This window comes from Paenibacillus sp. 01T431 (assembly GCF_056398625.1).
The window spans coordinates 57,672-173,014 of record NZ_JBFTPT010000010.1 but is presented as its reverse complement, the minus strand read 5'-3'; the positions used below and the strand labels follow the sequence as shown (position 1 = coordinate 173,014).

The 115,343-nt window shown below is 45.8% G+C and carries 103 protein-coding genes and 1 riboswitch (2 of these 104 cut by a window edge); of the genes, 14 read left to right on the top strand and 89 right to left on the bottom strand.

The genetic code is table 11. The features are described 5' to 3' along the window. From nuoL to spoIIR, 39 genes are all read right to left on the bottom strand, one after another. Window positions 1-53 carry the 5' end (the start) of an NADH-quinone oxidoreductase subunit L gene (gene nuoL, locus AC1DM9_RS19490; RefSeq protein ID WP_477581691.1) on the bottom strand. Its footprint begins 1,819 nt before the window's first position, so only the first 53 of its 1,872 coding nucleotides appear in the window; its start codon is at window positions 51-53; its stop codon lies beyond the left edge, outside the window. Between the two features lie 8 nt (window positions 54-61). Further along, entirely contained in the window at window positions 62-364 is a 303-nt protein-coding gene (gene nuoK / locus AC1DM9_RS19485; protein WP_339205398.1) for an NADH-quinone oxidoreductase subunit NuoK, read from the bottom strand. 4 nt (window positions 365-368) lie between these two features. After that, entirely contained in the window at window positions 369-884 is a 516-nt protein-coding gene (locus AC1DM9_RS19480; protein ID WP_076266240.1) for an NADH-quinone oxidoreductase subunit J, read from the bottom strand. After that, the gene (gene nuoI, locus AC1DM9_RS19475) at window positions 885-1,334 is read right to left on the bottom strand and encodes an NADH-quinone oxidoreductase subunit NuoI (RefSeq protein WP_477581689.1); all 450 of its coding nucleotides are present in this window, start codon (window positions 1,332-1,334) and stop codon (window positions 885-887) included. Between the two features lie 16 nt (window positions 1,335-1,350). Next, window positions 1,351-2,367 carry an NADH-quinone oxidoreductase subunit NuoH gene (gene nuoH, locus AC1DM9_RS19470; protein ID WP_441874694.1) on the bottom strand — a complete coding sequence of 339 codons (1,017 nt, stop codon included), beginning with the start codon at window positions 2,365-2,367 and terminating at the stop codon, window positions 1,351-1,353. Beyond that, on the bottom strand, window positions 2,367-3,467 hold the full coding sequence (locus AC1DM9_RS19465) for an NADH-quinone oxidoreductase subunit D (RefSeq protein WP_477581687.1): 1,101 nt from the start codon (window positions 3,465-3,467) through the stop codon (window positions 2,367-2,369). The genes nuoH and AC1DM9_RS19465 overlap by 1 nt, the downstream gene beginning before the upstream one ends. Window positions 3,468-3,474: 7 nt before the next feature. After that, a complete protein-coding gene (locus tag AC1DM9_RS19460; protein ID WP_477581685.1) occupies window positions 3,475-4,116 on the bottom strand; it encodes an NADH-quinone oxidoreductase subunit C in 642 nt (213 codons plus the stop codon). Then, complete coding sequence (locus tag AC1DM9_RS19455; RefSeq protein WP_076266244.1) at window positions 4,113-4,631, bottom strand: NuoB/complex I 20 kDa subunit family protein; 519 nt, start codon at window positions 4,629-4,631, stop codon at window positions 4,113-4,115. The genes AC1DM9_RS19460 and AC1DM9_RS19455 overlap by 4 nt, the downstream gene beginning before the upstream one ends. Continuing rightward, window positions 4,616-4,930 (bottom strand): NADH-quinone oxidoreductase subunit A, encoded by a 315-nt coding sequence (locus AC1DM9_RS19450; protein WP_256710814.1) that lies wholly within the window; start codon window positions 4,928-4,930, stop codon window positions 4,616-4,618. The genes AC1DM9_RS19455 and AC1DM9_RS19450 overlap by 16 nt, the downstream gene beginning before the upstream one ends. 136 nt (window positions 4,931-5,066) lie before the next feature. Then, window positions 5,067-6,302: a GerAB/ArcD/ProY family transporter gene (locus AC1DM9_RS19445; protein ID WP_477550656.1), complete on the bottom strand. Its 1,236-nt coding sequence runs from the start codon at window positions 6,300-6,302 to the stop codon at window positions 5,067-5,069. A gap of 5 nt (window positions 6,303-6,307) precedes the next feature. Next, window positions 6,308-6,550: a hypothetical protein gene (locus AC1DM9_RS19440; protein WP_441874691.1), complete on the bottom strand. Its 243-nt coding sequence runs from the start codon at window positions 6,548-6,550 to the stop codon at window positions 6,308-6,310. Window positions 6,551-6,559: 9 nt separating this feature from the next. Further along, window positions 6,560-7,816, bottom strand: a complete 1,257-nt coding sequence (locus AC1DM9_RS19435) for a Ger(x)C family spore germination protein (RefSeq protein WP_477511475.1) — start codon at window positions 7,814-7,816, stop codon at window positions 6,560-6,562. Beyond that, window positions 7,813-9,426, bottom strand: coding sequence for a spore germination protein (locus tag AC1DM9_RS19430; RefSeq protein WP_477581682.1), 1,614 nt, complete (start codon window positions 9,424-9,426; stop codon window positions 7,813-7,815). Before AC1DM9_RS19430 ends, AC1DM9_RS19435 begins: the two co-directional genes overlap by 4 nt. Before the next feature lie 159 nt (window positions 9,427-9,585). Continuing rightward, window positions 9,586-11,808 carry a methyl-accepting chemotaxis protein gene (locus AC1DM9_RS19425; protein ID WP_477581680.1) on the bottom strand — a complete coding sequence of 741 codons (2,223 nt, stop codon included), beginning with the start codon at window positions 11,806-11,808 and terminating at the stop codon, window positions 9,586-9,588. Window positions 11,809-12,111: 303 nt separating this feature from the next. Further along, the gene (locus tag AC1DM9_RS19420) at window positions 12,112-12,510 is read right to left on the bottom strand and encodes a F0F1 ATP synthase subunit epsilon (protein WP_477550653.1); all 399 of its coding nucleotides are present in this window, start codon (window positions 12,508-12,510) and stop codon (window positions 12,112-12,114) included. 24 nt (window positions 12,511-12,534) lie between these two features. Continuing rightward, complete coding sequence (atpD, locus tag AC1DM9_RS19415; RefSeq protein ID WP_441874687.1) at window positions 12,535-13,938, bottom strand: F0F1 ATP synthase subunit beta; 1,404 nt, start codon at window positions 13,936-13,938, stop codon at window positions 12,535-12,537. Window positions 13,939-14,016: 78 nt separating this feature from the next. After that, entirely contained in the window at window positions 14,017-14,877 is an 861-nt protein-coding gene (gene atpG, locus AC1DM9_RS19410) for an ATP synthase F1 subunit gamma (RefSeq protein WP_054025458.1), read from the bottom strand. A 143-nt stretch (window positions 14,878-15,020) separates the two neighbouring features. After that, the gene (atpA, locus tag AC1DM9_RS19405; RefSeq protein ID WP_076266254.1) at window positions 15,021-16,535 is read right to left on the bottom strand and encodes a F0F1 ATP synthase subunit alpha; all 1,515 of its coding nucleotides are present in this window, start codon (window positions 16,533-16,535) and stop codon (window positions 15,021-15,023) included. A gap of 25 nt (window positions 16,536-16,560) precedes the next feature. Continuing rightward, window positions 16,561-17,100 carry a F0F1 ATP synthase subunit delta gene (locus AC1DM9_RS19400; RefSeq protein WP_477550652.1) on the bottom strand — a complete coding sequence of 180 codons (540 nt, stop codon included), beginning with the start codon at window positions 17,098-17,100 and terminating at the stop codon, window positions 16,561-16,563. Then, window positions 17,097-17,579 carry a F0F1 ATP synthase subunit B gene (atpF, locus tag AC1DM9_RS19395; RefSeq protein WP_054025461.1) on the bottom strand — a complete coding sequence of 161 codons (483 nt, stop codon included), beginning with the start codon at window positions 17,577-17,579 and terminating at the stop codon, window positions 17,097-17,099. The genes AC1DM9_RS19400 and atpF overlap by 4 nt, the downstream gene beginning before the upstream one ends. A gap of 85 nt (window positions 17,580-17,664) precedes the next feature. Next, window positions 17,665-17,880, bottom strand: coding sequence for a F0F1 ATP synthase subunit C (atpE, locus tag AC1DM9_RS19390; RefSeq protein ID WP_054025462.1), 216 nt, complete (start codon window positions 17,878-17,880; stop codon window positions 17,665-17,667). A 76-nt stretch (window positions 17,881-17,956) separates the two neighbouring features. Then, the gene (atpB, locus tag AC1DM9_RS19385) at window positions 17,957-18,712 is read right to left on the bottom strand and encodes a F0F1 ATP synthase subunit A (protein WP_477550651.1); all 756 of its coding nucleotides are present in this window, start codon (window positions 18,710-18,712) and stop codon (window positions 17,957-17,959) included. 9 nt (window positions 18,713-18,721) lie between these two features. Beyond that, window positions 18,722-19,102 carry an ATP synthase subunit I gene (locus AC1DM9_RS19380; RefSeq protein WP_477550650.1) on the bottom strand — a complete coding sequence of 127 codons (381 nt, stop codon included), beginning with the start codon at window positions 19,100-19,102 and terminating at the stop codon, window positions 18,722-18,724. After that, entirely contained in the window at window positions 19,095-19,328 is a 234-nt protein-coding gene (locus AC1DM9_RS19375) for an AtpZ/AtpI family protein (protein WP_076266259.1), read from the bottom strand. The genes AC1DM9_RS19380 and AC1DM9_RS19375 overlap by 8 nt, the downstream gene beginning before the upstream one ends. Before the next feature lie 190 nt (window positions 19,329-19,518). Continuing rightward, a complete protein-coding gene (gene wecB, locus AC1DM9_RS19370; RefSeq protein WP_054025466.1) occupies window positions 19,519-20,667 on the bottom strand; it encodes a non-hydrolyzing UDP-N-acetylglucosamine 2-epimerase in 1,149 nt (382 codons plus the stop codon). 38 nt (window positions 20,668-20,705) lie between these two features. Beyond that, window positions 20,706-21,335, bottom strand: coding sequence for a uracil phosphoribosyltransferase (gene upp, locus AC1DM9_RS19365; RefSeq protein WP_076266260.1), 630 nt, complete (start codon window positions 21,333-21,335; stop codon window positions 20,706-20,708). 168 nt (window positions 21,336-21,503) lie between these two features. After that, window positions 21,504-22,601, bottom strand: coding sequence for a glycine-rich domain-containing protein (locus AC1DM9_RS19360; RefSeq protein WP_477527456.1), 1,098 nt, complete (start codon window positions 22,599-22,601; stop codon window positions 21,504-21,506). Window positions 22,602-23,180: 579 nt separating this feature from the next. Beyond that, window positions 23,181-24,143, bottom strand: a complete 963-nt coding sequence (locus AC1DM9_RS19355) for an ABC transporter ATP-binding protein (RefSeq protein WP_076266262.1) — start codon at window positions 24,141-24,143, stop codon at window positions 23,181-23,183. Next, window positions 24,140-25,138 (bottom strand): ABC transporter ATP-binding protein, encoded by a 999-nt coding sequence (locus AC1DM9_RS19350; RefSeq protein WP_339209780.1) that lies wholly within the window; start codon window positions 25,136-25,138, stop codon window positions 24,140-24,142. The genes AC1DM9_RS19355 and AC1DM9_RS19350 overlap by 4 nt, the downstream gene beginning before the upstream one ends. A gap of 13 nt (window positions 25,139-25,151) precedes the next feature. Then, window positions 25,152-26,075, bottom strand: coding sequence for an ABC transporter permease (locus AC1DM9_RS19345; RefSeq protein ID WP_477550649.1), 924 nt, complete (start codon window positions 26,073-26,075; stop codon window positions 25,152-25,154). After that, window positions 26,072-27,007, bottom strand: a complete 936-nt coding sequence (locus AC1DM9_RS19340) for an ABC transporter permease (RefSeq protein WP_076266265.1) — start codon at window positions 27,005-27,007, stop codon at window positions 26,072-26,074. The genes AC1DM9_RS19345 and AC1DM9_RS19340 overlap by 4 nt, the downstream gene beginning before the upstream one ends. Window positions 27,008-27,141: 134 nt before the next feature. Further along, window positions 27,142-28,824 (bottom strand): peptide ABC transporter substrate-binding protein, encoded by a 1,683-nt coding sequence (locus AC1DM9_RS19335; protein ID WP_477581677.1) that lies wholly within the window; start codon window positions 28,822-28,824, stop codon window positions 27,142-27,144. Window positions 28,825-29,545: 721 nt separating this feature from the next. Then, window positions 29,546-30,793, bottom strand: coding sequence for a serine hydroxymethyltransferase (locus AC1DM9_RS19330; protein WP_339205415.1), 1,248 nt, complete (start codon window positions 30,791-30,793; stop codon window positions 29,546-29,548). Window positions 30,794-30,891: 98 nt separating this feature from the next. Next, window positions 30,892-31,497, bottom strand: coding sequence for a TIGR01440 family protein (locus tag AC1DM9_RS19325; protein ID WP_477550648.1), 606 nt, complete (start codon window positions 31,495-31,497; stop codon window positions 30,892-30,894). A 16-nt stretch (window positions 31,498-31,513) separates the two neighbouring features. Further along, a complete protein-coding gene (rpiB, locus tag AC1DM9_RS19320; RefSeq protein ID WP_477581675.1) occupies window positions 31,514-31,972 on the bottom strand; it encodes a ribose 5-phosphate isomerase B in 459 nt (152 codons plus the stop codon). 98 nt (window positions 31,973-32,070) lie between these two features. Beyond that, a riboswitch (ZMP/ZTP riboswitch) is annotated at window positions 32,071-32,151 on the bottom strand. Between the two features lie 83 nt (window positions 32,152-32,234). Beyond that, entirely contained in the window at window positions 32,235-32,813 is a 579-nt protein-coding gene (locus AC1DM9_RS19315) for a low molecular weight protein arginine phosphatase (RefSeq protein ID WP_076266269.1), read from the bottom strand. A 142-nt stretch (window positions 32,814-32,955) separates the two neighbouring features. After that, window positions 32,956-33,516: a manganese efflux pump MntP gene (locus AC1DM9_RS19310; RefSeq protein WP_076266270.1), complete on the bottom strand. Its 561-nt coding sequence runs from the start codon at window positions 33,514-33,516 to the stop codon at window positions 32,956-32,958. A 123-nt stretch (window positions 33,517-33,639) separates the two neighbouring features. Continuing rightward, window positions 33,640-34,701 carry an L-threonylcarbamoyladenylate synthase gene (locus tag AC1DM9_RS19305; protein WP_477512674.1) on the bottom strand — a complete coding sequence of 354 codons (1,062 nt, stop codon included), beginning with the start codon at window positions 34,699-34,701 and terminating at the stop codon, window positions 33,640-33,642. A 124-nt stretch (window positions 34,702-34,825) separates the two neighbouring features. Then, complete coding sequence (spoIIR, locus tag AC1DM9_RS19300; RefSeq protein ID WP_441910158.1) at window positions 34,826-35,590, bottom strand: stage II sporulation protein R; 765 nt, start codon at window positions 35,588-35,590, stop codon at window positions 34,826-34,828. A gap of 184 nt (window positions 35,591-35,774) precedes the next feature. Between spoIIR and AC1DM9_RS19295 the strand changes: the two genes are divergently transcribed. Both AC1DM9_RS19295 and AC1DM9_RS19290 read left to right on the top strand, forming a co-directional pair. Continuing rightward, on the top strand, window positions 35,775-36,647 hold the full coding sequence (locus tag AC1DM9_RS19295) for an RNA polymerase sigma-70 factor (protein ID WP_477581673.1): 873 nt from the start codon (window positions 35,775-35,777) through the stop codon (window positions 36,645-36,647). 158 nt (window positions 36,648-36,805) lie between these two features. Continuing rightward, window positions 36,806-37,243 (top strand): carboxymuconolactone decarboxylase family protein, encoded by a 438-nt coding sequence (locus AC1DM9_RS19290; RefSeq protein ID WP_339205421.1) that lies wholly within the window; start codon window positions 36,806-36,808, stop codon window positions 37,241-37,243. Window positions 37,244-38,116: 873 nt separating this feature from the next. Here AC1DM9_RS19290 and prmC read toward each other — a convergent pair. From prmC to ychF, 3 genes are all read right to left on the bottom strand, one after another. Then, a complete protein-coding gene (prmC, locus tag AC1DM9_RS19285; RefSeq protein ID WP_477581672.1) occupies window positions 38,117-39,067 on the bottom strand; it encodes a peptide chain release factor N(5)-glutamine methyltransferase in 951 nt (316 codons plus the stop codon). 239 nt (window positions 39,068-39,306) lie between these two features. After that, complete coding sequence (gene prfA, locus AC1DM9_RS19280) at window positions 39,307-40,377, bottom strand: peptide chain release factor 1 (protein ID WP_076266276.1); 1,071 nt, start codon at window positions 40,375-40,377, stop codon at window positions 39,307-39,309. Between the two features lie 239 nt (window positions 40,378-40,616). After that, entirely contained in the window at window positions 40,617-41,717 is a 1,101-nt protein-coding gene (ychF, locus tag AC1DM9_RS19275; RefSeq protein ID WP_477581670.1) for a redox-regulated ATPase YchF, read from the bottom strand. Between the two features lie 351 nt (window positions 41,718-42,068). Between ychF and AC1DM9_RS19270 the strand changes: the two genes are divergently transcribed. Continuing rightward, on the top strand, window positions 42,069-42,212 hold the full coding sequence (locus tag AC1DM9_RS19270) for a hypothetical protein (RefSeq protein ID WP_477581668.1): 144 nt from the start codon (window positions 42,069-42,071) through the stop codon (window positions 42,210-42,212). Window positions 42,213-42,305: 93 nt separating this feature from the next. On the opposite strand, the gene AC1DM9_RS19265 is transcribed toward AC1DM9_RS19270, so the two are convergent. From AC1DM9_RS19265 to AC1DM9_RS19235, 7 genes are all read right to left on the bottom strand, one after another. Further along, window positions 42,306-44,690 carry a YcdB/YcdC domain-containing protein gene (locus tag AC1DM9_RS19265; RefSeq protein WP_477581666.1) on the bottom strand — a complete coding sequence of 795 codons (2,385 nt, stop codon included), beginning with the start codon at window positions 44,688-44,690 and terminating at the stop codon, window positions 42,306-42,308. Between the two features lie 139 nt (window positions 44,691-44,829). Then, window positions 44,830-46,092, bottom strand: a complete 1,263-nt coding sequence (locus tag AC1DM9_RS19260) for a phospholipid carrier-dependent glycosyltransferase (RefSeq protein ID WP_477581664.1) — start codon at window positions 46,090-46,092, stop codon at window positions 44,830-44,832. A gap of 32 nt (window positions 46,093-46,124) precedes the next feature. Beyond that, window positions 46,125-46,469 (bottom strand): EamA family transporter, encoded by a 345-nt coding sequence (locus AC1DM9_RS19255; protein ID WP_339205425.1) that lies wholly within the window; start codon window positions 46,467-46,469, stop codon window positions 46,125-46,127. Next, window positions 46,469-46,813 carry a DUF2304 domain-containing protein gene (locus AC1DM9_RS19250; RefSeq protein WP_054025487.1) on the bottom strand — a complete coding sequence of 115 codons (345 nt, stop codon included), beginning with the start codon at window positions 46,811-46,813 and terminating at the stop codon, window positions 46,469-46,471. Before AC1DM9_RS19250 ends, AC1DM9_RS19255 begins: the two co-directional genes overlap by 1 nt. Window positions 46,814-46,864: 51 nt before the next feature. Continuing rightward, entirely contained in the window at window positions 46,865-47,647 is a 783-nt protein-coding gene (locus AC1DM9_RS19245) for a glycosyltransferase family 2 protein (protein ID WP_339205426.1), read from the bottom strand. Window positions 47,648-47,931: 284 nt separating this feature from the next. Then, window positions 47,932-48,243 (bottom strand): thioredoxin, encoded by a 312-nt coding sequence (trxA, locus tag AC1DM9_RS19240; RefSeq protein ID WP_054025488.1) that lies wholly within the window; start codon window positions 48,241-48,243, stop codon window positions 47,932-47,934. A 73-nt stretch (window positions 48,244-48,316) separates the two neighbouring features. Beyond that, on the bottom strand, window positions 48,317-48,736 hold the full coding sequence (locus tag AC1DM9_RS19235; RefSeq protein WP_076266281.1) for an RrF2 family transcriptional regulator: 420 nt from the start codon (window positions 48,734-48,736) through the stop codon (window positions 48,317-48,319). Window positions 48,737-49,039: 303 nt separating this feature from the next. Between AC1DM9_RS19235 and AC1DM9_RS19230 the strand changes: the two genes are divergently transcribed. Further along, on the top strand, window positions 49,040-49,249 hold the full coding sequence (locus tag AC1DM9_RS19230) for a hypothetical protein (protein ID WP_076266282.1): 210 nt from the start codon (window positions 49,040-49,042) through the stop codon (window positions 49,247-49,249). 66 nt (window positions 49,250-49,315) lie between these two features. Here AC1DM9_RS19230 and AC1DM9_RS19225 read toward each other — a convergent pair whose 3' ends face one another. The 20 genes from AC1DM9_RS19225 to cls all read right to left on the bottom strand — a co-directional run bounded on the left by AC1DM9_RS19225 (window position 49,316) and on the right by cls (window position 70,066). Further along, window positions 49,316-49,993 (bottom strand): serine/threonine-protein kinase, encoded by a 678-nt coding sequence (locus tag AC1DM9_RS19225; protein ID WP_076266283.1) that lies wholly within the window; start codon window positions 49,991-49,993, stop codon window positions 49,316-49,318. Between the two features lie 129 nt (window positions 49,994-50,122). Then, complete coding sequence (locus tag AC1DM9_RS19220; RefSeq protein ID WP_076266284.1) at window positions 50,123-50,446, bottom strand: DMT family transporter; 324 nt, start codon at window positions 50,444-50,446, stop codon at window positions 50,123-50,125. A 1-nt stretch (window position 50,447) separates the two neighbouring features. Continuing rightward, window positions 50,448-50,885, bottom strand: a complete 438-nt coding sequence (locus AC1DM9_RS19215; protein WP_477512682.1) for a DMT family transporter — start codon at window positions 50,883-50,885, stop codon at window positions 50,448-50,450. After that, on the bottom strand, window positions 50,837-51,442 hold the full coding sequence (locus tag AC1DM9_RS19210; protein WP_477581661.1) for a TetR/AcrR family transcriptional regulator: 606 nt from the start codon (window positions 51,440-51,442) through the stop codon (window positions 50,837-50,839). Before AC1DM9_RS19210 ends, AC1DM9_RS19215 begins: the two co-directional genes overlap by 49 nt. A gap of 157 nt (window positions 51,443-51,599) precedes the next feature. Further along, the gene (locus AC1DM9_RS19205; RefSeq protein ID WP_477581659.1) at window positions 51,600-52,037 is read right to left on the bottom strand and encodes a hypothetical protein; all 438 of its coding nucleotides are present in this window, start codon (window positions 52,035-52,037) and stop codon (window positions 51,600-51,602) included. Beyond that, on the bottom strand, window positions 52,037-53,098 hold the full coding sequence (gene hisC / locus AC1DM9_RS19200; RefSeq protein WP_477550640.1) for a histidinol-phosphate transaminase: 1,062 nt from the start codon (window positions 53,096-53,098) through the stop codon (window positions 52,037-52,039). Before hisC ends, AC1DM9_RS19205 begins: the two co-directional genes overlap by 1 nt. Window positions 53,099-53,172: 74 nt before the next feature. Next, window positions 53,173-53,625: a VanZ family protein gene (locus AC1DM9_RS19195; RefSeq protein ID WP_430056814.1), complete on the bottom strand. Its 453-nt coding sequence runs from the start codon at window positions 53,623-53,625 to the stop codon at window positions 53,173-53,175. Between the two features lie 3 nt (window positions 53,626-53,628). Further along, the gene (locus tag AC1DM9_RS19190; RefSeq protein ID WP_339205432.1) at window positions 53,629-54,342 is read right to left on the bottom strand and encodes a metallophosphoesterase family protein; all 714 of its coding nucleotides are present in this window, start codon (window positions 54,340-54,342) and stop codon (window positions 53,629-53,631) included. After that, window positions 54,339-54,845: an N-acetyltransferase family protein gene (locus AC1DM9_RS19185; RefSeq protein ID WP_477581657.1), complete on the bottom strand. Its 507-nt coding sequence runs from the start codon at window positions 54,843-54,845 to the stop codon at window positions 54,339-54,341. The genes AC1DM9_RS19190 and AC1DM9_RS19185 overlap by 4 nt, the downstream gene beginning before the upstream one ends. A gap of 152 nt (window positions 54,846-54,997) precedes the next feature. Then, window positions 54,998-55,600, bottom strand: coding sequence for a molybdenum cofactor guanylyltransferase (gene mobA / locus AC1DM9_RS19180; protein ID WP_477581655.1), 603 nt, complete (start codon window positions 55,598-55,600; stop codon window positions 54,998-55,000). A 77-nt stretch (window positions 55,601-55,677) separates the two neighbouring features. After that, window positions 55,678-57,351 carry a glutamine--tRNA ligase/YqeY domain fusion protein gene (locus AC1DM9_RS19175; protein WP_477581653.1) on the bottom strand — a complete coding sequence of 558 codons (1,674 nt, stop codon included), beginning with the start codon at window positions 57,349-57,351 and terminating at the stop codon, window positions 55,678-55,680. 126 nt (window positions 57,352-57,477) lie between these two features. Next, entirely contained in the window at window positions 57,478-58,842 is a 1,365-nt protein-coding gene (locus AC1DM9_RS19170) for a sodium-dependent transporter (RefSeq protein ID WP_076266294.1), read from the bottom strand. A gap of 1,072 nt (window positions 58,843-59,914) precedes the next feature. After that, window positions 59,915-60,460: a glutathione peroxidase gene (locus AC1DM9_RS19165; protein WP_477581651.1), complete on the bottom strand. Its 546-nt coding sequence runs from the start codon at window positions 60,458-60,460 to the stop codon at window positions 59,915-59,917. Between the two features lie 258 nt (window positions 60,461-60,718). Continuing rightward, window positions 60,719-62,065: a DUF2252 domain-containing protein gene (locus tag AC1DM9_RS19160; protein ID WP_477581650.1), complete on the bottom strand. Its 1,347-nt coding sequence runs from the start codon at window positions 62,063-62,065 to the stop codon at window positions 60,719-60,721. Between the two features lie 19 nt (window positions 62,066-62,084). Further along, window positions 62,085-62,567 (bottom strand): CcdC family protein, encoded by a 483-nt coding sequence (locus AC1DM9_RS19155; protein ID WP_477512688.1) that lies wholly within the window; start codon window positions 62,565-62,567, stop codon window positions 62,085-62,087. A 268-nt stretch (window positions 62,568-62,835) separates the two neighbouring features. Next, window positions 62,836-63,507, bottom strand: coding sequence for a DUF559 domain-containing protein (locus tag AC1DM9_RS19150; protein ID WP_477512689.1), 672 nt, complete (start codon window positions 63,505-63,507; stop codon window positions 62,836-62,838). A 1,154-nt stretch (window positions 63,508-64,661) separates the two neighbouring features. Next, entirely contained in the window at window positions 64,662-66,116 is a 1,455-nt protein-coding gene (locus AC1DM9_RS19145; protein WP_477581649.1) for a catalase, read from the bottom strand. 169 nt (window positions 66,117-66,285) lie between these two features. After that, a complete protein-coding gene (locus AC1DM9_RS19140; RefSeq protein WP_477511231.1) occupies window positions 66,286-67,113 on the bottom strand; it encodes a winged helix-turn-helix transcriptional regulator in 828 nt (275 codons plus the stop codon). Further along, on the bottom strand, window positions 67,089-67,484 hold the full coding sequence (locus AC1DM9_RS19135; RefSeq protein ID WP_477511232.1) for a Fur family transcriptional regulator: 396 nt from the start codon (window positions 67,482-67,484) through the stop codon (window positions 67,089-67,091). Before AC1DM9_RS19135 ends, AC1DM9_RS19140 begins: the two co-directional genes overlap by 25 nt. 1,133 nt (window positions 67,485-68,617) lie before the next feature. After that, on the bottom strand, window positions 68,618-70,066 hold the full coding sequence (gene cls / locus AC1DM9_RS19130; protein ID WP_477581647.1) for a cardiolipin synthase: 1,449 nt from the start codon (window positions 70,064-70,066) through the stop codon (window positions 68,618-68,620). A 205-nt stretch (window positions 70,067-70,271) separates the two neighbouring features. On the opposite strand from cls, the gene AC1DM9_RS19125 reads away from it, so the two are divergent. Then, complete coding sequence (locus tag AC1DM9_RS19125) at window positions 70,272-71,588, top strand: deoxyguanosinetriphosphate triphosphohydrolase family protein (protein WP_441874662.1); 1,317 nt, start codon at window positions 70,272-70,274, stop codon at window positions 71,586-71,588. A gap of 158 nt (window positions 71,589-71,746) precedes the next feature. Here the strand turns inward: AC1DM9_RS19125 and AC1DM9_RS19120 are convergent, their stop codons facing one another. Then, window positions 71,747-72,718, bottom strand: coding sequence for a nucleoside hydrolase (locus tag AC1DM9_RS19120; protein WP_441874661.1), 972 nt, complete (start codon window positions 72,716-72,718; stop codon window positions 71,747-71,749). A gap of 73 nt (window positions 72,719-72,791) precedes the next feature. On the opposite strand from AC1DM9_RS19120, the gene AC1DM9_RS19115 reads away from it, so the two are divergent. Next, window positions 72,792-72,947 (top strand): DUF1540 domain-containing protein, encoded by a 156-nt coding sequence (locus AC1DM9_RS19115; protein ID WP_076266302.1) that lies wholly within the window; start codon window positions 72,792-72,794, stop codon window positions 72,945-72,947. Window positions 72,948-73,040: 93 nt separating this feature from the next. On the opposite strand, the gene AC1DM9_RS19110 is transcribed toward AC1DM9_RS19115, so the two are convergent. Then, entirely contained in the window at window positions 73,041-73,928 is an 888-nt protein-coding gene (locus AC1DM9_RS19110; RefSeq protein ID WP_477511234.1) for a M15 family metallopeptidase, read from the bottom strand. A gap of 340 nt (window positions 73,929-74,268) precedes the next feature. On the opposite strand from AC1DM9_RS19110, the gene AC1DM9_RS19105 reads away from it, so the two are divergent. Then, window positions 74,269-76,131, top strand: coding sequence for an LTA synthase family protein (locus AC1DM9_RS19105; protein WP_339205448.1), 1,863 nt, complete (start codon window positions 74,269-74,271; stop codon window positions 76,129-76,131). Between the two features lie 76 nt (window positions 76,132-76,207). Here the strand turns inward: AC1DM9_RS19105 and bcp are convergent, their stop codons facing one another. The 5 genes from bcp to AC1DM9_RS19080 all read right to left on the bottom strand — a co-directional run bounded on the left by bcp (window position 76,208) and on the right by AC1DM9_RS19080 (window position 81,672). Next, complete coding sequence (gene bcp / locus AC1DM9_RS19100) at window positions 76,208-76,678, bottom strand: thioredoxin-dependent thiol peroxidase (RefSeq protein ID WP_339205449.1); 471 nt, start codon at window positions 76,676-76,678, stop codon at window positions 76,208-76,210. Between the two features lie 14 nt (window positions 76,679-76,692). Then, the gene (locus AC1DM9_RS19095) at window positions 76,693-77,373 is read right to left on the bottom strand and encodes a VOC family protein (protein WP_477511235.1); all 681 of its coding nucleotides are present in this window, start codon (window positions 77,371-77,373) and stop codon (window positions 76,693-76,695) included. 1 nt (window position 77,374) lies between these two features. Then, on the bottom strand, window positions 77,375-78,433 hold the full coding sequence (locus tag AC1DM9_RS19090; protein WP_477511236.1) for an asparaginase: 1,059 nt from the start codon (window positions 78,431-78,433) through the stop codon (window positions 77,375-77,377). 222 nt (window positions 78,434-78,655) lie between these two features. Further along, entirely contained in the window at window positions 78,656-79,987 is a 1,332-nt protein-coding gene (locus tag AC1DM9_RS19085) for an ABC transporter substrate-binding protein (protein WP_477581644.1), read from the bottom strand. Between the two features lie 134 nt (window positions 79,988-80,121). Continuing rightward, on the bottom strand, window positions 80,122-81,672 hold the full coding sequence (locus AC1DM9_RS19080) for a helix-turn-helix domain-containing protein (protein WP_477511238.1): 1,551 nt from the start codon (window positions 81,670-81,672) through the stop codon (window positions 80,122-80,124). Window positions 81,673-81,868: 196 nt separating this feature from the next. Here AC1DM9_RS19080 and AC1DM9_RS19075 point away from each other — a divergent pair, with 196 nt between their 5' ends. Then, the gene (locus AC1DM9_RS19075; protein ID WP_477511239.1) at window positions 81,869-82,480 is read left to right on the top strand and encodes a PadR family transcriptional regulator; all 612 of its coding nucleotides are present in this window, start codon (window positions 81,869-81,871) and stop codon (window positions 82,478-82,480) included. Window positions 82,481-82,551: 71 nt separating this feature from the next. On the opposite strand, the gene AC1DM9_RS19070 is transcribed toward AC1DM9_RS19075, so the two are convergent. Both AC1DM9_RS19070 and AC1DM9_RS19065 read right to left on the bottom strand, forming a co-directional pair. Further along, window positions 82,552-85,767 (bottom strand): MMPL family transporter, encoded by a 3,216-nt coding sequence (locus AC1DM9_RS19070; protein ID WP_477581642.1) that lies wholly within the window; start codon window positions 85,765-85,767, stop codon window positions 82,552-82,554. Between the two features lie 27 nt (window positions 85,768-85,794). Then, the gene (locus AC1DM9_RS19065) at window positions 85,795-86,235 is read right to left on the bottom strand and encodes a MarR family winged helix-turn-helix transcriptional regulator (protein WP_076266311.1); all 441 of its coding nucleotides are present in this window, start codon (window positions 86,233-86,235) and stop codon (window positions 85,795-85,797) included. Window positions 86,236-86,464: 229 nt separating this feature from the next. Between AC1DM9_RS19065 and AC1DM9_RS19060 the strand changes: the two genes are divergently transcribed. Then, complete coding sequence (locus AC1DM9_RS19060) at window positions 86,465-87,028, top strand: FAD-dependent oxidoreductase (RefSeq protein ID WP_441957463.1); 564 nt, start codon at window positions 86,465-86,467, stop codon at window positions 87,026-87,028. 156 nt (window positions 87,029-87,184) lie between these two features. Next, window positions 87,185-89,821 (top strand): EAL domain-containing protein, encoded by a 2,637-nt coding sequence (locus AC1DM9_RS19055; RefSeq protein ID WP_477581640.1) that lies wholly within the window; start codon window positions 87,185-87,187, stop codon window positions 89,819-89,821. A 108-nt stretch (window positions 89,822-89,929) separates the two neighbouring features. Here the strand turns inward: AC1DM9_RS19055 and AC1DM9_RS19050 are convergent, their stop codons facing one another. Further along, on the bottom strand, window positions 89,930-90,829 hold the full coding sequence (locus tag AC1DM9_RS19050; protein WP_477581638.1) for a hypothetical protein: 900 nt from the start codon (window positions 90,827-90,829) through the stop codon (window positions 89,930-89,932). A gap of 285 nt (window positions 90,830-91,114) precedes the next feature. Between AC1DM9_RS19050 and AC1DM9_RS19045 the strand changes: the two genes are divergently transcribed. Beyond that, a complete protein-coding gene (locus AC1DM9_RS19045) occupies window positions 91,115-92,860 on the top strand; it encodes a methyl-accepting chemotaxis protein (protein ID WP_477581636.1) in 1,746 nt (581 codons plus the stop codon). A gap of 80 nt (window positions 92,861-92,940) precedes the next feature. Here AC1DM9_RS19045 and AC1DM9_RS19040 read toward each other — a convergent pair whose 3' ends face one another. The 7 genes from AC1DM9_RS19040 to AC1DM9_RS19010 form a co-directional block, all read right to left on the bottom strand. Next, window positions 92,941-94,962: an ABC transporter ATP-binding protein gene (locus tag AC1DM9_RS19040; protein WP_477581634.1), complete on the bottom strand. Its 2,022-nt coding sequence runs from the start codon at window positions 94,960-94,962 to the stop codon at window positions 92,941-92,943. Window positions 94,963-94,984: 22 nt separating this feature from the next. Next, window positions 94,985-96,730, bottom strand: coding sequence for an ABC transporter ATP-binding protein (locus AC1DM9_RS19035; protein WP_477511246.1), 1,746 nt, complete (start codon window positions 96,728-96,730; stop codon window positions 94,985-94,987). 556 nt (window positions 96,731-97,286) lie between these two features. Further along, the gene (locus AC1DM9_RS19030) at window positions 97,287-97,727 is read right to left on the bottom strand and encodes a hypothetical protein (protein WP_477581632.1); all 441 of its coding nucleotides are present in this window, start codon (window positions 97,725-97,727) and stop codon (window positions 97,287-97,289) included. 4 nt (window positions 97,728-97,731) lie between these two features. Next, a complete protein-coding gene (locus tag AC1DM9_RS19025; protein ID WP_477581800.1) occupies window positions 97,732-100,029 on the bottom strand; it encodes a helicase C-terminal domain-containing protein in 2,298 nt (765 codons plus the stop codon). Between the two features lie 219 nt (window positions 100,030-100,248). Next, window positions 100,249-100,623 (bottom strand): hypothetical protein, encoded by a 375-nt coding sequence (locus tag AC1DM9_RS19020; RefSeq protein WP_339205464.1) that lies wholly within the window; start codon window positions 100,621-100,623, stop codon window positions 100,249-100,251. A 69-nt stretch (window positions 100,624-100,692) separates the two neighbouring features. Next, window positions 100,693-101,859 (bottom strand): PP2C family protein-serine/threonine phosphatase, encoded by a 1,167-nt coding sequence (locus AC1DM9_RS19015; protein ID WP_477581630.1) that lies wholly within the window; start codon window positions 101,857-101,859, stop codon window positions 100,693-100,695. An 800-nt stretch (window positions 101,860-102,659) separates the two neighbouring features. Continuing rightward, entirely contained in the window at window positions 102,660-105,779 is a 3,120-nt protein-coding gene (locus tag AC1DM9_RS19010) for a beta-galactosidase (protein ID WP_477581628.1), read from the bottom strand. A 253-nt stretch (window positions 105,780-106,032) separates the two neighbouring features. Here AC1DM9_RS19010 and AC1DM9_RS19005 point away from each other — a divergent pair, with 253 nt between their 5' ends. Continuing rightward, window positions 106,033-108,246: a helix-turn-helix domain-containing protein gene (locus AC1DM9_RS19005; RefSeq protein WP_477581626.1), complete on the top strand. Its 2,214-nt coding sequence runs from the start codon at window positions 106,033-106,035 to the stop codon at window positions 108,244-108,246. An 85-nt stretch (window positions 108,247-108,331) separates the two neighbouring features. Here the strand turns inward: AC1DM9_RS19005 and AC1DM9_RS19000 are convergent, their stop codons facing one another. The 3 genes from AC1DM9_RS19000 to AC1DM9_RS18990 all read right to left on the bottom strand — a co-directional run bounded on the left by AC1DM9_RS19000 (window position 108,332) and on the right by AC1DM9_RS18990 (window position 111,881). Continuing rightward, window positions 108,332-109,945, bottom strand: a complete 1,614-nt coding sequence (locus AC1DM9_RS19000; protein WP_477511253.1) for an extracellular solute-binding protein — start codon at window positions 109,943-109,945, stop codon at window positions 108,332-108,334. A 120-nt stretch (window positions 109,946-110,065) separates the two neighbouring features. Further along, the gene (locus tag AC1DM9_RS18995; protein WP_076266323.1) at window positions 110,066-110,977 is read right to left on the bottom strand and encodes a carbohydrate ABC transporter permease; all 912 of its coding nucleotides are present in this window, start codon (window positions 110,975-110,977) and stop codon (window positions 110,066-110,068) included. A gap of 19 nt (window positions 110,978-110,996) precedes the next feature. Continuing rightward, a complete protein-coding gene (locus AC1DM9_RS18990) occupies window positions 110,997-111,881 on the bottom strand; it encodes an ABC transporter permease (RefSeq protein ID WP_372238957.1) in 885 nt (294 codons plus the stop codon). A 414-nt stretch (window positions 111,882-112,295) separates the two neighbouring features. On the opposite strand from AC1DM9_RS18990, the gene AC1DM9_RS18985 reads away from it, so the two are divergent. Together AC1DM9_RS18985 and AC1DM9_RS18980 are read left to right on the top strand one after the other, a co-directional pair. Next, window positions 112,296-115,088 carry an alpha-mannosidase gene (locus AC1DM9_RS18985; RefSeq protein ID WP_477581625.1) on the top strand — a complete coding sequence of 931 codons (2,793 nt, stop codon included), beginning with the start codon at window positions 112,296-112,298 and terminating at the stop codon, window positions 115,086-115,088. Between the two features lie 16 nt (window positions 115,089-115,104). After that, window positions 115,105-115,343: the start of a glycoside hydrolase family 125 protein gene (locus tag AC1DM9_RS18980; RefSeq protein ID WP_441874639.1), read on the top strand. It continues 1,042 nt past the right edge of the window; only the first 239 of its 1,281 coding nucleotides appear in the window; the start codon lies at window positions 115,105-115,107; its stop codon lies off the right edge, out of view.

Below are 115,343 nucleotides of genomic sequence, written 5' to 3'. Positions count from 1 at the left end.
GCTGCCAGCGGAAACAGCGGAATTAACCAAGCCGTTTGTGAGTACATATTCATACGCCGCGCTACCTCCTCATTTTGTCAAACTCATCGACATTAACTGTCCCGCGCAATCTAAACAATGCTATTAATATAGCTACCCCAATCGCTGCTTCTGCCGCTGCGACTGTAATTGTAAATAATGAAAAAATTTGCCCCGTCAATGACGGAACAACACCATATTTGGAGAAGGCAATAAGATTCAAGTTGACCGCATTCAGCATTAGCTCAAGCGAGAGCAGTACGACGACTGCATTTCTTTTCACTAATGCGCCATACAGCCCAATACAAAACAAAATAGCCGCCATCGTTAAATAGGAAGGAAGCATGTAATTATTCCTCCTCCTTTTTGGCAAGTACGATTGCTCCAATAAATGCTACCGTCAGCAGCACCGAGAGCAGCTCAAACGGTATCACATACCCTGTGTATAAGAGCTCACCAATTGCCATCGTATTGTCTTCTCCAGCTTGAAAAGACTGCGGCTCTGGAAAAGTTGTTGAACGGATCGCATAAAACAATAGGCCAAACAAGCTGAGCGCGCCTACAGCGGCAAGCGTTTCATGGAGCGGCTTCACCGGCTCACGCTCTCCTGGCTGATGTTTCGTCATCATAATACCGAATATCATCAGAATCGAGACTGCTCCAGCATAGATAAGCACCTGAACAAATGCGACAAACTCAGCTTCCAGAAGCACGAACATTCCGGCTAAGCCTAGAAATACAGCAGCCATAGAGATGACCATATGTACGACCTTCTCTAAGCTGATCATTAGGACGGCGCCGCATATCATGATGGCTGAGAAGATAAAAAAAGCGACAAATTCGCCTGTAAAATCAATATTGAACAACTATTTTGCGCCCCCTTTGGCCGGCGCTCCGATATTGTTATTGTCCTGCCGAGTAAGTGAATTATTGTCTGTCAGCCATTCTGCATCCTTGAACAAATCATCGCGACTGAAGGTTGCCAGCTCGAAATGATTGGACATAACGATCGCTTCGGTCGGACAAACCTCGGTGCACAGATCACATAAGATGCATATTTCAAAATTAATATCAAAAGTATCAATTACCTTGCCCTTTTTATCAGGGTCCGGGTTCGGTTTGCCGGTCAGCGTAATGCAGTCGGTTGGACAAATGCGTGCGCATTGGTTGCAAACGATACATAAATCCGGGATAAAGTGCTGAATACCACGGAAGCGATCCGGCATGACAAAGGGCACATCAGGATAGGAGGTGGTCACTTTTGGAGCCGTCATTGATTTGAGCGTTACACCCAGTCCTTGCAGCATTCCTTTCATTTCCTTCTCCCCTTTGCTAGTTCTTGATAAACAGCTCTAAATATACAGCCGTTAGAAACACATTAAGCAGCGACACCGGCAGCAGCACCTTCCAGCCAAGACCCATAAGCTGATCTACTCGTATGCGCGGCAGTGTAGCACGAATCCAAAATAAGAAAAACACAATAAACGCAAACTTGAGCAAAAACCATATAATGCCTGGTACAAAATCAAGAAATGGCGCCGGTGCGTGCCAGCCTCCCAGAAACAATACTGTTGTTAATGCCGCAATGGCATAAACGTATACGTATTCCGAGAGCATAAAAAATGCAAACCGAAAGCCGCTATATTCAACGTGATAACCTGCAACAAGCTCAGATTCCGCTTCCGGCAAATCGAAGGGCGTACGATTGAGCTCGGATACAGCTGCAATAATAAAGACAATGAAACCGATAATTTGAGGAATGAAGTTCCAATTCCAAAACCAGCCGCCATCCTGCGCCGCTACAATATCACGCAGATTCAAGCTTCCGCTAAGTAAAATAACGCCTACTACCGAAATAACAAGCGGTACCTCATAGCTTATCATTTGTGCCGCCGAGCGCATACCCCCAAGGAGTGCATACTTATTATTGGAAGCCCAGCCGCCAAGCACGATGGCAAGCGTCGAGATGCCTGACAGGGCTACATAATAGAGCAAACCAACATTCAGATCTGCGAAATATAAGTTTTGTGTATAGGGAAGTACAGCGAGTACGGAGAATGCCGGTATGTATGCTAGGGCAGGCGCAAGAATGAACAATGCCCGATCTGCCTTGCGCGGAATCGTGTCCTCTTTAATGAGCAGCTTAAAAATATCCGCTACCGTCTGCAGCAAGCCAAAGGGCCCTACGCGATTGGGACCGATGCGAAGCTGCATCCACCCGATTACTTTACGCTCGAAATAAATGGCGTACGTGACGAAACCAAGCACAATGAATAAAAATACGACAGCCCAAAGGAACAGCACAAGTGCATTTCCCCAAGTTAGCGATTGGTTAAGCCATGACTGCATTAGCAATCGACCTCCCCGACGACAATATCAATGCCGCCTAGTATCGTAATGAGGTTTGTCATCGTTTCTCCTACAAGCAGCTTCGGCAGTATTTGCAAATTAACGAATGACGGTCTTCTGAATTTGAGCCTATAGGGTTCTGCTTTGCCTTTGGATACGATATGGCAGCCAATTTCGCCGCGCGGCGATTCGATCCGCACATACACCTCGCCAGCAGGGGGCCTTATTGCGCGCGGAACCTTCCCCATTGTCTCCCCGCCAGAAGGAAATTGCTCCAGCGCCTGCTTCAAAATACGCAAGCTTTGGCGGATTTCTTCCAGCCGAATCCGATAGCGATCATAACAATCTCCCACTTTTCCAAGCGGCACATCAAATTCAAATTGGCTGTACAAGCTGTAGGGCTCCGCCTTGCGAATATCAAAGTCTACACCTGTACAACGCAAGTTGGCTCCAGATAAGCCATAATCAATCGCTGTTGCCGCATCATATTTTCCTATCCCTTTAATGCGGGCTAGGAAAATTTCGTTGCCGCTGACGAGCTTATTATACTCTTGCAGCTTATTCTCCATATAAGGAATAAAGTCGCGTACTTTGTCCAGCCAGCCCGGAGGCGCATCCCACTTCACACCGCCAACTCGCATGTAATTGTAAGTTAATCTTGCGCCGCACAGCTCATTAAATAAATCGATAATGATTTCCCGGTCACGGAATGCGTAAAGAAACGGACTCATTGCCCCAATATCAAGCAGATAAGTTCCCCACCATACTAGATGGCTAGCTATACGCTGCAGTTCCATAACGAGAAGCCTGAGATACTCCGCCCGCTGCGGTACTTCAAGCCCCATCATCGTTTCCACTGCATGTACGAGAACATAATTATTAGTCATTGCAGAGACGTAATCCATTCGATCGGTGTAGGGGATGATTTGCGTGAAATTCAAGTTTTCCGCGATCTTCTCGGTGCCTCGGTGCAAATAACCCATGACAGGTGTCGCTTCGGTTATGACTTCACCATCGAGCTTAACGATAATCCGGAATACGCCATGCGTGCTTGGATGCTGAGGACCTACATTTAGTAGCAGTTCTTCTGTACGAATCAAGGGCTGCCTACACCTCCGAATCTATCGACTCATAATCTTTGCGCAGCGGATGGCCCACCCAGTCATCAGGCATCATGATCCGCCGCATATCGGGGTGTCCAGGAAAATCAACTCCCAGTAAATCGTAAATTTCACGTTCGTTCCAATTCGCTGTTGCCCAGACTGGTGTTGCCGAATAGACGGCTGACGCTTCCCGCTCTGTCTTTATCTTAATTCCGACCTCTCTTTTGGTTCCAAGCGAGATCATATGATATACCACTTCTATGTGGGTCTCGTAATCGACACCTGACACATTACGCAAATAATTAAATTGAAGCTGCTCGTGCTCCTTAAGCAGCTTTGCAGCTTCACGCCAGTGTTCATTGCGTAAGATAATCATCGGCATATCGCCATTCAGTTCATTTACATAGGCATCCTCAACCGATGCCTCTGCGACTTCCTGCTTCAGAAGCACGACTATGGCATCAAGCTCAGGCTGCCTTGCCGAAGGAGGCTTCGGCTGCTCCGGCTCTGCTGCACTCGCTTCTGCTTCGGCCTTTGCTTTTGCTGCCGCTCTCGCTGCGCGTGCTTCCGCAGCTGCCTTCAGCTTGGCTTCCTTCTCCGGGTCTACGGGAGGCGTCTCTGCGACCGGTTTATCCTCTTCACTCATCGACTGGTCACCCGCTTCCCAGTCTTCGCTTCATAGCGAATTTTCTCCTGCAGTTTATTGATGCCATAGATCAGCGCGGCCGGATTAGGCGGACAGCCCGGAATATACACATCAACAGGCACGATCTGATCAACGCCTTTGATGACTGAATAGGACTTAATATAAGGTCCGCCAGCCGTTGCGCAGGATCCCATTGCGATAACCCACTTCGGCTCTGGCATTTGATCATAAAGCCTGCGTAAAAGGGGACCCATCTTCTTCGTCACTGTACCGGCCACAATCATCACATCAGACTGTCGCGGCGAGGTTCGGAACATCACTCCAAAACGATCCAGATCATAATGCGATGCGCCCGTTCCCATCATTTCAATCGCACAGCAAGCAAGGCCGAATGTGAGCGGCCATAACGAGTTGCTTCTTGCCCAAGCCTTCAATTGCTCCAAGGTACCCATAAATACGTTGCGTTCCAGCTCTTTGCGTTCCTCTAACGAAATTGATTCTAAACTGAATTCCATTTCAGCACCTTCTTTTTCCAGGCATATAGAAGACCAATAAGCAGCATTCCCGCAAAAATCAACATTTCGACTAGCACAAATAAGCCGAGCTTATTATATGCGACGGCCCAAGGATATAAGAAAACGGTTTCTACATCAAAGATGACAAACATTAGTGCAAACAAGTAATAGCGGATGTTAAAACGGACCTGTCCCTCACCTACCGGCTCATTTCCGCTTTCATAGGTGGTTTGTTTGAGCTCACTTGGCTTATTCGGCCTTAGCAGTCTTCCTACTGTTAATGCAACGACGGGAAGCATAATGCCAAGCACGATAAAAATAGCCACGACGACATAATTATTGGAGTAGTGTTCCACACGATCGCCTCCGTAAATTTGAGTAGGTAGCCGCTTGGTCAATTTTCCTCACAATTATAACAAATGCTTCCACTGCCGTCTATGATGGAGTTGTGCCCAAGGCAGGTTCCTTGTTCGTTATATCGGAATTCCCTTCTGCTGCTTCATTCCCTTTTTGCCTGCGGCTGCTGGACTTCTGCTCATCTTGAAACCGACCGTCGCTCGTATCTTTTTTTCCCCTAATAACAGCAACCACGAGCAGCAATAATGGTACAACACAACCATGCAGCAAGCTGTAAACCGTCCATACTCCTATGCCAAATTCATGCGCATGAGCCGCATTTCGATATACCATGAGCGAGATAGGCACAATGACAAAAGCATAAGGAATGACCAATGGACGATAGGTAGAAAGCTTAAGCATTTGAGCCGTTAAGACCGTCAGTACATAAACGCAAAGCGCAAGCTTCATAAAGACCGTCCCGATCCAAACCATCGCAACTAATATTTCAACACGCACCAATATCTCTTCGATATTAATATTTTTAGCCATATCATAGACCGCAAACGGACTTCTGCTCGCTTCTTGCACACCCATTACAGCAACCAGAAAAATCGTTATCAGCGTGCTTACAAAAGCAATGGCAAAAACAGAGAGCTTCAGTTTTTTTCTTAATTTTTTACGATCCTCCTGACGCACAAGCGGGAAAATCGTCGTTATAAACACGAATTCCGCAATAGGAAACCCGAGAATCGGATAGATCCCCTTAATCGGCCTTATCCAGCCGTCGTACAAGAAAGGCTCAAAGTTTTGAAAATTAAATTGATTGAACAAAGCAAGGAGAACAATACCAATAACTAAGGCCGCCCATCCAAATAAAATCTCACCCGTTCTCGAAATCGTCTCAATGCCTAAAAGAACGCCATATACAACAACAATCATAAAGGTGAGGTTAATGAACCACTCTGGTGTCTCTGGCAATACGGATAAATTCAAAAAATCGGATATATTGCGCAGTACCAATGCGCTTAACAACAAAAAATAAAAAATATATAGTAAAGTTACTACCTTACCGAGCCAAACCCCCAGCAGTTTTTCTGAGTATTGCGCCAAAGTCAACTTCGGAAAACGATCAGCAAGCGCTAGATAAATGAGCAGTATGAAATAATTAAACGGTCCTGCGAGCACCATTGAAATCCATCCATCCTGCTTGGCAATCGACGTCACCATTGTTGGCAATATGAGCGCTGCACTTCCTAGTGCAAATAAAAACAATATTTTGGCGCATTGCCCCGATGTAATCTCGGCATTGTTAATTCCCGCAAATTTGCTCAACTATGTTATGCCCCCTTTTCAATCCACTTTAATATAGGTTTATATACAGGTGAGAATATAGCTGTAATCCAATCTGCCGGATTGGGTATCGGTAGATGCATATGCTTTGCTGCCATAATTCCAACCCCAATGATTAAGATGACCAAAGCCCAGCCACCTTCACGCTGACGATTATTTTTGCTATTCCTTCTCCATATTGCCGTTCCAACCATAACGGAAGATAAGAGGAGGACAATGAGAGCCATCATGCTAATCACTCACTTCGATATAGATTCGCCTCGTACACCTGAGCCTGTTATTTGAGTCGTACAGATGACTTCGCTTTTCACTTGAGGGAAAATATCTTCCCAGTCCGCTTCGATTTTCCTCCAAATATTAGGTTCTTGAAAATAAACCTCTTTTCCCCACCCTAATACATCCGTGTGGAATTTCTTCTGTACGCTATTGATCGTGCCCGCTACCTCTTCCTCAATCGCTTTATCTGTCATTTTGCCGACCTTGATCAGTACACTTTCCTCCGTGATGTTGACGCCGTGGCACATGATTTCTTGAATTCCACCCACTACACTAATATGGACCTGTATAATTGGATGACCATCCGGATCTTGTTTAACCTTATACACGGTCGCCGTATCCTGCACCTCAACAATGAGCTCCCCTTCTGACTCCGGGCATCCAAGCTTTACGACAGTGCTCTCCACTTTATTTTGAAGCCAAGATAGACCTCTTGAATCCTTGGACTTCAAATAACCAACAAGCTTGCCATCGCGAAAAACAGCCATAGTCGACAGCACTGGAATCGCTTTTGCAGGAATGCTGTTTAAATTGTCATTTGAATGTCCCACCTCCTCATTTCCCTCTATCAGAATAGAAGGCAATACAGCTTGCTGCTTCCCTCTTCCCAATAGTCTCGTTAAATCTTTGACTAATACGACATAACTCGACGCATACGCAGACTGATTGACTTCAACTATTTCCCGAAGCTGATTAACAGGAATAGATTCGGTTTGCGTCGTTAATCGAAGCAAATTCTCCGCTCTCATGCCTCGTGTAATAAGCACTGAAATATCAGTGCGTATATCTGGATTTCTCTCAATTAAATCAACTAAGGGATAGATGCCTTTTCTAGCCATACTTTCACTGACGATCAGCATTTGTGTGTGGGAGAAAAAAAGCCGTCTAGATGTTTTAGTCGACATTTTTCGAATCGCCTCAAACAATGTATCCCCTTTTTCCGTAAACGTCGTCACTGCAGTGCCGCCAATGGCCCCTTTGGTTTCCGCTGCAACGTTTTGGGGCAATACGACCTGTACCGTCAACTGTAGCTTGTTTTTTCCTGTTGGGTCATCGTCAACTCCTATGGCGTATACGACGCCAAGCTTGTCCAAATAACGTAAATCCCAACAGCCGTTTAATAGCGCCAGCATACATACTGTCCATACAAGAATGAGCTTCCGTCCTATTTTCCTGAATGAAAATATCCGTTTCCTTGCATTGACGCTGCCATCGCTCATTGCTGCGGCTCCTTCCTATGCTCCGTTTCAATGTCTTGTCTAACTCTATTACTCGAAGCAAGCTTCTCTGGCCGTTCCCGCATCATCCAAAGTGGCGCCCGAACCAGCGTATCCTTCATATCCTTTAAATACATCGGGGCGAATGGTTTGATATACGGCATGCCAAACGATCTTAAATTGCTCAAATGCAGCAGAAGCAGCAGCACAACTAATCCAATTCCATAAAAACCGAGTGTCGACGCTGCTAGAAGCAGCAGAAAGCGCAGCAGCCTAGCCGCAATTCCAAGGCTGTAATTAGGAGATACGAAGCTGGCTATCGCTGTGAAGGAAACGACGATAACGACGGCTGGCGAGACGATTCCTGCCTCTACGACCGACTGTCCGATAACAAGACCTCCAACGATCGATATCGTGTTACCCGCAGCACTAGGCATTCGTACAACGGCTTCCCGTAATATTTCAAATACAAATTCCATAATAAAAGCTTCCAAATAGGCGGGAAAAGGCACGCCCTCCCGCTGTGCCGCAAGCTTTAGCAGCAGCTGAGTCGGTATCATCTCCTGATGATACCCAACGATTGCGACATAAATCGACGGCATAAGCAGTGCGATTAAAAAGGATACAAAACGAAGCAGCCGCAGAAACGTCGCGATATCAAACCGCTGATAATAATCTTCTGAAGCCTGAAAAAACATATTTAAAATCGTGGGTACGATCAGAACAAATGGCGTCCCATCAACAAAAATCGCTATTCGGCCTTCAAGCAAATTGCCTGCTACAGCATCCGGCCGCTCTACACTCATGATGGTAGGAAACGGCGACCACTTCTGATCCGTAATTAATTCCTCGATATAACCGGATTCAAGTATGCCGTCAATCTGTATTTCTTCCAGACGTTCTCTTAAATCCGTAAGCACATTCTCATCCGCCAAATCTTTGACATACATGATGCATACGGGAGTTTGTGAAATTTCTCCGATCGTCCATTGCTCCATCCACAGCTTCGGGCTTCGTATCTTCCTGCGAATCAGCGATGTATTTGTTCTAATCGACTCCGTAAACCCTTCTCTAGGACCACGTATGGCCATCTCGGTTTTCGGTTCTTCTACACTTCTTCTTGCTCCCCCTACTACATTGGTTCCTATTGCCTGAGTTGCACCCTCTATCATGATGACGCAATAGCCCATAAACAATTTTTGAAACAATAGCTTCCAATCGCATAAATCATTAATAATACCAGTTGAGAGCAAATTGTTTTTCATAAATGTAAGCAGCTCAGCAGGCTCTAAATTAGCCTCCTCCGGGTATTTGCCTCCATGCATCGGTTGAATGACAAAATGGTCAAGACGTTCATCGTCAATCATCCCTTGTACATAAACAATTAGCGCCTTCGTGTGGCCTCTATCCGTTAACGTCAGTTCACGATAAATAATATCCTGACTCTCACCCAGCTCACGCTTCATGGTCTCCATATTTTGCTCCAGAGAAGTGAAAAGGGCCTTCTCCGCAAAAGGCTGAAGCTGCTCCTTTTCATGCATCTCTGCTTTGGTTATACGCTTATCAGCCTTTTTTCCAGCGCTGCCATTGCCCTGCTTATAGGTTCGGAACATTTACCCATCTCCTTTCTGTTGCACAATCGGATTGATGCTTAGGATAACTCTTCCATGGCATAATTATGTATTGAGTCTTAGTTGATTAAAGAATGCATCGCATAAAAAAAAGAGCCGCAGCTCCGTTTACACGGTCTTCTGCAACCCTATCTCGTTCACTTATCTTATTCGTGATTCTGTCAGCTTAAACTGGCCAACAAGCTGTTGAAGCAGCGTCGTTATAGACTCCACACTCTGAGATGTTTGTCTCACATTCGTCATTTCGCCTATGAGCTCTTGCACTTTACTCTCTACATCGGAAGAAATCTTCCGATTTTCTCTGCTTACCAGCGCGATTTTCTCCATTAGCTGCACGACCTCATCAACGACCTGCGTCTTGCGATGATCCTCGGCATGTGCGGAAGCAAGCGTACTGGCAGCGGCTGCTACAAGCTGATTGCCCTCCTCAACAACGCGAGTACCTTCATCCATAGAAGCGTACGCTTGTTTCGCTTCATCATAAATGTGACGAGTAATTTCATGCACTTCCTCGGTCGACTTTTTGGTCATATCGGCAAGCTTGCGAATTTCCGACGCTACAACGGCAAAACCTCTGCCTTGCTCACCAACCCTTGCTGCCTCGATCGATGCATTAAGCGCTAATAAATTCGTTTGTGCCRATATTTCTTCAATGACATGCAAGACTCCTTGTATTTCTTGCACCGTATCCATAAATTTATGGATTGTTCCGTTGGTTTCGCCTACCTTGGCAGAAATGTGGAGCATCTTGTCTCCGATGCGATCAACCTCTGCTTTGGCTACCTCAATCTGCCCAGCTGCCTGCTCTTCGATCTGTTTCAGCGTTGCCTGCATATCGCCTGCAGCATCCTTCGCCATATCAATATCCTTCAATTGCAATCTAATGCTTCCAATCATATCAGATACTTTTCCGCTGACTCGCTCCGTTGAAGCTGAAGTGACAGCCGCTGATTCGTTTAGGACAAACTGGCTGGATAGAACATCAGAGGAGGCAAGCTTAACCTGCAGCATAATGCCTTCCAAGGAATCTATCATATTGTTAATCCATTTTGCTAATTCTTTCGATTCATCATTATCAAAACGATTAAGCTGCAAGCGCTGCGTCAGATCGCCCTTTCCTTCTGCATTTATGCGAATAAAACGATTAATTTGGCGCAGATGCGATACGACACGCTTCGATTCCCTATTTTGAAAGGCAAAACTGAATAACAATCCAAATACAAGATTGAATAAACCTGCCGCTGTTGCAGTCACCCAGATTGGAGCATGAACGGCAATAAATAACATAAGCAATGCCGACAAAATACTAACACTCGTAATCGATATAAGTTGCAGCTTGCGTTGTCTCCAGCCTATACTGCGAATGCGGTATACTTCCTCCAAGTCTCCCTCGCACATCATCCCCCATTTATCCGGACAATGCGGCAGCTGAAAGGTCACTCCCTTACCAATAACCGATATATGCCTATAATCTGAATAACCTGGATATTCAACGAATAGATTGCTGTCGCTTGCAATGGTATTCGCTACCCCAGGATGAAGCTGTCCAGTTGCCGGATCATTAAAGACAATTTCAAGCTCTGTATGCTCTTTGATCGAAACTTTGCCCCAATCAGTTGTTACGCCATCCTTGAGATTTTCACCATGTGTGAATGTTCTATCCTCGAACCTGCTTCGAGATAAAGCCGTCCCTGGCGCTATATGAGTATTCAGGCCTGCCTTCGCCATAAAGATATAATTATCACCCGAATCCGGATAGACGTGGCCCGATTCTCGCTGAATTAAATCTCCTAGTACATCATTCGGCACACGGGCGCATAACGTCCCTGCAAAGCTGCCATTTACCGTAATTGGAAGCATAAATAATAGAGTCATTTTGTCATGAAAAGAGGAAGAACGCGCTCCTAGCTTTAAGGTGAGAGAATCACTATAAGGCCCAAACAAGCATCGACGAGGGTTGCTCAACTGCTTAGTGTAGCTCAGTCCAAGCTGCAAGCTGCTATCTTCTTGATAGATTGTCCCAATATGCGGACTATGTGTGGAGCTGATAACGGTTTGCTTTACATCGAGTAAAAACAGCTCGGTTATATCGATCGCTCGAGCATATGTTCTTTCAAATAATCGTTCTATTTGCGACTGTTCAGTAGAAGTAGAAAAATCTTTGTTTTGAGCGAGGAGTTCCGTCAGTTGGCCACCCAATTGATCGATGTAATTCCAATACTCCATTGCCCATGCAGTTAGCAATTCCTTACGTGTCTCCGCAATCCCCTCAAAGCTTTGCTCGACATCTGTTTTCATATCTTTATTCAATTGCCATGAAACCCAGAGCGGAAACCCTACTTTCATACCTAGCCAGTCAAACATATGATTCTCCCCCCGCTATTTTCATTGTCTATGATGTTAACTATATTAACATATATTAGGGAGAATTATATACAAATAATTAGTTTTTTTGTCGAAAATACGCATATTTCAGAATACATAACACCGAATAGGGGGTGAAACACGAATATTCGAATCAACCTGACATTGAAAACTACCATTCAAATTCACTTTCATTATGAGATGTTACATATGAGCTGCTGCCTTCACACTCAACCTCTCACTCCTATAAAAAAAGCACCGCCAACGCCTTAAAGGCGCTGACAGTGCTTTGGTGGTTGTTGCTTATTTGTGTTTAATATGCAGACGATTCATCGCACGCTGCAAAGCAAGCTCTGCACGGCGGAAATCAACTTGGTCTTGCTTCGCAGCAAGACGCTGCTGAGCACGCTGTTTAGCGGCTTCTGCACGTTCAACGTTAATATCAGTTGCAAGCTCAGCGCTCTCAGCAAGGATAACGATCTTATCCTTGCGTACTTCGATGAAGCCTCCATTAACTGCTACTACATCTACTTGATTACCGCGTTTGATAACGACAGGTGCAATACGAAGCGGTGTGACAAGTGGAATGTGATTTGGCAATATGCCAAGCTCACCTTCAACGCCTGTTACACTAACCATATTAGCAGTCTCTACGTATACTTTACGCTCAGGTGTTACAATCTCTACTAAAAAAGAACTCATGTGGATTCCTCCCGCCTTTCGCTATTAAAGCGTTTTGGCTTTCTCCACGGCTTCTTCAATCACACCAACATATCGGAAAGCTTCTTCCGGAAGGTCGTCATGTTTGCCCTCGAGAATTTCTTTAAAGCTGCGAACCGATTCTTTTACAGGTACATATTTACCTTTAGTTCCTGTGAACGGCTCAGCAACGTGGAACGGTTGAGAAAGGAATAGTTGAATTTTACGTGCGCGAGACACGGTCAATTTATCTTCTTCACTTAGCTCATCCATACCAAGGATTGCGATAATATCTTGAAGCTCTTTGTAGCGCTGAAGAATTTTCTTAACGCCTTGAGCTACGTTATAGTGTTCTGCACCCAAAACAGATGGGCTTAGGATACGTGAAGATGACGCGAGTGGATCAACCGCTGGGAAGATACCCATCTCGGAAATTTTACGCTCCAAGTTCGTTGTAGCATCCAAGTGGGCAAATGTCGTTGCTGGAGCTGGATCCGTATAGTCATCGGCAGGTACATAGATCGCTTGGATCGAAGTAACCGAACCTTTTTTCGTAGACGTAATACGCTCTTGCAATTGACCCATTTCAGTTGCCAATGTTGGCTGGTAACCTACCGCGGAAGGCATACGGCCTAGAAGGGCCGAAACCTCGGAGCCTGCTTGTGTGAAACGGAAGATGTTATCGACGAACAATAGTACGTCTTTTCCTTCTTCGTCACGGAAATACTCAGCCATTGTCAGACCAGTCAAAGCAACGCGTTGACGTGCGCCTGGCGGCTCATTCATTTGTCCGAATACCATCGCTGTTTTGCTTAGTACGCCGGAATCTTTCATCTCGTGGTAAAGGTCATTACCTTCACGAGTACGCTCACCAACACCCGCGAATACGGAGATACCGCCGTGCTCTTGTGCGATGTTGTTGATAAGCTCTTGAATCGTAACCGTTTTACCTACGCCCGCGCCGCCGAAGAGGCCGATTTTACCGCCTTTTGCGTATGGAGCGAGAAGATCGATTACTTTAATTCCTGTTTCAAGAATTTCCGCTTGCGTGGACAATTCGTCGAAAGCAGGTGCTGCGCGGTGAATCGGAAGGTTTACTGTCGATGAAGCATCGCCAGCTTCGTCAATCGGTTGGCCTAGCACGTTAAATACGCGACCAAGCGTAGAAGCACCAACCGGAATAGTAATAGGTGCGCCTGTATCTACGGCAATCATACCGCGTACAAGACCGTCTGTCGTACTCATAGCTACGGCACGTACCTTATTGTCACCGAGGTGAACGGCTACTTCAAGCGTCAAGTTAATATCAATGCCGCCTGCTTCGCCCTTTTGCTCGATTTTGACAGCGTTCAAAATTTCCGGCAAATTGCCGCGTTCGAACTCTAAGTCTACGACCGGACCCATGACGGATACAACATGTCCTTTTTTCATGGTTTTCCCTCCTGGTTCCTTCTTGTAACTGCACGCCGGTCAGCTTATCGCAAGCGCCTGGCCCTTGCAGTGTATATATTAAGATTGAGCATTTGCCCCAGCAACGATCTCGGAAATTTCTTGTGTAATCGCTGCTTGACGCGCCCTATTGTAAGTGAGCGTCAATTGGTTGATGATTTTCGTCGCGTTTTTCGTGGCGCTTCCCATGGCAGTCATACGTGCCCCGAACTCACTTGCTTTTCCGTCTAGAACTGCGCTGTAAATGAGCGTTTCCGCATATTTAGGCAGCAGCACTTCAAGCACGCCCTCCGGTGATGGCTCGTATTCATACGATGTGACAGCCGTGTTCCCGCCTACTTCTGCAAGAGGCAGTAAACGTACGTCTGTCGGCACTTGAGTAATCGCATTAACGAATTCGTTATAGTACAAGTACAACTCATCATAAGCGCCTTCTGAGAACATATTAACGGCTGAATAAGCAACCGATTTAATGTCTGCGAATGTAGGAGCATCCGGCAAGCCGATAACTTCCTCGACGATTGTCATATTGCGGCGGCGGAAATAGTCGCGACCTTTCCGTCCGATAACGAACAATACATATTCATCCGTCGACTTATGATTCTCTCGAATCGTTTGCGTTACTTTACGAAGAATATTCGCATTGTAGCCGCCCGCTAGTCCACGGTCCGATGTAATAACGAGATAACCCGTTTTTTTCACTGGACGCTTCTCTAGCATCGGATGCTTCACATCTTTAGTGCCAGCTGCGATGCTTGCTACAACTTCCTTCAGCTTCTCAGCATATGGGCGTGATGCTTGCGCTGCTTCTTGTGCCTTTCTTAGGCGGGAAGCGGCAACCATCTCCATTGCTTTCGTAATCTGCTTCGTATTTTGTTTACTCTTGATTTCGCGTTTAATATCGCGCATACCTTTTGCCATTTGGTTTCACCCGCCTTTGTTGCTTTGGACCTGCTCCAAAGCCTGGTGTTGGTGGAGAAAGTTATCTAGGCCCGAACATTAAGAACGGGCTTCGATTTATATTGGATTATAAGAAGGTATAAGTTTCACCCGTATATGCTTAATTATGCCGATACAGAGAAGCTTTTCTTAAATTTATTGATAGCTTCAACGAGAGCTTTCTCGTTGTCAGCAACAAGATCCTTAGTATCGCGGATCGATTGGCCAATTTCRGGGCTGTTCGAATCGAGGTACGCGTGGAACTCTTCCTCAAAGCGAAGGATATCGCCAACTGGAATCTCATCCAAATGACCTTTAACAGCAGAGAAGATTGAGATAACTTGCTTCTCAACAGGCATCGGCTTGTTAACGTCTTGTTTAAGAATTTCCATCGTGCGCGCACCGCGGTTAAGGCGAGCTAGCGTCGATTTGTCAAGGTCGGAACCGAACTGCGAGAACGCTTGAAGCTCACGGTAAGCCGCAAGATCCAGACGAAGCGTACCAGCAACCTTTTTCATTGCTTTTATTTGAGCGGAACCACCTACACGGGATACAGAGATACCAACGTTAACCGCTGGACGCTGACCGGAGTAGAACAGATCTGCTTCTAGGAAAATTTGACCGTCTGTAATCGAGATAACATTCGTAGGAATGTATGCCGATACGTCTGATGCTTGTGTCTCAATGAATGGCAATGCCGTCATTGAACCACCGCCTCTAGCGTCGCTTAGTTTAGCCGCACGCTCTAGCAAACGGGAGTGAAGGTAGAATACATCACCTGGGTATGCCTCACGACCCGGTGGACGACGAAGCAATAGGGAAAGCTCACGGTAAGCAGCAGCTTGTTTCGATAGATCATCGTAGATAACAAGAACGTGCTCGCCTTTGTACATGAAGTACTCGCCCATTGTACAACCAGCATAAGGAGCTAGGAAGAGCAATGGAGCCGGCTCAGATGCACCAGCAGTTACTACGATCGTGTATTCAAGAGCACCGTGGCGACGAAGTGTTTCCACTACGTTTGCAACAGTGGATTGTTTTTGACCAACAGCTACGTAAATACATTTTACGCCGTTGCCTTTTTGGTTGATGATTGCATCGATTGCAATGGATGTTTTACCCGTTTGACGGTCACCGATGATAAGCTCACGTTGTCCGCGGCCTACTGGTACCATTGCGTCGATAGCTTTCATACCTGTTTGCATAGGCTCATGAACCGATTTACGGTCAATTACGCCTGGTGCTGGAGATTCAATCGCACGGAATTGAGTCGTGTTGATTGGTCCTTTACCATCAAGTGGCTGTCCAAGTGGATTTACTACGCGGCCAAGAAGCTCTTCGCCGACAGGTACTTCCATGATACGGCCTGTACGTTTAACTTGATCGCCTTCGCGAATATCCGTGTATGGTCCAAGGATAACGACACCGACGTTGCTTTCTTCGAGGTTCAAAGCCATACCGACTACACCGTTTGAGAATTCGAGCAATTCACCCTGCATCGCATTTTCCAAACCGTGTACGCGGGCGATACCGTCACCGACATTGATTACGGTGCCGACGTCTACGACTTGAATTTCGGATTTAAAATTTTCGATCTGTTGTTTAATCAGCGTGCTGATTTCATCAGGTCTGATACTCAATTCGTTCACCCCTATCTACAGTGCATTAGTTTTTAAACGATTTTTGTAAACGTTCCAACTTGCCGGACAAGCTTCCATCATAAAGACGGTCGCCGATGCGTACTTGTACGCCACCTAGCAATGAAGGTTCTACTATTTGCTCAGCAATAATAGCTTTGCCAGTCAATTGTCCGAACTGCGCCGCTACGTTAGCAAGCTCAGCATCAGACAAAGCTTGTGCGGAATAAACCGTAGCATGTGCTTGACCGAGCGAATCTCCCGCAACCTTCGTATATGCTGCATAAACCTCAGCAATAATATCTTGGCGTCTGCGAGTAATAAGAATCTGTACAGTGTTGAATACCAGTGTAGATACTCGATCACCGAATGCTGCTTTAAGAACAGCAATCTTTTGTTCTGGAGCAATACTTGGAACAGACAGGAACTTTTCAATGTCAGCGTCCTGCTCAAGAGCTTGCACGATCAGCTTAAGCTGCTCCTGAACCTCTGAAACAACCTTTTGCTGCTGTGCAACCTCGAACAGTGCTTTAGCGTAGCGCTTCGCTACGACTGCATCGCGGCTCATTTATTTCCAACTTCTTTCAAATATTGACCAACAAGCTGTTCTTGTGATTTCTCATCCACTTGCTTCTCAATAATTTTCGATGCGATTTTTACGGAAATGCCGCCAACTTCAGTACGAAGCGCAGCAATTGCTTTGTTTTTCTCGCTTTCGATATCTTTGAGAGCATCGTCTTTCAGACGGGATGCTTCTGTTTTTGCTGTTTGAACGATCTCGTCTGCTTGCTTCGAGCTCGTCGTTCTGGATTGCTCAATAATTTCATAAGCTTCTTTGCGAGCTTGTTGGAGTGCCAACTTCTGCTCTTCCATTTGCTGATCGGCTGCTTTGCGGCTGTTTTCAGCTGTATTCATTTGCTCTAAAACTAGCTGCCTGCGCTTCTCCATTACATCGAATAACGGACCGAACGCATACTTATTAAGTAACCAGTACAATACGCCAAACGCGACCATTGCGATTACTGTCGATTCCCAAATCCATGCCATTGATGCCACTCCTTTCTCACCACAATATTGTCTTAATCATAACGAAGGCGAAGAGGGCTAAGGCCTTCCCCGCCAGTTTCAAATATTATGCTTGGAAGAAAGCCAAGAAACCGATAACTACGCCGATGATAGGCACAACTTCGACGATACCTACACCGATAAACATTGTTGTTTGCAATTTACCTTGAAGTTCTGGCTGACGAGCGATACCTTCTACTGTTTTACTAACGATCATACCGTTACCTACGCCCGCGCCAATCGCACCCAAACCTACTGCCAAAGCTGCTGCTAATAATTCCATTTTTAAAATCCTCCTCGAAAATTGTTGTTTTTTTGTATAACCAACCTCAATGTTGAATTAAGACATAAAGCGAAAATTAATGTGCTTCCTCTTCATCGTGAATGGCTGATTGTGAAATATAAACCATCGTCAGAATCGTGAACAAGAAAGCCTGTATGCCGCCTACAAAAAGACTGAAGCCCTGCCATGCAACCAGGAACGGCGTACCAATCCAGCCCAGCATCAGGATTGTTGCAATCAGTACTTCACCTGCGAAGATGTTAGCGAACAACCGAAGCGCAAGTGTTACTGGCTTAGCGATTGTTTCTAGCAAGTTAACTGGAAGGAAAACCGGAAACGGATGCAAGTAATGCTTCAAGTAGTGCTTTCTATTCTGCTTCAAACCAAGGAAATGGATGATCACGAATACGATAAGCGCAAGCCCAGCAGTTACTGAAATGTCAGCCGTTGGTGATTTCCACCATGCTACTTCTTTATGCTCTTTTAACATCTCTTCAGTAAATCCTATCGAAGGCATCGCATGATGCGGTTCAGTAACGATACCGAATGGCAAGCCTAGCACGTTGGAGATAAATATGAACATAATAAGCGTTAGACCTAGAGACAAGAATGGCTTTACACGGTTGAGCGGCATTGTACTAGCAATAAAGCTGTGTACAAACTCCACTACCCATTCCATGAAGTTCTGCATCTTCGACGGGTTGTCCACCGAAAGGTTGCGAACAGCCAGCTTAGCGATCAAGAACGTCACAATGACTGACACCACAAGTGCTATCAAGGTCGAGAGATCAATATTAAACGGCCCGAGTGGTATCACCGGAAATACATGCATCTAAAATTTTCACCCCTTTCCGCTAAGATTGTTTTTATTGTGAATATATGCTGCTACCAAAAGAATAAACGGCATGACCATACAGCCAGCTAACGCGGCCGGCATGCTGAGATCCTCCGGAAAACGATAGGCGATCATGGCAACCAGCAACACTGTTGCGATGCGGTTTCCTAGACCAAGACCTCTCTTGCGTGGTCCAACCCCCGCTGCTCCTAGGGTGACCATTTCTACTCTGCGTCTTAGTAAAAACGCATTCATGGAACTTGCTGCCAATCCCACAAGAAGACCGAGAGACACCGTACGCCAGTCCGGCAAGAAAGCCCATACAATTAGGCATACCGCCATTGCATAAATAAGCGTACGTAATGCTGTCTTCATTATTTTATCCATCGGCGTCCTCCATAACCTTCTTAACAAGCAGAATGGCTGAGAGTAGTCCGACAGCCAGACCGACCAGTATGCCACCGAGCGTCCATCCCTTCGCGTCCCCAAAACGGTTCCCGAGAGAAGAGCCGATCCAATAGCCTAAAAAGATACATACAGCGACTTGCAATCCGAGTGCGCCGACTAGTCCGGCTGCGAGCAGTGGATTGTCCCTTCTGTCCTTTTTATTCATGGTTCATACCCCTGTCAATCCTCATTTATTTTATCCAAGCCACAACACGTTTGTCAATTGAAATCACTGCAAACTTTTGGTGAATTGATCGACCAAAACCCTTGATACATAAGGTGTTGTGCGTCCCGGAAACCGTACAGTACTACTGTATGCTGTACATTCGCCTCTCAGCTCATCACTCCTGTGTAATCTATGAACGTTCTGTGAACGAAACAGGACGATCCTTTAGTCTGCCAAAATGATGCAAGATCGCATCTACAATACGCTCGGAAGCGGTGCCATCCCCATAAGGGTTAGCAGCTTGACTCATGCGAGAATACAGCTGAGAATCGGTTAGCAGTGCATGAGCTCTGCTGTACACCAGCTCCTCATTTGTACCTACCAACTCTAGCGTTCCTGCTTCGATGCCCTCTGGACGCTCTGTCGTATCGCGAAGCACAAGAGTCGGCACGCCAAACGATGGAGCCTCTTCTTGCAAACCGCCGGAATCCGTCATAATCATAAAAGCATGTGGATAGAAGTTATGGAACTCGAACACATCCAGCGGATCAATCAAGCGAATACGTGGATGATCGCCCAAAATTTCATTCGCAGGCTCTCTGACCGCAGGATTCGGGTGGACTGCATACACGACTACCACATCTTCGTGCTCGTCGGCGATTCGTTTCACCGCTCTGAAAATATTGCGATGCGGTTCTCCTAACGCTTCACGACGATGTGCTGTCATGAGAATCATCCGTTTCCCTTTAGCCCAGTCGATGACCGGATGCGAGAAAGACTCATCTACCGTATATTGGAATACATCAGTCGCGGTGTTCCCAGTCACATAAATGGCAGCATCCGACTTGTTCTCTTTGCGTAAATTGTTCGCCGACCATTCTGTCGGAGCAAAATGCACATCTGAGAGCACGCCGGCAAGCTGCCGATTCATTTCTTCCGGATACGGAGAAAGCTTATTCCAAGTACGAAGCCCCGCCTCAACGTGGCCAACTTTTATTTGCTTAAGAAACGCTGCATAGCTTGCTAGAAACGTTGTCTGTGTATCGCCATGTACTAGCACGATATCAGGCTTCGCTTGCGTTAGAACAGGATCAAGCCCTTCTAGCACGCGAACAGTCGTCTCCGTTAACGTTTGACGATCCTTCATCACATTCAAATCGTAATTTGGATGAATTTCAAAAAAATCGAGTACCTGATCAAGCATCTGGCGATGCTGCGCAGTTACACAAACGATCGATTCGATTTCATCCTCTCGCTTCTGGAGCTCGAGTACGAGCGGCGCCATCTTGACTGCCTCCGGACGTGTTCCAAAAATAGTCATTACCTTCAGTTTAGACAAAAGATTCCACTCCTATTATCATTTCATACGACACTGTGCTAATTTGTTCCGAACATGCGGTCTCCAGCATCGCCTAGACCAGGGATGATGTAGCCTCTTTCATCCAGACGCTCATCGAGTGCGGCGATATAAATATCGACATCAGGATGCGCTTCTTGAACAGCCTTCACACCCTCCGGAGCAGCAATAAGACACATTAATTTAATTTGATCGCAATTATGATTTTTCAGTGAATTGATCGCTGCGATAGCAGAGCCGCCCGTAGCAAGCATCGGATCGATAACAATAAGCAGACGATTCGGTGCATCTGTAGGCAAATTAATGTAATACTCTTTAGGCTGGAGCGTTTCATGATCTCTCGCTAGACCGATATGCCCTACCTTTGCCGATGGAATCAGCTTCAATATACCGTCAACCATCCCAAGACCAGCGCGCAAAATAGGCACAAGCCCAAGCATTCTTCCGGATACAACCTTCGAATCCGTCTCGGCTACAGGCGTCTGCACCTTAATCGTATCAAGCGGTATTTCTCTCGTAATTTCGTAAGACATCAATGTTGCAACTTCATCAACCAATTCCCGAAAATCTTTTGTATTCGTTTCTTTATTCCGAATAAAAGTCAGCTTATGCTGAATTAACGGATGGTCGCAAATAATTACTTTGCTCATGGAGCCGTATTCCTCCCGTTTGTTGTTGTTATTGTATAGTAGTCTTCACACAATCCCGTATATTATAGCATTGTAAACAAGCCCTTGCATCTTGAGTTTTATGTTTTCGCAAATAAAGGCCAGTGATTCCAAAATTAGGAGTCACAGGCCGCTGTAAGTATATTCCTTTTAACTGCTGCAGCCTCCGCCGCCGCAGGATGATCCGCCGCCGTCTCCACCGCTTCCGCAGGAGGAATCCCCGCCTGATCCGCTATCACCGCCGTCACTTCCACACGAATGGTCATCTCTTCCATCGTCGGATGAGCCGCTGCAAGCATAAGTGGTATCACCGCTTCCATTCGCTTTACGTTCCTCTTCATTTTGAGCTTGATCCATCTGCTGGGCAAAATCATTCGGGTGCGATATAGAATTGTAAATGAGAAGACCTGATAATAGGCCGGTTGCTCCTAAAACAGGATCATACCCATAGCTGCTCGCGGAGCTAGGCTCTTTCCCGTAAGGCGCTTTGCCCTTTCCAGCAGCCAAAAGCTGAGATTTGGCCCTATCTATCATATAGTTAGCTGTCGCTTTCAAATCAGAGTGTCTCTCTGTCGTACTCACGTTAAACCATTGCTTGCGCAGCTCTTCTGTACTCCAGCCAGCAAGCTCCTCCAGCCGTTGCTCCGACATTTGCGTTCGGTAAAAGGCTCCCCATATTCTGCCGCTAACCGGAGCCTGCCCAAACAGCTCGCCATAAGCCCAGTCGAACATCGCTCTTTCTCCCGGGAGCGGCTGCGCACCTGGCGCATGAGGTGCATGATGAATCATTGCGCCGGAGAATTTCATGCAAAACTGTTCATACTCCCTCGTGAACATAAGCATTTCATGCCATACCGCATCAACCTGCTTGCTATACATAGGAACACTGCGCATGATGCCGCACATAAGAAAATATCGCTTCAGCTCAAACCAGGTCCAATTCCATTCTTTATCTGATATTTTTGGGAATTCCTTTAATACCCTGTCCTTCACTCGGCTCTCAAAATCGATACCTAGCGCGGACTCCAAGCGTTCCGCCGCGGTTCTCGCAGGGTGCCCGTACGGCACGCCAAGTGCAGTCGGCAGCTCGGCATTTGGCCAAGGTGTAAACGCATTGGTACGGCCAGCATATTCTCGGCCTCTGCCGCCTGATTGTTCGATAAATTTTGAGGTTCTCGAAATTGCAAATACGACAATGATAATCAGTACTATCACAAATATAATTGGAATAATCACTAAACTCCCCATCTCTTCCTCCCACGTCGGTTCGTCTTACCCATATATTAACACATCTCCTAATCGCACGGGTCATCGCTGTTTCCCTACAGAATAAAAAAAACCGCCAAGCGGTTATGAACATTTGCATGGTAAACAAGAGAATAATGAAGGTCACACATAAAATCGAGGCTCTCTTCTGAATAGAAGCCTTTAAACAGCGCTGTATTGCCCTGTATGCCTACTTCATTATACGGAAGGGTTTCCCTCAGTTAACCCCGTAGTGTCCAGTACAACCGCTCTACGATCCTGCTCCTTGCACTTACACACGGCGAAGCCGCTCTCCTCAAGCTTATATAGTGGGCCTTGAAGTCACCATGTAAACTTCTATCCACAATCAGTATAAAAATAATAAATTATTTATTGAAAAAACGTTTAAATGATAAACTATCCACATTTTTGGCATGAGTTATCCACAATTGTCCACATGTTATCAACATTTTTGTGCACAACCTACTAAAAACAAAAAAAGATGAAGCAGGAATCATCCTTGCTCCATCTTTTTTCAAAAACTTATTCACAACTAGCTTTATGCTAGATAATTGATAATGATTAAACTGACGCGTAGTGACAAGCAGCAAAATGCCCTTTTCTCACTTCAAGCAGAGCTGGCTCATCCACCTTGCATTTGTTTGTCGCAATCGGACAACGCGTATGGAACTGGCAGCCTGTAGGCGGATTGATTGGGCTAGGCAAATCGCCAGTCAATACAATACGCTCACGAGTCGCTTCAATCTCCGGGTCTGGAATCGGAATAGCCGAAAGCAGAGCCCTTGTATAAGGGTGAGCAGGACTCGCGTACAACTCGCTGCTCTCTGCGAGCTCAACGATTTTACCAAGATACATAACGGCTACACGATCGCTTATATGCTTAACCATGGACAAATCATGCGCGATAAACAAGTAAGTTAAACCCATCTTGCGCTGTAGATCCATCATCAAGTTAACAACTTGCGCTTGGATAGATACGTCGAGCGCTGAGATCGGCTCATCTGCAATGATGAAGCGCGGATCAACGGCAAGCGCGCGCGCAATACCAATACGCTGTCTTTGACCGCCAGAGAATTCATGCGGATACCTTGTAGCGTGGTCTGGATTAAGACCTACGACATCAAGCAGGTTCTCAACTCTGTGCTTGCGTTCTTTCTTGCTTGCAACAAGCTTGTGAATATCAAGCGCTTCTCCGATGATGTCCATAACCGTCATACGCGGGTTTAATGATGCGTAAGGATCTTGGAATATCATTTGCATATCACGGCGAAGCTCTTTTAGCTTAGGGCCCTTCAACTTATAAATATCTTGCCCGTCGAAGTTAACACCGCCGCTAGTTGGTTCATACAGCCGCATAATAGTACGACCAGCTGTTGATTTTCCGCAGCCGGACTCACCAACTACGCCGACCGTTTCTCCTTTTTTGATGGAGAAAGATATATCATTAACAGCGTGGAGCGTCGCTCCTCCGCCTAAATTAAACGATTTACGCAAATTATTAATTTCAATTAATGGCGCACTCATACTGACACCTCCCGATTTGCATAAGGATGTGCTAGCCAGCAAGCCGACTCATGATTCTCATTGCCATCCACTGGGAGCAATTCAGGGTCATTGTCCACGCAAACCCGCATGGCTTCATCACAGCGAGCACAGAAGCTGCAGCCCGTCGGCGGCTTAATCAAATCCGGCGGCATACCGTAAATCGGTACCAACGGCTCTTCCTTCTTCTGGTCAAGACGAGGAAGGGAGCGCAGCAAGCCTCTTGTATAAGGATGCTTAGGGTTTTTGAAAATCTCCCATTTCGTACCGGTTTCCACAACCTTGCCTGCATACATAACGATAACGCGGTCACACATATCTGCTACAACGCCTAAATCATGCGTAATAAGAATAATAGAAGTGCCAAGCTTTTGCTGCAAGTCCTTCATGACTCGCATAATTTGCGCTTGAATTGTAACGTCTAGCGCCGTTGTTGGCTCATCCGCAATAAGAAGCGATGGATTGCATGCAAGCGCGATAGCAATCATCGCCCGTTGACGCATGCCCCCAGAGAACTGATGCGGATACTGATTAACTCGTGAAGCAGGGTTCGGAATACCTACAAGATCAAGCATCTCAATCGCGCGTGCAGTCGCTTTTGCACCGCTTATTCCTTGATGCTTGATTAGTCCCTCTGTAATTTGACGGCCAATCGTTAGCGTAGGGTTAAGAGAGGTCATTGGATCCTGAAAGATCATCCCCATCTCTTTACCACGAATGTCCTCCATTTGATTATTGGACATTTTCAAAATTTCTTGGCCTTTAAACATAATCGATCCTTTAGTATCGGCCGGAGGCGATGGAATCAAACGCATGAGCGATTGTGCAGTTACACTTTTGCCGCAACCGGACTCCCCAACGATGGCTACTGCCTCGCCTTTGTTGACGTGAAAATTCACACCGCGAACCGCTTTAACGATACCGCCTCGAACTTTGAAATTAACACGAAGGTCTTTTACTTCAAGTAATTTCTCCATCATTGACCACCTCCTACTTCTTCATTTTCGGATCAAGCGCATCTCTCAGACCATCGCCAAAAATATTAAAGCAAAGCATCGTAACGCTTATAACTGCTGCTGGGAAAATCATTCTCCACGGATACAGTGTCCATGCTTTAATTGCATCATTTATCATCGTACCCAAAGACGCAGCAGGGGATTGAACACCTAGTCCCAAGAAGCTGAGGAATGCCTCTGCGAAGATCGCACTTGGAACAGTAAGCGTCAACGTTACGATAATCGGACCCATTGCGTTAGGAATAAGATGTCTGAATAGAATACGTGGAGTGCTTGCGCCGAGCGCTTGAGCAGCCATAACGTATTCTTGATTTTTGAGCTGCATGATCTGGCCGCGCACAATCCAAGCCATACTGATCCAACCGGTTATACTAAGCGCAAGCACGATCGTGAACATGCTCGGCTCTAATATGACAATCAAAAGAATGATAATAAGCATGCTTGGAATGGAGTATAGAACTTCACAAAAACGGTTCAATATCTCATCGACACGACCGCCGAAGTAACCCATAATTCCACCGATAATTACACCAAGAACCAAGTCTGCGAGTGCAGCATATATACCAACCTGCAGAGATATCCCTGCCCCCATCCAAGTACGGGTGAAGAGATCCCGCCCGAGATCGTCTGTACCAAACCAATAGGTAGCGTTAGGATTCAGGTTCTTTTCCTTCAAGTGATTCGTTTGAAAATCCTGCTCTGATATGATCGGGCCAAAAATCGCCATAAGGGAGACGATAAGCAGCACAATTAAACTGAACATCGCTATTTTGTTGGAACGCAGACGCAGCCAAGCATCTTTCCATGCCGAGATGCTCTCACGAACAACTACTTCCGTGTGCTTCTCATCTTTGTTCAGCTTCGCGAATTGATCCGGCGTAAAGGTCTTATCCTTCATCCTTTTCCGCCTCCTCTTGTTAGCTTGATACGCGGATCGACAAAGCCATAAGCAACGTCAGTCAAGAAACGCGCAACCATCAGGATAATTCCATAAAATAAAGTAAGCCCCATTATGAGCGTATAGTCGCGGTTAGTAATACTTTGTACAAAATATTTCCCAATTCCACCTATACCAAAAATTTGTTCGACAACAACAGAACCGGTAATAATGTTAGCGGTCATCGGTCCGATATAAGTTACTACTGGTAAAATAGCATTGCGTAGAGCATGACGAACCAAAATAATGCGGCCGCTGAGACCTTTAGCACGAGCGGTCTTAATGTAATCAGCGGATAGTACTTCTAGCATCGTTGAGCGCGTCAGACGCGCGATAAATGCAGCTGGAAGAAACGAAAGCGCAAGAACAGGCATAATAAAATCTGTAGGATCGTTAAGTCCCGATACATTGAGCCAACGCAGCTTGCTGCCTAGGACGAATTGTAAAATTGATGCTGCCAAAAAGTTGGGAATCGATACCCCAAGCACTGCAATAACAATCGTGAAGCTATCCAAAAATTTACGATGATTAAGAGCTGCAACGATGCCCAGAATCAAACCTAATGCTAGCGACACAATAACAGCAAAAAGGCCGATTTGCGCAGAGTAAATAAAGCTTTCTTTAATAATACGAGTAACGGACATATATTGCTGCTTCATTGACATCCCTAAGTCGCCATGAAGCAAATTGTTCAAATACATCAAGTATTGTTTCCATACCGGCTGATCAAGGCCGTACATTTGCAAGAGGTGCTCCCTTATTTTCTCGGGAATAGCCTTCTCCCTAATGAAGGGATCGCCCGGGATAATTTTCATAAGAAAGAACGTAGCGGACGCAAGAACAAACAACGAGACAAACATGGACAGAAACTTCTTGGATACATATTTTATCAACGCAATGGACACCTCCTTACAGAATATAAACAAGAAGTAATGCTAAAAAGTGATAAAGCCTGAATCTGTCAACAAGAAAGGGATATATGCGGACACCCCGCATATATCCCTAGCTTCAGGTGCTGGAAGGACGACTATTTCGCTTCGTAGAAACCTCTTGTGTAGTCGATGTCCCCTTTGTAGTCCAAGAAGATGTTCTTGAATCCAGGTTTAAGCATGTAAACGTTGCTGTAGTAGTAAATTGGCATGATCGGCATGTATTCCATAAGAATTTTTTCTGCCTCAGTCATAGCCGCAATACGTTCAGCTTGATCTCCGCTTGCATTCGCTTTTTTGATCAAAGCGTCGTATTCAGGTGAAGCAAAACCTGTATTATTTTGACCGCCGCCAGTTACGAACATATCCAAGTAAGTCATTGGATCGTTGTAGTCAGCTCCCCAACCCGCGCGAGCGATTTGATAGTTCATTGCAGTACGGTTTTTCAATAGAACAGCAAACTCTTGGTTCTCGATACCAACTTCGATACCAAGGTTTTGACGCCACATTTCAACGATTGCTTCAGCAATTTTCTTGTGGCCGTCGCTTGTGTTGAACGTCAATGTTACTTTAGGGAACTTAGCAAGCTTAAGCTCAGCTAGACCTTCAGCAAGCAATGTTTTTGCTTCGTCAACATTTTCAGTGAAGAAATCATCTTTCACTTCGTTACGGTAATCTTCTTTCAAACCGATGATGCCTGGTGGTACAAAACCAAACGAAGGAACTTCGCCGGCCATTGTTACGCTCTCAACGATTGCTTGACGATCAATCGCCATTGCAAGTGCTTTACGTACTTTTACGTTGTTGAAAGGAGCTTCTTCTGTGTTGAATTGGTAGTAGTACGAGCTTGCGATACCTTTAGTAACGATCTCGTCTTTTTTAGATTCTTTTAGAACCGGAATTTGCTCAGCTGGGATTTCACCAGTTGGTTTACCAGTGTAATCAAGTTTGCCTGTTTCGTAGTTAGCAAGTTCAGTTGCAGATTCAGCGATCATTGTGAAGTCAACGCCTGCAAATTTCACTTGTGCTTTATCGTAGTAGTTTTCGTTAGGAACAAGCTTAATGGAAGTATTGTGCTGCCATTCGCTCATTTTGAAAGGACCGTTACCGATGATTGTTTTAGCATCAGCAGCCCAAGCCTCGTTGTCCTTCACAGAAGGATGAACAGGGTTGTAAACATAGAATGATGTAAGGCTCAAGAAGTATGGTGTAGGTGAAACGAGTTTAACTTCAAGCGTTTGAGCATCAAGAGCTTTGATACCCACAGCGTCTGTGTTTGTCGTTTTGCCTTCGTTATAATCTTGTGCGCCAACGATGTAGTAGAATTGGTACGCGTAAGTTGAACCTACAGCTGGATCAAGCGCGCGCTTCCAAGAGAATTCGTAGTCATTTGCAGTAACAGGGTCGCCGTTACTCCATTTTGCGTCTTTGCGGATTTTAAATGTGTAGGTTTTGCCGTCTTCTGATTTTACCCAGCTTTCAGCTGTTGCAGGAATGGATTCACCATTCTCGTTTTTACGAGTTAGACCCTCGTAGATACCAGTTGCAAGTGTACCTGATACGTTGTCTTCCATAAGTGCCGGGTCAAGTGTCGAAGGCTCAGAGTGAATGTTCATTCTGAAAACTTTCGCTTCGGATGCTCCTCCATTTGTAGCGCCGTTTGTTGCGCCGTTCGTAGCACCGTTGTTGCCTGTTTCTTCTTTAGGCGTACAACCAACAGCGACAATAGCAAGAATGAGTAAAGCAGCAATAAATGATAAAGCAGACTTTCTTGTTCTCATTGTAATCCTCCCGTTTTTTTTCTGCTCAGTTCAACAAGGCAAAATCGTCCAACTTACTCGCTTTGTACACAAACGTTTGCATCTTCTTCTAGCTTGTCCAATGCAAATATACGTATCCTCTTGAGCAATGCTAAACATTTTCCCCATTTAAACAATGAGTTTAAATATAATAATAAATTTCACTATACAACCATGTTAATTATTTATCAAGAATATGTAAGCTGTAAATTTTTGTTTATAATTACTTTTATACACTGTTCTTTAACACATTAACGCGTTTATTCAATTAATTATTCTGTTGCGTTAATGCTGTACAGCGTTTATTCAGTTAATTATTTTAATAATATTTCAGTTTAATATTTTTACAGTCATTAATTTACAAAAATAGCACTAATACTTAAAAATACAGATTAAATTGAAAATCCTTTATATTTCCATTTTATTTTAAATTACATATATATTCCACAAATATATAACGTGTTTTTTCGGTATTTATACTATAACATAAATAATAACGACCATTATATTTAATTATTATTTTTCGATCGTGCAAAATGAACGTTTTTTCATTTCAACATTGACGTTTGCTCATTTATTCCACTCAGCTTCTAACTGTATTATTTTTTTTAGATATATTATTTATGTACGGCATATAATCAAAAAAAGACCTATTCATGCATATGCACAAATAGGTCTTTTTTTATTAATAATATATTTATGATTAGTAAGTCATACCAGGGTAAAGTGGATATTGTGCCGTAAGATCACGAACCATGCCGCGCGCTTTGGAGAGCACCTCTTGATCTTGAGGGCTGTTAAGCACAAGTGCAATAACCTCAGCAATAACCTTCATTGCGTTCTCTTCCATGCCGCGAGCTGTCGCTGCAGGTGTACCAATACGAATACCGGATGTTACAAACGGGCTTGTTGGATCAAACGGAATGGCATTTTTGTTAACCGTAATGCCTACTTCATCAAGCACATGTTCTGCTACTTTTCCTGTAATGTTCAGATTGCGTGTGTCGAGCAGCATCAAGTGATTGTCTGTTCCGCCAGATACGATATTAAAGCCTTTTGCAACAAGCTCTTCCGAAAGAACTTTAGCGTTCTTAACAACTTGGGTTGCGTATTGCTTGAATTCAGGTTGAAGCGCCTCGCCGAAAGCTACTGCTTTAGCAGCGATAATGTGCATCAAAGGACCGCCTTGCGAGCCTGGGAAAACTGCTTTATCAATCGCAGCAGCCCAAGGTTGGCGACAAAGGATCATACCGCCGCGAGGTCCGCGAAGGGTTTTGTGCGTTGTAGTTGTTACAAAATGCGCATGAGGCACTGGGCTCGGGTGAAGGCCTGCAGCAACCAAACCAGCGATGTGAGCCATATCAACCATAAACAATGCGCCTACATCATTAGCAATTTTGCCAAGCTTCTCGAAATCGATTGTGCGCGGATATGCACTAGCGCCTGCAACGATCAAACGAGGACGGTGCTTGAAAGCAAGCTTGCGAACTTCTTCATAATCAATAGTGAAGGAATCTTCTTGTACACCATATGCAACAAAGTTATAAAGCAATCCAGATGCATTAACAGGGCTGCCGTGTGTCAAATGTCCGCCATGTGCTAGATTCATACCAAGCACAGTGTCGCCAGGCTGCAAAGCTGCAAGGTAAACAGCCATGTTCGCTTGTGCGCCGGAGTGTGGTTGCACGTTCGCGTGCTCAGCGCCAAAAAGCTCTTTTGCACGGTTGCGGGCAATATCCTCAACGATGTCAACATGCTCACAACCGCCATAGAAACGTTTGCTTGGGTAACCTTCTGCATATTTGTTCGTCAAAACGCTTCCCATAGCTTCCAATACCGCTTCGCTAACGATGTTCTCGGATGCGATAAGCTCGATATTGTCACGTTGACGAGTAAGTTCTAGTCCTAGAGCTTTCAATACTTCTGGGTCTTGTTTGCGCAAATTTTCCATGATTAAATTCCTCCTCAAATTAGATACCCTTTATCAAGCAAAAACGTCTTCGGTGTCCTTTAGACGCTGAAAATCAAAAAATTATGGCTATAAATCAACTATTCGCAAGTTCCAGCAGATTGCTCTACCGTTAGATTCTCGCTAAGCTCGTATACTGCTCGGGAGCCGCCTATTAACTTTGGCCTTGTGATAGCCATCGTGACATGCGCTCCGCCAATTTCACGAATCGTCGGACGAACGGGAACAGCCACCCGCTTCAAATGCATACCGATAAACGTATCACCTATATCGATGCCCGCATGCGCCTGCACCGTTTCCACCAAACAAGGCTCCTTCAGCTGACGATAGGCATAGGCTGCCATGGAACCGCCCGCTTTAGGCACTGGCACTGCACCTACAATATCAAGCCCCAATCGTTCTGCGGAAGCTTGATCAATGACAAGCGCGCGATTCAGATGCTCACAGCATTGATAAACGGGAATAAAGCCAACTTCGCTGCGAACCGTTTCAACGCCTGCGTAAATTTGTGCAGCCGTTTCAATGGTGCCCGAAGTCCCGATGCGATGACCAAGCACCTCACTAGTACTTACACCGATTACTAGCAGCTGACTCATACCAAGCTTGCCTGCCGCTGCCAGTTCCCGAACAATTTGCTCAACCTGTTCTGCAATGCTTCCTAGCTGTACGTTTTCGTCTACGTTCATTGCGAATGCCCCCTAATTAGGACTGGCTGCTGTACTGTTCTTCAATTTGTTTCACTTTACTAACACGACCGACATGACGTTCTCCATTTGAGAACGGCGTTTCAAGCCATATGCGAATAATTTCGAGTGCCACTCCAGGACCGATCACTCGTTCCCCAAGCGCCAAAACATTAGTATCATTATGCTCCCGAGTGGCTTTGGCTGATAACATATCATTCACAAGCGCACAGCGGATGCCGCGTACTTTATTAGCCGCAATCGACATGCCGATACCTGTTCCACAAATGAGTATACCGCGCTCTGCTTTGCCGCTCGTAACAAGGTCGCATACGGGCAATGCATAGTCCGGATAATCGACGGATTGGTCACAGTTGCAACCAAGATCTTCAATTTCATGACCAAGCGATTGAAGAAACGGTACAACTTCATCCTTCAAACGATAACCTGCATGGTCAGCACCAATAGCAATTTTCAACGCAAAAGACCTCCTTAGAAATGAAACATCACAGTGCTAGTATACCTATTTTTGCCCAAAAAGACGAAAAAAGAGCAAGACATGCTTATTAGCATGCTGCTCTTTGCCCAGGCGACCGGCCGTATATTCCGATGCTCCACCGTGGTTACCCACTTCCGTCGCCAGTTACATCGGAAACCGTATATTGTCATTTTATTATATCTTATACAGTTGCAAAAATCAATCGAATGGAAGCAAAAATGGCTTCTGCAACCCTAAATACTTATCTTTTGGCAAGCTTGTCCAGCAGCTTGACGAGCGCGTCCTCTATTTCATTAGCACTGCTGCTGTATATAGCAAGCGAGCCTCCAAAAGGATCAACGATGTCAAAGCTCGGTATGCGACGCTCCAGCTCAAGCAATCGTCTTCTCTCGCCAGTCGTCAGCTGTTGGCCAAGCGCCTGCTTCATATGAAGCTCTGTATAGAGCTGCTCCAGCTCCTCAATATCCGCGAGCACTTGAGCGTCTTGATTTGCATATTCCTTTAACGTATAGATTTTGTCGACCGCTTCGGGATGCCATTGCAGCAAACCGCGCTTATGATTGACCGTCATTGTCAAAATAATATCAGCCCAACCAACCGCCTCGCTCGTCAGCGCCAGCGACGTGCTCTTATGCTCGATGTCCCGCTGCCTAAGAGTCTCCACAGCATGAGCTGACACAGGCAGTCCATCAATAGTAGATATGCCTGCGGAGCGAACGGCTACGGTGATCCCTCTCAGAGCAGCCATTCGGCGAAGCATAGCCTCTGCCATCGGTGAGCGGCATGTATTGCCTGTACATACAAATAAAATACGTTTCACACTGCCAACTCCTTTTTGCACGTTATTCCAAGCTGTTCAACGATTAAGCGAAAACACCTGCAGCGTTCCTTAGATGCTAAAGCAGCTTTGACTTGAAATTTAAAATAAGACTGCAATATTGTTCTGCTTTCTTACTTATATTCTAAAAGATAAACAAGATGCCGAACACGAACAAAATTCCTCCGCCTATGGCCTCGCCATATTCGCCAAGCTGACCGCTGACTTTACGCCCCAGCATTAAACCACATATCGACATCAGCCCGCCGAGCAGACCGATAAGTAAAACCGTCATCAACATGTTTGCAGCGAACATCCCAAGCGTAATGCCTACTGAGAACGAGTCGATACTGACGCTAAGCGAAAGCACGAGCAAGCCCCAAAAAGATTTATGGTCAAAAGATTGAACCGCCTCGCCGCGCAGCGAGCTATAAATCATATGTCCGCCGAGCAGCACTAGCAAAATGCCTGCCGCAGTCGTGGCTACATCTCCAAGCAAGGAGCCCACGTATTGACCTGTAAAAATACCTGCCAGCGGCATGATCATATGAAACAACGCAGTTACAATGCCCAGCTTCAAAATATCTCGCAGCCTTATGCCTTTGAGCCCTATGCCGAGCCCAAGAGAAAATGCGTCTAGACTGAGTGCCACCGCAATAATAAGCAGCGTCAAAAACTGTCCAGCTTGTAATTGTGCTTCAATCACAGCCTATCTCCCCCATGTCCGCTTGTAGTCTTTACCAAACATATGCGGACATGAGGACAAACATACTAGTGCGGTTTCAAGCTAATTCAGTTTCAAAAATGATCGTTCCCCTTAGAACACTTTCTATACACGAATAATTCGGTTTCCAGCCGCTTTGGCCAACCGATTCATAAGCGCTGCGCCGATCCCATGCTCCGTGCAGCCCTCTGCCCAAATACGCTGAGCGCCTGCCCCGTCAAAATCACGCAATGCGGCATAAAGCTGATGCGCTGCTGTGCCAAGCTCCGCCTCGCTGCCTAATGAGAAAACATGATCTGCATCGTAGCGATTCAATCTCTCTTCGAAAGCAAGTACGCCAGTTACCTCGCCGCGCATCTTTGCAGCTTCTACTTGATCTTGAATGTAAGCTGCGACAGCTTCAAAATGTCCTTGCACAAGCTCAAGCTCCCCTTGTGGCGCATAATGAGTATATTTCATGCCTGGTGATCGCGGAGCCGACTCCGGTTCTTCTATCGAGGCACTATCAATCAACGCATGGGGTGCCGCTTCTTGAAGCGCTTCGCGCGTAATGCCGCCTGGCCGCAAAATACGAATGCCATGCTCGCCAGCAAGCTCAATTACAGTAGATTCCAGGCCGACGCCTGTTGCACCGTCATCAACAAGACCATCGATCCGCCCATCCAGATCCTCCAGCACATGCTCAGCAAGTGTTGGGCTTGGCCTTCCAGAACGATTGGCGCTTGGTGCAGCAATTGGACAATCTGCGATCTCAAGCAGCGCAAGCGCTGTTCTATGATCCGGTATTCGAATACCAACGGTAGACAGTCCAGCCGTTACGAGCGGCGATAACGCATCCTCACGAACGGGCAGTACAATGGTAAGTGGCCCTGGCCAAAACTGTTCCATCAACGATGAAGCCAGCTCCGAATACGGCAGCACCAGCTCATCTAACTGCTTGCGACCCGCAATATGCACAATGAGAGGGTTGTCCGATGGACGTCCCTTTGCGGTGAATATCCGCTCAACCGCCGCCGAGCTGCGAGCATCCGCGCCAAGCCCATAAACCGTCTCCGTAGGGAAAGCAATAATACCGCCTTCTCTTAATTGGCTGGCAGCTTCCGATAATTGTTCGCGCAGCTGAGAATCATGAGCCTGCTTTACGCGCCATACATTTGTTTTAGTCATCTCTATCCTTCAATCCTTGCTCTTAATTGAAATTGTTCATTCATTCGTTATTATAGCATAAGCACCCGCAAACAAGCAGAAACGACAACTGCACCTTTACATTCAAAGGTGCAGCTGTCGTTTCTTATGAAAACAGTGATTTAATCCAATTGATAAAAGATTCGATCATTTCCCAAATAAAAAATTTTGCTTCCGGCGCTTCGCCTTGGGAAGGAGTATCTGCTGGAGCTGCTGCTAAGGAAGCTGTCTTAGCCGCTGCACTATTCGATTTCACAACTGATGCTTGCTCTGTCTCTGTTCCAGCTGCTGCTGATGCTTCACCGCTTACAGCATCGATAAAACATAACGGCGGGAACAATACACACCACCAATTTTGTCCGCCGCCTTCGCCAAGTGTAATACGAAGGGCTTCATAGTCGCCAGCAGGGTAAACTTGATTGCCGTACATTTTTGTCGGGAACGGTACCATTCCAAGCTCTGCGGATGAGCCATATTCAAAGCCGCGGCTCTTGAGCACTTCTGCTGTAATGCGTTCAATTTCAGGCATATTGGCGAGAATCGTCTGACGTGCTTCCTCAATCGTCTGAGGTCCCGTCACCCAGCTATTCATCGCTTTAACGATTTCATCCCGGACAAGACGTTTCACGACTTGATCAGCAGGATTATCGGAATTGGCTAAAATACGAAGGCGAATGGCTTCCTGCGGAATTTCTCCGCCTGCAACCGCAGCATCCATTTGCTGAGCTTCCCAGCTCATAATTAAAATGATAAGTGCAAAAATTATAAAACCATATGATTTGCGATAAACAAATTTATTAGCCTTACCCGAATTAGAATGAGCGGATTTAGAAATATTGGAATAGGAATGAATAGAATAATGGCTGGACATATAACACAAGCTCCTCTCGTCGCACCCGTCAGTGCGTCTGCTTGCGTTCCGGAACGTATCTATCCGTCATTATGTCCGTTAAGCTTAATATATAAACCTATCAATCTATCTATTTTTTATCTTATCGCAGACGCTCTTCTAGCAAGTTATACTATTTTCAATAAATGAGAAGGATGGATGAAGAATGGATTTCCAAAATACTTATGCAGCGTATCGACCGCTGCTCCATTCCATTGCTTATCGGATGCTTGGCACATTCAGCGAGGCCGAGGATTTGGTCCAGGATGTGTTTGCAGACTACAGCCTTTTGGACCCTAGTGAAATTAAAAATGAGAAGGCCTATCTCGTTCGAATGCTCACTAACCGCTCGATCAATCTCAGCCAATCCGCTCGCAAAAGAAAAGAAGTATATGTTGGACAGTGGCTGCCCGAACCAGACGTCAGCACCGTAAAACAAGACCCTGCTGAAATTTATGCGGAGCATGAAGAGATTTCCTACGCGCTGCTTGTCATGCTTGAGCAGCTCACAGCCGTTGAGCGGGCTGTGTTTATTTTAAGAGAATCGCTTCAATACGATTATGAGGATATTGCTTCATGCTTACATAAAACGACAGCAAACTGTCGTAAAATATACAGCCGAGCCAAAGAGAAGCTTCAGGAAGATAGGTCGATGCTTCCCATGAACACGGATAAAGCCGAGACCCTCGCTGTTGCCTTCATGGAAGCAGCTTCCTCTGGAAATTTCGAGAAGTTGATTTCTCTTTTGTCCGAAGAAGCGATACTTGTCTCCGATGGAGGAGGCAAGGTACGTGCAGCTATTTTCGCTATTATTAGCAGAGAAAGAGTCATCGCCTTTTTGAAGGGTGTTATTCCGAAGACCTTCTTGGGAGATGGCCATCAATTCGCTGACGTGAACGGACAAGCTGGTGTCATCGTTAACCAAGCCGGTATGCCAAGAAGTGTGATCAGCTTTCGGCTCGATGAGGAAGGGCAGAAGGTGGAGCGGATTTATGTCATGTTGAACCCTGATAAGCTGAAGCATATTCGGATCGAATGACCATCTGAAAATTTACGAACCGCCAATTTCGAACACCGGATGACTAAACAAGGACGTCTAAATAAAAAAAAAAATTCAACCTTCTGTCACAACCGATAACTGTGTTTTGTCTTAGAGGATGAAAGCAAATAATTAGAACATAGAGGAGAATGAGGAACATGACAGAAAGAGTCCAAATAGCAAAAGAAATACCTGCTGCATATCAGGCAATGAGCGGATTGGAAAAATACCTAGGCACTACGAGCATCGACAAGCAGCTGCTAGAATTGATTAAAATTCGCGCATCGCAAATAAATGGCTGTGCATTCTGCATTAATATGCACACGAAGGACGCTAGAAGCTTGGGTGAGACTGAGCAGCGGATTTATGCATTGAGCGCTTGGCGCGATACGCCTTACTTTACGAAGGAGGAGCGAGCGGTACTCGCTTTGACGGAGGCTGTCACAGTCATTACGAAGGAGCATGTACCTGATGCGGTATATGAAGAGGTTGCCCGATATTTCGAGAGCAAACAAGTTGGCGAAATTATTATGGCTATTATTACGATCAACGGGTGGAACCGTCTTGCGATAAGCACCGGTATGATGCCGGAATAAGTGTGAGCGGCTAAAATCGAAAAAAAGCGCTATGTGATGGGTTACAGCGGAAATGGATCTAGAATGTAGGCTTATGTTTGCTCATAGTCTACAGAAAAGCGCTAAATGATGCTTTCCAGTGAAAATAGGTCTAGAATATAGGCTTATTTCCGTCAAAGGAGCCGTTTTCTCGAAAATAGATCTAGAATTTAGGCTTATTTTTGCGAATCACATACAAAAAAGCGGTAAATGATGCTTTAGAGCGAAAATAAGTCTAAAAAGTAGGCTTATGTTTGCTCGTAGCCTACAGAAAAGCGCTAAATGATGCGTTTCAGCGAAAATAAGTCTAGAATATAGGTTTATTTCCGTCAAAGTAACTCCCTTCTGGAAAATAGAGCTAGAATGTAGGCTTATTTTCGTCAAAGGAGCCATTTTCTCGAAAATAGGGCTAGAAAGTAGGCTTATTTTTGCTCATGAGCTACAAAAAAGCGGTAAATGATGTGTTTGAGCGAAAATAAGTCTAAAAAGTAGGCCTATTTCCGTCAAAGGAGCCCTATTCTCGAAAATAGAGCTAGAAAGTAGGCTTATGTTTGCTCATGAACTACAAAAAAGCACTAAATGATGCGTTCCAGTAAAAATAAGACTAAAAAACAGGCTTATTTCCGTCAAAGGAGCCCTTTTCTCGAAAATAGAATAGAATTTAGGCTTATGTTTGTTCATCACCCGCAATAAAGCGCTAAGTGACATGCTCCAGCGAAAAAAATCTAGAAAATAGATTTATTTTACTGAGCCCAGTCAGGCTGCTGCTTGAAAATGGCTGCTTTAAATGAAATAGAGGCTTTCCCGAAGTAGATAAATCTACTTTTGGGGAAGCCTCTTTTGCTGCAAGCGAAGTTAACTCCTCGTTGCAATGACATGGCGCTCGATTCCAGCGTAGTCACTGATGATTCGAATGTCGTCCCATTGCGACATTTCGCGCATCATGTCGGCAACGATGCGAGGCTGGCCCATGCCGAGCTCGAATGCGACGATGCGAGGCATCTGCGCGAGCAGCGGAAGCTGCTCCAGCATGCGCCGGTACGGGATCAACCCGTCCAGCCCGCCTTCCAGCGCGAGATGCGGCTCATAGTCGCGAACTTCGCGCTGCAGCTCTAACATATCCGCCGCCGGTATATACGGCGGATTGGATACAAGCACGTCGATGCGAAGCTCGCCGTGCTGCAGTTCACCCTGCTCATGCCCATGTACAAATGGCATGAGCAGGTCGCCCTGCACGAATGTCAACCGATCCGCCGCCTCATGGCGGATCGCGTTCGTGCGGGCGACTGCCAGCGCGTCCGGCGATAGATCGGACGCGCATACGCGCCATGCGTGACGCTGCGAAGCTAGCGTCACGGCGATGGCGCCGCTGCCTGTGCCGACGTCGACAATCGTCGGCGGCTGCATATCCCCTGCAATCAGCGCAGGGGGCCAAATAAGATCAGCTGCTTCAAGCACAGCCTCGACGAGCAGCTCTGTTTCCGGACGCGGAATGAGCACAGCAGGCGAGACTGTAAATGGCCGCCCATAAAACCATTGCTCACCTATAATATATTGAACAGGCTCCCCAGCAGCCTTACGACGTATGAGGCCTTCCCATTCTGCTAACCGCTCTGCAGGAAATAAATCACTGCCATCACGCAGCAATGCCGCTCGATCCATATTCAGCAAATGCATGAGCAGAAGCTCTGCATTGTTGCGCGGTTCTTCCACCGCTTCCGATTGCAAAATCGCTGTCGCTTGCATGCAAGCTTGCCGCAATGTTAATGGCGCAACAAACCATTGCTCCTCCGAATGCTTGCTCATCCCTGTATCGCCCTTCCCACTTTAAAGTAACTTCCTTCTCCTTCATGCAGCAACTATAGCCACTCTTTTGCTATTACTGCCTCACTGCTAACAGCACATTTGACTATAATTCACTGCCATGTCCAATCTATTTATGTGCTCCACACGACCACTTGCCTTGCCTTCGCTTCCCCAAACGGAACAAAACGCCAGACCACTGATTGCTTATTGTAAGCAACCAGCGACCCAGCGCAAATTTGTTAAGCCATTTCACGTTCCATAAGATCAGCTTGCTCTGCGATCGTCAGGGAGGAAATAACCTCTGTCAAATCGCCGTTCATCACTGAATCCAGCTTATGAAGCGTTAATCCGATACGGTGATCCGTTACACGGCTTTGCGGGAAATTGTATGTGCGAATACGTTCGCTGCGATCTCCCGTTCCAACCTTGCTCTTACGCTCGCCCGCATACTTTGCTTCTTCCTCTTGACGGCGAACATCAGAGATACGTGCACGAAGCACGGCAAGTGCCTTCGCTTTGTTCTCATTCTGTGATTTGCCATCTTGGCAAGTCGCCATAATGCCGGTTGGAACGTGCAATACACGTACCGCGGATTTCGTCGTATTAACGGATTGACCGCCCGCTCCACTGGAACAGAACGTATCCACGCGAATATCCTTGTCGAAAATTTCAATCTCCACATCTTCAACCTCAGGCATAACAGCTACCGTAGATGTTGATGTATGAATACGGCCGCCTGATTCCGTTACTGGAATCCGTTGTACGCGATGAGCGCCGCTTTCGAATTTCATCTTGCTGTACGCGCCTTTGCCCGTAATCATAAAGATTACCTCTTTAAATCCGCCAACGTCGTTCTCACTGAAATCCATTAGCTCTACACGCCAGCCTTGTGCATCAGCAAACTTTGTATACATACGATATAACTCATATGCGAACAATGCTGCTTCGTCTCCGCCAGCCGCACCACGAATTTCGACAATAACGTTCTTGTCATCATTAGGGTCCTTCGGCAATAGAACGATACGAATTTGCTCATCAAGCTCAGCTTGGCGTTTGCTCAATTCGTCGATTTCCATTTTAACCATTTCACGCATTTCGTCATCGAGTTTCTCAGCTTGCATTAGCTTAGCGTCGTCCAGCTGCTCGGTAACTTGTTTATATTCCGTAAAGGCATCATATGCCTCTTGTAAATCCGACTGCTCCTTGGAAAGCTCTCTAAGCCGCTTGGGATCACTGGATACATCTGGATCACACAATAGCTCACTCAGCTTCTCATACCGGTCTGCGAGTGCTTGTAAACGGTCAAACACGATCATTCACCTCTGTTTATTCCATTAGGATAATGTTCATTATACCATATCATCGAGTTTCTATCGACTGCTGGTTTCGATTTACAGCCAGCTAATCATGCCCATTTTTACGAACCGCTTCAATCTTCATATGCCAGGCAACCGCCATTGGTTACTGAGCATCCAGCATGAATCCTGATTGCAACAAAACCCTGTAAGCGCAAAGCTGCACTTACAGGGCTCTATTATTCCCCTAATATTTACACGTTAAAACGGAAATGGATAACATCGCCATCACGAACGACATATTCTTTGCCCTCAAGACGAACTTGCCCCTTCTCACGAGCCGCTACCATCGAACCCGCAGCTGCAAGATCTGTAAAGGAAACAACCTCAGCACGAATGAATCCACGTTCGAAATCGGTATGAATAACGCCAGCCGCCTGCGGCGCTTTTGTTCCACTGCGAATCGTCCATGCGCGAACCTCTTGTACACCGGCTGTAAAGTAAGTGTATAGGCCAAGAAGCTTGTAAGCTGCACTGATCAAACGGTTCAAGCCCGACTCCGACATGCCAAGCTCCTCAAGGAACATTTCTTTATCTTCGCCTTCAAGCTCAGCAATCTCAGCTTCAACCTTCGCGCTGATTGGCACAACTTCAGCACCTTCAGCAGCTGCGAATTCGCGTACTTTTTGTACGTACTCATTGCCGTCTGAATTTGAAACCTCGTCTTCGCTCACGTTAGCGGCATACAATACCGTCTTCATTGTCAGCAAATGCAAATCACGAACAAGCAGCTTCTCATCATCGCTCAGCTCAAGGCTGCGAGCAGGCTTATCGTTGTACAACGCTTCCTTGATGCGTTCAAGCACTTCGATTTCTTGAACAACTTTTTTGTCTCCGCCCTTAAGGTTTTTACGGGAGCGTTCAATCTTTTTATCAACCGAATCAATATCCGCCAAAATAAGCTCCAAATTAATCGTTTGAATATCGCTAATTGGATCAACCTTGCCAGATACATGAGTAATGTTATCATCTTGGAAGCAGCGAACCACATGAACAATGGCGTCTACCTCGCGGATATGCGCCAAAAATTTATTGCCCAATCCTTCGCCTTTGCTTGCACCAGCAACCAAGCCGGCAATATCGACAAACTCAAACGCTGTAGGCACGATGCTCTTAGGAACAACGAGCTCAACCAGCTTGTCCAAACGCTCATCCGGTACTTCAACAACACCAACGTTAGGATCTATTGTACAAAAAGGATAATTGGCAGATTCTGCTCCTGCTTGCGTAATTGCGTTAAACAATGTTGATTTGCCGACGTTGGGCAAACCTACTATTCCTGCTTTCAATGCCATGCTATAAGACACCCCTATTTTCCCGAAAGTAAACAACTCCAGCTATTATACCCCAGCGTCACCTACTTTGAAAGTGCCATCCGTTAAGCCTAAACGGCATTTGATGGCTTCCTTGGCAAATGAAGACGGTTTTCTGATCGATAAAAGCATTGTAAGTTGTGAAAACCTATAAAACCCTGCATTTGAACAGACGTTTGTTTTTAACTCGTTTTATACCCCTAAACGATATTGTATTTGAGCCTCGCCGCAAGATAGTCACTTCTGAGAATGATAAGCCGCGCTGCGGAAATACTATGTTGGCGCTGGCTTAAGCTGTGCGCACAAGCACCTAAAATTTGAGGAGGCAAGCTTATGGAAAATCAGACTCATAAGGGTAATTACAAAGGAACGACGAATATGAAAGCCAAAAATCAAGATATGGCATTCGTAAATGATACCATTAAGGATACGAAATCAGTAACAAATTTTACCTCGAAAAAGAAGAAAACGGATTAAAGGATAACTTCCGAGCCCTTATCTATAAAAAACCTGGGTTCTGCAAGCGTATCATCCACTTGTAGAATCCAGGTTTCTTGTATTAAGAATACATTACATCCGAAGCGGCGCTTCTTGCAGCTCTGCGCGCGATTGAAGGTAACGGAAAAACGCTACCGATGCTTCGCCTCGCGTCACTTGTTTCTTAGGCAAAAACTTGCCATCCGATAAGCTCATAATTTTGAGACCTACAACAATGGCTGCCTGCCCCTTATTCTGGATCTGATCCGAATCTTTAAACGAGGCTTTAAAAATATGATCATAATTCGCAAGCGCGTTATAACCAAGTGCTCGCACGATCAGCTCCGCCATCTCATCACGGGATACTTTACCGCTAGGGTTAAAGGAGCCATCCCCAACATCTATCAAATTTTGTTCCAATGCACTTTCAACATAAACGAAATAGCTGGAATCCGCAGCTACATCATTAAATGAGGCTTTACCACCAAGTTGATTACTGAAAGACATCGAGAGAGGTGATACTCCGCTGCTGCGCGCTAGCACCAGCATTTTAATCAGCTCTCCACGTGTAACTGCCTCATTGGGACGCACAAGACCATCCTTCACATCAAGCGCTTTGTATGCAACCATTAGTTCAAGCTGACGCTGTGCAAAGTGTCCATCAATATCCTTAGCCTTTGGCTTCTCGAGCTGTGTGACATCACCTGTTTCCCGATTTCGCCAGCCGCCCGTCACTGCATCGAGGAACACAGACTCATCCATAAGCTTAGGCACTAATTGGTAAACTAGTTCTGCTTCTGTCTTTCTATCCACTTCGTCGCCTCTTATTTCACCTGAAGCAATCATCAACTTATATTTCTCAATTGGAATAGGCTGCCCGTTCCATGTGAAGCTTTGCACAAGCCGATACGTAAGCTGTGTTCGGTAATAATTCAGCCAGCTGTCAACTGCCTGCTCCTTCTTAATCAAGGCAGGAGCCTCAGCTGGATATTCAAAGTTCGACAAATTAGCATCGTAATTTACAACTTCCCCAGTGCTTGAATGTATCGACAAGTTAATGTTGTCATATTCAACCACTGCGCCATAGATTTTGTGTACAAAATTGAAATAGTATTGACTAGGCTGCCCTGCGACAATCCCCTCATATTGCTTCGGATCAGGTTTGACCAGATATAGCTCATCCGTTAGCCATGGCAGACGTTTCTTAATTGCCTCTACCGCTGCTGTAGTCGCTTGCTCTAGCGTCACCTTTGTCCCGCCTGATTGACTTTGTTCGTTATACATATACGTATTGAAATGGCGAACCTCTCCAGTGCGACCGTTAACGGAAGCTGAAGCTGAGCCCACTTCCTTGCCATCCTTTTTCACTGTCCAATTCAGCTGCCAATAAGCTTCGGTTTCACCTGTGCTCTCATTGCTATTTTCACTGTAGTTGGAACCATTCATCTCCACCCCTGCCGGCAGCGCAAAAGCAGCTTTTACCGCATCTATCGCTTGCTTCTCGGTAACTGCCCCCGCCTTCGGCTTTTCGCCTAAAGGTTTCTCGGATATAGGTGTTTCCGATATCGTTCCCGCTCTAAAATAACTGTCTCTCGACTGATCCTTTAGCTGGCCAGTCACCGCATCGATCGATATAGGCTGAAGCTCATAACTAAGCAAAGGTTTTCTTTTTCCCTGCATATTGTAAGGCACGATATAAGCTAACAGTGGAGCTGCTGCTGCTCGCAGCTTTTCATTTGCCTCTGCTGCAGACAGCTTTGCATCTACTTTCGGGAAAATAATTGTATCATCCCACTGCAAGGAAAATCTTCGGACATGCCCCTCACTATCCACTTCAAGCTCTATGTAGTTATCTACATAGGGTATGTCATTCACCAACCGATCATAACGAATGGAATGCACAACCTCACCCGTTAGCGGTGGACGCAGTTGAACACCATAGTCAGGATTGTACTGAATTTGTCCTTTATAATCAGCTGCGATTTTATCTATGAATTGGAGCGCAATCTGCTGAGCGGCATCACGTTCAACCTTAAGCGGATACGTTGGTTTGGCAGATGGGTTATCGGTATAAGAGTTGAACTCCAGAAGCTGACCTTTATCCGCATGAATACGAACGTAGATGCTTCCCAGGTGCTTGCCGTTCACCTTTTTCACGAAATCCAGTCCCCAAGCATTGCGTTTGCCGCTAGCCATCACTTCCATATTAAGACTAGCTCCTTGGAGGACATACTCCTTCGGAATGCTTACATACTGCCTCGCTAGTGCTTCCGCTTTCTCTTTCGTTATTGCTACATCAACTGGAGCTGCAAATCCTTCTTTCATGATGTCTCCTTCCGACGATGGCACGGCATTTGCTGCTGCATTCGTCACTGCTGGCTTGTTTGAGCTTTCAGCAAATGCCGTTGCTGGCAACATACTCATAAGCATCGCTGTTGATAGCACTACCGCAAGCCTCTTTCGATGATTGATCCTCACTGCTTCACCCTCCAATGCTTTTCCAATTTATTCATAAATTAGACGCGCCATACATTGCGGAAGTTGCACAATAAGCGAAAAAAGACTGCCCAAGGCGCTTGTCCTTTAGGCAGTCTTTTACAATATACAGTTAAAGCTGCTACGCCGTTTTTCTACGTTCAATATATGCCCATATTTTTTGCAAAATATAAATACCGAGCCAAGAGAACAATATAATAAACAGGGGCATAACGGTAAAGTTATATCGATATTCCGGTACGAACACAAGCCTAATCATCGTCATGACGAAGATGACCACCGCCAGCATGGCTGCAGGATGTCTCCATCTCCATATAAGCGCAAGCAGAGGAATAATCGTGCTGTATATAATCAGTACATGTAAGTATGCTACCTTCGGATAAGCATGGTACAAAGGAGCATGTCCCGAGCCGAAGAACATATGCGTATAAGTATATTTAAGCTTTCCTACCGTATACCATTTTACATATTTCCAGGTTTGCTGCGTGAAGCCTGCTTTGATGCGCGCCCAAGCGACCTCATCCTGCGTCAATCCCGTTGGATCAACGATCTTGTCTGTATAATCTTTATTCGGATAAGTACCCGCTTTGAACGGATTGGACTGTGAAGCAGTCAATACAAACTCATTTAATGAAACGACATTCCTTATCCACCAAGGAAGCATCGTAGCAGATAGGCAGAGCCCCGTAATAACACCCATTAATAGAACTTTTTTGAAAATAGCCCATTTGGATATGACCTCGGTCTGCACACCCGATTTCTTCTTGTACCATTTCTGAAGCAAAAACACTCCGTACATAGGAACAAAAATCGGTAGAAATTCCGCCCTGACAAGTACTGTCAGGCCTAACAAGATACCCGCTAGCGCAGCATCACGCTTTCGTTCGGTACGAAAGGCATATAACTGCATAGACAGATAGGCCATTAAGAGAAATAATGCGAGCGTTTCTGTGAGAACTGCTCCATTTGCCCAAATAAAGGGATGATAAATTGCACTAATAAAAAACGCTACAATTGCCACCCATTTGTTTCTTGTTGCCTGCAACGCAATCATATAAATGATAATGAGTGTAGCCATGCTAATTAACACCTGTACCCAGCGAATAAGAGGGAACGGCTCTACGCCGATTTGATCAGCCACCAGATACATACCCGTCATAAAAAGTGGATAACCCGGTGTTACCCTTGCATTTGGAACCTCTTCCTTGTAGGCGTAAATGCCTTCATCAAGCAACCGGTGCACCATCTCATCGTAATACTTCGAATCATGTGAAATGTTATGTTTGACCGATGTAAGAAAATCAACCCTCAGCCACAAGGCAAGCATAAAAATAAGAACGATCGCTATCGTCCATGCTTTGTTTTTCCTAACCCATTCCACCACGTAAATTGATCCTCCCCAATGTTGAAAGCGGCTTATTTCCAAGCGAGTACAATTACACCCGCCAAAATAATAGCTGCGCCTATCCAGCGCTGCAGCGGTACCGATTCGTTAAATATAAATACAGCTGCAACCAGCGCTATTACATAAGCCAAGCTTTGCAGCGGATAGGCAAGGCTAAGCGGCAGCTTCTTGAGTACGTACAACCAAAGAACGGTAGCAATTCCGTACAAAACAAGTCCTGACCATATATGAGGCGACCACAATAACGATACCCATGTGTCGCCTTTCGCCGTATCCATTTTGTTCATTCCTGTTTTCCACAATAACTGGCCAGAAACAAGCAGCAAAATATTAAGAAACAATATGATATATGCCATTATGAATCCGACCTTTTGCGCTCATGCAGCTCGTGATGTAAAATTCCAAGCTCTTGTGTAAGACGAATAACCTTCTCCGACAATTTGGATACAATGACTGTAAGATGCAAAATAAGCATAATACAAAATAAAATTCCGACTAGAAAAAGCAATGCCGGCGCATAAGCGATACCAATCGCGTGGGCCAGCGTATCAATAATCTGGACGCGTACGGACAAAATCAGCATCACTACACCAAACAACAGCCAGAGCATTGAATACTGCTCACGGAGCAATCTCCGGTTAATCAACATAATCAGCACGAACAAAAAAACCACACTTGTGATAATCCACAAGGCTTGCATGGTGTATCCTCCTTAAAGTTTGCAGAGCAAACTCTCATCGTAAACATTTTTCTAAGATTGAACCTCGACTGGCTTCGTTGCTTTCAAGCTGCGAATGAATAGCGACAATGTTACCTTAACCATATAATAAACCGAACGCATCGCATTTATTGATGACGTACCGCCTGTACGTGCTTCCATCACGACAGCTACCTCGCTTGTACGCAATCCGCTGCGATGAATGAGCACGATGGAATCCACTTCTGGATAGTCTGTCGCATAATCGCTTTGGAATACAGCAATCGCACGTTTATTTGCAGCGCGGAACCCTGAGGTAACGTCCAGCACACGTTTGCGTGTCATTGCAGTAACAATAGTAGATAAAATCTTGATACCGACTCTGCGCGTTGCAGAGGACAAGAAGCCGGTTTGTTCAATAAAACGTGAACCAATCGCCAAATCCGCTTTCCCGCTAAGCACGGGGTCCAAAATCAAATGAAGCTGCTCCGCCTTATGCTGACCGTCGCCATCCACTTGAACGGCAACATCATAGTCATAGCGGTGGGCATAACGATATCCCGTTTGCATAGCTCCGCCGATGCCCAAATTGGTCGGAAGTGTAATAACAGAAGCACCATTCGCTTCAGCTACTTCACGTGTACGGTCTTTGGAGCCATCATTAATGACCAGAATATGAGCAGATGGGCAATGTGTCTTCACATCATGTATCACATGGCTTATGCTGTGCTCTTCATTATAAGCCGGAATAATGATCAAAATTTTTGAAGATGTCATACCTTGCCGCAGGGACTCTCCGGTAACCGTTTTGTCCTTTTTCGTACTGACTGCGTTCACTACATCACCACTCCATAAATCAAAGTTAGGGCACGCTGCTGCGTACAATTATTTTTAATTCTACTAACTAAATTAGTATAAAGCAACAGATAAGGTTGGTATAAACGCTTATTATTTCCTTAACATTTGCTTAATTAGGTCGAATTTTACATTCACACTTAGTACCTTTTATACCAATATTATCTTACTGAAAATAAGAGTTTCCAGAAAAAAAATATCGCCTGACACCAGTTGCTCACTGATACCAGACGATATTAAGACGGTTATTTATTACAAAATGTTGCTTACATTTGGCCGGAAATTTTTGCTTTCAAAGCATCTTTGGATTGTACGCCAACCATTTTGTCAACGGGTTGACCGTCTTTGAACAAAATCAATGTTGGGATACTCATAACGCCGAATTGTGAAGCAAGTTCTGGCTGCTCATCAACGTTAATTTTAGCAATTACTGCTTGGCCTTCCAGCTCAGCGGAAAGCTCCTCAACGATTGGTAGCTGCATTTTGCAAGGTCCACACCAAGGTGCCCAAAAATCTACAAGAGAAACGCCGTTTTGAATGGACTCGTTAAAGTTTTCTTTCGTCAATGCTACTGCCATTTCAATCATCCTCTCCAAACAATGTGTATGATAAAGGGAATACCCGTCTCACCGTTAAATGAAACATCATTTGCTAACCGCATGCGTGAATTTGCTTCAACACATCCTGAATCGTAATCGCGCTAAAATGACTTTCCAGCTGCTTCTCCGCTGTACAAAATATGCCGAACATCACTTGATTCATATTCGACCCAACAACACAATCCATCTCTGGGTTGCCCGAGCACCAGCTCGGAATTAGCGAGCCTTGTGCCATCACGCGATAAATATCGGCAAGTGTTACCACATTCGGGTCAATCGTCAGCCTATAGCCGCCTCCTGAGCCTTCACGGGTATCCACATATCCACTGCGGCGCAAACCACCCATTACCTTGCGAACACGAGCAGAATGTGTGCCGACATTCTCGGCGATCATATCGCTGCTAGCCATTCTTTCCGGTAAATAAGCCAAGTAAACGAGACTGTGTACGGCAATCGTAAATTCGCTGTTCACTGTTTAAGGGCCTCCCTGCTTTATACTGTAATTTTATCCGTTACAGTTAAGTTTGTCAATAGGTCAGGTCGCCATCTCGCTTTCTTAGGATACGGCAGGAGCAATCACGTTATTCCCCAACAGATTTTGGATTAAAGGCAAATGTTTTTTTGGGTTTTCTGTCATGTTTGAAGGCTTCTGCTGAATAAATATGAAAGGTGCATCCTTATTTGATTTGAACGTATAAGAAGACATTCAAATCCAATGGGCACATGGCTTCCTACACTAGTTTTACAATGTAAAACTTTAAGGAGGTGACGCATAATGGCGTTATTTTGGAATCGATGGGTAGTCATTCGTACGGAAGGGGGTTCTAGATCGGAGCTCATAGACCGATTGGAAGCTCATTTCAAAACTAATGGATTGAAAACCAAAATCACCATTGAGGGCAATTCCTTGAAACGGATTCATGTGCTTAAAAAGGATGCCGATCTCGCCAAGACGCTGCTGGACGCGTTTGACGAGGAGCATTAAGATGTGCGGCAAAGATTTGCCAAGCAGCAGCACCCTTGCAGGGCAGCCGCTGCTTGTGCTGCTTCCCTAGGACGAGCGTCCCACAACGGATGAATTTCTCATAAAACGATAGCCCTTACGAACGCCGTTCAGCACCCATTCGGGAACCGGAATCGGTTTTTTGGATAGAAAAGGCATGTAAATACGATTGTAGGCTTTCTTCAAATCATCCCACATCGTGCACGGCTCTTCCTTCAAAAAATCTGAAATATCAAGCACGATGCCTCTTCCATCCTTAATCATTACATTTTTTCCATGCACATCATGCGGGAACAAACCGCGGGATCTTGCATACTCCAGCGCTTGATCAATATCTTCTATCGCCTTTTTTGGTATTGCTGCTCCATCAATGATGCACTGATATAAGGTCTTTCCCTTTAATCGCTTTAAAATCAAATAATAATGGCCTTTATATTCTCCGGCATGATAACAAGTTGAAAAGGCAGGATGCGTGCCAATTCGCCGGTAAACCTCGCATTCACTCTCCCAGCCGTCGCGGCCTGGCGCATAAACCTTCACAGCTATATCCGAATAATCCTGATGTGTAAATACGCCTGCGTAATTGCCCGCCCCAAGCAGTCTCCAACCTCGCGGCGTCTCCGCTACCCGGATTGGATTTGTGGGGTCAACGCTATCAAGCACAAGCTCCGAGAGCAATGACTGCTCCATAAGAGCAATAAACGTATTCAGCTGCTTCTCCTCCATAGTAAGTACTCCTCTTCTCCCTATCTACATACATGCTTTCCTTTCATTGTAAGACCAGCAGCTGCAAAAATAAAGACCGCACCAAAAAGCTTTAAAGCCCTTTTGTACGGTCTCTCTTCAAATTTGATCCTAATGGCCTCCACTTACTACTTTCAGCCCGATAACGCCTGAGATAATCATAGAGAGAAACAACATCTTGCGCCAATTTCTCGACTCTCCAAAAATGACCATACCTAGCACTACGCTGCCTATCGAGCCGATTCCGGTCCATATCCCATATGCCGTACTAATTGGAATCGTCTGTAACGCTTTAGATAAGAAGAAAAAGCTCACGAAACCAGCGCCAATCGCCCCTACCGTCCCCTTCCAGCGTTTAAAGCCATCAGAGAGCTTCATGAAAGTAACGCCGGCGACCTCACCGAAGCCTGATATGATTAAAAAGACCCATGCCATTTTATGAACCCACCTTATCTTGTTCTATGTTGGTTACAGCCTTTGGTGCTTTGTCAGGAGCTGGCTTGTCATTTGACACAAGCTTAAGTCCAACTATGCCCCCTACAAGCAATGCGATAAAGAACAAACGCCAAAAATCAGCCGGCTCATTCAGTATAATAATACCTGCGAGAACAGTGCCTACTGTTCCAATTCCCGTAAACATAGCATAGGCTACGCCAATCTCAATCGTACGCATTGCGCGGGCAAACAGCATAAAGCTTAGGACAAGCAGCACCACTGTTATTATGCTTGGAACAAGCACTGTAAAGCCCTCCGAATATTTGAGGCCAAACGTCCAGCCTACCTCAAGAAACCCCGCTAATAATAAAAAGACCCATTGCATTTTTTTTAATCCTCTCTCGCTGTCATCGTCCAAATCTGCCATAATGATTGCCACACCATTTGCTTCCTTTTCTCAAGCAGCTCTTTTCCATATATTTGATTCTCAACAAGGATGCCATCTACACATACATAAAAGGTAGCAATTAACCGTTCCGTCTCTTCCAGGTTAAACAACCCTTGTGACGCTCCCTTTTCCAGCACGCTAATAATTCCCTTGTTCAGTTCATACTCATAGCGCAATAAATCTTGATTGAGCTGTTCGCGCAAATGGCGCGGCGGTACAAGCATCGTTTTCTTCAAGAAAGCTTGACCTGTCGTTAAATGAGTGAGATCGGTAAAAAAAGTAAACAGTCGATGTACTTGCTCCTTAATCGGCGCCTGATCCATATCTTGAAGAAGCTCTATAAACTGATTATGCTCTTCAACAATCATTTCCTGAATGAGCTGCAAGAACAGTTGTTCTTTCGATTTATAATGTGCATAAATGGACGGCGTCTTAATGCCCACTGCCTTAGCAATTTCTGACAAGGATGCCCCCTCATAGCCTGATTCTGCAAACATCGTCAGCGCCGCCAGCTTTATTCGTTCCGACGTTGTTAATTCAGTACTCATGTCATTCCCTCCGATCCGCTTTCGTTCCCCTGCCTAACGAACATTAGTTTTTACAAATTCTAAAATGAAATAATCATTTAGTCAAGATGAAAATAACTATCATCAAATAAAGCCATGCATGCTCCCCCTTCATTGGAGATCATACATGGCTTTATTGTTATTGCTTTGAGGCTTGGCTATATTTCTTCCAAAGGGTAGATCCTCCATTAAAGATCATGCCGAGTGTAATGCCAAGCAGCGTAACGATAACGTTCAAAATAAGGCAGTAAACAAGCAGCAGTCCAAAATCGACCGTATTGTCCGAAAGAGGAAGCACTTGGCTTAGTATAAATGCGAGAAGCACGCTAAACGGAATCCAAAACAAAAATATGAAGATCGGAAAGTACCAATGCTGATTTCGAAAAAACTTTACGATCGGCAAAGCGAACGCAATAATCATAATCATGCAAATGATGTAGCTCTGCTCCACAATCCCGCTATAATAATAAGCTGTATATAGAAACACATTACTCACCGCAGCATAGATGGCACTTAAGATCAGTACCAACCGCATCGACCGCCGAAACAACAATTGCTCCTTCGTAACCTCTTCCATTACTCGCCTACGATTTCTTGGAGTGCCCGAATAAAGGCATCCATTTCTTCATCCGTTCCGATGCTCACCCGCAAATATTCATTAATCCGAGGTTGATCGAAATACCGGACCAGCACACCCTTATCGCGCAGCTGCACAAAGATGTCCTTAGCTGCTATCGTTTTATGCGAAATGAAGACGAAGTTTGCCTTCGAGTCTGTTGCAGCAAAGCCGAGCTCCTTCACCTGCTCCGTTACACGTTCTCGTGTAGCAATGACCTTCTCCGTCGTATCTCGGAAATAAGCGTCATCTTCAAGAGCAGCAATGGCGCCTGCCAAAGCAAGCCGATCCATCGTATAGGAATTAAATGAATTTTTGATTCGATTCAATCCATCAATCAACTCCTCGCTGCCAAAAGCAAAACCAACGCGAAGGCCAGCGAGCGAACGGGATTTCGAGAGTGTTTGAACGACAAGCAAATTCGGATAGTCGTGAATAAGCTCCACTGCTGATTGTCCGCCGAAGTCAATGTAAGCCTCGTCGATGATAACAACCTGATCGGGATTGCTTGCAAGCAATGTACGAATATCATCGAGCGGAAGCAATTGAGCCGTTGGCGCATTTGGGTTTGGTATGATGATACCACCATTGTCCGAATGGAAAGCTTCGACTTGAACGTTAAATTGCTCGTCCAATGCGATAAGCTCTGTTTGCAAGCCATATAACTTCGCATACACCTTATAGAAGCTGTAAGTAATATCAGGGAACAGTACCGTCTTAGCCGGATCAAAAAAAGCTGCGAAAGCAAAAGCTAAAATTTCATCAGAACCGTTGCCCGCAAACACTTGCTCTGCTCGCAATCCGTAATAGGAGGCAGCTGCTTTCACGAGCCCCTCGCAAGTAGGATCAGGATATAGCCGCAGATCAGCATTAGCTGCTCCTTTGATCGCATCAATTACCTTCGGAGATGGCGGGTACGGATTCTCATTCGTATTCAGTTTAATATACGTCTTATCCTTAGGCTGCTCGCCTGGAACATACGGCACCAGTGAAGCAGTGAGCGGACTCCAAAATTTACTCAATGACGTTTCTTCCTTTCGTAATCGATATTTCTATCGCTTCTTTTCAATTATTTTAACATTAAAGGATTTGTTACTTACAGAGTCCGACGAACGACAAGCCTAGTCATCAGCAGTCCAAGCAGCGCGCCAAACGTATTAAGAATAATATCGTCAATGTCGAAGCTGCCCACCCGCGTCAACATTTGAGTAAGCTCAACGGCTGTAATCAACATAATCGTGACCATTGTCAGTCTAAATACTTTCAAGTACTTCTTATTTAATAAGGGCAGGAATATGCCAATCGGTATGAATAAGACAATGTTTCCGAATAAGTTTTTGAACCAAATGTCAGGATTGAAATGATCATAATGGATGATATATTTTTTTATCGTATAAAGCGGTACCAGATTATAGTTATACCCCTCGCCAAAATAACGGCCACGATGAAATAAAAGCCAGCACATGATCAAGGTGTAGAACAAAGCAATTACGGTAATCAACATATTCAGCAGAGAGCTTTTGAATATGGCTTTCGAATACCCGCGCATCCCCTACAATCTCCAAGGGACAGAATACACGTTAAACTCTGCCGCTCCTGTAATCGCTAGTCCGTTAAGCTGATGTCCTGTTGCACATCCTCCGTCAACGCCAATCTTCCCTGCGCCAAACCAAACATCTGGTTTTCCATGAATATCGATGGTTTTTGTATGGCCGAAAATAACCGTTTTGTTTACATTGGTCGGCCTCTCAAGGAATGGTTGTTTTATGTAAAGAAAATCTCTGGCAGGCTGCTCTTTCCAATTCAAGTAATTCGGATTAAGACCCGCATGTACATATATAAAGTGTTCATCCTCATGATAATAGGGCAGGTTGTCCAGAAAAGTCATATGATGCGCGTAACGCTCCTGAACAGCTATTTTGGCTTGATCGATAACATACTCAATCGGACCTTGCTTAATGCCAGCATAGCTCTCTGCGGTTTGCCTGCCGCCATGGCCGGTAAACTTAAGCAGCGCCTGCTCGCTTCGCTCCAGCATAACATCAACGAGCCTCTCGTCGTGATTGCCTTGAATGGCAATTGCTCCATCCTTTTGGACTAAGCCGATGACCTGCTCCACCACTTCTCTGCTTTGCGGTCCCCGATCAACGAAATCACCAAGCAGCATAAGCTGATCCTCGCCGGGACAATAATTCATACGTTCAAGCAAATCATTAAAAGGTGTATAACATCCATGAATATCACTAATCACAAGCGTTCGCTTCATATACGCCTCCCCGAGATCACCAGATCTCTTTCTACACCGTCCAGTACCGCTACCTTAGGCAAATGACCCCAAACCTCAAATCCAAACTTGCGAAGCAGAGCGAGGCTCGGCTCATTATGTCCAAATACAAAACCAAGCAGCGTATTTATCCCCAAGCCCGGACTTGCCTCAATCGCTTTCTGAATCAGTACCGTGCCAAGACCAAGCTTGCGGTATTCTTCCGCTATATATATGCTTATCTCGGCAGTCGCATTGTAAGCCGGTCTGCCATAAAACGATTGGAAACTAAACCAAGCTGCGATTTCCCCTTCAATCGCTAATACCCATAGCGGCCTGAAATCAGGAGAATGGTCATCAAACCACGCTTTTTTGCTAGCTACAGTAGCTGGCTCAAGATCAGCCGTCACCATTCTGCTTGCAATTGTTGAATTATAAATATCAACAATACGCCCCAGATCACTTAGCTGCGCATCGATAATTTCATATTTGAGTTCTTTGGTCATACCTGCCACCTCTTACCCTTCTACGTCTAGATGGATGCTGCTTTAAATAGGCCTATTACAACTTTGACAAATTATATCACATCGATGAATGTTTAAGCATCTATGCTGCATGGTAGATTCCGTCTAATTATGCCTATAAAGAGCGAGCTTCTTCAGTCCCCTTGTCCCTGCCTATACTTGTTATAATCTTCAGGCGTGTTGAGATTCGTAAAAACAGATACACCGTGCTGCTCTAGCAGAGAAACCTCGATGGTCTGAAGCCGGCGCAATAGACCCATGAGACGATAATCTTGATCCTTTAGCGCTTCTTCTATTTGAATGGCAATGCTAGCATGATAGAGTGCATGAAAAGGCTGGTCAGACGCATGGATTACGTCTACCCCTTTTTCCACATGAGTCATTAGCTCAGCAAGCAACCCTTCGGACAACTGCGGCATATCACACGCCATAACAAGTACATAACCCTCTGCAATCATGGACAAGCCCGCGTGCATTCCCGATAACGGGCCGCATTTTGAATAATGGTCCGTCACGAAGCTTACCGTCTCTCCTAATTCTTCAAGGCTTTTACGATAAAGCTTTTCACCCTGAGGCGTTCCTACTGAGACAACTACATGCTGCACAAGCTCTGTTAGCTGTTGTACAAGACGATATAGGAGCGGTTTGCCTCCAATAAGCAGCAGCGCTTTGTCGGCTCCCATTCTCGTGCTTAAGCCTCCAGCTAGTATTAAGCCATAAATATCATGCTTCGCCATCTTCTCATCCCCCTCTAAACAGAAAGAAAGCCTGCCGAGCACTCAGGCAAGGCAGGCTTGTATTATTTTTGACGGGTTTACGCCTTGGACGGATCAAACGAGCTCTTTAATGAAACGATTCGGTTGAAGGCAAGCTTCTCACTTGTTGTATCCTTCGGATCTACATTAAAGTAGCCGTGACGGAAAAATTGGAATTTATCGCCGCCGACAGCATCTTTCATATTAGGCTCAACAAAGCCTTGCAATACTTCAAGTGAATTCGGGTTGATGCATTCCATGAAAGGTTTGCCTTCATCTTCCGCTTCGCTCGTAATGAGCGGTTCAAACAAACGGAACTCAGCAGCTATCGCCTGAGAAGCTTCAATCCAATGAATGGTGCCTTTCACTTTACGTTCATTAAAGCCGGATCCGCTCTTCGTCTTCACGTCATAGGTACAGCGCAGCTCAATCACATTGCCCTCTGCATCCTTGATTGCCTCTTGGCATGTAATGAAGTAAGCATGTTTTAGGCGCACTTCATTGCCAGGGAACAGTCGGAAATATTTGTTCGGAGGATTTTCCATGAAATCATCCTGTTCAATGTATATCTCACGCGAAAACGGAATTTGACGGATTCCCATCTCTTCGTTTTCCGCATTATTTTCGGCATCAAGCAGCTCGGTTTGACCTTCTGGATAGTTTGTAATGACCACTTTAAGCGGACGCAATACAGCCATCGTACGAAGCGCCTTCAGCTTCAAGTCTTCTCTTATAAAATGCTCCAGGTTGCGCTCATCCACTAGGCTGTTGCTCTTCGATACACCGATCTCACGGCAGAAAGCACGCAGCGATTCCGGTGTATAGCCTTTGCGGCGCAAACCGCTGATCGTTGGCATACGCGGATCATCCCAGCCGTCTACTGCCCCTTCATCCACCAATTGCTTCAACTTGCGCTTGCTCATAACGGTGTTCGTTACGTTCAGGCGGGCAAATTCATATTGATGCGGTGTGGAAGCCATCTCACATTCAGCTATCGTCCAATCATAGAGTGGACGGTGGTCCTCAAATTCCAGCGTACAGATCGAATGCGTGATGCCTTCAATGGCATCGCTTAGCGGGTGAGCATAGTCATACATCGGATAGATACACCAAGCATCTCCCGTACGGTGATGATGCGTATGCGCAATGCGATACAGCACAGGATCACGCAATGTGATGTTCGGTGAAGCCATATCAATTTTTGCGCGCAGCACCTTTTCGCCGTCCTTAAATTCGCCTGCGCGCATGCGTGCGAACAAATCAAGGTTTTCCTCTACTGTACGGTTCCGATACGGGCTTTCCTTGCCTGGCTCAGTCAACGTGCCGCGATATTCGCGCATTTGCTCAGCTGTCAGATCACATACATATGCTTTGCCCTTTTGAATAAGAAACACCGCACGATTGTATAGCTCTTCAAAATAATCGGAAGCAAAGCGAAGGTCGTCCCATTCGAAGCCAAGCCAGCGAACATCCTCTTGGATGGACTCTACATACTCAGTATCTTCTTTTAACGGATTCGTATCGTCAAAACGCAAGTTTGTCTTGCCATTGAATTCATCAGCCAGCTCAAAGTTCAAGCAAATCGACTTGGCATGTCCAATATGCAAATAGCCATTTGGCTCTGGCGGAAAACGAGTGACGATTTCTTTCACTTGGCCGCTCTTCAAATCTTCGACTACGATGCTTTTTATAAAATTCGAGGATGAGGACTTGTTATCTACTGCATTCTCCATCTGCGACCAACCTTTCCCACGGAAAATATTTATCCTCTTATAATACACAAATTCCCGTCAAATTATAATACTTAGTATGTATCAGCCACTTTCAGAGCACGCTCCCGAGCCTAGCAATCCAGAGCACTAGAACGAAATAATGCCGGATGAATAAAGAAATACGAGCAATACCAGAATAGGCGCCACATAACGCAGCATGAATAACCATACTCGCAGCCACCATGCAGACAAGCCTGACTCCTTAGCTCCGCCTTTCCATACATACCCGACAAATATAGTAACAACTAGTCCGCCAAGCGGCAGTACGATGTTTGTGCATACAAAATCAACCCAGTCAAAAAACGACTTCCCGCCAAACGTAAGCCAAGGTATTTTGTCACCAAGCGATAACGCCGATGGCACCCCAATAACGAAGCAAAGAATGGATAACAAAATAACTGAAAAGCTTCGGCTCCAGCCAAATTTCTCACGAACGAAAGCAACCGGCACCTCAAGCAGTGAGATGGTTGAAGTAAGCGACGCAAAGGCAATCATCACGAAGAACAGCCCTCCAAACAGCCACCCTAACGGCATCGCTGAGAATGCTGCAGGCAAGGCTACGAATACGAGACCAGGGCCTTGCGAAGCCTCGAGTCCAAATGCGAAGGTAGTAGGGAAAATAATCAGTCCTGCAAGAAGTGCATAAACAATATTGCCTGTACCTACTGCTGCTGTTGCTAGAGAAAGCGACTGCCGTTTATCCACGTACGCCCCATAAGTAATAATGGTACCCATGCCAAGGGAAAGGGATAGGAAGGCATGGCCAAGCGCTACGAATGCAGACTCCGCTGTCAGCTTGCTAAAGTCAGGCTTTAGAAAAAAGGCTGCGCCTTCGCCGGCTCCATCCAGAAACATAACACGCACACAAAGTACAATGAGCAATACAAGCAACCCTGGAATGAAAATTTTATTAACCTTTTCAATGCCTGCCGATACACCTCGAATAATGATGAGGCCCGTTAGAAGCAAGACGATGAATTGCCAGAATACCGGCATCCAGCTTCCATTAAGATCACTGAACTGCTGCGCAAAATCATTATTTTCAAACAGCTGCCCTGTAAAAGACAACATCGCATAATGCAAAGTCCAGCCTGCGACTATCGCATAGAACGACAATATAACGAACGCTCCCAAAATGATAATAACGCCGAAGCCGCTCCACAGCTTATGCGCGCCCAGCCGAGTGAACGAAGAGGACGCATTGCCGCGGCCGCCTCGACCTACTGATAGTTCCGCTAGCAGCACCGGCAGTCCTACTAGCAGCATGCATATAAAAAATAGAAGAAAAAAGGCCGCTCCTCCATATTTACCTGTAATATACGGGAACCTCCACATGTTGCCGAGTCCGACCGCACTTCCTATTGCCGCCAAAATAAATCCTGAGGACGTAAACCGCTCCCCTGTACCGCTCTCCCCGCTTTGCGAGGCTCCTTCTTGTTTTTGATCCTTCATAAGCCATTCCTCCTGTAATAATCTAAGCTGTCTGCGACTTATCTATTGCTCCGATGGGTAGTATAACCTTTTTCAAAAAATATATCTGCAAGCGCACGGTCTGAGCCGGCATAGTTCCATTTGAAAAACCCACAATCGAACAGGCTGCAATGTGTATTGGCGATGATTACTTTGTGCTTCGCCAATCATCAGAATGGTGGCACGAACGGTATCATAAATCAACATATTTCACACTTCCTCATTGCCGCTCCGTTTTCACTTCTATTTATTCATTTGATTCTATTTAACAGGACTGAATAACTTTTATTTTTGCACATATAAACCTTTTTAAACTTCGAATTACTCATGTACATGTAAAGGATTATTCCTTATATAATAAAGCGATACGTTAAATACGCAAAAATCTTTATCTGAATATAATTGCATATATAAAACTTTAATTCGAGATCGAAAAATGCTCAAATATCGAGTTTCAAGATATTTAAGACCATCAAAAAATGGACAGAAACGATTAATCGTTTCTGTCCATTTTCAACTTCTATCTTATATTAATTTAATAGAATGTAAGTACGATATTTTCATAAGAATTGCAGGATCAAAAGGCACAGTATGAAGTGTATGATGAGCCCAACAATTAACTCTTAAACTGAGGTTAAGCCGATCACATTTTGCTTAATAGACGCTGTGTGAACGTGGAGTTGCATCCATTGTTCTCCCAAGTAAAAACCCATCTATTGCTCGTTGATCACTCTATCAAAACCTCAGCAATTACCCGTTGATTTTACGGCATTGCGATAGCATATTGATCAAGCCTCGCATATCTCGTCGTCCGTAATGATCCTACTTTATTCGATATCACTTCTATGAACCATCCAATTCACGTATATAGAAGTATGCTTTGCATTCACTTCCAAAGGTCAAAGCATAGTCCTTCATATCGAAGAATGTATGGTTATAAGGAAGCTATTCGCCATTAGACGCCAGTCTTACCTACAAAACGACTAAAACAACCATTAAATGGGCTTTTTTTCGCCCGGAAGCCGCATGTATTTCATTTTTAAGTGAGGAAGCACTATAGCAGCTGCTCGATATTAGCCTTCATTTCGGAAGGTTCATCGGTCGATTCGAACCGTTTTACGACATTGCCTTCACGGTCAATTAGAAATTTAGTAAAGTTCCATTTGACTGAGTTGCCTTCGAGGTAATGAGGCAGCTTCTCCGAAAGGAAAGCATTGAGCATTTTACCGCTAGGGTTGCTTGTGTCAAAACCTTGGAAAGGCGCATCTTCCGTTAGCTGCTTGAAAAGAGGATGAGCGGTTTCATCCCGTACATCGGTTTTCTCAAAGAGAGGGAATGTCACTCCGTAGTTCAACTGGCAAAAGCTTTGAACATCAGAGTTTGCACCCGGCTCCTGCTCGCCAAATTGATTACTTGGAAAACCAAGAATCTCAAGACCTTGGTCATTATATTGTTCATATAGTTTTTGCAAATCCGCGTATTGTGGTGTAAAGCCGCATTTGCTTGCTGTGTTGACAACAATTAGCACCTTACCTTTATATTGTTCCATGCTTTGTTGTTTACCATTAATTCTTTGCAGCTCATGTGAGTAAATGCTCATTGTTTATTGCCTCCTCTAAATAATGTGAGTTATAATAAATTAAATTGTACACAATTTAATTATTACATAGAATACCATGCGAAACAAATGAATGTCAAACCTAAAGCGTTTATAGGAAAAGCGAAACATGTTTATAAAATCGATTATCCAGTCGCTATATGTAATCCCCTGCGCTGACCACCGTTTTTTTATAGCTGCTACGCAAAAAAAGACTGCTCCTCTTGCGAGTTACCTCGCGCCTCGGTGCAGTCCCATTATTTATAATTGCGATTGCTTCTTTCTACTGCCCAGCCATTCCGTGAACAAAGCATAATCCTGCTCCACTTGATCTGCGTAGGAAAGCGCCCAATTGGCAATTGACGTGCAAAAAGCATCCTCGTCATTGCCCATCGCCTTCACAATCTCAATCTCACTGTGATACGCGAGAATACCTTGCGCTACATCGGCATCCGCCCTCGCATGCATTTTTGCAGTCAGCCTGCCCATGCTCGTCGTAACCGACAGCAAATCCCCAGCCGTATCAAGCGCTTCTAGCTTAAGCCGCTTCTTATATGGTGATCGCTCACGCACATAAAACTGCCGCTCTCCAATGGATAGCCATCCAAGATACGGGTCTGCCTCATGGTGCATCGCTCTCTGAGTCATGGTTACGCGCTGTCCCTGATGCTCAAACATAGACCAAAATGTCTCATCATAAGGCATAAAATAAGCTGGAACCGGAACGCGCACTTCCTTTACCTCAAGCACGATATCGTCCTCGCCTTGTGCATCTTCGCCTGCTTCAATCAGTACATAGTATCTATCGAGCCCAATAGATGCTGTCCCTGAGCCATGCTTCACTGCAATATCCTTTACCTGAAAATGACGCAATTCCTCTGAGTCATCGGCTTTGACAGTATCTAAATACATCGGCCATGCTTGCAATAAAGCTTCACGTTCCTCGTTTGTCGGAGATACAATTTCATCTGTCGTTGCAAACTGCCTATGCTCCTGTACGAGCGCCGTAACCTTTTCAAGGAAGTGCTGATCCTTGCGTTTTTGCAGTTTTTTGAGCAGCTTCTTGACGGGACCTTCCGCACGTTCAATATCAATCACGTAAGTGCCGGGATCATCCTTGCCTTTTGCGAATCGGCGCATCTGCTTGGAATAGGCCTGCAGATAAGCTTCAACCGCGCTAATCTGATTAGCATGGGTTTGTCCTTTAAGCCTGCCGACGAGCGCTATACTTACCGACATTCGCATCAAATCATACAAATACGAGCCCAGATAACCTTCGTCAAAATCATTTACATCATAGACGAGCGTACCTTGCTCATTGCGGAAAGCACCAAAGTTCTCAAAGTGCAGATCGCCCTGAACCCAAGTGGGACGCTCCTCTGGCGTGTGATAAGGAAACCAAATTCGTGATGCGTCAAAATAAAATAAATAAGCGCTGCCGCGAAAAAAAGAAAATGGCGTTTCCGACATTTTAAGATACTTTTCTTCACGTTTGCCGCGCTCAAGCTTCATTATTTTTTGATCAAATTCTTGAAAAATCGCAGATAGTGTCCGTCTTCTAAGTTTGCTCTGGGTCAGCTTCACTCGTTCTGTCAGCTTCGAATCCATACATTCTCCCCCATTCAACTTACATTTCTACTTTTTGCAGTCTCATATAATCACTAATCATAGCCAAGCGCCATGGTAGAATCATGCCAAAAGCGAGCAAATAGAAAACCGCCCCGGTTTGCGGAATCGACATATATTGCTCTACGACACTATGTAGAGACAGCCTGATTATGAACAGCGTCAGCATAATAAAAACAAACGCCTTAGATCGTCTTACATAGATTTCCGACTTCACGCGTTCCAAACGGGTCGTGACGATTAATGGGAAAGCAAAGATCAGCATGCCGGTCAAAAAAGCAGCTAACCCCCAAAACCATGGAATATGCGTCTGGGAAAAGGCAAACATGACGAAGCCTGTTGCCATGCCTAACGGCGGTATGATGATTTTGCGCAATGAGGTCGGCCGTTTACCCGCGCGCATACGCAGGACAATAAGTGTAAGACCGGCCAGAGCAGATATGACGATGGAACCAACTTGAATCACTTGCGTTGACAGCAGCACCGCTAATTACCCCCGTTTTCATGGTGTGGATGCCCTATTTTTATAATCGCGAAAATGCTCTTAATCCTTTACAAGGCAGCAATAAATTACTCTTTATTCCATCGTACTTCAAAACCATAAACATCGCAAACATACGCTATTTTTTTAAACCTGTGATCGTCTATGGAAGCTTCTCCTCTTGTTTGAAAAGTTCCTTGTTATCATCTAGCTTCATGTTAGCTGCGATGTAAGAAAGAAGCTGAAGCCGGTCGCAATAATAATTGAAACATTAATCCAGAAAATTAAGAAAGTCATGAGCGAGCTCATATCCTACGACTCGTTGTCGATTGCCACGATAAAGAGGGATAAGCCCTCCTTTTGAGCATAACTTTTTCAATAAATTTACTGCTGTTTTATGATCAATACCAAAATGACGCTCCACATCCTTTGGCCTGATTAAACGAGCCTGTTGAACTGCAAGCCGTATAATTTCTTTCTCTACTAGTTGAATTCGTGTTATTGGTGCTCGCCTAGCCTGGTACCTGCTCATCACCATTTTGAGCATGGTCATACATATCTCAGGATTTTTCTCAACATCATCATAAGCGAATGAGATGACCGGATAACCCATCGCATGCAAAAAGGTTTCGCGGTTTAGTTCATGGCAATATTTTTGTCGATCCATGTCTCTAACATGAGATGCAAATCCTTTGATCTCAATAATGAGCTTTACAGTACCCGAAAACCAAGCAAAATCTGCAAAATAGGATCTGCCGCGCCAATCCAACACTTCATACTCAGGATGCAGGTTTCGAAAATCTCCACACAAAGGCCACCAGACATTACACAAAAATTTGGATTCCGCATGTCCATGCCCTCTTTCCAGCCTTCCGCGACGTTCCCCTGACCTTTTATCTACATGGTATTGAATAAATGAGCGATGCGCCTCCTCATAAGTCACCTTCAATCATCCCCTCTGGAAAATAGAAAACGTCCCGTCACCACTCTAGAGTGAGTGGTAACGGGACGTTCTTCGTCTCTTGTCTTTGATTATAAGGCATCTGGAATCATAAGAATAGTGTTGTTCTTGCATTCTTTTGAGCGTTATATCAAACTTATCCGTTGCCTGAAAGTCCAAACTTATCCACCTCATATAAACGATCAGTTGGCATGAAACGCAATTAAATTGCTTCCTCAACTTGTCTCCTCAAAAGAAAAGAAACTTAGCTGGAATATGTACCGCTATTTCACCCTTTTTTACGAAAAATAATAATTTAACAGGAATTTCTCCTGTTAATTCAGTCCATTTCAGTGGAATTTGCTAATATCCAACAAATTAACGGGAGGCTTTCCTTCTAAATGACTAAAATCAGCCGAATTAGTAAAATTAGATGGAGGTTTTCCTGTTAGTGTTAATTGATGTTGAGTGATTTGGTTAAAATGAACGTAACCTTCGCATAAGAAATGTAACTTACTTGCCTCCATAACTTGTCTCCTCAAAGAAAAGTAGCTTAACTGGAATTTCTACCGCTAATTCACACTTTTTTACGGAAAATATTAATTTAAGAGGAATTTCTTCTGTTAATACTGTCCATCTCAGCTGAATTTGCTAATATCCAACAAATTAACGGGAGATATTCCTTCTAAGTGAGCAAAATCAGCTGGATTAGCATAATTAGCCGGAGGTTTTCCTGTTAGTGTTAGTTGATATTGAAAGAATTGGTTAGTTTGTTTGGTGGGTTCGTGGGTTCGTGGGTTCGTGGGTTCGTGGGTTCGTGGGTTCGTGGGTTCGTGGGTTCGTGGGTTCGTCGATACAACGGTTCATCAGTTCGCGAGTTCGTGGGTTCGTGGGTTCGTCGATACGTCGGTTCAATAGTTCGTAGATTGTTGAGTAGAGTACTGGGTGGTTAAAGGTTTCTTCATTCTTGGTTAAATCGTTCGTCTTGAACGGGTTATCTTTTAAAGTTTGGTTTGACGGATTGTGATTTCTCACAGCTGGAGGTTACTTTTAAGCTTGCTCATGGCTTCTAGTGGATTTAAGAATATGAAGATGAGAAACACAGAAACACGCATCTTTAGCGTGCTTCTGTCATCATGTTCCCATTTACTTTTGAATTAACTCTGAGGTACAAACTTGCGGATATCAACGCCCAGCGCTTGCGAAAGCTTCATGCCTAATTCGCGATCAGCACGGAAGAAGTTGCAGATGGCGCGGAGTCTTATATCATCATTGGTTTGCTCCAGCTCACCCGTCAAATTAGCGATTAGGTTTGCTCGTTGTTCTTCAGGCAGTGAGCGATAGCGCTCGCCCGCTTGAGTGAAATCGTCAGTTTTATCGATTTTTTGGCGGTCAGCCTGTCCCTGAAGTGGTGCGTAAGAATCAGCATAAGCCTTTGCTTCCTTTGGACTCTCTGATGAGCTATTAGGTTCGTAATTCACTGGAGAAGGATTTGCATGCATCGTCATTGCACCATCTCGTTGATAGTTGCGAACAGGTGCATACGGGCAATTTACTGGAATGTGTAGATAGTTCGCTCCAAGGCGGTAGCGCTGAGTATCCGGATAAGAGAACAATCGGCCTTGCAGCAATTTATCCTCCGATGGCTCGATTCCTGGTACAAGTGTGCTTGGCGAGAAAGCCGACTGCTCAACCTCAGCAAAATAGTTTACTGGGTTGCGGTTCAACGTCATCGTACCTACCTTTTGCAACGGATACATATCCTCCGGCCACACCTTCGTTGGATCTAATGGATCAAACGCATACCGTTCCACATGATCGATAGGCATAAGCTGTACATGAAGCTCCCATTCTGGGAAGTTGCCGAGTTCAATTGCATCATGTAAATCACGTGTCGCATGGTTAAAGTCTTTGCCTTGCATCACGCTAGCTTCAGTTGCTGTAAAGTTCCGTACTCCTTGCAGCGACTTCCAATGGTATTTAACATAGGTCGGTTTACCATCATCATTCATCCACTTGAAGGCATGAACGCCGAATCCGTCCATTTCACGATAAGTAGCAGGCGTTCCGTCATCGGAGAACAACCAAGTGAGCATATGCGTCGATTCTGGGGAGAGCGTCATGAAATCCCAGTAGCGCGCAGGCTCTTGGACATTCGTATTTGGCGCCGGCTTGAGGGAATGCACCATATCAGGAAATTTCATCGCATCTCGAATGAAAAATACCGGCAAATGGTTTCCAACAAGATCATAGTTACCTTCCTGCGTATAAAATTTTACCGCAAAGCCGCGTGGGTCGCGCGCCGTCTCCGGCGAACCTGTTCCGTTAATAACCGTTGAAAAGCGTACAAATACAGGCGTCTCTACTCCCGACTCCTGCATAAAAAGAGCCTTCGTATGAGCCTTCATACTAACTTCCGTACGAAATACTCCATGTGCGCCTGCTCCCCGGGCATGCACGACACGCTCTGGAATACGCTCCCGATCAAAATGCGCAAGCTTCTCAAGCAAATGGTAATCCTCTATTAGTGTTGGTCCACGCTGCCCCGCTGTGCGCGAGTTTTGATTATCGCCAACCGGCGTGCCTTGGTTCGTTGTCATATAGTTTTCCATGATAGCACCTCATCGATCATTTTATATATTTAGACTTGATCTAAATCCATAAAACAATCTTATCGAATCAACGGTCAACTGTCATGAAAGCCTAATGAATGAAAAATGAATATTTCATGAACCGCAGCATGCTAGTGAAATTCATTACCTAAAATGATGCACTTACTCCTTAGTCACGAATATCCGCTATCCGGTAGCCTACACCACGCACGGTAACTATATATTTTGGTGCTACGGCGCTATCCTTTAGTTTTTTGCGCAAGCTCTTAATATGAGCATCCACCAAGTTGCTTCCTCCATAGAAATGCAGCCCCCAAACGGTATCGAGCAAAGATTCACGCGTTAGAACGGATCCGTCCGATGTCATGAAATGCAGAAGCAAATCATACTCCGTCTTCGTAAGCTCAATTCGCTGCCCCGCCCGATCAACGGTCATTTTTTTGAGATCAACTGCAATATCCTTAAACACACGAATGTCGCTATCCGCCTTCGCAGCTGCTGCTGGCTTATTCAGAAGCATACGATTGATTTGTTTTATCGCTTGCTCAGGTTTAGCCGGCCAGACTAGCAGCTCAGATGCGCCAAGGGCAAAAGTTTCACGGCTATCATACGATTTTTGATCCATTAAAATGAGGACAGGAACCGCATGCAGCTCAGCCGCTTCCACCAGTTCTGCACCTGCTTGCAGCGTATGGCTCGCGGCAGCTTGAGCTACAGGAATCGCATCAAATACGAGCAGCTCTGGCTGCAAGCTTTGGAGCATGCTTTTATTGAAATCATGCAGTGAAAACACGTCAAAGCATTCGGATGAAAGCGCGACAAGCAAGCTTTTGACCCTCTCTGGCAACGGACTAATAATCATGACCCGCTTCGTGATCGAGCAAAGCATCCCGTTTTGCAGCAACTCTTCCTCTGAATAGCCAGCGGCTGCACTCTGGTCGAGCGGCATGTTCCCGTTCAAATAATCGTTGTTCATTGTGGTTGTTTCGTCGCGCATTGATCACAAACCCCCTCTAATACAACTTGCACATGCTCGATCTTGTATTTCGTCTCTAAAGCGACCTTCTCCATCCACTCACTCGGCAAGTCGGTCAATACTTCATCCACGCGCCCGCATACAGTACACACAATATGCTGATGTTCATCCGTCCGAGCGTCATAGCGGCTAACCGTTTCTCCAAGCTTCAATTCTCTAATGAGACCCACATCTGTCAAATAACGCAATGAGTTGTACACGGTGCCGTAAGCGAAGTTGAAGCCTTTGCCCCGAAGCCGGTCAATGACATCGGCCGCCGTCGGGTGATCATGGGCTTGCTGCACAACTTCAAAGATGGCCTTGCGCTGTATCGTTAAGTTAATTTTATTCATAAAAAGATCATTCCTTTTACTACTGATTTTAGACTAAGTATAAATTGAAGGTCGAATACGGTCAACCTCACAGGCTTTCCTTTATCCTCCTTATTCCAAAAGGCGGCTCAAAGCCACAACCAATACTTGTCGAATCAATATGGAAACTCATTAACTTCACACAGAAGCCACACGAACTCTGCAAAAGCGCCTCGCGAAAAGTTGTAACGAACTCCAGAAGTCTTATTTGCTTCAATTCCACACACTTTCAAACGTAACGAACCCAGATAACCCTATTAGCCTCCAATATCAATGATTTAACTCATTTTTGAGCATATAGCGCTCTCTAAGTTCGTTAGAATTCAGATTAAGCCTAAATCATTATAATAACGACTTCTAAGTTCGTTAGAGGCAAGCATGAACTCCACTCATCATTAACTTCGACTTTTACGCTCATTACAAAAATGGTGACGGTCACAAAAGTTACTGTTTGAGGTGTATGAAGTACAGGTTGAACGCTGGCGGGCAAAATAGTCAATGTTTTGTCGCGTTTACAGCTCAAGCAACCATTTCTACATCCCCTACCATCATGCGCAACTTCCACTCACCATGATCAACAGCTTACACTACCTTAAGATGTACATACTCCCACCTCACACGCAAAATCACACCTAAAAAACAACACAAAATTTTTTGTCGAATTAAATAATCTGAATATTTACAAAATTCAAATAAAGGTGTATACTAAGCCTATCTTAAACGAGAGGGGATAGCCCATTGAAGTAGGTTAGCGATGCATGTCTCATAATCTCGGGAAGGAGCATTCAATCACTGCCGGACATGCTGGGACAATAGCGAAGACGGATGTAGTCGATCATTTGGATGAGATGTACTTACAAGCAACAAGGATTTGAAACAAATCGAAAGGAAGTTGATCGAGGTCAATAAAATTAGGATCGAAGTCGATAGGGTTTGTAACAAATTCGAAAGGACGAAGAAGAGGCAAACAGCGGATTGGAGCGTTAGAATAAATTGAATAGTTCTCTACCAAGCACGTGAAGGGCTTCTGGTTATCTTAGATAAGCAGAAGCCCTTCTTATGTGCGTCTATAGGATCGGACTGATTTGCGTCTATTGAATTAGACTGATGTTCGTCTATAGAATTGGACTAAGCAGCCTGGAAATCGATTCTTTCAATCGATTGATGATTGGACGATTAGCATAAACTTGTTCCGTTAACTGCGTGCAATGTTTAACATCATCTTCAAAAATGCGTTGCAGCTTCGCCGATGTCTGCGTATCATAGATAAACGCATTCATCTCGAAATTAAGCTTAAAGCTGCGAATATCGACATTGGCTGTTCCAACGGACGCCACCTTGCCGTCGATGACAAGCGTTTTTGCATGAAGAAAGCCTTTCTCGTACATATAACATTTCACTCCGCCTGCGAGAAGCTCTCCCAAATAAGAATGAGTTGCCCAGTATACAAAGAAATGATCCGGCTTGCTCGGCAGCATAATACGTACATCTACCCCGGACAGGGCAGCGATCTTCAGCGCGGTCATCAAGCTTTCATCCGGTACAAAATATGGCGTTTGCAAGCTGATTGTTTTCCGAGCTGAGTAAATCATTTTGATATAACCATTTTTAATTTGCTGATATTGCGTATCCGGGCCACTCGCTACAAGCTGCATGCCAATCGTTCCCGTATCATCGCTCATAATTGGGAAATACAGCTCGTTAAGCTCAATTCGACCGGAAGCCGCTAAATTCCAATCCATCAGAAACTGCGCCTGCATCTGCAGCACGGCATTGCCGCGAACTCTAAGATGTGTATCCCGCCATTCGCCGAAATGCTCGTTTAATCCTAAATATTCATCACCGATGTTGAAGCCGCCAATATAACCGATTTGTCCGTCAACGATAACGAGCTTACGGTGATTGCGATAATTGATTTTTAAATTCAAATAAGGAATTCGCGAAGGGAAAAACGCCGCTTCCCTGCCGCCTGCTGCAATCAACTCCGCAAAATAACGCTTCGGCAAGCTTGAGCTTCCTATATGATCGTACAAAAACTTGACTTCTACGCCCTCCGCCGCTTTCGCTGCCAGCGCCTTAACCAATCTTCTGCCAAGCTCATCGTCTCGGACGATATAATAAACGAGATGAATATGATGCTGGGCTGATTCTATATCCTTAAGCAGCGCATCAAACTTTTGATTGCCCTCCGTGTAGATCTCAACCGCATTATTGCTCGTATATACCGCATAGCTCGTTTTCAGACTCATATAGATCATGTCTTGATAACTTCGCATCGCCGGATCATTATATACAATTTCATCTTCTCGCAGCTGGCGCATTTGCCTCTCGACCGTATGCTCGATAATGCGCTGACTATCGCCCAGCAGCTTATACAGCTTTCTTTTACGTACCTTCTGCCCTAATATTAAATACAAAACAAAGCCGAAAACGGGGATGAAAAAAAGAATCATCAGCCAAGCCCAAGTTGTACTTGCGCTGCGTCTCTCTAGAAAGATAACCGTAATCGCCAAAAAAATGTTTAGCAGCATAATAATTGCAGATGCATTTTGCATTATGACCATCCGTATTATAGCACCTCAGTTTTATGTTAAAGCTAATGCGATCATACTCCAAGCACGGTGTATGTTCAAGCCTCATTATATGCTACAATTCAAGCAACAAAGCATTTTTCCTAATTTAAGACGTAAAAAAACCTATCTACAACATGTACTAGATGAGTTAATATATTTCAATACTACCCGCATAAACGGCACTGGAGGACTTACGATGGACATACGCAAGCTTAGATTGGACGAGAAAGCGCTCGGTACTTTAAGCGAGGAGCGAGATGAGTATGAACGAGATTATGCGAGACTCATTCAATCTCCCGCCTTTCGCCGCCTGCAAGGTAAATCACAAGTATTTGGCGCAGGTACGGGCGATTACTATAGAACAAGGCTAACCCACTCTCTCGAAGTGTCGCAGATTGCACGCGAGGTTGCTCGCAAGTTAGGCAAACAATATGATTTCCTTGCGCGCAAAGAGCATCCGGGGCTCATATTAGATCCCGCTGTCGTCGAGATTGCCGCGATCGCGCATGATTTGGGTCATCCCCCTTTTGGACATAAAGGTGAAGAAGTGCTCAACCATTTGCTCATGGAGGAGTATGGCATACCATACGAGGGCAATGCGCAAAATTTTCGAATATTGATGTTTTTAGAGAAAAGGGCAGGAAGCGGAAGCGGCCTTGATTTAACTGCAGCTGTCTTGCTTGCTATTAATAAATACCCTTTTAGCCTCAGTGAGCCTGGCCGTCTAAAAGGGCTTTACAGCACAGAGTGGGGAGAGATTGAACAGCTACGCCATTTATGGAAAATTCCAGAAGGCTGTTCAACATTGGAAGCACAGCTCATGGATTTATGTGATGACATCGCTTATTCCACACATGACATCGAAGACGGCATACGTGCAGGTAAAATCCAAATGAATCGCACTTTCTTTGAAGACAGCAGACTTATCGACCATGTTGTTCAGGAAATTGTCGAGGATAAAGGCAATACCGGAATCGGCTGGGGAGAGGTCGATATCCCTGCGATGGTGAAACGTGTACTCGTCTCCTATTTCGAGCAGTGGCAGGAGCTGTATGTAAGCTGTGATCGCGAAGCCTCGCGCACAAGGCGGGAGATGAAAGCGCGCTGGGTCAGCTTGTTTGCAGGCAAAGTCGGCATTATAGACGATACATCGCGCAGCTGGAAAAAGGTCACGTTCGTCAACAATGGGCAACAGGATATCGAGTTGCTCCGCACGATGGAGATTTTGAAGAAGCTTGCATGGGTGACCCTCATTAAGGATTTCCGTGTTCAGCGCTTGCAAATGCGCAGTGAAATCATGATAAGACGGTTATGGGACAGTTTCAAGGTTCAAGAATCTGGTCGCCTTATCATTCCGCCAGACTGGATAGAAAATTACGAGATCCATAAGAACAAATGGAGCTGGCCGCGATTTGTTGCGGATTATATTTCGGGTATGACCGATGCTTACGCCGAGAAGGTGTACGCCGAGCTTTATGCCAGCAAATCAGGTTCAATTTATGAAATGGATTAAACAAGCTAAAACGCCTTCGGCGTCCTTCTGACGCTGAAGCAGCTTAGACGGTGAAATATAAGATAAGGATGAGAAAATAATATACTTTCTTATATTTTAAAAAAAGCGCAGCCCTTGAATGAGTGTAACTCATTCGAAGCTGCGCTTTTTGTTATGGTTTAGTCTTGCTTAACATTGTAGCTAACCGCACTTGCAGAAAGGTCCGTAATATAATCGAAGAATCGAACAGGATCAACATCATAAACAAGGCTGACCGGGCGACCGCCTTCCACTTCCACCGTACGGCCCTGGCTAGGTCCATCCTTAATCACGCCGCTGTGTACCGTCTTAATTTCCACGAGATCCGGGTTGCCGACAACAGCTGTCGTTAGCACATCCCACAAATAATATGTCGAGTTCGTCTCCATATAAACAAGTGGAGGACATGCAGCATAACATTGACCGACAAAATCTAGTCCTTCATGCTTGCGAAGCGATGCCCAGCGGTTGCGTACATCCATCGTAAGAGGTACTTTGTTCGTGCTCTCAAGCGCAACAAGCAAAATCGGAATGCTGCTTGCCCATACGCGGTGCATAGATTCAGGGTCCCAGAAGGCATTCCATTCTGCGGTTCCGTCATGCTCAGGCTCTTGAACGTTGCCCTTCTCATTAAACGTGCCGCCCATCCATACAAGCTTCTCAATCTTTGCTTCCACATCCGGAGCTTCATCCAGCGCTCTTGCTAGATCCGTAAGCGGACCTGTGAACAGCAATGTCACCTTCTCATCCGATTTGCGAAGCTGTTCAATCATATGTTGATGCGCTGGCAGCGCAGATACTTTCGTGTTAATCGTTCCTGATTCATTCAAAATAGGCAGCGCGTCCACAAAAAACGTATGCATACGCCATTCAGCAGGGAATGGGTTTACACCGCGTGAATTTGATCTAGCCACTTCAAGCGATTTATTTTTGACAGGGTCGCCAAAGCGGTCAATGATTTTGCTGCTGGCTTTGCTGCCAGGCTCCAAATAGCCGTCGGCTGGAATAACGGATACCCCAAGCAGTTCAACATCTTTCATTTGCAAAAGAAGAAAAAGCGATACCAGGTCGTCTACACCGGCGTCATGATTAAAATAAAGCTTAACTCCCATATCTATCCATCCTTCCTGAGTATAAAACGATATATCGTTTGTCCATCCTATATAGAGAGGAGGTGAATTGTCAATGGCTAAGGATGTACTGTGCGAAGTGAATTCATGCAAGTTCTGGGCAGCAGGTAATCACTGCGGCGCCTCTTCTATTTATGTGGTCAGCAATCGCGGCAAGCAAGCCAGCAACTCCGAAGAAACAGATTGCAAAACGTTTGAAGCAAAGATCTAACGAAGGGCATTACCAATAGTAAGCAGCGCAAGCGACTATCCTTTATGAACAATAAGGCTTGTCCGAATACAGCTTGCGCTGCGCTATTGCTTCTTATTTTGTAACAGGAACCGCGTCAAAATACTCTTCCAGCACTTCTCCGCTCTTCACCATCTCAGTGGCCACATCCACACCTACATACCGCAAATGCCAAGGCTCATATTGATAGCCTGTAATCTTTTCTTTGCCTTCCAAGTAACGAATGATAAATCCGTACTCGTGCGCATACTTCTCAAGCCACTGCGCTTCCTTTGTATCTGCAAAACAATCGGCAGCCGCACACTTGCCGTCACTACCCGACACATCGATCGCCAGTCCCGTTTCATGCTCGCTTGTACCAGGTAGCGCGCTATAAGTTCTTGCCTTTTCGAGTCCATCCCTCTTTACATAGCGATCAAAGAGCGTTGTTTGCGTCCTATGCGAGCGATAAGCGGATACACCGGCCAACTGGATGTTGTCTTCCTCAGCGGCTGCAAACAGCTTCTCAAGCGCTGTAGCTGCATCCTGTCTCATCATGCGTTTTTCAATTTTCTCAGCAAATATAAACCGAACCTCAGGATAAACTAAATCCGTGGGATTGTATTCCTCCGGAAGCTTGTGCTGCTTATTCACAAGCACCGCGATATCCTCTGGTTTGGCAATAACGACCATTCCATCCTCAGTCTGCTCTGCTTTTCCTGTTCCAGAGCCCTTGCCGTTATTGCTTGAATCAGGCTTATCCGTAGCTGTTGGCTGTCCATCTGTTGGAGTTCCGCCGCTCGGCTTATCCGTAGGCTCAGAACCTATGCTGCCCGACACTTCCCCGCCGTTAGCGGAACCATCAGCGGAAGCTTGCTTTGGCGGAATCGTGGTTGTCTCATCCTTATTAAATAAAGAGTAACCAAACACCATTCCTGCGCATACAATAATAAACAGCAGCAGCCTTCTTCTTCTTTTTTTCATGATAAGCCTCCAACATATTTTTTTACATATATTTCATGTAATTATACTTGTAACCATGGTTTGTCTAATAGCATCTAATTAATAGACTACTAAATCAGCAATAATGTTTCAATCTAATAGCTTGGAAATGTTGTAATGAATAGGAATAAACAAAAATCCTAATAAATTTGTTTTTTACAATAAATTATGATTGGACATGGAGGAGCCTTTTGCCTTTTGACATTCGACTATAATTAGGAGCATAATGGATAAGAATTTACAGAACGAACGTATATTATGATTAGCGGCCTGGCTGCCTCTGTGAGATGGCCAGTTTTTGCTGTGAAAGGTAGGCGGTTATATGACATTTTTAACTCCAAAACGATTATTAAGCACTCGTCCCATCCTTTTCTTTTCATTTATTATGCTTCTCAAAAGCTATCTGGCTTGGATGGTCATTTTCGAGGATGGTTTTTCGTGGACTACTATTTTAAAAGAAATTCCGTTTGTCCTCATTGTTTATTGTCTCATAGAGTGGTTCGCTTCGAAACGTAAACTTATTTACTATTTAATAGCAAATCTAGTAATGACACTCATATTATTTGCCGTCATTATGTATTACAAGTATTACGGTGTTATTGTAACCTATCTCGCTCTAGAGCAGGTAAACCAAGTTACCGCGGTTAAAAATAGCGTATTTTCACTGATGGACCCTTATTACTTGCTCATCTTTATCGACATTATCATTATGGCTGTTCTGTTGTTTAGACCTAAGAAAGCCGTGAATTGGAAGAAACAAAGCTCCGTTAAGGAAAGCAAACGACTTGTCCTTGCCCTGTTCAGCATTTCAATTGCGCTTTGCTTGTTCAACATTTTGCCTAACCGCGCCAGCATGAATGAGATCGTCAAAGCGGAGCAAATGGGCATACTCAATTACGAGGCTTATATGATTTTCAAGAACAAAACGATTGACTTTGTTGATCCAAACCATATCACGCAAGAAAAAATCGATTCCGTCAAAAAGATCGAAACACCTGCCGCTCCGCAGCTGTGGAAAACAGCAGCAGGCAAAAACGTCATCATTATTCAAATGGAGTCATTTCAAAACTTCCTCGTCAACTTGAAGATTGACGGAAAAGAGATTACGCCTAACATTAATAAGCTGGTCAACGAAAACTATTACTTCAAGCATTTCTATCAGCAAGTCGGCCAAGGCAATACATCCGATGCGGAATTCGTCGTGAATACGTCTTTCTATATTCCGCCACGCGGCGCGGCAACGATGATTTATGCCGACAAAGAGCTTCCGAGCTTGCCGAAACTGCTGAAAGCAAACGGTTATGACACAACTACGTTCCATACGAATGTTGTTGAATTCTGGAATCGCGGCGAGCTTTACAAAGCGCTTGGTTTCGACCGTTACTACGATCAGAAGTTTTTTGGAGATGAAGATACCGTATTTTTTGGTGCTTCCGATGAGCAGCTTTACAAGAAAACAGCTGCTGAAATGTCACGCATGAGCGAGAATGGCAAACCATTTTATTCCCATGTTATTTCGATGACATCGCATCACCCATTCACCATTCCTGCTGACAAATACAAAATGACGCTCCCTGAGCGTTATGAGAAAACTTTTGTTGGTGACTATATCCGTGCACAAAACTACGCTGACTTCGCACTTGGCGAATTCATTGCAGATTTGAAGGAACGCGGCATTTGGGACAACAGCTTAATCTTGTTATACGGTGACCATCTCGGCCTTCCAGTATACTCGCTGGATCGTGATGACAAAGCGCTTATGGCTGAAATTTATGGTCATGAATATAGCTACACCGATATGATCAACATTCCGCTCGTTGTTGCATCGACAGGCGTAACAGAAGGCAAAGTATTCGATCAGCTTGGCGGTCAAGTTGACGTATTGCCTACGATCGCGAACATGCTTGGCATTTCCTTGGATGATCATATCCACTTCGGCCAAGACTTGTTTAATCAGTCGTATAACGTATTGCCACAACGTTATTATCTCCCGACTGGCTCATTCTTAAGCAGCAAAGAGCTATTCATGTCAGGCAGCGGATATGAGGACGGCAAGCACTATTCCTTAGCCGGAGACGGCATTACGGAGCAGGCTGCGACAGAAGATGAGTATCAGCGTGCATTAGAGCTCCTCAACTTATCTGACAGCTATGTTAGCCAGCTGCCTTCTTGGAAGACCAAATAATAATAAAACTAAAAGGCTCCCCTTGAAGCGTATATCACGCTTCGAGAGGAGCCTTTTTTTTTCGCAAATGACAAAGCTAGCTGCTTTTTACCGCTTCAAGTACTTCCTTCACATGTCCATCCACACTTACGCTGCGCCATTCCTTAACAAGCTTGCCCTGTTCATCAAGCAGGAAAGTCGATCGCTCGATACCCATAAATTCCTCACCGTTCCAGCTCCGCAGCTTCCATACGCCGAACAGCTCCGAAACCGTATGCTCGGTGTCAGACAGCAATAGGAATGGCAGCTCATGCTTGTCGACGAATTGCTCATGAGAGGCAAGATCATCTGGGCTGATTCCGATTACCTCTGTGTTGTTCGTGCCGAACTCGCCGTTAAAGTCACGGAAATCGCATGATTCAGTCGTACAGCCAGGCGTCATGTCGCGCGGATAAAAATAAATAACGAGCTTCTTGCCTGAGTAATCTGCAAGCTCAACTTCTTTGCCATTGGATGCTTGCAGCTTAAAATTCGGGACCTGGTCCCCTACTTTTAAATGTTCTCCCATCGTTGAATGCTCCTCTACTTTTTATTTTCAATCAGCAAGCCTTGCTCGCCTTCCACCAAGTACAGCTCACCCAGCCCGCACACGGTCACATGAACCGGGAAGCTCTCTGCGGTTTTGTTCGTAAAATGCCAGCGTCTTCCTTTTCCAACCACTATAAATATACCATTATCATCGCCGATCGGATTGAAATTGTCATTGCGCGTCCTGTAGGTCATGATGCCAAGCTCTGCAAATTGATCGACTGCTGTAGGAACGTCGCTGGTCGTTATGCCAATTTCACTGATACAGAGAATGTCTTGCTGCGGGTCAAAGGTACGCTCAACACCGTTATCCATCGTATGGCGGGCAATCAGCTCTAAAATATTACCCGACGGGTCTTCAAAATAAACAGAATGCGAGTTCCATGATTCACTATACGACACATCCTGACCTGCCTCCGTACCGATTGGAACAAGTGCTTCGATCCACTTTTTTGCTTCCTCAAGCTTATTCTCTGGAATCGTAAAGGCAAAGTGATAACAATACGCTTCAGCAGCTTGATCACCAGTCTCTTGGAAGGTCAGCTCGCTCCAGCCTGCCTGAACAGTAAAGCTGTCCTTCTCAGAGCGAATAACCGGCAATGCCAGCACATCCCTATAAAAAGGCAAAATGCTTGCTGCTTTTTCTGTCAAAAGCACCAGCTTTTCTATAATCATCTTACACCTCGTTATGTTCGTGATACAAAACACTTTCCGTTACGAAAGCTTTTGCCTGTGCTTTATCATCATATAGACCATATGCGAGCATGAGCTTCGTTAATGCAGCCTCAACCGACAGCTTCTCAATTACAATGGCACCCGCTTCAATAAGGCGCAGCGACGACGAATATAGGGCTGCCGAACGATCTCGGATCGGACATATGTATACATCGATGCCAAGCTTTTTACAGTTTGCAATAAACGCAGGAAGAGAGTACGGCCCTGCTTCTATTGCGCTTGCTGTACCCGAATGATGCAAATCATGGAGGATCGCCTTCGGCCGAATCGTTGTAAAATCATACAGCGAATAGTTCAAGCCCGGATATGGCCGAATATAGACGATGCTGGAATCGAGCTTAAGGGTGTCCGGCTCCCATGCAAACGACGCTTTAGGCTTAGTACTCAGCGCTTCCGGTCTTGGATTTCTCTCATGCTCCAGCCAGTTGAACACTCGGTCTGCCATCTTTCCGTACGGCACGCCGTAGGGGCTGCCGAATTGATCCGTAAAGGACATCGCTTGCGTAACTCTAGTTGCTAAGTAAACAAGTGCATCCCCTTTGTCATCCTCGTAAACGACAAATACGCCCGGCAGCTGTGCATCCACTACAAAATTGATTGCATTTGCAAAATTACGGCGCCCATTGCTTCTTTCATCGGCAACCGGGTAATTGCTGGCGGTCAGCACAATTGGAATTTTTGTATCTGCGAACAAATAACCGATCATCGCTGCGCTGTAAGCCAGCGTATCCGAACCATGGGTGATGACTATCCCAGCATACGAGTCGGTATCTATCCCATGGACAGCCTCTGCAAGCGCGATCCAATCCTCGGTCGTCATATTTTCACTTAACAAGTTAAGCGGCTGTATCGCATCAATTCTAACATCATCGCGCTGCTCAGCACTGTTGATATAATCATCTATAAGCGAATAAGATCCCGCGTCATTAACATCGATGCCGTTTCCCTGCTTTTTGCTTCCAATGGTCCCGCCTGTAAAAACAACCAATAACTGCTTCACAAATGTTCCTCCTTATTGTCTTGCAATCGCTAGCCAGCGATAAAAAAAGATAACTTCTACTATCGTATATGCGGCTCTACACTCTGGTCAAGGCACAAGCTCTATCCTTACATGTTGCCCTGTGCAACTCGCTTCATACGAGATCACTTCGCCTATTCCTCCAATTAAAAAAGGAGGTGCTGGGCATTTGCAACTCACATGCCTACAGCATCCTCCATTCATTTAATCTCGCTCCTGTTTTCCTTGCTTCCGCCAAAAATCATCGAACTGCTTAAGCAATTCCTCCGTAGAAATGACATTCATCAAATGTTGTCGACCCAAATCCGTTCCCATTTGAAAAAATTGACTGTAATTTTTATAATAGCTCGGTTTTCTTACGCCCTGAAACCGATCCGGGTCATTTGCCATCAGCATATAAGGGGCATACGGCCCTGTAGAATACTTTTCCTCTTCAATCGTATTGTTATAGATGGATATAACGCCTGAGGCATCAGCAAAGGCACGATTGTTCTCAATCGATGACAAATAGGAAATGAATTTCCAAGCCTCATCCTTATGCTTAGACTGGGAAGCAATCCCCCAGCCGGCTGCACCAACGTTGTAATGAGAGATCCCATCAGGCCCTGTAGGCAAAGGGGCTGTTGCCCACTGGCTGCTCTCCAGCTTTTCCTTGATCATCTCTATCACGTCTGAGTCTTGGATAAGCAAAGCCGCATTGCCGTTCACAAATGCTTGAACCTGTTCATTAAAGCCCCAATCTATGGACGCAGGATCTGAGATCTCTGTATAAATCTTCTTGTAAAGCTCAACAGCCTCTGCTGCCCGCTTGCCTGAGAATATCGTCGAGCCATCCGTATTAAACATGGAATCGCTTATATCGACGTTCTCTCCGTTATAGTCCTGAACGATTGAAGACAACGTATTAACGGCACCACTGCCTCCGCGAAAGGAAAAGCCGTATATCCTCTCCATCGGCTTCGTCAATTGCTTGCCGACAAAGAAGAGCTGCTCCCATGTTTCTGGCACTTGCAGCGCCTTGGCATCGAACCAATCCTTGCGATAATAAAGCTGCACTTGATAAAGACTGCTCGGAATATAATAAGCAACATCGCCTGCATCTCTAGACATCAGCTTTGCATTATTGTTAAGCAGCATATAATTGCTCCATGATGAAATATAACTCTCCAAGCTGGTTATCAGACCACTTTCCGCAAGCTGATGTACCGTAACGTCCCGCACCTCAACAATATCAATCGCTTGATTCTGCTCCAGCATCGTCAAGATCGTCTGATCAGCGGTCTCGTATTCTGATGTCACTCTCACAATCTCAATGGTTGGATTGTCGAGTTCAAATTGTGCAATTAATTTGTCTAATTCCACTGTCCGCAGCGGCGTCATTAGGCTCTCAACAATTTTTAAAGTCACCTTATTCGGAGCTGGTGTCTGTTCAAGCGGTTCCGAACTATTTGGATTAAGCGTACAACCGCTTATGAAAGATATTATGATAATTAACGAGAGCGGGTATAGTGCTTTGCCCATTTGAGTGAGCTTCATAAATTCCCTCCCGATCAAAAAGTAATGATGCATAACCATTACTTTCTTTATCGGCTACACGCGCTTCAATCAATACAGCTGACCTCTTCTTTTTTTTCAAAATACCACAGATAAAATGGAACGAGCGCCCTCATTTATTGCGCGTAACTCATCAAATGCCTCACTGTCTCATCGATAAGCCCATCGTGGACGGTCGGATTATAGTTCAGCCGGTCGTGATAGCCAATAAAGATACATCTTCTACGCGCATCCTTTTCCCTCAAGCGGCGCCAGCCCTCCTCCAGCTGGTTGCAATAATCACGGGAAGCCTCCGCTGGTACGAGGAAGAGAACGCTGCTGCAGCCTAGCTCAGCGATCTCCCTTAGCGAGCTCGTATCAAGAAATCCGATCTGGTGTGCCGACTTCGGATAGGTCATTTGTAGATCGTCATAAAAAAGGTCCTTCATCTTGCGGCGGCGCGGGCCAAATATTCGAAAGCCCGTTTTTCCGGCATGAACAATTAAGATAGGCTCATCGCCTAAACTGTTTTTGAGCTGCTCACGCGCGTTTTGCACCTTCATCTCATAATAGGACAACCAGCGCTCTGCTACGGTGGACAAGCCTAATGCATTGCTTATCTCAAGCAGCCGCTCCTTCCAGGAATAAGCCTTCCAATCGAGCATTAGAACCGGAGCGATAGCCGAACATGCCGCGTACATTTCCTCATCCAGCATACCTGCCAATATGAGATCCGGCTCCGCTTCACGCAGCTGCTGGAGCACCCGTTCATGCTGATGAGTGCTCAACCGAATAAAGGACAAGCAAGTAGGCATTCCGATAGCTGATAGGTCGCCCGCGAACACAGATACAAGCGTGGCTACTCGTTTCTTCGCAAGCTGAGCATATTCCGTAGGAGCCAGTCCCATATGTTTCTTAAACAGCCGGCTAAAATAGTACTCGTCAGGATAGCCGACGGAATGGGCTACGTCGACGATGGAAGAGGACGTACCCGAGAGCATGCGCATAGAAGCATCGAGCCTCAGCTTGGTCATATATTTAAGCGGTGTAAGTCCTGTATAACTGCGAAAGGCTTGATAAAAACGGCTTGTACTCACCCCGGAGGATCTTGCAAGCTCCTCCATATCCATCGGTGTGCTTAATTGCTCAATCATAAATTGCTTGGCTTGCTCGACGTAGCCAATTAAATCAGCTTCAGTCTCTCTCGGCTGCTGGACGGACTGAATGAGCGCAGCGACCATTGCATAAAGCTGTGATTGCAGCTGATAGTATAAAACCACATCATCAGTACCGCAGTCGCTTTGAAAGTCCTGAAGCCAGCTTCTCGCCTGCGGCAGCCTCAGCAGTTTTAATCCCATACTGTCTCGGTAAGGGAGCATCTCCGCGCCTGCTGCTGTCGAACCGCTTCGGAAGCGAATAAGTACGATTTCAGCTAGATGGTTGCCCTCATTAAGCAGCGTACATTCACAATGGGACGGAATGAGAAACAGCTCACCGCCAACGGCTTTTTTAGTCGTGTGCTGCCCCTTCTTCACAATGGAAACCTTTATTTTATGTTGAAGCACAAACGCAAAGCATTGCTCCTCTCGATTGTTCAACTGCATATGCTGCAGCGATGGGAGCTTAACTTCCTCCGTGCCAATATAGAGCATTTCACCGTACTTTGTTTGATTCGGTTGCTGCGACATGCGCGCTCACATCCTTAATAAACAATATTATTTTATAAATTGTAAATAATAATAATTATCATTGTCAATGCTGTAAGTAGAGTAAGCTTATTCCAAATGACAGCTGATGAGCGATCCCTTATGTTTCACTTCACCCTCAAGCATAGAAAAACAGAAGCTTTCCTTATCATAAAGATCGAGGTGACTTAACTTGAAGATGTCTACTAACGATGTTTCCAAAGAGCATCATCAACATAGCAAGGAAGAGCCTAAAGTCAATCCGCGCAGCAGCAAGCGTTATTTTGGCCGCGGCGGCGTGAAGGTTGCACTTATGAAGCTCCTCATCGACCAGCCAATGCACGGTTACCAGATGATGAAGGCTTTAGAGGAGCAGTCTGGCGGACTTTATGTACCCAGTGCCGGCTCCATTTATCCCACGCTTCAGATGCTTGTGGGATCCGGCTTCGTCTCCGTTCAGTTAGAGGATGGCGCCAAAAAAGTCTATAAAATTACCGAGCAAGGTCGTGCAGCATTGCAGCTGCTTCCTGAAAAAACAAGGCATAATAAAGCCGAGGGCGGCAGCCCGTCACCAAAAGCCGAATCGTTCCGGAATGAGAAAATTCGGATTAAGCTTGGATTATCGATTGAATCCTTTAATCTGCTTAAGCTGGTAACACGCGCCGAACAAGAAGCATCCGCGAGCAAAGAGCAAGCAGAAGAGCTGCAGCGTCTGTTAACTGAGCAGCAGCAGCAAATCAGCGCMTTTCTCGATGGGTCCGTGCAAAATGCGAATGAAGCTAAGGTTCCATACGAATTGGCCGGACGTTAAGTAACAAGAAAAGGGTTATCGCATAGGTCTTTGTCATGCACCAAAGACCCTGGATAACCCTGCTTTATTAACTAGTGAGTTGAATCATGCGAAACATGATGACCCTTAAGCGTTTGACCGCTATGCAAACGATCCGTTTTCTCAGCATCCTGTTTGCGTCCCATAAAAGGCCACCAGTTAGCAGGACCGAAAGTGCGTACCATAACTGGAATGAATAATGGAAGCATCAACAATGCATAGATGAACAGTCCACAAAGCACAATAGTTGCAATTTGCAGAAGTGACATTACTCCTGAAGGAAGCATCGCTGCGAATGTCCCGCCTAGAATAACAGCTGCAGACATAATTACCGTACCCATGTTTTTCATCGCTTCCAAAATGGCTTCCTGAGGCGACAGATGGCGGTATTCTTTAAAGCGATCCATCAAGAAAATACTATAATCAATTCCTAGTGCGACGAGCATGACGAATCCGAAAAATGGAACCGCCCAGCTAATACCCGACTGCCCAAGCAGCCTTACGAATATGACCTCTGCAATCGCCATCGAGGAATAGAACGTAACGAGAAGCGATGCGATCATATAAAGCGGCATGACGATCGAGCGGAACAAAAGGATAAGGATAATTGAAATGCCGATGAGCATGAGAATAACCGTACGCGAATAATCCGACGCTGAAATATTGCTCAAATCGTTATTCATACTCGTTACACCGCCGACAGCTACCTGTGATCCGTTATAATCGGTGTTTTGAATCGCGCGGTGAACAGCTGCTTCCAATCCGTCGATTTGCGCCATCGTTTCCTGTGCATACGGATTGCCTTTAAATATGACATCGAACTTCGCTGTTTGGCGATCCTCCGACATATACACATTAAGGGCAGCCTGAAATTCCTTGTTCGCAATGGCTTCCTCTGGAATATAAAAGCCCGTCATTTGCTTATTCGGCGATTCCGCTAGACTATTCAAATATCCGCCAGCGGATGTGAGTCCATCGGTTACCTTCGTTAAGCCGTCAACGCTTTGATCCAAACCGCCGGTCAATTCGCCCAGCTGATCGTTCAGCGATGCAAACCCAGCCTGCAGTTCCTTCTGACCATCCGATAGTTCATTAAAGCCCTGCGTGACACCAGGCAGCTTCGATACAATTTGACCTTGGCCTGCGGCTGCCTGCTCAATTCCTTTTTGCAGTTCTCCAAGTCCTGCAGCAAGCTTGCCAAGACCCGAAGCTAGCGCCGTTTGCCCTTCACTTGCTTGCAGGAAACCGGCATTTGCTTGTGTCATTCCCGCTGAAATGCCTGTCAGCTGCTCATTAAGCTGAGACAACTGCCCGCTGATTCCTGCTGCTCCTTGCTGGAGATTTCCAAGAGCAAGCATGGTTTGTTTAAAAGTCTCATCGGCTTGCAGCTCTGGGTGACTTTCCTGAAGTGCAGTCAAACTTTGCTGTACGCCGGATAATCCGCTCGCCAGTTTCTCCTGTTCAGATGCAATCGCGCTATACGCACCAGTAAGCTGACCAAGACCGCCGCCTAGCTGCTCGTAGCTGCTAAGCAATTTACGGCTCGCGCCTGCCAGCTGCTCCGCACTCGCCTGCGCCTGCTTCAAGCCCTCGCTAAGCTCTCCCGCACCTGCAGATCCATCCTGCAGCCCTTGCTGAATCTTCTTCAAACCTGCGCCAAGCTGTACAATGCCAGCCTTCAGCTCATTCGTACCATTAACGAGCTTACCGGCGCCGTCAACAGCTTCATTTAATTTCGGCTTATTCTCGCTTAACGCGCTGCTTGCCTCGGAGAGACCATCACCGATTTTGCCCAAGCCTTCGCCGCTTTGACCAAGCCCACTCTCAAGGGTGGTAACTTGATCTGCCACGAGAAATTGCTCCATTACATCACCTGTCGGACGAGTTGCACTGCGAACGGCCTTGATGCCTCCAGAATTCGCAAGCTCGCGGCTGATTTGCTCTAGTACAGCAAGCCCCTCAGGTGTGTCCATCGGTTTATCAGCTTTGACCACAACGGTAGTAGGCAGTGAATCACCAGGTCCAAAGCTATCCGCAATAATGTTGAACGCTTTAACAGAGTCATATTTATCGCCAATCTCATCCAGCGAGTTAAAAGAAATTGTGCCTTTATACGCTGTAAGGAAAGGTACAATAATTACTGCCAAAATAACGAGCGCCCACAAAGGGCGTTTTAGTGAAAACTTACCCACTGTACCCCAAAGCTTGCTCGGCTTATGCTCAAGCGAGCCTTTCGCCGGCCAAAACAATTTTGTACCCAGCACCGCCATAAAAAACGGCACGATCGTAAACAATGCGATAAGCAGTACCGCTACCCCGACTGCAACGGCTACTGCCGAGCGGTAAAGCATAAACGTTGAGAATCCGATTGCTGAGAATCCCACCAACACAGCTAAGCCAGAAAATAATACGGTTCTTCCCGCAGTACGGTAAGTTTGAACAATCGCTTCTGTCTTGTCGCCGCCGCTATGCGTCAACTCTTCCTTGAAGCGGCTAATGAGCAGGATGCAATAGTCTGTGCCGATCCCAAATAATACGGCAACCAAGAAAATTTGCGTGAAGTTGGAAAGCGGAAAATCAAAATATTTGACTAAAAACGCAATAACGGATTGTGATATTAAATAAGTAAATCCAACGGCCACTAGCGGAACGAGCGGCGCAATCGCAGAACGAAATACAACAAACAAAATAATTAAAATAAATCCAAGCGTAATAAACTCGGTTTTCTTAAGCCCTTCCTGCGAGCTTTGTACAACATCCTCAGAAATAAGCCAGTTTCCTGTATAATAATGCTCTACTTTTACATCTGAAATCGTCTCATAGAGACCGTCTCTCAGCTCAGCAAGCTCACGGTCGCCAGCCTCGACATTAACGAGCGCTAGGATGGTGCTTCCATCCTTCGATACCATTTGCTCCTCAAGCTCTTTGGTATCAAAATGAGTCGTCACGGAGAGAACCCCGATAGCCTCGCCTTTGCTCTTCAGCTCATCGATTCCTCTCTTCACTTCCGCTAAGTCGGCATCCTCCAGACCGCCATCCTTATGGAATACAAGCACGGTTGGCATTCCGCTGCTGGCGCCTGCATTATCGCCTCCGCCAATCGAGTTCTCCAAGTCCCTGGCGACTGACGAAGAATATCCATCAGGCACGTTGATTTGCCCTTTCGTACGAACAAGCTCTTCCATATTCGGCGCGCTGAGCATTAAACCTACGGCAGCAGCAAGCCACAATATAAGAACAAACCATCTAAATTTCAAAACGGTTCTCATCTTTGTTCCCCCTCAAATATAATAAAACTATGGATTCATCATTTCTTTAGCAAGCTTCTCGAAGGTTTCGATAAAACAGTTCGCTTCCTGCTCTTCAAAACGATTAATGTATTTGGCCAGCAGCACTTGTATCTTATCCTCCATGAGGTCGCAAACCTGCTTGCCTTCCTCGGTTAGCGCTAAATAGATGACCCTGCGATCCTTCTCATCTGGAAATCTTTGAATTAAGTTTTTATCAAATAATCGCGTAATGATCGCGGTTATTGAGCTTTTGCCCACGCAAAAAATGTCCGCTAATTCGGATGATGTGCTCATTTCCTTCGAATGCAAATAACGTAGTGTCGCAAACTGGTCTACCGTCAGATCATCTGGCATTAACTCGCGGATCATCGCATTTAATCGACGGTTTACAAGAAAATTAGCCGCTTCGTAGCGATCGATGAGTTGTTTCAATGATGCTCGATCCACACTGGTGTCCCCCTTTATATGTAGTTTCTAAATATCCACGAAATTAATTCTATTATGAAACAGTTCGATAATAGAACTATATCAAACGATTTTATTTAAAACAACGCCTTAATTTAGAATATATTGTGAACAGATGTGTACAAGAGAAGGACAAGCCATTTGCTTTTTTTAAGCTGCCGTTTATATACTAGTGAAGTAATCAAACCAACCATTATTGGAGGTATGTCGTATGTACGATATCGTTATTATTGGTGCTGGTCCGGCTGGAGCAAGTGCAGCCATTTTTACTGCAAAAGCAGGCAAAAAGACGCTCGTGTTTGAGAACAACAAAGGAATGACAAAACGCGCTTGGTTCGAGAACTACTACGGAATTTCAGAAATTGGCGGCCCCGACCTTGTGGATACAGGCAAACGACAGGCTGAGAAATTCGGAGCAGAGTTCAAGGAGGAAACCGTACAAAATATCGTTGCCATCACTGATGGCCTGCGGGTGGAAACAGACGGCGGAAGCTATGAAGGAAGGCATGTACTTATTGCTACAGGCGTTTCGACTGAGCTGGCTGAGCATATCGGGATCTCTACAAAACCGGGTACCGAGCCTCGTATCAAAACCGTTATTGCGGTCGACGCGGCTGGTAAAACGAATATTGATCACATTTGGGCGGCAGGAACAGTTGCTGGAGTAAGCGTGCATGCAGTCGTTACTGCAGGGGATGGGGCAAAAGCTGCCATTAACATCATTAGCGAATTAAACGGCGAACGTTATGTGGATCACGATATTTTAAAGGTTTAACAGTATCTTCCTGAAACAAAAGCAGGATATTAGAAAAAATTGTCGAATAACAGGGAAAATAATCAAACTCTTTTTATGTTCCTATCCTTGTCAGGGTGCTTCGGCACCCTTTTATTTGAACGTAAAAGGTTTTGTCACACTTCCAGGAGGCCGACGGTGAGCAACCCATTGTTTCAGCAGCACAACAAACAATTGACGATTGCTTTCGCATTTGCCTTATGTGCGCTTCTTGCGCTAATCGCCGAGTCGAACCATTTTCAATTTTTGTATGGCATTACCTTTTCATTAACGAGTCTATTTACACTTCTTGGCTTGCGATTATTCGGTTACTGGCCAGGACTCTTAATGAGCGCAGTTGTCCTATTCCTAGGCACTTTTTTATTAAAGCAGCCCCTCTTTCATTACATCATCCTTATTGAAGCTGCCTTTACGGGCTTGCTTCTTCGCAAATACAAGAATCAACTGTTTGGGATTGACGCCGTTTTCTGGGTTCTAGTCGGAATGCCCGCTATCTATTGGTTCTACTCCTTTCATTCAACGCTCATAATGCAGGATTTGCTTCTTATTGCAGGAATTATTGCCATGAATGGCCTATTTAACGCACTGTTCGCTGAGATTATCTACCAGTACATGCCACTGCGCAAATGGAGTGGGTTTGCCCGCTCGCAGCAAGGACCAAATTCCTTCAGCAAGGTACTGTTTCATTTCTCCATCGGTATCGTATTCCTTTCGTTTTTACTCAACATTTTCATTAACAGCTTGAGCTCCATTAAAGAAGTAAGTCTATATGCCGAGCGAATCTCCTCGATCGAAGTCAATCGCATTTCAGAATCATTGGATAAATGGCAGGCGGTTAGCACAGATCTAGATAAGCAAGATCAGATTGCTTTCCTTCAACTAGCCCTTGGCAAACATTTCGGGAATTCTATCATATCTGTGACGAACGCCGACCATAAAGTTATTGCATCCAGCGCGCCTGAGACTGTAGGTGAAATGCTTGATTTCTCCAAAGAAAGCAGCATTACTCCCATGAACAAAAAATCGTATTTAGTCATGCCTGACGCAAAAAAATACTCTTGGCATTTCCAGACCTGGTATGATGGAAATTTGATATATAAAGATAAACTTCAGGCATCGGATTGGCTTGTTTACGTTGACTTTCCCATTAAAAATCATCAAAAATATTTGTTTTCCAAATATTTTATACATTTTGTTTACATGATCGGGCTTGCCTTCTTTGCCGTCATTCTAGCGTATCTCATTAATTGGTGGCTCTCTCGCAGTTTAACTCGGTTAGCGAGAGCAACAACGAACCTTCCGCTGAAGCTTCAGGAGATGAACACGTTGGAATGGCCACGAAGCAGCATTGTAGAAATTCATTCATTGATTGCAAATTTCAAGCATATGTCAACCAATCTCATTCATATGTTTCAAGAATCGCAGCGAAGCAACGAGAGGCTGGAGGCTCAAACTTATTTATTGCAGCAATCGGAGGAGAGACTGCATCAGCTTGCCTATTACGACATGCTGACTGGTCTGCCGAACAGGCTGCAATTCACACTCCATTTTCAAGACATGATCACTATGAACGCTGCTATGAAAAAACCGATAGCCATCATGTTCGCTGACATCAATCGCTTTAAGCAAATTAATGATACGCTTGGACATGCTGTAGGAGATATATTGCTCGGCAAGGCAGCAGAACGCTTCGGAGCAGCGGTGTTTGATGAATGCAACGTCTTCCGATTGGGTGGGGACGAGTTTGTATTTGTCGGACAGTATGAGAATGAAGATGAACTTGCTGCAAATGCCCAAGCTGTCGTAGATTCTTTCAATGAGCCTTTTATGATCGACGAAACGCTGCTTTATTTAACCGTTAGCGTCGGCGTTAGCGTGTACCCGCAGGATGGCGGCGATATGGATACCATTATCCGAAACGCCGATATTGCTATGTATAGCGCCAAAGAGCAAGGTGACGGCTGCTACCGGTTTTTCAAGCCAACGCTGGTGTCCGCGATGACAGAGAAGATGCAGATCGAGAACGGGCTTTATAATGCGCTGCAAAACAAACAGTTCTCGCTTCATTATCAGCCAAAAATAAATGCTGCAACCGGCGAGCTATGCGGCATTGAAGCGCTCATTCGCTGGCGTCATCCCGAGCTTGGCATGATTCCGCCCGATAAGTTTATTCCACTTGCCGAGCAATCCGGTTTTATATTAGATATTGACAGCTGGGTCTTCCATGAGGCCTGCCGGCAAAATAAAGCTTGGCAGGATGAAGGTTTGCAGTATATATGCGTCTCAGTGAACATTTCAGCAAGACATTTCTACCAAGGAAACTTATCTGAAATGATCGTCAAAGCGTTAAAGGACACCGGCCTTGATCCGCAATATGTAAGCCTTGAAATTACTGAAGGTGTATTTATGCGGAATATGGATCAAGTGATCGAGACTATTCTTTTCCTTCGGGGGCTTGGCATTCAAATATCAATCGATGACTTTGGCACGGGTTATTCGTCCTTGAATCAGCTGCAGCGCCTGCCTATATCAGACGTAAAGCTGGATCGTTCCTTTATTCAAGGCATTACGGACGACGAGAAAAAATCATCGATCGTCAAAGCAATTATTGAGCTTGTACATAGCATGAATATGAAGGTTGTTGCAGAAGGCGTAGAGACGATTGCCGAATCGAATTTCTGTACGGAGCTGCAGTGCGATGAGCTGCAAGGTTATTTATTCAGTAAACCGCTGCCGCCACAGGAGCTGGCGCTTCTTCTCGGTAAGAATGAATAAGCTATACAACAGACATGAAGGAGCTGCCTTAAGGTCATAGACCCGGAGCAGCTCCTTCATCTTTTTAAAGTCTACACGGACTTATTGAATATTTCGCATACAAAACTGTTATGCAGTTGGAACTGGAGTTGCTGCTGCGGAGGTATCCGTTGTGGATTCACTTTTCGCTGCATCGTCACTCGGACGTTCGCCACGCGGTCCTTTTCCGCCGTGTCCACCCTTGCCATGACCTCCACGCGCCGGGATTTCTCCATTTACATGTTTTGTTGCATGATCGACAGCCTCAGCTAGCTTCGTATCATATTGCTCCTGCGTAATCGTTCCCGCTGCCAGCTCCTCCGCCAGCTTCGCTTTTTGATCCTTTACCTGCTCGTCAATGATCACTTGGATCGCAACACCCTTCTCCTCAGCGATTGCCGCCAAGGTCTTGCCTGATTCAAGCTCCGTCTTTAATACATCTGCCGTTATGCCTAGCGCTGCAGCTATGCCATCTACGTTTTTCTCAAAGCCGCCGCCATGCTTTCCAAAACCTAATCCTTTGGAATCAAGCAGCTTCTCCGCCTGTGCAGCAGCATCCGGCTTTGCTTGCTGTTGTCCAGTTTCTGCTAGCTTGTCTGCTTCTACTTTTGCGTCAGGTTTCGGATTAGCTGCCTCAGCTGCCTCCAGCCATTCAACAAGCTTAGTCTTAAGATCAGCTCGCGTTTTCCCGCTCGCGACTGCAACCTCTGCCAGCGTTGACGTTTGCAGCTTAGTCTGAAGCGCCGCTTCATCGAGCCCTAAGTACGTTAGTAACTGTTCCTGCATTTGTTGAAAGCCGCGTCCGAAACCGCCATGTCTGCCTTCATGATCCTTCTTAGCTGCGCTGCTATCTGCTTGTGCACCTTGCTCTTGCTGCGCCTCGCTGCTTGCTGCTGCCGCATTTACATATTGGCTAGCCCATAGGCCTCCGCCCCCTAAGGCAAGCGTTAGCACAATAGCACCCGCTGTTATAGCTTTTGCTCTCTTCATTGAATATTCCACCTTTCACTTTCAAATTTGTTGTTACAAGACCTAGCATAGACAATAAAACTTAAGCCTCCTTTAATCCCCGCTGAAAGTTGGCTGAAGACATGCTGTAATTGAACACTTTTCTAACATAAAGCCCCGTATTTCTCTAATAAAAGTTTGTTATTGTAATAACAGATGTCATTCATTGAATTGTAAAAAAATGGACTGTATCGTTACTATTCATTTTTCGACAGAATTCGACGATAACTTATCTTATCTTAACTTTTCATTATGGGGTGTGATTGCATGTTCCGAATTAAGGACAGAAGTTTAGTCGTTACCAGCTCCATCGTATTAGCCCTTCTCCTCGTTATTGTCATTAGCGTCACCGAGTATTTATCCTACAGCTCGCAGAAAAAATCCTATTTAGATGAAATTGAACGGATTGGACAAACGCTTGGTTATCAAATCGAAGCTGGTCATGATCTGGTTACTTTTGGATACAACGAAGTATCCGCTGGGCGTGATACCAATAATGCTACGTTCAAGATGCTTAAGCTGCAGCTCGACGTCATGATTAAGAACGATATCGTCGCAAATGCATATGTGTATATGCCTGAGGTGATTGAACGCGACGGAAAAAAATTTATAAAGATGATGCAGAGCAATGAGGCTCTCTCCGCCGCAGGCCTTGGACCTGGAGATGAGTATGAAATGAGTGAAGATTTCGCTGTTAAAATTGATGATGCCCTAAATGAGGGATCTGCTTTGACCGAAGTCGTTACAGATGAATATGGTCAGTGGATTTCTTATTTAGCACGCGTAAAAGACCCAAGCGGCAAATTAATCGGCATATTTGGCATCGACGTTGATTACAAACAAATTGATGATGCCTTAAATCTTATGTTTTGGAAAAGCATAGGGATTGCAGCGCTGCTAGCCTTTATTGCCATACTTATTATTGTTGCACTGGTAAGAATGACGTTGAAGCCGCTCAAACGGCTCGCGGAAGTATCCTCATTAGCAGCGAATGGCGACTTGACGCTTGCCGTTGCGGTCAAAGGAGGCAATGAAATAGCTCAAGTTTCTATCGCCTTTAATGAAATGATCGCAAGCCTTCGTCAGCTCACAGGCAGCATTCGAATAACATCCGATGAGGTGGCTGGCTCGGCTTTCAACATGCAGCAGAGTGCAGAGCAGACCTCCCGTGCGACAGAAGAAGTAACTGAAGCTATTCAAGAAGTTGCCTCCGGCTCTGAAACACAGCTGCAAAGCTTGCAAGAGTGCCAGCGCGCGATGACAGAAATGACGATCGGCATTCAAAGAATTGCAGAGTCGACCTCATCTGTATCTGAGCTGGCAGCGGACACTACGGCAATGGCTACGGAAGGCGAGACCGTTATTGATCAAACATTGCATCAAATGAATACTATCGAGTCCAATGTAGTCGAAACGGTTACGACCTTGCATGAGTTGAAGGAGCAGAGTGACAAAATAGGCGGCATCCTCGCCTTGATCGGCGATGTAGCCAATCAGACTAATCTGCTTGCACTTAATGCGTCTATTGAAGCGGCGCGTGCCGGCGAGCATGGCAAAGGTTTTGCTGTCGTTGCCCATGAAATCCGCAAGCTGGCTGAACGCTCCAAGGAATCCTCCGAACAGATTGGAACTATACTGCATAGCATCGGAAGTTATGCTTCAACAGCCGTTTCATCAATGGAGCAGTCTGTGGAAGCCGCGCGTTTCGGCTCAAACATCTCGGCACAAGCCGGCGAGTCCTTCCGCTCTATCGTTACTTCCATTCGTGATGTTTCCAGTCAAGTACAGGAAGTATCCGCAGCGTCGGAGCAAATGTCAGCTGGCAGCGAGCAAATTGCAGCTTCGCTAGATGCGCTTGAGGGCATAACGGCTAATTCCGCAGGAAACTCACAGCGTGTCGCTGCGGCGTCAGAAGAACAGCTTGCTTCCATGCAGGAGGTTGCAAGCTCCTCCGAGCAGCTGCGTAATTTAGCTTCTACCTTGAATGAGGCGATCAGCCGCTTCAAGACCTGATGTACTAACAAACGATAATATCTGCCCAAATAAAAAAGGCTAAGCGGGATGACTCTCGCTTAGCCTTTTTTTGCCGTTTTCTATGATGCAGATGCTGCGCCGAATTGCAGCTGATACATCGCGTAATATTTGCCGCGATGCTCCATAAGTTCATCATGGCTGCCTCGCTCCACAATGACGCCGCGATCAAGCACAAGAATTTGATCTGCACTGCGAATCGTCGACAGGCGGTGCGCGATGACGAACGTCGTGCGGCCTTTCTTCAGTACATCAAGTGCCTCTTGAATGATGGCTTCCGTCTCGGTATCAATGCTGGCTGTCGCCTCATCGAGAATAAGAATAGCGGGATCATAAGCAAGTGCCCTTGCAAAGGAAATCAGCTGCCTTTGACCAGCAGACAGTGTGCTTCCCTTCTCAATAACAGGAGCATCAATGCCGCCTTGGAACTGACTGAACATGTCGTAAGCGCCAACGTCACGCAGCGACTGTACAATTTTCTCGCGGCTAATCTCCGGGTTATCAAGGCTGATGTTCGATGAAATCGTTCCGGTAAATAGGAATGGGTCCTGAAGAACGATACCCATATGCTGCCTTAGCAGCTGCTTCGGCATATCGCGTACATCGGTGCCATCTACGATGATTTTGCCCTCGTTCGAATCGTAGAAACGGAACAACAGATTAAGAATCGAGCTTTTGCCTGATCCGGTATGGCCTACTAGCGCAACCGTCTGGCCTTGTTGAGCGTGGAAGGAAATATTTTTCAGCACATATTCATCCTTCTTATAAGCAAAAGAAACATCCTCGAACTTAACATCGCCCTTATATCGGTCCATTTTGCCGGAAACGACATCGATTCCTTCCTCGTCCATCAGCTTAAATACTCGCTCTGCAGATACGCGTGCCGTCTCGAGATTGGATAGCTGGTTTACGATACCAACGATCGGCGCAAACATACGGTTCATATAATCGATGAATGCGTAAAGCACGCCGACCGATACCGCTCCGCGGAGTGAATCGCCCCAGAACATAATGAGTACAATGAGGAACAATGTATTCCGTATAACATTGACTAGATTATGCGATGTCACCGAGTTGAGGCTGAGCAGCTTGTTTTGATATTTATAATAATGCTCATTCATTTCCTCAAATTCCTTCGTCGTTTCCTTCTGACGGCGGAACGCCTGAATAATCGTCATCCCTTGTATCGATTCATTGATCATTCCGTTAATTTCACTCAGCTTTGATCTAATGATACGGTTATAACGAGCAGCGAATTTACGATAAACGATAATCCAAACGATGAGGATTGGCACAAGCGGCAGAGCCAGAAGCGCTAAGCGCATATCAAGCAAGAACAAGGCTCCATAAATAGCCACCATATAAATAACACCTGTAAAGAAATTCGCCAGCACTGCGACATACAGCTCGCGTATAGCTTCTGTATCATTAGTCACCCGCGAGACAACCTGCCCAGCTGATAAATTATCATAATAATTGACCTGCAGCCGCTGCGTGTGTGCAAATATATCCGTACGCATCTTGCGCACGATACGATTCGCTGACGTCTGCAGCATTAGCCGCTGTCCGTAGGTGAAGACAGCTACGAGCAGCAAAAATCCGAAATACATAGCTGCTAGCTTCATTAACGCCGGAAACTCCGGCTTATAGAAGGAATACAGCTCTTGTGATGTAAGCTGTGTTACTGGATACGAGACCGTTTCGCCCGTTTCCTTATTTGTCACCGCAAGGTTGTTCCCCTCTACGACACGTTTGCCTTGATCAGATGCCAGCGCATCCTCCAGCCAATAAAATTTGCGTCCAACCTGCAGCACGCGAACCTCCTTGCCCTTCTGTTCCGAAGCGGCAAAGTGATCCTCGCGCTTATACCATTTATCTTTATAAAGAACCGCATACTCTTGTTTTGCTTCGACTTCATGCCATTTCTTCTCGATGCCGAGAATATTCTGGTCAATCATCCGTTTTGCAATTAGCGGTCCTGCAAGCTCTGCGCATACAGCAAGCACGAGCAGAAGAAGCGCAAGCAGGATCGGTTTTTTATAAAGCATGGCGTATTGAAACAATCGTTTTCCTGTGTTGCCCATTGCTCTTCACGCCTCCAATTTATTACGTTTCAATAATAGCCTCAAGCTGCTGACGATCATACTGCTCGCGATACCAGCCGCCCATCTCCAGCAACTGCTCATGCGTGCCTTCTTGCACAATTCGTCCTTCGTCGAGAACGATAATCCAGTCTGCATGCTGTACTGCGGATAACCGGTGCGTCGTAATGAATGTCGTCTTGCCTGCTCTTTCTGTACGGATGCCCTCAATAATCTCGGATTCCGTCTTCCCGTCAACAGCTGACAAAGCATCGTCCATTAGCAATATTTCCGGATCGGCGATAAGGGCACGCGCAATACTTACACGCTGCTTCTGTCCGCCGGACAATGCCACGCCCCGCTCGCCTACCATCGTCTCAAGTCCATCCGGCAAAAACTTAATATCTTTGGCGAACGAAGCCCGCTCGAGTGCTCGCTGCAAATCGACGTCTGTACCTTCTTTTAGGCCATAGAAAATATTTTCGCGAATCGTCTTCGAGAACAAGATAGGCTGCTGCGGCACATATCCGACCCAGCCCAGCATGTCATCGATTTTCAAGCTGCCAAGCGGCTCTCCAGATATATGAATACTGCCGCGTCCAAGTGGATATTCCCGAAGCAGCTGCTTCAGCAATGTAGTCTTGCCGCTGCCTGTTCTGCCTACGATACCAAGCGTCTGCCCCTGCGATAACGCAAAGGAGAGATCAACCAAGTTGTCGACTTGGGAGGACGGGTAACGGAACGTCACATTTTTGAATTCAACGGACGTTGGTTCATCTACTTTCACCTGTGCTGCTGCATCAGCAACATCAGGCTTATAGCCAAGTGTTTCACTTACACGATCGAGCGAAGCATTGCCGCGCTGCATAATGTTAATGAGCTCACCGATTGCAAACATCGGCCAGATCAGCATACCAAGAAACACGTTGAAGGATACGAGCTCCCCGAGCGTAATTTCATTATGGAATACAAGATATCCGCCATAACAAAGCCCGATCAAATAACTTGTTCCAACGAGTATTTTCATCGTCGGCTCGAATAACGCGTCGATGCGCGCAACAGCAATATTTTTGTTAAGCACTTCATTTGTTTTGGCGCTGAAACGTGCTTCGCTTGCTTCTTCCTGCACGAAGGCTCTGATAACCCGAACACCCGATACTGATTCCAGCACCTGATCGTTCAAATCGCCAAATGCGTCTTGCGCGTCCATGAAACGTTCGTGAATTTTTTTACCATAATGCTTCATCGCAAGCGCCATAAGCGGCAGCGGCAGCAATGCCGCAAGCGTAAGCTTCACGCTTATCAAGCCTGCCATAACAATTAGAATCGTAATCATAAATAAGGTCGAATCGATTAACGTCAAAATACCGAAGCCGGCTGTCTGTGCAACCGCTCCTAAATCATTGGTCGAGCGCGCCATAAGATCGCCCGTCCGATTGCGTTCATAAAAGGTGGGGGTCATTCGTAAAAAATGTCCCATTAATCGTGAGCGCAGCAACTTCTCCAGCACAAATGCTCCGCCAAACAGCTTGTAATGCCATATGTACGTAATGACATAGCCTACTACCGTTAGTGCGATCCAGCCGTAAAGCACGCGATTAAAATCGGCTTGACCGAGTAAATCCTGATGTATGCCATCAATCGTATAGCCAATAAGCCAAGGCGGGATGACATCAATAATTCCTGTTAGAACTAGAAGTGTTATAGCAACCGTATAACGCTTCCAATGCAATTTAAAAAACCAGCTTAATTTTTTGAGTACACTAAACATGCTTCTCTACCACACCTTCCGCTATCCATCCAAGCTTCGTTTACCTTCGATTTACTCCCGAGAACACAAAAAAAGCGTGTCGTCGTAACGACACGCTTCTTCCCCTCAAAAAAACGCGACTTAGAACATAGTCAAGTCTCGCGAGGTCATAGAAAAGGCGCATAATTACGATGACGTAATCATGCGCCTCTGATGATGGGGTTTACCCTTTAATCAAAGTGAAACAACGCGCGGATGGATTACGTTATTCATGTTCAAATGATGGTTATTCTTCGCTGCAAATTGATTGTAATCGTAAGTGTTCATGTAACGTAACCCTCCTCTCGCTAAAATATATTAGTCACTTTACCATCCATAGAAATTACTGTCAATACCGATTGGTAAAAAAACAAATTATGCCGAGCAAGATGGCAAATGGAATATATCAGTGATTGACGGTACAAGAACGGGGAAGGTAAAATGTAAAATGGCTCGCAGCAGCCACTTATTTTGAAAGAAGGTGATTTTACAGCATGCGTATTAGAACTTATGCAATCTGCTTATATATCATCACGATTTACTGGATTTCGTTACATATTCCGAGTATGCACACCTTGTTTTTCCCTACCTTGGGTGCCTTCAGCCTGCTCTTCATCTCGCGTCCATTCGAGAAAGCCGAACTACGCAAAATCGCCGTTGGCGCCGTGCTTTCCTCGCTGATCGGCTCTTTATTTGCCCACTGGAACGCGAGCGCTCTTTCGCTGCTTCTCACGCTTATCATCGTTATTTTTTGCATCCGAACCTTCAAATGGAACGCGCCTCCGATTTTGGCCGTCGCACTCATTCCTTTTTTTACACATCCCACGTTATTCTGGGTCGTTCCCTTGTCCGTATGCGGATCGCTGCTAGGGTTATTAATCACCTTATCGGCTGCAGCATATGTCGAGAAAAGGTTTGGTTCCGTGCAATTGCCGTCATTTCTCAGCCGCAAACCAAAAACAGAGTCCGATTCTGTCAATTGATTATCCCTTCCACTCCTCAGGCAAAAGCCGTTGATACTGGGACTGCAAATACCGATCGTCGATGAGCACGAGTGTGCCGCGATCGGTTTCCGAGCGGATGAGCCTTCCTCCAGCTTGCAGCACCTTGTTCATTCCCGGAAATACGTAAGCATAATCGTACCCATTCTTGCCCTGCTCGTTAAAATAATCCTTCAGCATATTGCGTTCTACACCAAGCTGCGGCAAACCTACCCCAACAACGATAACGCCGACCAATCTGTCTCCGACGAGGTCAACGCCTTCCGAGAACACGCCGCCCATCACCGCAAAACCGATCAAGGACTTCCCGCTCCCAGCCTGAAATGCACCTAAAAAACGATCCCGCTCTTCCTCTGCCATATCGGGCGTTTGCAGCAGTACCTCTGCATCCGAGGCCGCTCCTGTTGGAACAGACCATTCCTTCAGCTCCATATACGTCTCATAAACAGCATTCATGTAAGCGTAGGATGGGAAAAATACAAAATAGTTACCCGGCCGCTCACTCATCAGCTCCATAATCAGCTTCGCTATCGGCAGCTTAGATTGATCGCGGTCATGGTACCTTGTAGAAAGCGGATTAATGACTACATCAAGCTGTTCCTTCGCAAAAGGAGACGGCACTGCGAGCGTATAATCATTTTCTCCCGCTCCCAGCATGTCCATATAATACGAGACGGGAGAGAGCGTTGCAGAGAAATAGATATGCGAGCGATAACCCTTACCGACCTGCTGCAGCAATTGAGAGGGATCAAGGCAAAACAGCTTAAGCCGAACATCGCTCTTCGAAAGCTCGATATAGACGACATAACGATCATCAAATAACTTAGCTGTCCGCACAAAATTTTGCGCTGCAAAATAAGTATCCAGCAGCGTGCTGTCTCCGCTAACACCTATAGCTATCGCCTGTTCCGCAGCCGACGCGAACGCATCCACTAATGCGACCAGCTCCTCCGGCAGCTGCCGCTGAATCAAATGCGGCGCCCCATCGCTGCTTTTGCGCAGCGCGATGAAATAATCATTGATTGCCTTGGTGGTGCGATACCCCTCGTTATGCACACCCTTCAACTCTCGCTGCAGCGCAAGAAACGGAGCTTTCGTCAGCTCCGCAGAGAACATCTCCCGCGCTCGATCCACAAGATTATGTGCTTCATCCACCAGCAGCGCTGTCCGTTTCTTCATCTCCGCATATTGACGCTTAAATGAAATGCGCGGGTCAAAAATATAATTATAATCACAGACAACCGCATCCGATGCATACGCCAAATCTAGCGAAAATTCGAATGGGCAAACCTTATGCTTATGGGCATAGGCTTCGATAACAGGCCTCGTCATAATCGTTTCCTGCTCCAATATATCAAGCACGGCTCCATTAATCCGATCATAGTAGCCTTCCGCGTAAGGGCAATGCTCTTTCTCGCAGCGGACTTCCTCCTGGAAGCATATTTTATCCTTAGCCGTAATCGTCACAGCGTGCAGATGCAGCCCTTTCTCGCGCATAAAAATTAGGGCGTCCTCGGCTGCCGCTCTTGTTGTCGTCCTTGCTGTCAAATAATAAAAACGCTGCAGCATGCCTGCTCCTATCGCTTTGATCGTTGGATAGGTCGTCGATATGGTTTTCCCTATACCCGTCGGCGCCTTCGCAAACAAACGAACGCCTTCCTCAATTGATTTGTAGACCGCTCCGGCAAGCTTGCGCTGCCCTGCTCGGTACGTCTCAAACGGAAAAGCCAGCCCCTTAATGCTCTCGTTCCTTAGCTGCTCATGCTTGCGGAGCTGCTGCACATAGGGAGCATATCGCGCAGTAATCTCATAAACGTATTGCTCCAGCTCTACGAAGCTGACTTCCCGCATGAACCGCCGCTCTTCCTCTGTTTTCGTCTGCACATAGGTAAGCTGTACACGCATTGCGGACTGTTCATGCTCCTTAGCATACATGTAGGCATAAAATAGCGCCTGCGCCCAGTGGACAGGATAACCGTCCTCCGCTATACGATCCAAGTCACCGCCAGTCGATTTGATTTCATCTACGGTCAATATCGGGTCTGTCCCAAGCAGTCCATCACAGCGTCCGTCCACGACAAACAGCAGATCATCCAACTGGATATCCGCTTTGACATAGACCTCCTTCTGATCCTGCTCACCATAGGTTAGCTGTACTCTCTGATGCGCTTTCGTGCCCTCATGCATCGTATCGATGGCATTTAGCCTTACGTCGATGCTGCCGCTCAGAAATACGTATTCGACTAAGTTTCTCACCGATATCGTGACCGTATCGTTTATCAGCATATTTTCCTTCTACCGCTCCCATAAAGAACATTTGTTCCTCTATTGTAACATAAGCATCATCTTCATCGCACAACAGTTATGTTTGTTATTCGCTTGGCGAAGCTACTTATCGCATGTATTAAATCGACAAATAGACGTCAATATTGTATGGAATACAACATAGACGTCTATTATGGAAGCCTTATTCTCCAGCTAATCTATGCGGATCAGTAGTTAGAGCTCTTCCGTCTCATCCTCAGGGTGATTGCCGACACCATTCAATAGGTCAATGCCGTGGAATTCCTCACCGGGAGACGCAGGATCGATCGGACTGTCCTTCGCCATAACGTCCGCATCGGGCACCGAAGCCAGCTCCTCAGAAATTTCCTCTGGCGTATCAACCTCGTCGTCCAGCCCCGCACGATTATCCAGCGAAGCAGGAATATGAGATTCAAGCACGTGTGTATCGGGATGCTGCTTCTCCAACAGCTCCGATGCATGAGGCACAGCTGCGCCACTCGCATCCTCCGTAAACAAACCAAAATCAGGATCGATATCCTTTTCCGTTGCTAAGCTTTTAGCATGCCGCACATCATGTTCATTATCCATTATAAAGACCTCCTTCTTCATATCATCTACCTTATACTACCCACTATCTGGGCGTTTCTAACCATAAGCCTACACACAAGCTAATATGGCTATCGTTGCGTTATCCTGGTAAGGCCTTTGTTCTGCAAGCACATGCTGCAAAATAAACGCGGCGGCAAGCGGAGGATATAAGCACGACGCCTCCTCCAGCAGCTTATCTGATAAGTCGTCATAGAGCCCGTCACTGCACAATATAACTAGATCCCCCGTCAAAAGGTGCAGCGGCTCTTGATTGGCATCGATTTCTGTTATGCGAGGGATACCTAAATAACTTGTTAACAAATGACGCTCCGGGTGCGACTCGGCTTCCTCCTGTGTTAGATTGCCCGCCAAAACGTACTCTCTTAGCCGATTCGCATAGATATGATCCCTAGTTAGCGGCATGAGCACTCCGCCTCGAAACAAATAAATTCGGCTGTCGCCGGCAGATATCCAATACAGCTCTCCTTGATGGATGACGGTCGCAATAAGCGTCGTTCCGACACTCCATTCGAGTTCATGACTTAGCGCCATCTCATATACAGCTTGATTGGCAAGATGCAGCGACTGCTCCAATGCCTGCGGGATAGACTCCTCTGTTGATTTTGCTATATATTCATTCAGCATCGTTTGCACGGCAAGCTGCCCCGCCTCCTTCCCCATAGCGTAGCCGCCCATGCCATCCGCAAGCACAGCAAGCACGCCGTGACGCTCAATAGCTTCTTCATCATCGAGTGACGAGAAGCCATAAGCATCCTGCTGCTCCTCACGCTCACCAATATGCTGTGCATGACCGGTAATGACCTTCATCGTGATGACAGCATTGCGGCTATTCGTTATTAACTCAGCGGCAGCGTTTGCGGCTCCAACGATCTGCTCGATTGAAGGTGTTTTTAGAGGGACGGGTGGCGGCTCCCATGCAGGCGTTACGGCAACCTCTGGCCTTGACTCCGTCTTCGCTCCAGCGGCTTCAACCACTCCATGGCTGCGATTGCTTATGCGGCTGTTGCCAGCTGGCAGATCGAATACAATAATCAGGATTAGCAGGGCCCCAAACCCGATCATGCCAATTGCGATCGCTATCTCAATAATCTCTCCTTGCTCACTAGTCCACAGCTGTTCCAGCTGCTTATCCGGAATCGCCGCTACTCCGATATAGACGATTACAAGCAGCAATAAAACAATAGCCAAACCTTTAATGATCCCTCTTCTGTTCATTAGATCCCCGCCTCGCCTCAGCTTGTCACCCACCATCTACCATTTTATTTGCGTTAGCAGCGATTTATGCCGAAACCATAAGTAGCAAACGTGTATAATAAGCAACTTCTTAGACAGAAAGGAACCGATGCACAAAAAGAAGGTGCTTTCCAAAAAGGTAAGAAGCCATGCGGCACGCTCTCATCCGCCTCTGCTCCTCTCAACTAAAATATAGGCTTATTTTCAACAAACGAGTCTCTTATTCAGAAATATAGCTAGAAAGTAGACTTAAACTTCATCAACCCAGCAAATCAGCATGATTTGGAGCCGTTTCAGCGAAAATAGAGCTAAAATAGAGGCTTTTTTTCATCAAACGCTCCCGTTGTCCATAAATAGAGCTAGAAAGTAGTCTTAAACTTCCTCAATCCCGCAATTCAGCATGATTTAGAGCCGTTTCAGGGAAAATAGAGCTAAAATATAGCCTTATTTTCTTCAAACGATCCCATTGATGAAAAATAGAACTAGAAATTAGTCTTATACTTCCCCATCACCCGCATATCAGTATGATATGAAACCGTTTCAGCGAAAATAGAGCTAAAATATAGTCTTATTTTCAACAAACAAGCTCATTGATCAAAAATAGAGCTAGAAACTAGGCTTATGTTTGTTTAACTTCGTTCAGTTACAGTTAGTGAAGCTGCTTTTTGAAAACAACCGCCTAAAAAGAAACAGAGGCTGTTCCAAAAGTAGATTTACCTACCTTTGAAGCAGCCTCTCGTTTAAAATTGCAGTTGTCTAAGCTAATAATCTTGCTACATCACTCAAACGATAATATCGCGATAGGACGCCAGCACATTGCCTTCCAAATCCGTCGCAAATAGAACCGAGCGTTCACTCTCCAGCACGAAGCTGTAACTCTTGTTGGTTTTTGCGTCACGCACAGTAATAGGACAGTCCATACCCGCTTCCGAGATAAAAGTATACAGGCTTCCCTGCTTAAATTGCAGCTTGCTGCCGAAGATCCCCGGGTGGTCTCCGCCTGCTTCCCATACGATGCCTGGCTTCAAATCCTCAGCCTCATGCAGCGCAGCCTCGTAAAGTGCTATAAGTGTATCCGTACGCTCGTTAAGCTCCAGCGGCAGCGGACACCACATGACTTTGCCTAATCCGTGGGCTATGGTACGAACGGTTGAAATGCCATCCGAATAGCTTCCGCTGCTGTCCAAAGCAATTTCTTTGTTCAGCTCGCCAATCTTCTTGCCTGCGAAAGAAGCTTTGAAGGTACGCTCGCCAATTTGCAGCGTTTCTTCCCGCGATATATTGCTTAAACGATACGGTCCCACAATCGATTCCGCCCGTGAGGTTGGCTTCCAATATTCATCCAGCCCAATAGGTCCGGTGAAGAGCAGCGTGCCTCCATGCGCTTCAACATGCGCAAGCAGCTCCGTCAGCGCAGCATCGCTGAAATTGTGAGCGCTCGGAACGATAATGAGCTTCGGCTTGTCGCGCTGCAAGGTTTCCAAGTGAAACTCTCCAATGCCGCGATGCGGAAGCTTCATCTCGTAGCCCAGCACACGAGTTAAATTCCCTGTCGCTTCGCATGCAAAACGGCGGCTGGAAAAATCATTGGAGTAAGGAAACACTACCGCAATCTCCTCTAGCTGGCGTTCCTCAAACAAGCTCGAAATCTGCCCAATAAATTTGCCAAAATCATAGGATACATCCGCTTCCGGCTTCTGTGTCCCGTCAGCCCGCAGTGCACCGATATTCGACTCGCAAACGTTGTCCATGAAATAGTTTGTATTCCACAGCCACTGCACCGCACCTGCGCCGCCTGCGGCAAAAGCATATGCATATTTGCGCTCCAAGATGTTCCTCAGCTCTTCCTCTGAACGCTTCGCCCGGTTATCCGGCATTTCCACATACATAATGCCCGTTTCTTGAATCAAGGTCGGCTTGCTAGGATCTTTGCCATATACGCTGTCCCATAGCAGCCTGTCATTCAGCCACCAAGTGTGTACGGTTGTGTAATCTACGCTTTCCGCATAAATTAGCGGGGAAGGACGCGGCCCCATGCCAAGCGCCTCGTCTTGGCCAACGGTCACGAGCTGACGCGGGGAAATGGCATGAATCGTTGCCGTAAGCTCCCCTACCCAGCGGTTATGCATATCCATCGTAAACCGTGTATAGTCCAGCCAGCGCGTGTTTTTCTTCAGCTTCTTCACGTCTTGAATATCAAACGCGATGTCCGTTTGCTCCGGCAAGGTGATCGCTTCAAAGTCCGGCAGCTCCGTGCTCGTCATATTCCACCGCGCCTGCAGCTTGCCAATCGATGCGTGCCGCTGCTTTAGCCAATTCACATAGGCTGCTTTTTCAAAAGGATCATGCATGGAGCGAGGCCCTGAGAAAATGCGCATATGATCAAATAATGAAGGCTCATTGATCAAATCCCACTGTACATTGGACGTGTGTTTATGCCTGGATACGATCGCTGCAATAAACCGTTTTTGTGCTTGTACGCTTCTTGGATCGAGATACGGATTTTTGCCTTCCCAAGCTTCGGGAGCAAAGGCGAAGAAGCTGAAGGTCATTTCAATCTCATGTTTAGCCGCTGTCAAAATAAAAGCATCTACAGCTCTGAGCAGCTCTTCCGATGCATGTCCATCCTCGAACATAAGATGCCGCCACGCCGTCCATAAACCGGTACGAATCAGGTTGATGCCGGCTTCCTTCATCGTCGCCATATCTTGATCCCAGATCGCGGCATTTGGCATAGACACGAATTTCCGGCCAACATCCGAGGTCATATACGTCATTCCTACAATCGGGAAGGGAGCGCCATTTTTCTCAAAATAATCCCGACCAACTGCAAGCGGCGTACCTCTCTCCAGCAAATCGCGGTCATACCCCCAGAAGCCCTGCCGCAGTACTCTTTTTTCTCCGCTTTCAGCTTCGGCTTCACATACAATCTCATACAAGCCCGGCTCAATAGCGAGCGGTACACTAAAACTCATATACTCGATTTCGCTTCCAACGCTCACGCTCAACTGATGCTCCCATACCGCCTTAGCCTCTCCTTGCTTATAAATAGAAATAGCCATCGACCAGTTCTCTTGCTTGCTGCTTTGCTCATAGCCGTATGCCGCTTTAATCTGCTGTGCTTGAAGCGTCAGATGCGGTCTCTCTGCTTCATAATAAACAGCGTAGCTCGGTTTAATCCAAAGCTCAGTTACACCCCTCGCACAAAATGCCGCCCATTCTGCAAGAGCATCCGCGCCTGCGCCCGACCAGAAACGGTCAGTCAGCTGTTGATTCACAAACAACCAGCGTCCGCCTGCAAAGTCGCCCTTGTTATGCTCGATCAGAACGACAGGAGCCGATACTTCCCGGCCGCCTGCCGACATTCCCTTCAGAAGCGGACGAATGTGTGCATTCATCGGTCCCTGCGAGCCCGTAGCCTGATTCAGCTGATCCCGCTCATGCGTCACATGCAAAATAAGGCCAAACGTAGGTTCAATCGTGAACAAATGCTCCTTGCCCTGCAGCAAAGGCAGCTCCTGATTGTGGCACAATTCAGTCGAGCGCGTATGATCGACAGCAAGCGCTTCATGAATAAATAGTTCCTGATGGTACGCTGTCATCTCCTGCTGGACGTCCCACTGCTCGCCATCCCGGCTCACCGGCTGTTTAAAAGGGGCTCCGCCTGCATGAATCAATCCCCCGCCCCGCTTTACAAAAGCGAGTATTTCCGGCCATGATGCTTTCGGAAAATACGATCCGTGCAAATGAACGAGGCAGTCTACCCCGTCCTCTTTAAGAGCTGCTGACAATCCTTCCGCATCGGTTACTTTAAACAGACTATTCAGCTTTTGAAGTGCCTCTGTATTTGGCGCACAGCCGTCTAACGGAAAAGTAGGGTCATAAAATAGTACTGCTTTCATGGTTCTCGCTCCTATCATTTCTCTATTGTTTATGGATCTTTACTTTCCATGATCCGCTATTTATTGCATAATGGAAGACTAAGCGTCATGATTGAACATGGATTACAATTACGTACTGGAGGCGAACACAGTCGTGTCAAAGCTCACAAATAAGTCAACTTCGTTGTCACGAGCCAAAATAAATTGGAATCATTTGAAATCAAGCTTACTTCTAAAATACGCCTTGTCGTACATACTTATCTTCCTAATCCCTTTGACCGGAGTTACCATATTCGTTTATGAAAACGCAGTCACTGGTCTTCGCTCAGAGATAGAACAGTCCAATGTGAATCAATTGAATCAAGTGAAAATGACGATTGATGACCGGATGAGAGAGCTTCAGGAAATCGCCAGCAAAATAGCTTACGACGAGCAATTAACGCCTTATATGGTTCGTGATCCCTATTTCGGCTGGGAAGCTATTCGTCAACTTTCTACCTACAAAGCCAACAGCAGCATTTTGGAAGATTTATTCCTATATTTCCATGAGGATTCCACTATTTACTCATCTCGCGGCCTTACCAATGTAGATGTTTTATTCAGCCAAACCTATCAGTTTAATCAAGTGAGTAAAGAGGATTTACTTCATGACCTAAATGAAGCCAAAGGTCCGATTATGCGTCCTGCTGAGCAGGTCAACGTTAACTACCGCAAGGAATCTATGCTTACGCTGCTCGTTCCGATTATGCCAAATGATCCTTTTCCTTATGGAACCGTTGTCTATTTGATGGAAGAGTCCAAGCTGACCGGAGTCATGGATTCCATCCTCAACAACTTTTCCGGCAGCAGCTATATCTTTGATCAGGACGGCAAAATGCTGACGGCCAATAATCATGGAGCAAGCATGCCGCAGGGTGACTTAGCTATCCTCTCTGCTTTGCAGCCAGGCATTCACAGCCTGACACTGAACGGCGAGAAGCAGTCTGTTGTTGCTGTGCTATCGCAAGAAAATGGATGGACTTACGTCGCCGCAATGCCGAGCCATCAATTTTTCAGCCGTGTCGTTCACATTCAGACTCTGATTCTGCTTGTATTCAGCATCGTCGTACTGACGGGCATTGCCGCAGCTATGTTATTGGCCAAGCGTCAATACCATCCCATTAAAGATTTAATGGAGTTCGCCAAACAAAAGAGCAAAAGCACTGCATTAGATTCAGCAAAAATCAGCAACGAATGGGATTGGATCAAGCAGACCATTCATGATTATAATGCTCGAATAGATATACAGGTGCCTTATGTTCGCAATCAGTGCTTACTGCTTCTACTCAAGCATGGCAAGCCTGACGACCCAGAGATCGAGCAGCTAGTCTTGGATGCAGGACTTGAGCTTCCGCAGGGGCAAGGGTATTATTTCTCTGTTATTTTGGCTTGGAATGCTTCCAATACGGGCGAAAATTCCCGTCAGGAACGCCAGCAGATGCAGGAAATGCTCCATGAATTGGAGCTGCCGGATCTCCATTCGCGAGTTTATGGGATCGAGTTCTCCCCAGCAGAGCAATTTGCGTTCATGGTTAGCCTTGTACCATCAGAGTCCGTACCTTTGCAGGAGCAGATTGAACAAATCGTTGAGTCCATAAAGCTCATGATTATGGAAAACTCGCAGCTGCTGCCATCGCTAGGGGTTGGTACGCCATACGAGAATTTGGCAGAGCTTAATCAATCCTTTATCGAAGCGGCTACCGCGCTGGAATTCCGATTGGCAGGCGGCAATGGCCACGTCACTTACTTTGAACACTTGGCAGAGCTCAGCTCGCCTGATACAGAGACCTTCTGGATCTCCAAAAAATCGCTGCTCAAGCTAGAGCAAAGCTTAAAGCAAGGAAACGCAATCGTAGCCAGACAAATGATTAGCAGCATCATCCTTGATATGAAAAACGAGTCATTATCGGTATCCTTGCTGCGCTGCTTTTGCTATGACCTGCTGAATGCCTTGCTGCGGGCAGCCTCTGAAATGGGCATGCACAGCGTTATTCAGCATATTTCTGCCTTGGCAACCTTCGATACACTCGAAGAAACCGAACAAAAGCTGAACAGGCTTGCCGAACAAATTTGCGACCAGGTGGAACGAAATACCGAGAACGAGCAGCATTCTTTAATGGACGATATCGTAGCGTACGTGGATCAGCAATATGCGGATTACACGCTCAGCCTGGAGCATATCGCCTTGAAATACGCGATCTCAACTTCCTATTTGAGCCGCAGCTTCAAAGAAAAAACAGGCCTCAACTTTTCACAATATATTTCGCGCTGCCGTATGGATGAGGTCATGCGCCTGCTGCTGAGCACCGATGCTCCACTTAAAGACATTATTGAGCAAGTCGGATACTTGGATACACCGAACTTTATTCGTAAATTCAAGAAAGAAACAGGCCTTACCCCAGGGCAATACCGTAAGCTTAATGCTCCCGAAGTCCACCATGTGGAGTAAAGCCCATCATTGTCATCATGCTCATAATCAAAGCCAACTCTTAAGCACCGTTTCCGGTGCAAGAGTTGGCTTATTTACTTGGATGTTAGCTCGTTTTCCAGCGGTCGTATGCCGTCTGATAAATCGCCGCCATCCGTTCTCCACCCATTTTCTTGATCGTGCCAACGTATTTATCCCAACCGCTAATCGAATCTTGACCTGTAATAAACTTAGCTTCCATTTGCATAACATACGTGCTCAGGTCAGAGCGAAGCTTTGTAACCTCAGCCGACTCTTCTGCAGTTAAGAACAATGCTGGAAACGGAACTCTTGCACCGCGATCCAACAGCTTTTCTTTATTTTCCTTGCTTACCCACTCATCGAACTCTGTTTTCAAGCCCTTTGTAAGGTCATCACTAATAACCATAGGCGCGGCAATACCATAGTTAGGCGTAAGTGTTGAGCGGTATTCCTCACGATCTCCACCGCCTGGAACAGGCAGCCATTCCTTCGTCATTGAAGCTTTGTCAGTGTATTTCCAGAGCGTACCTTCAGGTCCTTTGTCAAACAGCATTGCTCCATCATAGGAGTACAAATAATCGACCCAACGCATCGATGCTTCCGGCGCTTTGTTGCTGCTCGTAATGGCGAAGGCGCCTGTTGAATAACCTCTATTTTTTGCAATTGCAGGAGCTGCTACCATATCGCTCTTCACAGGGCTGAACAGCACATCTTCGGTGTCTGGCTCGCCGCCAAGTGTAAAGTATGCATGCCACTCCGAGAACAATCCGACTTGATTGTTTTTAGCTTTTGCTTTCTTCTGATCATCCGTTTGAGAGAAGGACTCATGATCGAGCAGTTCCTCACTCCAAAGACGATTCATGTATTCCAGGTACGCCTTGTAAGGCTCTTCCATAGGCGTATAATGAACAACATCCTTGTCATCTACATAAATTTCTTCCTCATATGCGCCAAAAGCTCCTAGAATCCACGTCCGCAAATCTCTCATCTTCGAGGAGGAAGCGAGTGGAATTTCGTCTTTTTGGCCATTGCCGTTCGGATCCTCTTCTTTGACCCGCTTCAAATAAGTGTACAATTCCTCCGTTGTTTCAGGAATTTTCTTAATATCAAGCGCTTTCAGAAAGTCGCCGTTATACCAAAGCGGATTGCGGTACCATGGCTGGTTTAAATCAAATCTTGGCAAGGAGTAGATATGCCCGTCCGGTGCTGTGATGGATTTGCGAATATCCGGGTAAGCCTCAAGCAGCTTCTTCACATTCGGTGCATATTCGTCAATAAGGTCTTCCAGTGGAATAAGAATGCCTTGTCCACCATAATTAAGCTCCTCAGCCTGAGTTAGCTTTGCGCCAAACAATACATTAGGATAATCGCCGCTTGCAAAAACTAGATTTTTTTTCGTATCAAAGCTGTCTCTAGGCGCATTCAAATACTCAAATTTAATGCCCGTCAATTTCTCCATTTCGTCCATTACCGGCATGTCATTCCAGTTCTGAATACCGATGTCCGGCGCCATTAGCGTTAAGGTAAGCTTCTCATTAACGATTGGAAAACCTTCCTTATTCACGTTTGCAGCTGCTCCTGCTCCCGCTCCAGTCGTATTTCCTTTTTCCTTGTCGCCGTTCGAGCCGCAGCCCGCAAGCAATGTAACCGTCATCACACCTGCAAGCAGCAAGGACGCTGCTTTTCTTGATTTGTACATTCTTAAATCCTCCCTTTTTTTCTTCTGTACTATTTAAATGATGCTATATAATAAGCGAAGGAATGATTTCCTTCGTCCATTATCTCACAAAGTCCTTCGGAAAAGCTCCGAACAAGGCAACTAACCCTTTACAGAGCCAATCATGACGCCTTGTACGAAGTAACGCTGCAAAAACGGATAAACGGCAATGATAGGAAGCGTCGATACAATAATGACTGCATATTTGACCAAAGAAGCCGCATCTGCCTTGGAATTCATCGCCATTGCTACTTCACCGCTAACCGCGGCACCCGTAGTCTCTGCTGTCATTTCCTGCAGCACAAGAATTTGACGCAAAATCATTTGAAGCGGATATTTCGCCTCGTCATTCAAATAAATCAATGCAGAGAAATAACTATTCCAATGGCCTACTCCATAGAAGAGAGCCATAACCGCAATAATCGGTGAGGATAGCGGTAAAATAATACGGACAAATAGCTTCAAGTTCGTACAGCCATCCATATGTGCAGCCTCTTGCAGCTCCTTCGGAATCGTAGACTGGAAAAAGGTTCTCGCCACGATGATATTCCATACTGAAGCAGCGACTGGCAAAATAAGCGCACCCATGCTGTTAATGAGGCCTAGGTTTTTAATTAACAAGTAGCTTGGCACAAGGCCTCCGCTGAAGAACATCGTAACTAGAATGATGCCCATGAACAGCTTGCGCCCGATGAAGTCGGTTCTGCTCAGCGCATACGCGGCAGGCAAGGTAACGACTAGATTGAGCAGCGTACCCACGACCGTGTAAATGATCGTATTGAGATATCCGTTCCAAACTTTCGCGTTATCGAATACCAGCTTGTACCCTTCCCACGTAATCCCCTTCGGAAACAGCCACATTTCACCTGAATTGACGTATTTCGGATCACTTATCGAAGCGCTGACCATATAAAGCACCGGGTACAACACAACGATTAGCGCTAGTAGCAAATAAATATAGTTCAAAATGAGAAACAGCTTATCGCCCTTTGATTCTTTTACTGCTGTAACCATACGATTCTGCTCCTCCTTCCTACCAAAGACTGGTTTCGCTTGTGCGTTTCGCAATTTTGTTGACCATGATAAGCAAAAGCGCATTCACGACTGAATTGAACAAGCCCACAGCTGTAGAGAAGCTATACTGTGCATCTACTAGCCCGGTTCGGTAAACAAATGTAGAAATGACATCCGATGACCCCATATTTAATGGATTTTGCAGCAGCAAAATTTTCTCGAAGCCAACGCCCAAAATATTGCCCATGTTCAAAATCAATAAAATGGTGATGGTCGGTACAATTGTCGGCAAGTTGATGTGCAGCACTCGTTTGAATCGGCTTGCGCCATCGACGATAGCAGCCTCATGAAGCTGAGGGTCTACGCCAGACAATGCTGCAAGGTAAATAATTGTCCCCCACCCCGCGCTTTGCCACACGCCTGATAAGACGTACACCGTCTTAAACCATTTAGGATCCGTAAGATAAGCAGCCGGCTCCAAGCCAACCAGCTCGATTAGCCTCACAAGCATTCCCGATGATGGCGACAAGAAAGTGATAATCATCCCGGCCATAACAACGACAGAAATAAAATGCGGTGCATAAGTAACCGTTTGCACAGTTTTCTTAAAGTAGCCGTTCTTAATTTCGTTAAATGCTAACGCTAGAATAATGGGCAGCGGAAAACCGATGGCCAGTTCATATAAGCTAATGCTGAACGTATTCCACAATAAGTCCCAAAAATAATAGGAGTTAAAAAATCTCTCAAAATGCTCGAAGCCTACCCACGGACTTCCCATAATGCCTTTTGTCGGAATGAAGTTCTTGAAAGCAATCTGGATACCGTACATCGGACCATAATGGAAGATAAGAAAGTACAGCATGACAGGAGTCATAAATAAGTAGAGCTCCCAGTTTTGCAGCATCTTTTTTGCGAGCGACTTGTTTCCGCTTGTCTTCTTGTTTAATGGAACAGCTTGCAATTCGTTTCCTTCCATCTCTCTCGAATCCTCCTCTCTCTATGTTGTTATTCGCAGCTTCACTCTACCGGCAACCGGCATTGTAATTGACTAGCGCTTACATTCCAAATTGTAGTCATTTTCACCATCAACGGTAAATATGTATGATCTGCATTGTCATTCGAAAACGCCGTAACCATAGGGTTTTACAGGCTTTTCACAATGACAGTTGTCCTATTTTCACTCATCAGAATGCTCTTAATGTGTTAGATATGCTGTCCAAAAATGGGGTGCAAGTGATACATATTGTGCTTTGCGGATAAATGTGTGAACCTTTCTTACGAATGCCTGTTTCTAAACAGCCGTTATTAATTATCCCTTATGAACACGCATACAATTCCAATCCAATTCAGGAGGCTTTTGACCGTGACAAACAAAACCGCCCATCTTATTTCGCACACGCACTGGGACCGCGAATGGTACATGCCTTACGAATACCACCATACGCTGCTCGCAGAGCTAATGAACGATTTGCTTCGCATCTTGGAAGAGGATGACAGCTTCCGCAGCTTTCATCTGGACGGACAGACGATCATTATTGAAGACTATCTACAGATTCATCCTGAGAAAAGAGAAGTGCTCGAGAAATACATTCGAGAAGGCCGAATTATTATCGGTCCATGGTATGTGCTGCAGGATGAATTTCTGACAAGCTCCGAGGCGAATGTCCGCAACTTGTTGATTGGGCATCAAGACGCTGCTTATTATGGCGTTATTTCAAAGCTTGGATATTTCCCCGATTCCTTCGGAAATATGGGGCAGGCTCCACAAATGCTGAAGCAAGCAGATATTGATACCGCTGTGTTTGGACGGGGCGTTAAGCCGACCGGCTTCGATAATATGGTTGGTGAAACGACCGGCTCCAACTATGAATCTCCTTATTCAGAAATGCACTGGACCTCTCCTGACGGTTCATCCGTGCTCGGACTGCTATTCGCGAGCTGGTACAACAACGGGATGGAAGTGCCGACAGATCCAGAAGAAGCAAAAGCCTATTGGACCAAAAGACTTGGCGATGCCAGCAAATACGCTTCTACGCCAGAGCTTCTATTCATGAACGGCTGTGATCATCAGCCTGTTCAAACCAACTTATCCGAGGGTATTCGCACGGCAAGCGAGCTTTTCCCGGACGTTACCTTTGTTCATTCCAGCTTTGAGCAATATATCGAGGCATTGAAGGGACAGCTGCCTTCTCATTTGACGACGGTCGAGGGCGAGCTGCGCAGCCAGCATACAGACGGGTGGAGCACGCTCGTCAACACGGCTTCCGCTCGGGTTTATTTGAAGCAGCTCAATCAGCGGGGGCAAACCTTGCTGGAGAAAGGCGCTGAGCCTCTAGCTGCACTTGCACATCTAGTCGGCGGCCAAAGCTATCCGCATCAGCTATTGACCTATGCTTGGAAGACGCTTATGCAAAATCATCCTCATGACAGTATTTGCGGCTGCAGCGTAGACGAAGTGCATCAGGAAATGGTGACGCGATTCGATAAGAGCCGCCATACGGCCGAATCCATTGTAGCGGAGAGCCTGAGTGCAATTGCGGGACAGATCGATACGAGCGGAGTTAAAGCATGGGGAGAATCCAGCGTGCCGGTTACTATTTTCAACATGACGGGTTGGGAGCGCAGCGGTACAGTAAGCGCGGAACTCATCGTTGCCAAAGCTTATTTCAAGGAAGGGCCTAACCCTGCTGCCATTGCTGAACGGCTTGAGAAGCTTCCGCTTCATTTGGAGAATGGGGCTCTGCTGGATGACGAGGGTTATGCGATTGCTGCCAAAGTGGAGGATTTAGGCGTTCATTTCGGTTATGAGCTGCCGAAGGATAAATTCCGCCAGCCTTATATGGCTCGCAAAATAAAGTTAACGTTTGAAGCAAGCCGGGTTCCGGCGCTTGGCTTCAAAACGTATGCATGGCAAGAATCCGCTGCAGCCCCGGCTTTAGTGGCTAACACATCACTAATCGCCAGCCCAAGCGGCATGGAAAATCAATATATTGCTGTAAGCTTTGAAGCAGACGGCTCTTATCATTTAACAGATAAAGTAACCGGGAAAACATTCCAAGGACTTGGCATTTACGAGGATTGCGGCGACATTGGCAATGAATATGTATTCCGGCAGCCTGAGGGAGAACAGCCTCTTACGACCAAGGGTATTCCGGCAACGATAACCCTTGTTGAGAATGAAGCTTATCGGGTCACGTACGAGATTGTTCATGAATGGGCAATTCCAGCCAGAGCTGATGATACATTCACCACTGAAAAACGAAAAATGGTACGTTTCCGCGATCGGCAAGCCCAACGAGTCGACCATATGGTGCCGATGCGCATCGTCACTCGCGTTAGCCTAGAGCAATGTGGCAAAAGTCTGCAGCTGGAGGCATCCTTCAATAATCAGGCCAAGGATCATCGCCTTCGCGTATTGTTCCCAACTGGGCTGAATTCGGACAAGCATTTGGCTGACTCGATCTTCGAGGTCGCTTCCCGTGATACGACACCAGCGGAGGAGTGGATAAATCCAAGCAATGCACAGCATCAACATGCATTTGTTAGTGTGTCCGACGGCGAAAACGGCTTAAGTGTCGCTAATAGAGGTCTTAACGAATACGAAGTGCTTCGTGATGGATCTAATGCCATAGCTGTTACGCTTCTCCGTTCTGTTTCTGAGCTGGGAGATTGGGGAGTATTCCCGACACCAGAGGCGCAGTGCCTTGGCGAGCATACCGTAGAGTTCTCCCTATTCCCGCACGCCGGCGATGCTATTTCTTCGGAGGCATTTGTGGAAGCTTACCAATTCCAAGCGCCTTGGTTCCACCTGCAAACCGGAAATCAACAAGGCTCGCTCCCGGCAACCTATGAGCCACTGAAGTGGGAAGGCAAAGGGTTCGCTTTGTCCGCCTTTAAAGTGTCGCAGCAAAGCGGCGATGTCATTATTCGTTGGTACAACCTTGCGGGCGAGCCGCAGGAGCTGGCGTTTGAAGCTAATTTTGGCGTAGATCATATTTATCAAAGCGATATTTTGGAACGGCGCCAAGAGGCCGCGAGCATTCAGAACAGCTCTGTACGCCAAACCATTGGAAAAGCAAAAATTATAACCTACTCATTACAATTGAACTAATCAGGAGGCAAACCTTATGAAATTACCAGATTCCATTATTAACGTATTAGCTGAGGCGGACCAGCGCCTTGCGCATCGTCCCAAGCTGCAAAAGCTGTTCAAAAATTGTTTTCCAAATACGCTGGAGACAACGATCGAGCTGATGGACGATGGCACTACCTTTGTCATTACAGGAGATATTCCGGCGATGTGGCTGCGGGATTCTACGGAGCAGGTTCGTCATTACATCCCTTATGCCAAGGAGGATGCTGAACT

Coding starts and splice junctions, on each gene's coding strand:
- AC1DM9_RS19170 (WP_076266294.1), bottom strand. CDS start 58,842: ATGAAGGATCAAAAACAAGAAGGAGCCTCGCAAAGCGGGGAGAGCGGT.
- AC1DM9_RS19040 (WP_477581634.1), bottom strand. CDS start 94,962: ATGGGCAACACAGGAAAACGATTGTTTCAATACGCCATGCTTTATAAA.
- AC1DM9_RS19120 (WP_441874661.1), bottom strand. CDS start 72,718: ATGGGAGTTAAGCTTTATTTTAATCATGACGCCGGTGTAGACGACCTG.
- AC1DM9_RS19085 (WP_477581644.1), bottom strand. CDS start 79,987: ATGAAGCTCACTCAAATGGGCAAAGCACTATACCCGCTCTCGTTAATT.
- AC1DM9_RS18995 (WP_076266323.1), bottom strand. CDS start 110,977: ATGGTTACAGCAGTAAAAGAATCAAAGGGCGATAAGCTGTTTCTCATT.
- mobA (WP_477581655.1), bottom strand. CDS start 55,600: ATGGCGAAGCATGATATTTATGGCTTAATACTAGCTGGAGGCTTAAGC.
- AC1DM9_RS19110 (WP_477511234.1), bottom strand. CDS start 73,928: ATGAAAAAAAGAAGAAGAAGGCTGCTGCTGTTTATTATTGTATGCGCA.
- AC1DM9_RS19255 (WP_339205425.1), bottom strand. CDS start 46,469: ATGGCATATATCATATTGTTTCTTAATATTTTGCTGCTTGTTTCTGGC.
- AC1DM9_RS19060 (WP_441957463.1), top strand. CDS start 86,465: ATGTACGATATCGTTATTATTGGTGCTGGTCCGGCTGGAGCAAGTGCA.
- AC1DM9_RS19020 (WP_339205464.1), bottom strand. CDS start 100,623: ATGGATAATGAACATGATGTGCGGCATGCTAAAAGCTTAGCAACGGAA.
- AC1DM9_RS19190 (WP_339205432.1), bottom strand. CDS start 54,342: ATGAAGCGAACGCTTGTGATTAGTGATATTCATGGATGTTATACACCT.
- spoIIR (WP_441910158.1), bottom strand. CDS start 35,590: ATGTCCAGCCATTATTCTATTCATTCCTATTCCAATATTTCTAAATCC.
- AC1DM9_RS19360 (WP_477527456.1), bottom strand. CDS start 22,601: ATGGGGAGTTTAGTGATTATTCCAATTATATTTGTGATAGTACTGATT.
- AC1DM9_RS19105 (WP_339205448.1), top strand. CDS start 74,269: ATGACATTTTTAACTCCAAAACGATTATTAAGCACTCGTCCCATCCTT.
- AC1DM9_RS19325 (WP_477550648.1), bottom strand. CDS start 31,497: ATGAACGTAGACGAAAACGTACAGCTAGGAAGCATTGCAGAACAGGTT.
- AC1DM9_RS19010 (WP_477581628.1), bottom strand. CDS start 105,779: ATGAAAGCAGTACTATTTTATGACCCTACTTTTCCGTTAGACGGCTGT.
- ychF (WP_477581670.1), bottom strand. CDS start 41,717: ATGGCATTGAAAGCAGGAATAGTAGGTTTGCCCAACGTCGGCAAATCA.
- AC1DM9_RS19335 (WP_477581677.1), bottom strand. CDS start 28,824: ATGAGAACAAGAAAGTCTGCTTTATCATTTATTGCTGCTTTACTCATT.
- AC1DM9_RS19035 (WP_477511246.1), bottom strand. CDS start 96,730: ATGTTTAGTGTACTCAAAAAATTAAGCTGGTTTTTTAAATTGCATTGG.
- AC1DM9_RS19430 (WP_477581682.1), bottom strand. CDS start 9,426: ATGTTCCGAACCTATAAGCAGGGCAATGGCAGCGCTGGAAAAAAGGCT.
- prmC (WP_477581672.1), bottom strand. CDS start 39,067: ATGAGCAAGCATTCGGAGGAGCAATGGTTTGTTGCGCCATTAACATTG.
- AC1DM9_RS19455 (WP_076266244.1), bottom strand. CDS start 4,631: ATGGAATTCAGTTTAGAATCAATTTCGTTAGAGGAACGCAAAGAGCTG.
- AC1DM9_RS19305 (WP_477512674.1), bottom strand. CDS start 34,701: ATGACTAAAACAAATGTATGGCGCGTAAAGCAGGCTCATGATTCTCAG.
- atpG (WP_054025458.1), bottom strand. CDS start 14,877: ATGGCAAAAGGTATGCGCGATATTAAACGCGAAATCAAGAGTAAACAA.
- AC1DM9_RS19140 (WP_477511231.1), bottom strand. CDS start 67,113: ATGCGCGACGAAACAACCACAATGAACAACGATTATTTGAACGGGAAC.
- AC1DM9_RS19115 (WP_076266302.1), top strand. CDS start 72,792: ATGGCTAAGGATGTACTGTGCGAAGTGAATTCATGCAAGTTCTGGGCA.
- AC1DM9_RS19290 (WP_339205421.1), top strand. CDS start 36,806: ATGACAGAAAGAGTCCAAATAGCAAAAGAAATACCTGCTGCATATCAG.
- AC1DM9_RS19420 (WP_477550653.1), bottom strand. CDS start 12,510: ATGAGTTCTTTTTTAGTAGAGATTGTAACACCTGAGCGTAAAGTATAC.
- AC1DM9_RS19000 (WP_477511253.1), bottom strand. CDS start 109,945: ATGTACAAATCAAGAAAAGCAGCGTCCTTGCTGCTTGCAGGTGTGATG.
- atpD (WP_441874687.1), bottom strand. CDS start 13,938: ATGAAAAAAGGACATGTTGTATCCGTCATGGGTCCGGTCGTAGACTTA.
- AC1DM9_RS19220 (WP_076266284.1), bottom strand. CDS start 50,446: ATGGCATGGGTCTTTTTAATCATATCAGGCTTCGGTGAGGTCGCCGGC.
- AC1DM9_RS19380 (WP_477550650.1), bottom strand. CDS start 19,102: ATGGATAAAATAATGAAGACAGCATTACGTACGCTTATTTATGCAATG.
- upp (WP_076266260.1), bottom strand. CDS start 21,335: ATGAGCAAAGTAATTATTTGCGACCATCCGTTAATTCAGCATAAGCTG.
- AC1DM9_RS19160 (WP_477581650.1), bottom strand. CDS start 62,065: ATGGATTCGAAGCTGACAGAACGAGTGAAGCTGACCCAGAGCAAACTT.
- AC1DM9_RS19015 (WP_477581630.1), bottom strand. CDS start 101,859: ATGAACAGAAGAGGGATCATTAAAGGTTTGGCTATTGTTTTATTGCTG.
- atpE (WP_054025462.1), bottom strand. CDS start 17,880: ATGGAATTATTAGCAGCAGCTTTGGCAGTAGGTTTGGGTGCGATTGGC.
- nuoH (WP_441874694.1), bottom strand. CDS start 2,367: ATGCAGTCATGGCTTAACCAATCGCTAACTTGGGGAAATGCACTTGTG.
- bcp (WP_339205449.1), bottom strand. CDS start 76,678: ATGGGAGAACATTTAAAAGTAGGGGACCAGGTCCCGAATTTTAAGCTG.
- AC1DM9_RS19145 (WP_477581649.1), bottom strand. CDS start 66,116: ATGGAAAACTATATGACAACGAACCAAGGCACGCCGGTTGGCGATAAT.
- AC1DM9_RS19050 (WP_477581638.1), bottom strand. CDS start 90,829: ATGAAGAGAGCAAAAGCTATAACAGCGGGTGCTATTGTGCTAACGCTT.
- AC1DM9_RS19080 (WP_477511238.1), bottom strand. CDS start 81,672: ATGTCGCAGCAACCGAATCAAACAAAGTACGGTGAAATGCTCTATATT.
- trxA (WP_054025488.1), bottom strand. CDS start 48,243: ATGGCAGTAGCATTGACGAAAGAAAACTTTAACGAGTCCATTCAAAAC.
- AC1DM9_RS19355 (WP_076266262.1), bottom strand. CDS start 24,143: ATGAGTGCGCCATTAATTGAAATTAATAATTTGCGTAAATCGTTTAAT.
- AC1DM9_RS19125 (WP_441874662.1), top strand. CDS start 70,272: ATGGACATACGCAAGCTTAGATTGGACGAGAAAGCGCTCGGTACTTTA.
- AC1DM9_RS19175 (WP_477581653.1), bottom strand. CDS start 57,351: ATGGAGAATGCAGTAGATAACAAGTCCTCATCCTCGAATTTTATAAAA.
- AC1DM9_RS19295 (WP_477581673.1), top strand. CDS start 35,775: ATGGATTTCCAAAATACTTATGCAGCGTATCGACCGCTGCTCCATTCC.
- AC1DM9_RS18985 (WP_477581625.1), top strand. CDS start 112,296: ATGAACACGCATACAATTCCAATCCAATTCAGGAGGCTTTTGACCGTG.
- AC1DM9_RS19230 (WP_076266282.1), top strand. CDS start 49,040: ATGGCGTTATTTTGGAATCGATGGGTAGTCATTCGTACGGAAGGGGGT.
- nuoI (WP_477581689.1), bottom strand. CDS start 1,334: ATGAAAGGAATGCTGCAAGGACTGGGTGTAACGCTCAAATCAATGACG.
- AC1DM9_RS19440 (WP_441874691.1), bottom strand. CDS start 6,550: ATGATGGCTCTCATTGTCCTCCTCTTATCTTCCGTTATGGTTGGAACG.
- AC1DM9_RS19435 (WP_477511475.1), bottom strand. CDS start 7,816: ATGAGCGATGGCAGCGTCAATGCAAGGAAACGGATATTTTCATTCAGG.
- AC1DM9_RS19185 (WP_477581657.1), bottom strand. CDS start 54,845: ATGACCAAAGAACTCAAATATGAAATTATCGATGCGCAGCTAAGTGAT.
- atpB (WP_477550651.1), bottom strand. CDS start 18,712: ATGCATGTATTTCCGGTGATACCACTCGGGCCGTTTAATATTGATCTC.
- nuoK (WP_339205398.1), bottom strand. CDS start 364: ATGCTTCCTTCCTATTTAACGATGGCGGCTATTTTGTTTTGTATTGGG.
- AC1DM9_RS19195 (WP_430056814.1), bottom strand. CDS start 53,625: ATGCGCGGGTATTCGAAAGCCATATTCAAAAGCTCTCTGCTGAATATG.
- AC1DM9_RS19095 (WP_477511235.1), bottom strand. CDS start 77,373: ATGATTATAGAAAAGCTGGTGCTTTTGACAGAAAAAGCAGCAAGCATT.
- AC1DM9_RS19205 (WP_477581659.1), bottom strand. CDS start 52,037: ATGGAAGAGGTTACGAAGGAGCAATTGTTGTTTCGGCGGTCGATGCGG.
- AC1DM9_RS19225 (WP_076266283.1), bottom strand. CDS start 49,993: ATGGAGGAGAAGCAGCTGAATACGTTTATTGCTCTTATGGAGCAGTCA.
- AC1DM9_RS19135 (WP_477511232.1), bottom strand. CDS start 67,484: ATGAATAAAATTAACTTAACGATACAGCGCAAGGCCATCTTTGAAGTT.
- AC1DM9_RS19350 (WP_339209780.1), bottom strand. CDS start 25,138: ATGGAGAAATTACTTGAAGTAAAAGACCTTCGTGTTAATTTCAAAGTT.
- AC1DM9_RS19165 (WP_477581651.1), bottom strand. CDS start 60,460: ATGAGCATTTACTCACATGAGCTGCAAAGAATTAATGGTAAACAACAA.
- AC1DM9_RS19070 (WP_477581642.1), bottom strand. CDS start 85,767: ATGAGAACCGTTTTGAAATTTAGATGGTTTGTTCTTATATTGTGGCTT.
- atpF (WP_054025461.1), bottom strand. CDS start 17,579: ATGGCATGGATTTGGGAATCGACAGTAATCGCAATGGTCGCGTTTGGC.
- AC1DM9_RS19270 (WP_477581668.1), top strand. CDS start 42,069: ATGGAAAATCAGACTCATAAGGGTAATTACAAAGGAACGACGAATATG.
- AC1DM9_RS19460 (WP_477581685.1), bottom strand. CDS start 4,116: ATGAGTGAAGAGGATAAACCGGTCGCAGAGACGCCTCCCGTAGACCCG.
- AC1DM9_RS19250 (WP_054025487.1), bottom strand. CDS start 46,813: ATGCAAGCCTTGTGGATTATCACAAGTGTGGTTTTTTTGTTCGTGCTG.
- AC1DM9_RS18990 (WP_372238957.1), bottom strand. CDS start 111,881: ATGCTGCAAAACTGGGAGCTCTACTTATTTATGACTCCTGTCATGCTG.
- AC1DM9_RS19450 (WP_256710814.1), bottom strand. CDS start 4,930: ATGCTTCCCGTCGTTGCATTAACAGTAGGAAGACTGCTAAGGCCGAAT.
- AC1DM9_RS19375 (WP_076266259.1), bottom strand. CDS start 19,328: ATGAATAAAAAGGACAGAAGGGACAATCCACTGCTCGCAGCCGGACTA.
- AC1DM9_RS19400 (WP_477550652.1), bottom strand. CDS start 17,100: ATGAGCCGCGATGCAGTCGTAGCGAAGCGCTACGCTAAAGCACTGTTC.
- cls (WP_477581647.1), bottom strand. CDS start 70,066: ATGGTCATAATGCAAAATGCATCTGCAATTATTATGCTGCTAAACATT.
- AC1DM9_RS19045 (WP_477581636.1), top strand. CDS start 91,115: ATGTTCCGAATTAAGGACAGAAGTTTAGTCGTTACCAGCTCCATCGTA.
- AC1DM9_RS19345 (WP_477550649.1), bottom strand. CDS start 26,075: ATGAAGGATAAGACCTTTACGCCGGATCAATTCGCGAAGCTGAACAAA.
- AC1DM9_RS19210 (WP_477581661.1), bottom strand. CDS start 51,442: ATGAGTACTGAATTAACAACGTCGGAACGAATAAAGCTGGCGGCGCTG.
- AC1DM9_RS19330 (WP_339205415.1), bottom strand. CDS start 30,793: ATGGAAAATTTGCGCAAACAAGACCCAGAAGTATTGAAAGCTCTAGGA.